89 protein-coding genes, 1 other RNA gene and 2 pseudogenes (2 of these 92 cut by a window edge) are annotated in these 115,343 nt (G+C 44.7%); 48 read left to right on the top strand and 44 right to left on the bottom strand.

The window, feature by feature from the left end:
• A protein-coding gene (gene aceF, locus ACFI6L_RS01710) for a pyruvate dehydrogenase complex dihydrolipoyllysine-residue acetyltransferase (RefSeq protein WP_342325900.1) crosses the window boundary here: on the top strand, positions 1-1,683 show its 3' portion. 366 nt of this gene lie to the left of the window's left edge; the window shows 1,683 of its 2,049 coding nt (coding positions 367-2,049); the start codon falls outside the window, past its left edge; the stop codon is at positions 1,681-1,683.
• A 132-nt stretch (positions 1,684-1,815) separates the two neighbouring features.
• Positions 1,816-3,237 (top strand): dihydrolipoyl dehydrogenase, encoded by a 1,422-nt coding sequence (gene lpdA / locus ACFI6L_RS01705; RefSeq protein ID WP_014950394.1) that lies wholly within the window; start codon positions 1,816-1,818, stop codon positions 3,235-3,237.
• A 156-nt stretch (positions 3,238-3,393) separates the two neighbouring features.
• Here lpdA and ACFI6L_RS01700 read toward each other — a convergent pair whose 3' ends face one another.
• Positions 3,394-4,476: a LysR family transcriptional regulator gene (locus tag ACFI6L_RS01700; protein ID WP_462573312.1), complete on the bottom strand. Its 1,083-nt coding sequence runs from the start codon at positions 4,474-4,476 to the stop codon at positions 3,394-3,396.
• A 403-nt stretch (positions 4,477-4,879) separates the two neighbouring features.
• Between ACFI6L_RS01700 and ACFI6L_RS01695 the strand changes: the two genes are divergently transcribed.
• The 7 genes from ACFI6L_RS01695 to ACFI6L_RS01665 all read left to right on the top strand — a co-directional run bounded on the left by ACFI6L_RS01695 (position 4,880) and on the right by ACFI6L_RS01665 (position 13,489).
• A complete protein-coding gene (locus ACFI6L_RS01695; protein ID WP_014950392.1) occupies positions 4,880-6,157 on the top strand; it encodes an efflux RND transporter periplasmic adaptor subunit in 1,278 nt (425 codons plus the stop codon).
• Positions 6,157-9,279, top strand: coding sequence for an efflux RND transporter permease subunit (locus ACFI6L_RS01690; protein WP_014977213.1), 3,123 nt, complete (start codon positions 6,157-6,159; stop codon positions 9,277-9,279). Before ACFI6L_RS01695 ends, ACFI6L_RS01690 begins: the two co-directional genes overlap by 1 nt.
• 163 nt (positions 9,280-9,442) lie before the next feature.
• A complete protein-coding gene (locus tag ACFI6L_RS01685) occupies positions 9,443-10,153 on the top strand; it encodes an SIMPL domain-containing protein (RefSeq protein WP_462573311.1) in 711 nt (236 codons plus the stop codon).
• Between the two features lie 271 nt (positions 10,154-10,424).
• Positions 10,425-10,715 carry a DUF1289 domain-containing protein gene (locus ACFI6L_RS01680; RefSeq protein ID WP_039228189.1) on the top strand — a complete coding sequence of 97 codons (291 nt, stop codon included), beginning with the start codon at positions 10,425-10,427 and terminating at the stop codon, positions 10,713-10,715.
• A gap of 40 nt (positions 10,716-10,755) precedes the next feature.
• Positions 10,756-11,580 carry an HDOD domain-containing protein gene (locus tag ACFI6L_RS01675; protein WP_462573310.1) on the top strand — a complete coding sequence of 275 codons (825 nt, stop codon included), beginning with the start codon at positions 10,756-10,758 and terminating at the stop codon, positions 11,578-11,580.
• 133 nt (positions 11,581-11,713) lie between these two features.
• Positions 11,714-12,517 carry a DUF481 domain-containing protein gene (locus ACFI6L_RS01670; RefSeq protein ID WP_014950388.1) on the top strand — a complete coding sequence of 268 codons (804 nt, stop codon included), beginning with the start codon at positions 11,714-11,716 and terminating at the stop codon, positions 12,515-12,517.
• 213 nt (positions 12,518-12,730) lie between these two features.
• Complete coding sequence (locus tag ACFI6L_RS01665; protein ID WP_462573309.1) at positions 12,731-13,489, top strand: DUF481 domain-containing protein; 759 nt, start codon at positions 12,731-12,733, stop codon at positions 13,487-13,489.
• Between the two features lie 126 nt (positions 13,490-13,615).
• Here the strand turns inward: ACFI6L_RS01665 and serA are convergent, their stop codons facing one another.
• The 3 genes from serA to ACFI6L_RS01650 form a co-directional block, all read right to left on the bottom strand.
• The gene (gene serA / locus ACFI6L_RS01660; RefSeq protein ID WP_014980012.1) at positions 13,616-14,845 is read right to left on the bottom strand and encodes a phosphoglycerate dehydrogenase; all 1,230 of its coding nucleotides are present in this window, start codon (positions 14,843-14,845) and stop codon (positions 13,616-13,618) included.
• Between the two features lie 347 nt (positions 14,846-15,192).
• Entirely contained in the window at positions 15,193-15,849 is a 657-nt protein-coding gene (rpiA, locus tag ACFI6L_RS01655; RefSeq protein WP_014950385.1) for a ribose-5-phosphate isomerase RpiA, read from the bottom strand.
• A gap of 90 nt (positions 15,850-15,939) precedes the next feature.
• Complete coding sequence (locus ACFI6L_RS01650; protein ID WP_156078726.1) at positions 15,940-16,560, bottom strand: 5-formyltetrahydrofolate cyclo-ligase; 621 nt, start codon at positions 16,558-16,560, stop codon at positions 15,940-15,942.
• Here ACFI6L_RS01650 and ACFI6L_RS01645 point away from each other — a divergent pair.
• Entirely contained in the window at positions 16,559-16,789 is a 231-nt protein-coding gene (locus ACFI6L_RS01645) for a hypothetical protein (protein WP_462573308.1), read from the top strand. The genes ACFI6L_RS01650 and ACFI6L_RS01645 overlap by 2 nt on opposite strands.
• A gap of 71 nt (positions 16,790-16,860) precedes the next feature.
• Here ACFI6L_RS01645 and ACFI6L_RS01640 read toward each other — a convergent pair whose 3' ends face one another.
• The 4 genes from ACFI6L_RS01640 to ssrS form a co-directional block, all read right to left on the bottom strand.
• Positions 16,861-18,489, bottom strand: coding sequence for a hybrid sensor histidine kinase/response regulator (locus ACFI6L_RS01640; protein WP_462573307.1), 1,629 nt, complete (start codon positions 18,487-18,489; stop codon positions 16,861-16,863).
• Positions 18,490-18,555: 66 nt separating this feature from the next.
• Entirely contained in the window at positions 18,556-19,497 is a 942-nt protein-coding gene (locus ACFI6L_RS01635) for a nucleoside hydrolase (RefSeq protein WP_061095682.1), read from the bottom strand.
• A gap of 22 nt (positions 19,498-19,519) precedes the next feature.
• Complete coding sequence (locus ACFI6L_RS01630) at positions 19,520-20,416, bottom strand: ribokinase (protein ID WP_014950380.1); 897 nt, start codon at positions 20,414-20,416, stop codon at positions 19,520-19,522.
• Positions 20,417-20,437: 21 nt separating this feature from the next.
• A non-coding RNA gene (gene ssrS / locus ACFI6L_RS01625) (6S RNA) lies at positions 20,438-20,620 on the bottom strand.
• A gap of 594 nt (positions 20,621-21,214) precedes the next feature.
• On the opposite strand from ssrS, the gene ACFI6L_RS01620 reads away from it, so the two are divergent.
• From ACFI6L_RS01620 to ACFI6L_RS01585, 8 genes are all read left to right on the top strand, one after another.
• Entirely contained in the window at positions 21,215-21,781 is a 567-nt protein-coding gene (locus ACFI6L_RS01620) for a UPF0149 family protein (protein WP_039228193.1), read from the top strand.
• 75 nt (positions 21,782-21,856) lie between these two features.
• Complete coding sequence (gene pepP, locus ACFI6L_RS01615; RefSeq protein WP_269351339.1) at positions 21,857-23,176, top strand: Xaa-Pro aminopeptidase; 1,320 nt, start codon at positions 21,857-21,859, stop codon at positions 23,174-23,176.
• A gap of 205 nt (positions 23,177-23,381) precedes the next feature.
• Positions 23,382-24,728, top strand: a complete 1,347-nt coding sequence (locus tag ACFI6L_RS01610; protein WP_462573306.1) for an FAD-dependent monooxygenase — start codon at positions 23,382-23,384, stop codon at positions 24,726-24,728.
• Positions 24,715-25,887 (top strand): FAD-dependent monooxygenase, encoded by a 1,173-nt coding sequence (locus ACFI6L_RS01605; protein ID WP_462573305.1) that lies wholly within the window; start codon positions 24,715-24,717, stop codon positions 25,885-25,887. The genes ACFI6L_RS01610 and ACFI6L_RS01605 overlap by 14 nt, the downstream gene beginning before the upstream one ends.
• A 485-nt stretch (positions 25,888-26,372) precedes the next feature.
• Positions 26,373-27,917: a M28 family metallopeptidase gene (locus ACFI6L_RS01600; protein ID WP_462573331.1), complete on the top strand. Its 1,545-nt coding sequence runs from the start codon at positions 26,373-26,375 to the stop codon at positions 27,915-27,917.
• 47 nt (positions 27,918-27,964) lie between these two features.
• Complete coding sequence (locus ACFI6L_RS01595; protein ID WP_462573304.1) at positions 27,965-28,840, top strand: EamA family transporter; 876 nt, start codon at positions 27,965-27,967, stop codon at positions 28,838-28,840.
• 111 nt (positions 28,841-28,951) lie between these two features.
• The gene (locus tag ACFI6L_RS01590) at positions 28,952-30,241 is read left to right on the top strand and encodes a M24 family metallopeptidase (RefSeq protein WP_462573303.1); all 1,290 of its coding nucleotides are present in this window, start codon (positions 28,952-28,954) and stop codon (positions 30,239-30,241) included.
• An 84-nt stretch (positions 30,242-30,325) separates the two neighbouring features.
• Positions 30,326-31,258 (top strand): DHH family phosphoesterase, encoded by a 933-nt coding sequence (locus tag ACFI6L_RS01585; RefSeq protein ID WP_039228034.1) that lies wholly within the window; start codon positions 30,326-30,328, stop codon positions 31,256-31,258.
• A 52-nt stretch (positions 31,259-31,310) separates the two neighbouring features.
• Here the strand turns inward: ACFI6L_RS01585 and ACFI6L_RS01580 are convergent, their stop codons facing one another.
• The 3 genes from ACFI6L_RS01580 to ACFI6L_RS01570 form a co-directional block, all read right to left on the bottom strand.
• The gene (locus ACFI6L_RS01580) at positions 31,311-32,159 is read right to left on the bottom strand and encodes a LysR family transcriptional regulator (protein ID WP_014950370.1); all 849 of its coding nucleotides are present in this window, start codon (positions 32,157-32,159) and stop codon (positions 31,311-31,313) included.
• A 100-nt stretch (positions 32,160-32,259) separates the two neighbouring features.
• The gene (locus ACFI6L_RS01575; RefSeq protein ID WP_462573302.1) at positions 32,260-33,780 is read right to left on the bottom strand and encodes a tryptophan halogenase family protein; all 1,521 of its coding nucleotides are present in this window, start codon (positions 33,778-33,780) and stop codon (positions 32,260-32,262) included.
• Complete coding sequence (locus tag ACFI6L_RS01570) at positions 33,780-34,805, bottom strand: LacI family DNA-binding transcriptional regulator (protein WP_462573301.1); 1,026 nt, start codon at positions 34,803-34,805, stop codon at positions 33,780-33,782. The genes ACFI6L_RS01575 and ACFI6L_RS01570 overlap by 1 nt, the downstream gene beginning before the upstream one ends.
• Before the next feature lie 219 nt (positions 34,806-35,024).
• Between ACFI6L_RS01570 and ACFI6L_RS01565 the strand changes: the two genes are divergently transcribed.
• The 10 genes and pseudogenes from ACFI6L_RS01565 to gcvP all read left to right on the top strand — a co-directional run bounded on the left by ACFI6L_RS01565 (position 35,025) and on the right by gcvP (position 49,815).
• Complete coding sequence (locus ACFI6L_RS01565) at positions 35,025-37,751, top strand: TonB-dependent receptor (RefSeq protein WP_462573300.1); 2,727 nt, start codon at positions 35,025-35,027, stop codon at positions 37,749-37,751.
• A gap of 101 nt (positions 37,752-37,852) precedes the next feature.
• A pseudogene (locus ACFI6L_RS01560) lies at positions 37,853-40,017 on the top strand (family 20 glycosylhydrolase); the annotation flags it as partial.
• 15 nt (positions 40,018-40,032) lie between these two features.
• A complete protein-coding gene (locus tag ACFI6L_RS01555) occupies positions 40,033-40,413 on the top strand; it encodes a chitobiase/beta-hexosaminidase C-terminal domain-containing protein (RefSeq protein ID WP_462573330.1) in 381 nt (126 codons plus the stop codon).
• 85 nt (positions 40,414-40,498) lie between these two features.
• Entirely contained in the window at positions 40,499-41,404 is a 906-nt protein-coding gene (locus ACFI6L_RS01550) for a glucosamine kinase nucleotide-binding domain-containing protein (RefSeq protein ID WP_462573299.1), read from the top strand.
• On the top strand, positions 41,401-42,399 hold the full coding sequence (nagB-II, locus tag ACFI6L_RS01545; protein WP_462573298.1) for a glucosamine-6-phosphate deaminase NagB-II: 999 nt from the start codon (positions 41,401-41,403) through the stop codon (positions 42,397-42,399). The genes ACFI6L_RS01550 and nagB-II overlap by 4 nt, the downstream gene beginning before the upstream one ends.
• Positions 42,396-43,547: an N-acetylglucosamine-6-phosphate deacetylase gene (gene nagA / locus ACFI6L_RS01540; RefSeq protein ID WP_462573297.1), complete on the top strand. Its 1,152-nt coding sequence runs from the start codon at positions 42,396-42,398 to the stop codon at positions 43,545-43,547. The genes nagB-II and nagA overlap by 4 nt, the downstream gene beginning before the upstream one ends.
• A gap of 30 nt (positions 43,548-43,577) precedes the next feature.
• The gene (locus ACFI6L_RS01535; RefSeq protein WP_462573296.1) at positions 43,578-44,930 is read left to right on the top strand and encodes a sugar MFS transporter; all 1,353 of its coding nucleotides are present in this window, start codon (positions 43,578-43,580) and stop codon (positions 44,928-44,930) included.
• Between the two features lie 333 nt (positions 44,931-45,263).
• A complete protein-coding gene (gene gcvT, locus ACFI6L_RS01530; RefSeq protein ID WP_239218183.1) occupies positions 45,264-46,343 on the top strand; it encodes a glycine cleavage system aminomethyltransferase GcvT in 1,080 nt (359 codons plus the stop codon).
• A gap of 51 nt (positions 46,344-46,394) precedes the next feature.
• Positions 46,395-46,784 carry a glycine cleavage system protein GcvH gene (gcvH, locus tag ACFI6L_RS01525; RefSeq protein WP_014950360.1) on the top strand — a complete coding sequence of 130 codons (390 nt, stop codon included), beginning with the start codon at positions 46,395-46,397 and terminating at the stop codon, positions 46,782-46,784.
• A gap of 121 nt (positions 46,785-46,905) precedes the next feature.
• Positions 46,906-49,815, top strand: coding sequence for an aminomethyl-transferring glycine dehydrogenase (gene gcvP / locus ACFI6L_RS01520; RefSeq protein WP_179984216.1), 2,910 nt, complete (start codon positions 46,906-46,908; stop codon positions 49,813-49,815).
• A 301-nt stretch (positions 49,816-50,116) separates the two neighbouring features.
• Here the strand turns inward: gcvP and ACFI6L_RS01515 are convergent, their stop codons facing one another.
• Positions 50,117-51,517: a hypothetical protein gene (locus ACFI6L_RS01515; protein ID WP_462573295.1), complete on the bottom strand. Its 1,401-nt coding sequence runs from the start codon at positions 51,515-51,517 to the stop codon at positions 50,117-50,119.
• 390 nt (positions 51,518-51,907) lie between these two features.
• On the opposite strand from ACFI6L_RS01515, the pseudogene ACFI6L_RS01510 reads away from it, so the two are divergent.
• A pseudogene (locus tag ACFI6L_RS01510) lies at positions 51,908-52,584 on the top strand (hypothetical protein); the annotation flags it as partial.
• 224 nt (positions 52,585-52,808) lie between these two features.
• Here the strand turns inward: ACFI6L_RS01510 and ACFI6L_RS01505 are convergent.
• The 5 genes from ACFI6L_RS01505 to ACFI6L_RS01485 all read right to left on the bottom strand — a co-directional run bounded on the left by ACFI6L_RS01505 (position 52,809) and on the right by ACFI6L_RS01485 (position 59,087).
• Complete coding sequence (locus ACFI6L_RS01505; protein ID WP_462573294.1) at positions 52,809-54,359, bottom strand: non-canonical purine NTP pyrophosphatase; 1,551 nt, start codon at positions 54,357-54,359, stop codon at positions 52,809-52,811.
• Entirely contained in the window at positions 54,353-55,321 is a 969-nt protein-coding gene (locus tag ACFI6L_RS01500) for a beta-ribofuranosylaminobenzene 5'-phosphate synthase family protein (protein ID WP_462573293.1), read from the bottom strand. Before ACFI6L_RS01500 ends, ACFI6L_RS01505 begins: the two co-directional genes overlap by 7 nt.
• Positions 55,290-56,015, bottom strand: coding sequence for a hypothetical protein (locus ACFI6L_RS01495; protein ID WP_462573292.1), 726 nt, complete (start codon positions 56,013-56,015; stop codon positions 55,290-55,292). The genes ACFI6L_RS01500 and ACFI6L_RS01495 overlap by 32 nt, the downstream gene beginning before the upstream one ends.
• A 271-nt stretch (positions 56,016-56,286) precedes the next feature.
• On the bottom strand, positions 56,287-57,816 hold the full coding sequence (locus ACFI6L_RS01490) for a serine hydrolase domain-containing protein (protein ID WP_462573291.1): 1,530 nt from the start codon (positions 57,814-57,816) through the stop codon (positions 56,287-56,289).
• Between the two features lie 92 nt (positions 57,817-57,908).
• Complete coding sequence (locus ACFI6L_RS01485) at positions 57,909-59,087, bottom strand: alpha/beta hydrolase-fold protein (protein WP_462573290.1); 1,179 nt, start codon at positions 59,085-59,087, stop codon at positions 57,909-57,911.
• A 320-nt stretch (positions 59,088-59,407) separates the two neighbouring features.
• Here ACFI6L_RS01485 and ACFI6L_RS01480 point away from each other — a divergent pair, with 320 nt between their 5' ends.
• Together ACFI6L_RS01480 and ACFI6L_RS01475 are read left to right on the top strand one after the other, a co-directional pair.
• Positions 59,408-61,264 (top strand): hypothetical protein, encoded by a 1,857-nt coding sequence (locus ACFI6L_RS01480; protein WP_171337820.1) that lies wholly within the window; start codon positions 59,408-59,410, stop codon positions 61,262-61,264.
• Positions 61,265-61,278: 14 nt separating this feature from the next.
• A complete protein-coding gene (locus tag ACFI6L_RS01475; RefSeq protein WP_462573289.1) occupies positions 61,279-62,211 on the top strand; it encodes a hypothetical protein in 933 nt (310 codons plus the stop codon).
• An 85-nt stretch (positions 62,212-62,296) separates the two neighbouring features.
• Here the strand turns inward: ACFI6L_RS01475 and ACFI6L_RS01470 are convergent, their stop codons facing one another.
• Positions 62,297-63,094, bottom strand: a complete 798-nt coding sequence (locus ACFI6L_RS01470) for a hypothetical protein (RefSeq protein WP_462573288.1) — start codon at positions 63,092-63,094, stop codon at positions 62,297-62,299.
• 734 nt (positions 63,095-63,828) lie between these two features.
• Between ACFI6L_RS01470 and ACFI6L_RS01465 the strand changes: the two genes are divergently transcribed.
• The 3 genes from ACFI6L_RS01465 (at position 63,829) to ACFI6L_RS01455 (ending at position 68,410) form a co-directional block, all read left to right on the top strand.
• A complete protein-coding gene (locus tag ACFI6L_RS01465) occupies positions 63,829-65,025 on the top strand; it encodes a PQQ-dependent sugar dehydrogenase (protein ID WP_462573287.1) in 1,197 nt (398 codons plus the stop codon).
• A 188-nt stretch (positions 65,026-65,213) separates the two neighbouring features.
• The gene (locus ACFI6L_RS01460; RefSeq protein WP_338852025.1) at positions 65,214-67,868 is read left to right on the top strand and encodes an ATP-binding protein; all 2,655 of its coding nucleotides are present in this window, start codon (positions 65,214-65,216) and stop codon (positions 67,866-67,868) included.
• 92 nt (positions 67,869-67,960) lie between these two features.
• Positions 67,961-68,410: a DUF3010 family protein gene (locus tag ACFI6L_RS01455; protein ID WP_462573286.1), complete on the top strand. Its 450-nt coding sequence runs from the start codon at positions 67,961-67,963 to the stop codon at positions 68,408-68,410.
• A gap of 109 nt (positions 68,411-68,519) precedes the next feature.
• On the opposite strand, the gene ACFI6L_RS01450 is transcribed toward ACFI6L_RS01455, so the two are convergent.
• The 6 genes from ACFI6L_RS01450 to ACFI6L_RS01425 all read right to left on the bottom strand — a co-directional run bounded on the left by ACFI6L_RS01450 (position 68,520) and on the right by ACFI6L_RS01425 (position 76,514).
• On the bottom strand, positions 68,520-71,687 hold the full coding sequence (locus tag ACFI6L_RS01450; protein WP_462573329.1) for a hybrid sensor histidine kinase/response regulator: 3,168 nt from the start codon (positions 71,685-71,687) through the stop codon (positions 68,520-68,522).
• A 77-nt stretch (positions 71,688-71,764) separates the two neighbouring features.
• Entirely contained in the window at positions 71,765-71,971 is a 207-nt protein-coding gene (locus ACFI6L_RS01445) for a hypothetical protein (protein ID WP_014977183.1), read from the bottom strand.
• A 14-nt stretch (positions 71,972-71,985) separates the two neighbouring features.
• Entirely contained in the window at positions 71,986-72,831 is an 846-nt protein-coding gene (locus ACFI6L_RS01440) for an SAM-dependent methyltransferase (protein ID WP_049587937.1), read from the bottom strand.
• A gap of 70 nt (positions 72,832-72,901) precedes the next feature.
• On the bottom strand, positions 72,902-74,893 hold the full coding sequence (locus tag ACFI6L_RS01435) for a RecQ family ATP-dependent DNA helicase (RefSeq protein WP_462573285.1): 1,992 nt from the start codon (positions 74,891-74,893) through the stop codon (positions 72,902-72,904).
• A 140-nt stretch (positions 74,894-75,033) separates the two neighbouring features.
• The gene (locus tag ACFI6L_RS01430; RefSeq protein WP_462573284.1) at positions 75,034-75,759 is read right to left on the bottom strand and encodes a transposase; all 726 of its coding nucleotides are present in this window, start codon (positions 75,757-75,759) and stop codon (positions 75,034-75,036) included.
• A gap of 161 nt (positions 75,760-75,920) precedes the next feature.
• Positions 75,921-76,514 (bottom strand): hypothetical protein, encoded by a 594-nt coding sequence (locus tag ACFI6L_RS01425; protein WP_462573283.1) that lies wholly within the window; start codon positions 76,512-76,514, stop codon positions 75,921-75,923.
• 625 nt (positions 76,515-77,139) lie between these two features.
• Here ACFI6L_RS01425 and ACFI6L_RS01420 point away from each other — a divergent pair.
• The 3 genes from ACFI6L_RS01420 (at position 77,140) to ACFI6L_RS01410 (ending at position 80,312) form a co-directional block, all read left to right on the top strand.
• A complete protein-coding gene (locus ACFI6L_RS01420; RefSeq protein ID WP_462573282.1) occupies positions 77,140-78,261 on the top strand; it encodes a zinc-binding dehydrogenase in 1,122 nt (373 codons plus the stop codon).
• Between the two features lie 199 nt (positions 78,262-78,460).
• Positions 78,461-79,282 carry an endonuclease VIII gene (gene nei, locus ACFI6L_RS01415; RefSeq protein WP_014950343.1) on the top strand — a complete coding sequence of 274 codons (822 nt, stop codon included), beginning with the start codon at positions 78,461-78,463 and terminating at the stop codon, positions 79,280-79,282.
• A 97-nt stretch (positions 79,283-79,379) separates the two neighbouring features.
• Entirely contained in the window at positions 79,380-80,312 is a 933-nt protein-coding gene (locus tag ACFI6L_RS01410) for a bifunctional helix-turn-helix transcriptional regulator/GNAT family N-acetyltransferase (protein ID WP_305763275.1), read from the top strand.
• Positions 80,313-80,560: 248 nt separating this feature from the next.
• On the opposite strand, the gene dksA is transcribed toward ACFI6L_RS01410, so the two are convergent.
• The 6 genes from dksA to ACFI6L_RS01380 form a co-directional block, all read right to left on the bottom strand.
• Positions 80,561-80,983, bottom strand: coding sequence for an RNA polymerase-binding protein DksA (gene dksA, locus ACFI6L_RS01405; RefSeq protein WP_014950341.1), 423 nt, complete (start codon positions 80,981-80,983; stop codon positions 80,561-80,563).
• The gene (locus ACFI6L_RS01400; protein ID WP_416022416.1) at positions 80,980-81,198 is read right to left on the bottom strand and encodes a hypothetical protein; all 219 of its coding nucleotides are present in this window, start codon (positions 81,196-81,198) and stop codon (positions 80,980-80,982) included. The genes dksA and ACFI6L_RS01400 overlap by 4 nt, the downstream gene beginning before the upstream one ends.
• An 11-nt stretch (positions 81,199-81,209) precedes the next feature.
• Positions 81,210-83,375 carry a M3 family metallopeptidase gene (locus ACFI6L_RS01395; RefSeq protein ID WP_416022415.1) on the bottom strand — a complete coding sequence of 722 codons (2,166 nt, stop codon included), beginning with the start codon at positions 83,373-83,375 and terminating at the stop codon, positions 81,210-81,212.
• Positions 83,376-83,544: 169 nt separating this feature from the next.
• Positions 83,545-84,705 carry a sugar efflux transporter gene (locus tag ACFI6L_RS01390; RefSeq protein WP_462573281.1) on the bottom strand — a complete coding sequence of 387 codons (1,161 nt, stop codon included), beginning with the start codon at positions 84,703-84,705 and terminating at the stop codon, positions 83,545-83,547.
• A 190-nt stretch (positions 84,706-84,895) separates the two neighbouring features.
• On the bottom strand, positions 84,896-85,570 hold the full coding sequence (locus tag ACFI6L_RS01385) for a nitroreductase family protein (protein WP_014950337.1): 675 nt from the start codon (positions 85,568-85,570) through the stop codon (positions 84,896-84,898).
• A 195-nt stretch (positions 85,571-85,765) separates the two neighbouring features.
• A complete protein-coding gene (locus ACFI6L_RS01380) occupies positions 85,766-86,134 on the bottom strand; it encodes a hypothetical protein (RefSeq protein WP_014977175.1) in 369 nt (122 codons plus the stop codon).
• 332 nt (positions 86,135-86,466) lie between these two features.
• Between ACFI6L_RS01380 and ACFI6L_RS01375 the strand changes: the two genes are divergently transcribed.
• Positions 86,467-86,925 carry an aspartyl protease family protein gene (locus tag ACFI6L_RS01375; RefSeq protein WP_462573280.1) on the top strand — a complete coding sequence of 153 codons (459 nt, stop codon included), beginning with the start codon at positions 86,467-86,469 and terminating at the stop codon, positions 86,923-86,925.
• Between the two features lie 91 nt (positions 86,926-87,016).
• Here ACFI6L_RS01375 and ACFI6L_RS01370 read toward each other — a convergent pair whose 3' ends face one another.
• From ACFI6L_RS01370 to ACFI6L_RS01360, 3 genes are all read right to left on the bottom strand, one after another.
• On the bottom strand, positions 87,017-87,427 hold the full coding sequence (locus tag ACFI6L_RS01370; protein ID WP_039228102.1) for a late embryogenesis abundant protein: 411 nt from the start codon (positions 87,425-87,427) through the stop codon (positions 87,017-87,019).
• Positions 87,428-87,692: 265 nt separating this feature from the next.
• A complete protein-coding gene (locus ACFI6L_RS01365) occupies positions 87,693-88,001 on the bottom strand; it encodes a hypothetical protein (RefSeq protein WP_462573279.1) in 309 nt (102 codons plus the stop codon).
• Positions 88,001-88,549 carry a YaeQ family protein gene (locus tag ACFI6L_RS01360; RefSeq protein ID WP_039232321.1) on the bottom strand — a complete coding sequence of 183 codons (549 nt, stop codon included), beginning with the start codon at positions 88,547-88,549 and terminating at the stop codon, positions 88,001-88,003. Before ACFI6L_RS01360 ends, ACFI6L_RS01365 begins: the two co-directional genes overlap by 1 nt.
• A 256-nt stretch (positions 88,550-88,805) precedes the next feature.
• Between ACFI6L_RS01360 and ACFI6L_RS01355 the strand changes: the two genes are divergently transcribed.
• Positions 88,806-89,447, top strand: a complete 642-nt coding sequence (locus ACFI6L_RS01355) for a peroxiredoxin-like family protein (protein ID WP_462573278.1) — start codon at positions 88,806-88,808, stop codon at positions 89,445-89,447.
• Between the two features lie 193 nt (positions 89,448-89,640).
• On the opposite strand, the gene ACFI6L_RS01350 is transcribed toward ACFI6L_RS01355, so the two are convergent.
• Positions 89,641-90,549 (bottom strand): hypothetical protein, encoded by a 909-nt coding sequence (locus ACFI6L_RS01350; protein ID WP_014950330.1) that lies wholly within the window; start codon positions 90,547-90,549, stop codon positions 89,641-89,643.
• Positions 90,550-90,853: 304 nt separating this feature from the next.
• On the opposite strand from ACFI6L_RS01350, the gene add reads away from it, so the two are divergent.
• Together add and ACFI6L_RS01340 are read left to right on the top strand one after the other, a co-directional pair.
• On the top strand, positions 90,854-91,849 hold the full coding sequence (add, locus tag ACFI6L_RS01345; protein ID WP_462573277.1) for an adenosine deaminase: 996 nt from the start codon (positions 90,854-90,856) through the stop codon (positions 91,847-91,849).
• A 141-nt stretch (positions 91,850-91,990) separates the two neighbouring features.
• The gene (locus ACFI6L_RS01340; RefSeq protein ID WP_462573276.1) at positions 91,991-93,421 is read left to right on the top strand and encodes a glycoside hydrolase family 28 protein; all 1,431 of its coding nucleotides are present in this window, start codon (positions 91,991-91,993) and stop codon (positions 93,419-93,421) included.
• An 85-nt stretch (positions 93,422-93,506) separates the two neighbouring features.
• Here the strand turns inward: ACFI6L_RS01340 and ACFI6L_RS01335 are convergent, their stop codons facing one another.
• The 4 genes from ACFI6L_RS01335 to ACFI6L_RS01320 form a co-directional block, all read right to left on the bottom strand.
• The gene (locus ACFI6L_RS01335; protein ID WP_348670723.1) at positions 93,507-94,076 is read right to left on the bottom strand and encodes a class GN sortase; all 570 of its coding nucleotides are present in this window, start codon (positions 94,074-94,076) and stop codon (positions 93,507-93,509) included.
• A 43-nt stretch (positions 94,077-94,119) separates the two neighbouring features.
• Entirely contained in the window at positions 94,120-96,303 is a 2,184-nt protein-coding gene (locus tag ACFI6L_RS01330; protein WP_462573275.1) for a marine proteobacterial sortase target protein, read from the bottom strand.
• A gap of 104 nt (positions 96,304-96,407) precedes the next feature.
• Positions 96,408-97,568 carry an MFS transporter gene (locus ACFI6L_RS01325; RefSeq protein WP_462573274.1) on the bottom strand — a complete coding sequence of 387 codons (1,161 nt, stop codon included), beginning with the start codon at positions 97,566-97,568 and terminating at the stop codon, positions 96,408-96,410.
• A 162-nt stretch (positions 97,569-97,730) separates the two neighbouring features.
• Positions 97,731-98,684: a YihY/virulence factor BrkB family protein gene (locus tag ACFI6L_RS01320; RefSeq protein WP_014979950.1), complete on the bottom strand. Its 954-nt coding sequence runs from the start codon at positions 98,682-98,684 to the stop codon at positions 97,731-97,733.
• A gap of 398 nt (positions 98,685-99,082) precedes the next feature.
• Here ACFI6L_RS01320 and ACFI6L_RS01315 point away from each other — a divergent pair, with 398 nt between their 5' ends.
• The 3 genes from ACFI6L_RS01315 (at position 99,083) to ACFI6L_RS01305 (ending at position 101,504) form a co-directional block, all read left to right on the top strand.
• Positions 99,083-99,637, top strand: a complete 555-nt coding sequence (locus ACFI6L_RS01315; protein ID WP_462573273.1) for a type 1 glutamine amidotransferase domain-containing protein — start codon at positions 99,083-99,085, stop codon at positions 99,635-99,637.
• A gap of 14 nt (positions 99,638-99,651) precedes the next feature.
• Positions 99,652-100,344, top strand: coding sequence for an SDR family oxidoreductase (locus ACFI6L_RS01310; protein ID WP_462573272.1), 693 nt, complete (start codon positions 99,652-99,654; stop codon positions 100,342-100,344).
• A 272-nt stretch (positions 100,345-100,616) separates the two neighbouring features.
• Positions 100,617-101,504, top strand: a complete 888-nt coding sequence (locus ACFI6L_RS01305) for an SDR family NAD(P)-dependent oxidoreductase (RefSeq protein ID WP_462573271.1) — start codon at positions 100,617-100,619, stop codon at positions 101,502-101,504.
• A gap of 67 nt (positions 101,505-101,571) precedes the next feature.
• On the opposite strand, the gene ACFI6L_RS01300 is transcribed toward ACFI6L_RS01305, so the two are convergent.
• The 4 genes from ACFI6L_RS01300 to ACFI6L_RS01285 are packed head-to-tail and all read right to left on the bottom strand — an operon-like array spanning position 101,572 to position 106,305.
• On the bottom strand, positions 101,572-102,987 hold the full coding sequence (locus ACFI6L_RS01300) for an ABC transporter ATP-binding protein (protein ID WP_462573270.1): 1,416 nt from the start codon (positions 102,985-102,987) through the stop codon (positions 101,572-101,574).
• Positions 102,984-103,853 carry an ABC transporter permease gene (locus ACFI6L_RS01295; RefSeq protein WP_462573269.1) on the bottom strand — a complete coding sequence of 290 codons (870 nt, stop codon included), beginning with the start codon at positions 103,851-103,853 and terminating at the stop codon, positions 102,984-102,986. Before ACFI6L_RS01295 ends, ACFI6L_RS01300 begins: the two co-directional genes overlap by 4 nt.
• Positions 103,850-104,833 (bottom strand): ABC transporter permease, encoded by a 984-nt coding sequence (locus ACFI6L_RS01290; RefSeq protein ID WP_039228153.1) that lies wholly within the window; start codon positions 104,831-104,833, stop codon positions 103,850-103,852. Before ACFI6L_RS01290 ends, ACFI6L_RS01295 begins: the two co-directional genes overlap by 4 nt.
• 2 nt (positions 104,834-104,835) lie before the next feature.
• Positions 104,836-106,305: an ABC transporter substrate-binding protein gene (locus ACFI6L_RS01285; RefSeq protein ID WP_462573268.1), complete on the bottom strand. Its 1,470-nt coding sequence runs from the start codon at positions 106,303-106,305 to the stop codon at positions 104,836-104,838.
• Between the two features lie 516 nt (positions 106,306-106,821).
• On the opposite strand from ACFI6L_RS01285, the gene ACFI6L_RS01280 reads away from it, so the two are divergent.
• Together ACFI6L_RS01280 and ACFI6L_RS01275 are read left to right on the top strand one after the other, a co-directional pair.
• The gene (locus tag ACFI6L_RS01280) at positions 106,822-110,076 is read left to right on the top strand and encodes a WD40/YVTN/BNR-like repeat-containing protein (protein ID WP_462573267.1); all 3,255 of its coding nucleotides are present in this window, start codon (positions 106,822-106,824) and stop codon (positions 110,074-110,076) included.
• Between the two features lie 159 nt (positions 110,077-110,235).
• The gene (locus tag ACFI6L_RS01275) at positions 110,236-112,251 is read left to right on the top strand and encodes a TonB-dependent receptor (protein WP_462573266.1); all 2,016 of its coding nucleotides are present in this window, start codon (positions 110,236-110,238) and stop codon (positions 112,249-112,251) included.
• Here ACFI6L_RS01275 and ACFI6L_RS01270 read toward each other — a convergent pair.
• A complete protein-coding gene (locus ACFI6L_RS01270; RefSeq protein WP_156078691.1) occupies positions 112,246-112,803 on the bottom strand; it encodes a PepSY domain-containing protein in 558 nt (185 codons plus the stop codon). The two genes, ACFI6L_RS01275 and ACFI6L_RS01270, sit on opposite strands and share 6 nt — an antisense overlap.
• A gap of 113 nt (positions 112,804-112,916) precedes the next feature.
• A complete protein-coding gene (locus ACFI6L_RS01265; RefSeq protein ID WP_462573265.1) occupies positions 112,917-113,960 on the bottom strand; it encodes a hypothetical protein in 1,044 nt (347 codons plus the stop codon).
• Here ACFI6L_RS01265 and ACFI6L_RS01260 point away from each other — a divergent pair.
• Positions 113,959-115,317, top strand: a complete 1,359-nt coding sequence (locus ACFI6L_RS01260) for a radical SAM protein (protein WP_462573264.1) — start codon at positions 113,959-113,961, stop codon at positions 115,315-115,317. The two genes, ACFI6L_RS01265 and ACFI6L_RS01260, sit on opposite strands and share 2 nt — an antisense overlap.
• 10 nt (positions 115,318-115,327) lie before the next feature.
• Positions 115,328-115,343 carry the 5' portion of a DUF1223 domain-containing protein gene (locus ACFI6L_RS01255; RefSeq protein WP_435786721.1) on the top strand. The gene runs 1,775 nt beyond the window's last position, so only the first 16 of its 1,791 coding nucleotides appear in the window; its start codon is at positions 115,328-115,330; its stop codon lies beyond the right edge, outside the window.

The following is a 115,343-nucleotide window of genomic DNA, read 5'->3' as shown; positions in this document are numbered from 1 at the left end:
AGCAGCGAAGTAATTGAAGTTGCAGTACCGGATATCGGTTCTGACGACGAAGTAGACGTAATCGACGTATTGGTTTCAGTGGGCGACACCATTGAAAAAGAAGATGGGCTAATTACCCTTGAAACCGATAAAGCAACCATGGACGTTCCTTCAACACACGCAGGTACGGTGAAAGAAGTATTCATCAGTACTGGCGATAAAGTGAAAGAAGGTACGGTTGTTATTAAGCTTGAAGTAGCGGGTTCAGGCTCGTCTTCAAGTGAATCGGCGTCTAGCGATGCTTCTTCTGAAGCATCTGCACCGGCTGCGCAGGAAAGTTCAAAGCAAGAATCAGCGCCTGCGGCGTCTGCAAGTAACGAAACCATTGAAGTTGCTGTACCAGACATTGGTGAAGACGGTGAAGTTGACGTTATCGATGTACTTGTATCAGCTGGCGACACCGTTGAAAAAGAAGACGGCCTAATTACGCTAGAAACTGATAAAGCGACCATGGATGTGCCTTCAACACATGCAGGTACGATTAAAGAAGTCTTTATCAAAGCGGGCGACAAAGTTAAGCAAGGCACCTTGGTTGTTAAGCTTGAGACCAGCGGTGGTTCGTCTTCAAGTGCAGCTGAAAAGCCTGCTGAAGCGCCTAAGCAAGAAGAGACTAAACAAGACTCACAGCAAGACGAGGCTCAACAAGCGTCACAGCAGGAAGCCTCGCAAGGTCGCTCTCCTGTGCCTCCAGCGCCAGAAGCCAAGAATACAGGTAAAGCACATGCTTCTCCTTCGGTTCGCCGTATTGCTCGTGAGTTTGGTGTAGACCTGACTCAAGTTAACGGCTCTGGCCCGAAAAACCGTATCTTGAAAGAAGACGTTCAAGCCTACGTGAAAGCTGAGCTTGCGAAACCTCGCACAGCAGCAGCTTCAGGCAGTGCGCCTGTGGGCGACAACGTACTTCAAATCGTGCCAGTTAAGCCTGTTGATCACAGCAAGTTTGGTGAGATTGAAGAACAAAAGCTTTCTCGAATTCAAAAGATCTCTGGACCGTTCTTACACCGTAACTGGGCGACTATCCCGCACGTTACGCAGTTCGACGAAGCAGATATCACTGAAGTTGAAGAATTCCGTAAAGAGCAAAACGCTTACCACGCGAAAATTAAGTCTGGTCTTAAGATCACGCCACTAGTATTCGTTATGAAAGCGGTAGCGAAAGCGCTTGAGAAATACGAAGTATTCAACTCATCACTGTCTGACGACGGCGAGAGCTTAATCATTAAGAAGTTTATCAACATTGGTATTGCGGTTGAAACACCGGGAGGCCTTGTTGTACCTGTTATTCGTGACGTGAATAAGAAAGGTATTGAGCAGCTGTCTCAAGAGCTTATTGAAACATCTAAGAAAGCCCGTGAAGGCAAGCTTAAAGCGGCCGACATGCAGGGTGGAACGTTTACCATCTCTAGTCTAGGTGGTATTGGTGGCACGGCGTTTACGCCTATTGTAAATGCACCAGAAGTCGCCATATTAGGTGTGTCTAAGTCTGAGATGAAGCCTAAGTGGAATGGTAAAGAGTTTGAGCCGCGCTTAATGGTGCCGCTAAGCCTGTCATACGACCACCGAGTCATCGATGGTGCGGTAGGTGCAAGATTCTCTACTGAGGTTGCTGCAAACCTAACTGACTTACGCAGAATCATACTTTAAATAAAAGGTCGAAAAAGTTTACAATATCAGTAACATTTTCGACGATTTTATAAGCCCATTTGGTGGCATTTAGGTTATGCTATTACACAAAAGTAATAGCATGACCCTACAAGAACAGGATTGAGGTTCACAATGAGCGAAATTAAAACGCAATTGGTGGTACTGGGCGGCGGCCCTGGCGGTTATTCAGCAGCATTCCGTGCGGCTGACTTAGGTATTGAAACAGTTATCGTAGACTCACGCGACACGCTTGGTGGTGTTTGTCTTAACGTTGGCTGTATCCCTTCAAAAGCCCTTCTTCACGTTGCTAAAGTAATGAAAGAAGCGAAGCACCTTGCTAGCCACGGTGTATCGTTTGGCGAGCCTACCATCGATTTAGATAAAATCCGCGAATACAAAGACGGCGTTGTTAAGCAATTAACGAATGGTCTTAGCGGTATGTCTAAAATGCGTAAAACCAAGCATGTACAAGGCTTCGGTAAATTTACAGGCGCAAACACCCTAGAAGTAAAAAATGGTGACGACGTTACTACTATTACTTTCGAGAAAGCGATTATCGCTGCGGGTTCTGAGCCAGTAAGCCTACCGTTCATCCCAGAAGATGATCGTGTAATCGACTCAACTGGCGCACTGGAAATGAAAGACATTCCAGAGAAAATGCTAGTACTAGGCGGTGGTATCATCGGTCTAGAAATGGGTACTGTGTACGAAGCACTTGGCTCGAACATTGATGTAGTTGAATTCTTAGATCAGCTAATTCCAGCAGCTGACAAAGACATCATGAAAGTGTTCATGAAAGACTACAAAGACAAGTTTAACATCATGCTTGAAACCAAAGTGACTGCGGTTGAAGCAAAAGACGATGGCTTGTACGTAACATTTGAAGGTAAGAACGCACCTGCTGAGCCAGTGCGCTACGACAAAGTACTTGTTGCTGTTGGTCGTAAGCCAAACGGTAAGCTAGTTGGCGCAGATGCAGCTGGCGTAAACGTTGACGAGCGTGGCTTCATCAACGTTGATAAGCAAATGCGTACTAACGTTGACCACATCTTCGCAATCGGTGACCTTGTAGGTCAGCCAATGCTTGCGCACAAAGCGGTTCACGAAGGTCACGTTGCTGCAGAAGTTATTGCTGGACAGAAGCATTACTTCGACCCACGTGCTATTCCTTCAGTAGCGTACACTGAGCCAGAAGTTGCTTGGGTTGGTCTAACTGAAAAAGAAGCGAAAGAGCAGGGCGTAAGCTATGAAACAGCAACGTTCCCATGGGCTGCTTCAGGCCGTGCAATTGCATCTGATGCAACTAACGGTATGACTAAGATGATTTTCGAAAAAGAAACGGGCCGCGTAATCGGTGGTGCTATGGTAGGTACCAACGCGGGCGAAATGCTTGGCGAAATCGGCCTAGCTATTGAGATGGGTGCTGACGCTGAAGACGTAGCATTGACTATCCACGCTCACCCAACGCTTAACGAATCAATTGGTCTTGCGTCTGAAATCTTCGAAGGAAGTATTACTGACCTGCCAAACCCGAAAGCAAAGAAAAAGAAGTAAATTAGCTTCTTTGTTCGAACTACGAAAAAACCGCTCTTTGAGCGGTTTTTTTATTAGGGCTTTGAATGATTTAGAACCACTTTACCTGCGATAGCACAACGCAATGACGAACATGTTAAGTCTCGCTGAGTGGTTAGTTATCTAGGCAGTCTGGTATCAAGCCGTTTCTTTTCCAACCGCTACAGTGTCGCGTTCTCCGTCCATTTCATCGTTGCTGGGCGTTTTTAAATGCGCTGGCGTAAATTCTTCACAGTCCATATTGCGCTGGTCCATAAAGCGTTTAACCGTTTCGGCGCAATAGGCTTTTCTACAGCATTGAGAGAGCAGCATTTCATGACGTTGTACGCGCTCGCGAATAAATCTAACTACGAGACCTCTAAGCCACTGTAAGCCCGCGTCTTGATCCTGACGTTTGTGCCACATCACAGACAGCGGAGAGCTGACAATTTCTATTGGCGTTTCAAATACCGCCAGTTCCCCTGAGAAAATTTCTTTTTCCATTACCAAAGACGGTGCTACGCAAATAAGGTTGCTCTCTTTTAATAACGGTGTAGCGTTATAAAACTGGTTAACTGACATTGCCACGCGGCGTTTAAGGCCTAAATTCGCCAGTACCTGATCCGTAGGGCCAGTCACATCACCCGTAACAGAAACTAGAAGGTGGTCAGCCGCAACAAAGTCTTCCAAGGTCAATTGAGATTTTGCTAATGGATGATCGGGGCGCATTACCACAACCCAGCTTGGGTCGAGAACATGTTCGGCACGAATAACAGAGCCAGGCTCCTGATATTTAGAGAAAGTGAGCTCTGCTTCAGCATCTTTGAGTATTTTATCGGTTTCCATGTCGTAATTAGGAATGGCATGGATGTTAATGCCTGGCGCTTCATTCTCAATAACTTTGCGGAGCGGCCCCCACACCATAGAAACGATGCTGTCAGTTGCAGCTATACGAAAGGTACGCTTAGCCGTTGCAGGGTTAAAGTCAGTTGGGTTAACGGCGACTTCGAGCTCGCCTAAAGGGCCCTGAATCTGACTCCATAAATTTTTAGCAAATGAGGTAGGTTGAATACCGCGGCCGTCTTTAACGAACAGTTCATCTTTCCAGGCTGTGCGCATACGAGAAAGTGCGTTAGATACCGCAGGTTGCGTCATCGACAGCCTGTCAGCTGCGCGGGTAATTGCACCCTCGGTCATGATGGCATCAAAAATCATCAATAAATTTAAATCATGTGGACGCATGGTTGTCTCCGGTGTCTATTGCGGACAGTCTACTTTCACCTATCGAACAATGAAAAAAGCTGCCGTTTACTTCGTTTTTGGCTATGTAATTTAACTGACATAGTTTAGTTATAGGTTATAGCTAAAAGCATTTATTTTCCAAATGAATGCGACGAGCGACACTGGTACACTATATCGCTGTAACCGTTGATTTCTCTAAGCTCTCGCTTTTTATACGGTTATTCTCATTTTCTCTGCGAAACCATTCTTCTAAATTTTTAAAGCAGTTGTCTCTGTCAGCCCGATCTTCAATATATAACATCATGTGATGTGTTGCATATAAAAAGATAATTATTTTTATTGTTGGTGGCGATGCATAATGCACAGCATCAAACTTTAGTTTAATTTTTAAGAGAATCTTGCAATGAAAACTTTTACCCGTTTATTGGCAATAGTAAGCCTAACTGCGCTTGTCGCTGCATGCGGTGGTGACGAGCAGGATCCAAGTCAATCAATGAGCGCTGGCGCAAATGCTGGTGTTCCTGTTGATGTGGCAACGGTAGTGTCTCAGCGTTTAACCGAGTGGGATAATTTTACAGGTCGTTTAGAGTCTCCGCAAATTGTTGCGCTTCGCCCTCGCGTGTCGGGCTATATTGACTTTGTTGCATTTGACGAAGGCGAATATGTCGAACAAGGACAAACCCTATTCTTAATTGATAACCGCACGTTTAAAGCAGAAGTTGATCGATTGACTGCACAGCTTGAAGAAGCCAAAAGTCGCGTTCAGTTGGCTGAGCAAAACTATAGCCGTGCTTTTAAACTTCGTAAAACCCAGGCGGTTTCTGAAGAAGTTCTTGATGCCCGTTTAGCTGAGAAAAACCAAGCGCTTGCGAGCTTAAACCAAACGCAAGCCGCACTTGAAGTAGCGCGCCTAAATCGAGGCTTTGCTCGTGTTGAAGCACCTATTTCTGGACGTATTTCTCGAGCAAACATCACTGAAGGTAACTTTGTTACCGCAGGACAAACAGAGTTGACTCGCATCGTATCGACCGACCGTTTATATGCGTATTTCGATATTGATGAGCAGACCTACCTAAACTATCTAACCGATAAATCAGCGGCTTCAACAGCAGTGAGCGAGCAGCCAGTAGCGATGCGCCTTGCTAACGAGTCTGATTATAACCACTGGGGTCAAATTGATTTCATCGACAACCAGGTTAACGGTAGCACCGGCACACTTCGCGTTCGCGCCGTATTTAATAACGAAGAAGGTCGTTTAATTCCGGGATTATTTGCACACTTAAAATTGGCAGGTGACACCGATGAACAGGGCATTCTTATTAAAGAAAAAGCTATCGGCACAGATCTTAATAATAAGTTTGTACTGGTTGTAAACGACGAAAGTAAAGTGGAATACCGTGCGGTTAAGCTAGGCGACAAAGTGGGCAGCATGCGCATCATCACAAGCGGCTTGAATGTAAACGACACCATTGTGGTTGATGGCTTACAGCGCGTTCGCCCTGGTGCCCAAGTTGCCGCTAACGAAGTGCCTATGGGTGATGAAGATGCTTTGGCAAACTTATCTAGCTGGCAGTCACGTGTTGATAATGCAACACAAGTAACCCAAAACATGGCGCAGTATGAGGATGTTTTATCTGGTGGTTCATTTGCCACAGGTACAGCAACAGCAGGTCTTAAGTAATGAACATTTCGCAGTTTTTCATTAGCCGCCCGATTTTTGCGGGCGTGCTTTCCCTACTTATTTTTATAGGTGGTGCAATTGCTGTCTGGCAACTGCCTATCACTGAATACCCAGAAGTAGTGCCGCCTACCGTGGTGGTAACTGCGAATTATCCCGGTGCAAACCCAGAAGTTATCGCCGAAACAGTTGCAACGCCGCTAGAACAAGAAATTAACGGTGTTGAAAACATGCTGTATATGTCATCACAGGCAACCAGTGATGGCCGTATGACGCTAACAATTACGTTTGCCATTGGTACGGATCCAGATGAAGCCACAACGCTGGTACAAAACCGTGTAAATCGCGCGACACCGCGTTTACCTCAAGAAGTGCAGCGCTTAGGTGTGGTAACTGAAAAATCGTCACCAGATTTAACCATGGTTGTGCACCTGACGTCGCCGGATAATCGTTATGACATGCTTTATCTTTCAAACTATGCAGATCAGTTTGTTAAAGACGAGCTAGCGCGAATCAATGGCGTTGGGCAAGTGCGCCTGTTCGGTGCTGGTGAATTCAGCATGCGAGTGTGGTTAGACCCTAACAAACTGGCAGCGCTCCAGTTAAACCCTGGCGATGTGGCAGCCGCTATTGCCGACCAAAACCAGCAAGCGGCGGCAGGTAGCCTAGGTGCACAGCCTACGGGTACCAGCGAATTTCAGCTGCTTATCAATGTGCGCGGCCGTTTAAAAGATGAAGCCGAATTTGAAAATATTATTGTTAAGTCGGGTGAGAATGGTGAAATAACCCGTCTTAAAGACGTTGCGCGTATCGAACTAGGTTCAGAGTTTTATGCACTGCGTTCACTTATTAACAATAACCCTGCGGCAGCGGTGCCGGTTTTCCAAGCACCAGGCTCCAATGCAATCCAAATTTCAGATGACGTTCGCGCTCGTATGGCGGAACTGTCTAAGGCGTTCCCTGAAGGCCTTGAATACGAAATTGCCTACGACCCTACCGTATTTGTTCGCGGTTCGATTGAAGCGGTAATTAGTACACTTCTTGAAGCTGTATTGTTAGTTGTACTTGTTGTTGTACTGTTCTTACAAACATGGCGTGCGTCTATTATTCCACTCGTTGCAGTACCTATTTCACTTGTGGGAACGTTCGCGTTTATGCAGCTAATGGGCTTCTCGCTGAATGCACTGTCGCTGTTTGGTCTAGTGTTGGCAATCGGTATTGTAGTAGACGACGCTATCGTTGTTGTCGAAAACGTAGAGCGTAATATTTCTGAAGGCAAAGCGCCGTTTGAAGCCACCGTACAGGCAATGAAAGAAGTAACCGGTCCTATTATTGCCACAACCTTGGTACTTGCTGCGGTATTCGTACCTACTGCTTTCATGAGCGGTCTTACCGGGCAGTTCTATAAGCAGTTTGCCCTAACAATTACTATCTCTACGGTAATTTCTGCAATTAACTCGTTAACGCTTAGCCCTGCGTTATCTGCATTACTGTTGAAACCTCACGGTAAAGCGAATGACTGGTTAACCCGTTTAATGGATAAAGTGTTTGGCCGCTTTGTATTTTCACCGTTTAACCGTTTCTTTGACCGTAATTCAAAGCGCTACACTGGTGCTGTGGGTGGGCTTATCCGTAAGAGCAGTATCATCATGGTGCTTTACGCGGGTCTGCTAGGACTCACTTACTTCCAGTTTGCCAATACACCAACAGGCTACGTTCCGCCGCAAGATAAGCAGTACTTGGTCGCCTTTGCTCAACTGCCTAATGCAGCAAGCTTAGACAGAACTGAAGAAGTGATCCGTGAAATGTCTCGTATTGCTATGGAACACCCTGGTGTTGAAGATGCAATTGCATTCCCTGGCTTGAATATTAACGGGTTTACCAATAGTCCAAGCTCAGGCGTGTTGTTTGCAACGCTGACTGACTTTGATAAAAGAACGACGCCTGATCTATCTGGTGGCGCCATTGCTGCCCAGCTTAACCAGAACTTTGGGTCTATAAAAGGTGCCTTTGTGGCAATATTCCCGCCGCCACCAGTAATGGGGTTAGGCACGATTGGTGGTTTCCGTTTACAGGTTGAAGACAGAGGAAACCTAGGCTTTGAAGAACTTGAGCGCGTAACGCAAGAAGTGATTGGCAAAGCGTGGGCACACCCAGCGCTTACCGATGCATTTACCAGCTTCACTGTTGCTGTACCTCAGCTCGATGTAGATGTAGACCGTGAAAAAGCGGTAAGCCAAGGTGTAAACATCGATACCTTGTTTACCACCATGCAGGGCTACTTAGGTTCGTTATACGTGAACGACTTCAACTTGTTCGGTAGAACTTACCAAGTAAATGTACAAGCTGATGCCCAATACCGTCAGGATATTGAGAACATTACGCAGTTCAAAGTGCGTAATGCACAAGGTGAGATGATCCCGCTTGGCTCATTCTTGAACATTGAGCACAGTGCAGGCCCTGACCGTGTTATGCACTATAACGGATACGTCACCGCTGAAATAAACGGTGCAGCAGCGCCAGGCTATTCGTCTGACCAAGCGAAGGCAGCAATTGAAGAAATACTGGCTGAAACGTTACCACTTGGCATGACTTACGAGTGGACTGAGATCACCTATCAGCAAATATTAGCGGGTAATGCATCAGCGTTTGTATTCCCATTAGTTGTGCTTTTGGTGTTCTTAGTACTGGCTGCACAATACGAAAGCCTGCGTTTGCCACTGGCAATCATATTGATTGTTCCCATGACCTTGCTGAGCGCGCTTATTGGTGTGCAAGTTTATGGCGGCGACAACAATATTTTTACCCAAATAGGTTTGATTGTACTGGTTGGCCTTGCAACGAAGAACGCCATTCTTATTGTCGAGTTTGCAAAAGAGCTACAAGACAAGGGGATGGACGCGCTTTCAGCCATTAAAGAAGCAAGTCGCTTACGTCTTCGTCCAATACTAATGACATCCATTGCTTTCATCATGGGTGTACTACCAATGGCGGTATCAACCGGTGCCGGCTCTGAAATGCGTCAGGCCATGGGTGTGGCAGTATTCTCAGGCATGATTGGTGTTACTGTATTTGGACTTATCTTAACTCCGGTATTTTATTACCTGATACAGCGTAAAGGTTAACTCTCCCGTCTACCCAAGCGTTGCCCTCTTAAGGGGCTCTTTAGGCCACTCATTTGAGTGGCCTTTTTTTTGCCACCATTGGTCAGCTTTTATCTCGTTTTGTGAAACCGAAAAGCTTATATTCGCTTGTATCCTGTTGAAAACAGAAAGAATGGAGATTCGAATGAAAATAGGTGCGGCGATAGTAATGGCGATGGGCATGGTGGTTGCTGTGTCTTTGCTTGGTGTTCAGGTGTCTTCTGCCATGAACGATATGCAAACGTGGGATAGAGTAGTAACCGTAAAAGGATTGTCAGAGCGAGAATACATTGCTGATCAGGTTATTTGGCCTATTCAATTTGTCGACGCGGGCAATGACTTACCTCAACTGTATGAACATATTGAAAAGAATAGCCTTCAGGTGGCTAGCTTTTTAGAAGAGAAGGGCATTACAGCAGAAAGCATTACTATTGGAAAGCCTGAAATAAATGACAAATTGGCGCAACAATACGGAAGTAGTGAAAAAGCGCCATTTCGCTACAGTGCCATTCAAACCGTTACTGTCTTTTCAAATGATGTTGAAAAGGTGCGAGCGCTTATGCAGCAAATTGGGGAGTTAATTAAAACTGGTATTGTATTATCAGAACAAAGCTACCGCGCTCAGCCCGACTATGTATTTACCCGCTTAAACGAAGTAAAGCCGGAAATGGTTGAAGAAGCTACGCTCAATGCGAGAGAGGTTGCGGAAAAATTTGCCAAAGATTCAAAAAGTACGTTGGGCAAAATTAAGCGCGCTAACCAAGGGCAGTTCAGTATTTCTAGTCGCGACAGTCATCATCCACATATAAAGAAAGTGCGCGTGGTTTCTACTGTCGAATACACACTTATCGACTAGCGCATCAGGCTTTCGAACATGGTATAGCAGTCAACAGGCCGTATTTCGTGCTATGCTTTGTCATATCGAAAAGGCTTGCGAGTCGAATTGCTTAGTTTTAAAGCAGCGTGGCTTAGATGATTGGAATGCCTTACTGCTAATGTCTAGTGGCTAGATGTTGGAGTATGCGTTTTAATTTATATTGATAAAGCTAAAGCGTGGCCACTGTTGCTTGCTTGAAAATGCAGCCCAAGTGGTATTCGTTTCACCTTTTGAAGGTTATGCCACTGACATGACGGAACAAAAATCACAATCCCAACAGCTGGAGTTTTTTGAAATTCCAAGCCCATGCATTGGTGTGTGTGAGTCAGGTCCAAGGGGTTTCTGTAAAGGGTGCTATCGAAGTCGCGACGAGCGCCTGTACTGGCTTAAGGTTGATGATGCAACTAAACGTAAAATAATCAGCGCCTGTGCTCGGCGCAAAAAAGCGGTGCTGACGCGCGCTCGCAAGCAACAGCAAAAAGAGCTGGGGGAATCAATTGGGCAGTTCACGCTGTTTGATGATCCGCCAAGTTCAGAATAAGCGGCCTTGAGTTTGTAAAAAGTAGACTGAGAGTTTCTAGATGTCGTTAGATAAGTATGTTTCGTATGCCGCGAAATCATTTACGTTACCGGATATTTGCGTGCGCCTGCGTTCAACATTAGACGATCCCCGTTCCAGCGCCGAGGATATTGGCGAGCTTATAAGTGCTGATCCCTCTCTTACCGCGAAGGTACTAAGGCTGGCGAATAGCTCGCTGTTTCGGTTTCCTTCTCAAGTAGAGTCTGTTGCCAAAGCAATCAGTGTGATTGGAGGCGAAGCCCTGTATAACTTGGTAATTGCAGAAACTGCCAGCACAGCATTTAAACGCTTTGATACTAAGTTAATAAATTTAGACAAACATTGGTATGCATCAGTGTATTGCGGCATGGTGGCCAAAAGTCTTGCGATGAGACTTAACGTGCGCGGAGCAGAACGCTTCTTTGTAATGGGTATATTGCAAAACTTAAGTGAACTGGTCGTGGCCAAGAAAGAAACTAAACGCTATCAGTCATACCTGAATGCTGAGACGAACGGGTTACAGCACGTTAATCAGTTGGAGCATTTCGGTTTTACGTTTGCTCAATGCAGCGGTATCATACTAGAAAATTGGCACTTACCTATTGGGTTGTACTATCCGGTAACGTTCATGAATGATGAAGCTAAACATAAATCTGATGTAGATATCTGCGTCCTGTGTTTAGCAAATCGAATTACGGTAAGTCAGTTAAATAAAGAAAGTTACGCTGACATTGAACTTTTTACCCCTGAGATAGCCAATACAGTAAGTCTCAACATGGAAGTGATAAGTAATTCAATTGAATACGCCGAACAAGAAACGGCAAAAATTGTGTCGCTTATTCACTGAGCTTTCGGTGCAACAACTCCGTTACTTTACTGATAATTAGCAAAATGTAGTAAAGCTCATCCAGAGGATTGGTATAACAAGCGTCGTACTAAGACGTAATCTAAAAACTATAAAGCTCAACGTAAATCAGATTATGTTCAAAAAAATCTTCCGGCCAAGCATTGTTGTTGGCATTGTTTGTTGCTGCGTGTGTGTGCACGCAAGTGCGAGGGATCTTATACAAACCCTCTATCACGCAGACTTCACGCCCGACACCGATGACGAAATTCCTCGTTTTACGCTAGACGGTGAACTAGGTGTACTTGTAAACACCGGAAACACCTCAGCTGCCAGCGTGAAAGCCGCGGTCAATGCGGACCATGAAACAGAAAATTGGAGCAGTATCTACTTCGCAGAGTTGCTCTATAAAGAAAGCGGTACGCCAACAACAGAGCGGGACATCAGCGCCCAGCGCTTTTTCACTAGCGCGCAGTTCGACTATAAACTAATGACGCCTGGTCGCCGTCTTTTTATGTACGGTGATTACGAAGACGATCAATTTACCGGTTACGATCACCGTGCTTCGCTGGCAGCGGGCTGGTCTCAGCGCCTCTGGCGCAGTGAAGACAGTGAGTTTCGCTATAGCATTGGTCCTGGCTACAGTTTTATTGAAGCTGAAGAAGATAATGAAAGCGTAGTCAACGATGGCATCATTGTAAGAGCGTCCGCCGAATACAAATACCACTGGAGCTCAGGCGCCAAGTTAAGGCAGTTTGTTAGCACTGAGGCGGGTGAAGAAAATATGAAATCGCGGTCAGAAACTTCGCTTTCAGCCAACGTATTCGGTTCACTGGCGATGAAGTTATCCTTCATACTAAACCATGAAACAGACACCGCCGAAGATGTCGCAGCCTTAAGCACAGAGACCTCCGTGGCGCTGGTCTATCAGTTTTTTTAGTCAATTAGTGTAAATTAACGGGTTATCTTTGGCTTTTTACCGTGTTCGCATTGACTGAGAGCTTTGAAAATGTACACTGCGCACCGTTGTTTGCAGTGCTTGCCGCCTCGCGGCACTGTCTAGCAGATCTCTTTAAAAACTCGTGTTGTACCGCCTTGCAGTTCAAAAGGTATCGAGTACAACGAATGGACCGATAATCAATAGGATTGTTCAATGAAAAAGCAAGTGCTTGCATCTTTAGTTGCAATTTCTCTTTCTCCAGCCGCTTTCGCTCAGGACGATGAAGTTAAGCCTTTTACAATGGAAGGCGAACTAGGTTTTATTTCGACTTCAGGTAACACTGAAACCACGTCAATCAGTGCGGGTATACAGGCTCACCAAGAGCTTGAAAAATGGAGTAACGACTACGTTTTAAAAGGTCTGTACAAACAGGAAACTGTTCAACAAGAAAATGATGCAGGCGAGCAAGAAGATATCGAGTTTACTTCTGCACAGAAGTTCTTTGGTTCAGCCCAGGGTAACTACAAACTAGAAAATCCTGATAACCGTTTATTCGGCTTCGCTTCATATGAAGACGACCGCTTTAGTAACTTTAATTACCAATCAACTATTGCGGCGGGTTGGAACCAAAAAGTACTTGAGAACAAGCGCCACACCCTTGAATATTCAATCGGTCCTGGTTACTCATTCATCGAAACTCAGGATGGCGAAGATCTTGACAGCGTAATCGTTCGTGCGTCATCAGCTTATTCTTGGAAAATTTCTGATACGGCTAAATTTACGCAAACAATAAGTACCGAAGTGGGTTCTGACAACACGAAATCTCGTGCTGAGTCTGCACTTACAGCTACAATCAGCGGTAACCTTTCAATGCGTCTTTCTTTCAAACTTGATCACAACACCAATGTTGACGACGACGTTGAAAAACTAGACACAGAAACTGCAGTTAGCTTAGTCTACAACTTCTTCTAAGCCTACCTTATATGCTCAGCGCACTGAAGTAGGGCTGGGCACTTCAACGCATTGAAGTAAAATCACAGGCATAAAAAAACGCTGCACATTGTGCAGCGTTTTTATTTAGTCTTAAAACAACTCTTCTTAGTGAAGAATACGTGTCTTAATTGTGCCATCAATTTGCTGAAGCTCTGCAAGTGCTTCATAACCACGGTCTTCTTTAACATCAACTACTACATAACCAATTTCTGCGTTAGTTTGTAGGTACTGGGCTTCGATGTTGATGCCTTTTTCTGCAAACGCTTGGTTAATCTGAGTAAGAATACCTGGCTGGTTTTTGTGTACGTGAAGTAGGCGTGAACGACCAGTATGCTCTGGCAGTGACACTTCAGGGAAGTTAACGGCTGACAGCGTTGAACCGTTGTCGCTGTACTTCGCGAGTTTACCCGCTACTTCAATACCAATATTTTCTTGCGCTTCTTGCGTGCTGCCGCCCACATGCGGGGTCAGAATGACATTATCGAACGCGCGAAGCGGCGACTCGAATTCTTCAGTATTAGATTTAGGCTCAACCGGGAATACATCAATAGCAGCGCCGTTTAGTTGGCCGCTTTCCAATGCCTTCGCAAGCGCATCGATATCTACCACAGTACCGCGAGACGCGTTAATCAAAATGCTGCCTTTCTTCATTTGAGACAGTTCTTTTTCACCAATCATATCTTGAGTTTGTGGTGTTTCAGGAACGTGAAGTGAAACAACGTCAGAGGTATTAAGCAGCTTTTCAAGCGATTTTACTTGGGCAGAATTACCTAGCACAAGCTTGTCTTCGATATCGAAAAACTGAACGCGCATACCTAGGTGTTCAGCAAGAATACTCAGTTGTGTGCCTATATGACCATACCCAATGATACCAAGTGTCTTACCACGGGCTTCATATGAGCCGACTGCCGTTTTTTCCCACTCACCGCGGTGAGCCTTGGCATTTTTACTCGGCACCTGGCGAAGTAAAAGGATAATTTGGCCAAGTACAAGTTCTGCAACCGAACGAGTGTTAGAAAATGGCGCGTTAAACACGGGAATGCCGCGGCGTTGGGTGGCTTCAAGATCAACTTGGTTGGTGCCAATACAGAAACAACCGATAGCCACAAGCTTTTGTGCTGCTTCAACTACCTTCTCTGTAATTTGAGTACGCGAGCGAATACCAACAAAGTGGGCGTCTTTAATTTTCTCAATTAACTCGTCTTCAGGAAGAGAGGTTTTGAGAAATTCAATGTTGCTATACCCATTGCTTTTTAGTGTCTCCAAAGCACTTTGGTGAACACCTTCCAACAACAAAATTCGGATCTTATCCTTCTCTAATGAAACTTTGCTCATGAACTCGCTATCTCTCACTGATGTAATTTTGGTTTGCTTGCACCGCCAATCCAAGACTCTCAGAAACCTGCCATTATTAAACACAAGGCTGCGTATAACCTGCGCTGCAACGACATCGCTTTGCAACTCTGAAAGCCTTGCTTGGGCATTATTGCTACCAAGCTTTTATAATCACGTTGATTGCTTTCGTTATTAAGGAATTGGCCTTAACTAACGTAAAAGTTAAGACGCTTAGTGAACTTATTTAAGGACATCTAGACGTCTAAACGGAAACTAACAGAAAACGCGTTAAGTTGAAAGTAGTATTTTGTATAGCTTTTCACCGCACTATACGTCTTACTCAGTTATCACTTAAAGGTTTCAACACCACTATCTGTAGCACTTAGCACTATGTCCGCGCCTCGTAGTGCGAAAATGCCGTTCGTTACCACGCCAGGAATATTATTTATTTTTTGTTCTAGCTCACGAGGATTCAGAATCTCAAGGTTGTGAACATCTAAAATAACGTTGCCGTTATCGGTGACAACACCTTGTCTATATTCAGGATCGCCACCAAGCTTTACTAGCTCTCGTGCTACGAAAGAACGAGCCATGGGAATAACTTCAACGGGAAGGGGGAACGAGCCCAACACAGGAACGCGCTTGCTTTCATCAACAATACACACAAACGTGGTCGCCGCACCGGCTACAATTTTCTCGCGAGTGAGTGCTGCGCCTCCGCCTTTAATCATATGCTTGTGTTCGGTCACTTCATCGGCACCGTCGATATAAACCGATAGATTGCTGACTTCGTTTAACTCGAATACCTCAATGCCTAAGGCTTTTAAACGCTCGGTAGAGGCTTCTGAACTTGATACTGCACCTTCAATTTTGTGCTTAATTTTACCGAGTTCTTCAATAAAGAAATTTACGGTAGAACCTGTGCCCACACCGACAATGCTGTCTGCTTCAACATATTCGATGGCTGCTTTGGCTACGGCTTGTTTTTTTGCGTTCTGATCCATGGTCATTCTCCGACTTATTGTGTTCGCAAGTGTAACTTATAAGCGCACGTGAACCCACAAGTTCGTATGTTCAATTTGTTATAATGACTATCACGGCTTAGTGAATTGCAGTGTGCGCGAGGGCGTCACGATGGCATCAAGGGGGACATCCCATGGTGCAACGGGCAGAGCATCTACTTCTTGAATGTCGTGGGCAATACCCACTAACTTGGGCGCTTTACTACCCGAAAATGAATGTGAATCTGGCGCGCGTTGGGTAAAACTCAAAGTTCGGTCGTAGTAGCCGCCCCCCATACCCAGGCGATTGCCGTTTACATCAAACCCTACAAGCGGCATAAGAATAACGTCGCACTGCCTAACAGGAACGACGTTTTCACACGACAATACTGGCTCTTCAATGTTGTACTTATTCTTCACCAATTGAGAGTGCTGGGTATAAGACAAAAATAACAAATGTCCTTTACATACGGGGTGTAATACAGGTAGAGCGAATTTTTTATCATGTAAAGACTGCCAAATAGACTCGATAAAATAGGTTAAATTGACCTCGCCATCGTTAACCAAATATCCGGCTATGGTCGTGCTGTTATCAAGAAAGGGCAGCGTACGTAGTCGTGAAGCAATGCGCTTAGCGGCATCCGTATGTTGCTGGTTAGTTAACCCTCGGCGTGCCTCGCGAAGCTTTTTTCTAAGCTGAGCGCGGGCCTGCATGTCTTCTTTAGAAACGCTTGTTTGTATGTTTTGCGACGGCGCAATCTGCGTTGGTTTCATTGCTAAAGCTGGTGCTGAAGCCGTTTCCGTTGAATTAACCTTGTTAGACGTCAACGATCTAGAAGTGCCGCTTCCTGAAGATGAGGGGGACATGGTAGAGGAGTTCTCCTGTCTTACAATTGAGTTAGCTTATACTACCACGGCTGTTAAAAAAGGTTTGTTGGGCTAGGTAAAGATGACTCAGGAAAAATTACTGTGGTAAAACTACTTAGATAAAGCTACTTAATAAAACGAATAGATTCATTGGTCTGGATGCCCTAAATAGTGATTGAGCACACGCACCAATTCGCTACTATCTATGGGTTTAGTGAGTACGTCATCAAGACCTTGTTTTCGCAAATATTCAGGCTGGGTAATGACATCGGCCGTCAATGCAACAATAGGCAAGTTTGGCTTAAACCCCTTTATTTTTACTGTTGCTTCATCGCCTTGAATACCTGGCAAATTAAGATCCATAAGAACTAAGTCGACGGGATTAGATTTGGCGTATTCAACGCCTTCCTCGCCAGTGCTTACCACAGAAAGCGACACGCCCAGTTTTTCAAACAAAGTTTGAATAACCACTTGGTTTATATAGTGGTCTTCAACTACCAATACATTTACTGAGTTATCTATGTTTACTTGGGCAACAAAGCTACGCGGTTGTGCCTCAACGAACTGGTTTGCGCTTAGGGCGTCGGCAGGTAAGGTCACACTTATTCGGGTACCGTGATTCAACTTACTACTAACTTTAATAGACCCGTCCATGAGCTCGACAAGGCGCTTCGATATATTCAAGCCTAAGCCGGTTCCACTTATCTGACGGGCGTTTTCCATTCGCTCGAAAGGTGTAAAAAGCCGTTTTTGATCGTCATCGCTCATACCAATGCCTTGATCAATGACATTAAATATTACCTTGCCGCTTTTGTATTTTACCTGCGCTTTTACTGACTTGCCGTGATTAGTGAACTTAATCGCATTCGACAGTAAGTTAAGCGCTACTTGACCAAATTTGGTGTCATCGAAAAACAACGAGTCGGGCACAGCGTCATCAATACTGGTGCTAAATACGATACCGCTGTCTTCAGCGCGGATCTTAGTAAGCGAAAATAAGTGGGTGAAAAAGTCTTTGGTATTCACCGCGCGTGGCATCACACGCATTTTCCCCGCTTCTATCTGCTTTATATCTAAAACAGAATTTACTATTTCTAAAAGCCTTTCACCGCTTTGGCTTACATGAGAAAGCGGGGTGGTAAATGACGAGGGCAAATTTAACTTTTGGGCTTCGCCTTCAAGCAACTGACTAAACGTATTTATGGCATTAAGCGGTGTTCTAATTTCGTGGCTTACGTAAGAAAGAAAGTCAGACTTGAATTGACTGGTGCGCTCAAGCTCTCGGTTTTTCCGCTTTAACTCTAAATGTGCTACTACCGACTTACTTAAGGTTTGGAGCGAGGCTTTTTGTGTTTCGGTTAGCTTGCGTGGTTTGCTATCAATGGCGCACAGCGTGCCAATTGCATGGCCAGACGGGGTAATCAGTGGTGCGCCGGCGTAAAACCGAATATCAGGCGCGCCAGTCACCAGCGGGTTATCGTGAAACCGGGGGTCTAACGTAGCGTTAGGTATTTCAAACACATCGCTTTGCAAAATAGCATGTGAGCAAAACGCGATGTCTCGTGATGTTTCTTCTGCGTCTAAACCAACTCTTGATTTAAACCATTGGCGGTTTGGATCAATGAGGCTGATAAGCGCAATAGGGGTTTCACAAATTTGAGAGGCCAGGGCTGTAAGGTCATCAAAGAGTTGTTCAGCTTCAGTATCGAGTACGTCGTAGCTGAGCAGTTCGGCAAGGGGTTCATCTTCATTTTGAGGGAGGGGCGCCGCTTTCATAACCGTTGAGTTTAAACCTAGCTTTAAATAAAAAAGGGATTGTGTATTAACAATCCCTTAAACATATCATAGAGCGTAGGTGTCTATGAATAGTTGTTCCAGCTTTTTGTGGTCAACTTTAGTCGCTACCTTTATGGTATTTGCTTCATTCCATAGTGGGCTCGGTGTTGTACCTTTAGGCGCAACCACGGTTTGCCCTCTATCTAGTGTCCCTGTTCCAACTCGAACGTGACCTTCAGTCAGTTCAAATAACTCAGGGTGGCGAAGGTGGGCAATCGGGAATGCATCGTGGAAGAAACACACGCGATCTTCACGGTTTTGCGAGTAGAAATCCATGTAGAACTGGGCGCTTTCTTTCACAAAACCACCAAGGGTATTGTTTTTCTCTTCAAGCTTTTCAACAAAGGCTGGCGAGAACGGCGTGAAGTTTGTTACGTCCAAACCAAACATGCTCAGTTCCCAGTCTGCTGCGAAAACGATTTCTGCTGCATGTGCATCGTTCCAAATGTTCGCTTCAGCTACCGGCGTAACGTTACCTGGTACAAACGCTGCACCACCCATTATGCTAACGCCTTTTACCAACTTAGGAAGTTCTGGCTCAAGACGAAGTGCGAGGGCCAAGTTACCTAGTGGGCCAATAGCAACAATGGTAACTTCGCCAGGGTACTTACGTGCCATATCAACGATAAACTGCGCAGAGCTGCGTGGGTCAAGCTCGGTTTTAGGCGCTTCAGGTTTGATATGACCGAAGCCGTGCTCACCGTGTACGAAGTGTGCGTACGTTGACTCTGGGCCAACCCATGGCATGCCAACACCTTTGGTTACAGGAATATCTTTACCTGCAATTTCGCAAAGTGTTAGTGCGTTTTGCGCAGCCATTGTTACCGGAACGTTACCGTAAACGGTAGTTAAGCCAAGTACTTCAATGTCTGGAGATTGAAAGGCGAAAAAGATCGCCATTGCATCATCAATCCCCGGATCCGTATCTAATATGATCTTATGTGCCATCAATTTATCTCAGTGCGTCTTGCTAGTTGGCGTGTTTCGCTAAGAAACGATCCACTTCTTTTTGTGTTGGAATACTCTGCGCTGCGCCCTCGCGGGTTACCGCAATGGCTGAAGCTGCACACCCGCGACGCAATGCTTGTTTAGCATCGGTGTGGTTGCTGTATGCAGACAGGAAATAACCGATAAAGGTGTCACCGGCTGCGGTGGTATCTACCGCGTCTACAGAGAATGCTTTTACTTCTACAACATCGTTTTTGCGCAGCATCATTACACCCGCTTTACCCAGTGTAATAATAACTTCGCTGTGTGACCACTGCTCTTTGAACACTGTCACAATATCTTCAAGTTCTTCTTTACCGGTAATCGCAGCAGCTTCGGTTTCATTTACAATAAGTAAATCTACACAATCTAATGGAAGCTGCTTAACCGACTCGCTCATAGGCGCTGGGTTAAAGGCTACTTTAAGCTGCTTTTCTTTCGCTTGGCGAAGTACTTCTTCAATGCTGCTTGTTTCATTTTGGGTTAGTACCCAATCTGAAGGACGCGTATCGTCTAACGCTTGCATTACGGTTTTTGCGGTAATGGTTTGGTTAGCACCACCAAATAATACAATGGCGTTTTCACCGCTAGGCGTGACTTGGATAATCGCGTGACCTGAAGGAACTTCTGAGCACTTTACGCCACGACAATCAACACCCTTCTTAATAAGAGCTTGTTTAAATGAGGCGTCGTTTTCGTGAATGCTGCCGACGTGTCTTACGTCTGCACCTGCTTGCGCTAAAGCAATAGACTGGTTTGCACCCTTACCACCTAATAAGGTTTGATAATGGGTAGAGGCCAACGTCTCACCAGGTTGTACAAAGTGATCTACCTGATAAACGTGGTCAATATTTATAGAGCCAAAATTTATTATTGCCATTTCTTCTTCCGTCGAAAGAGGGCGCTTCCCAGAATGCCGCTGTCCATGTTTCGCCCGTGAACCGAAAAGTTCAGGGCGGAAGTATCACAATTGCCGTAGGCTTCTCGATACGCGTCGAGCTTGCACAATAGCAGCTGTTTCAACTTCCTTGGTTTAAAGCATCGGCCAGGGACATGAATGAACTAGCAAACATCCCAGGAAACATTGTTGTTGTATTAACGCAACAGGGTATAACAAACGCGAGATCCAGTGAAGAGGATCACCTAAAGCGCTTTATAACTATTTTGCGTGGTGATTATAAAAGCGGTAAAAAAATATTACTTTTCTTGACCAATTGGTCAGCAATTATACACGCATATAAGAGAAGCTCAATAATAACCAATCAGCTATTCAGGCATTAAAGGCTAATGAACGTTGTCACGCTGTTGCTAAAGGAATTCCGTATCCAACACGAGCGATCTTAGATGAAATCTGACGATGTTGCTAGCCGTCCGGCAACGAATTTAGCTAAATGGCCGCAAATTAAATATCGTTTGAACAGTGAGTAAACAACGTTTAAGTACCGTTGTGTAAAGTGTGTACGACACAGTGTTATTAGACCCTGAAGGTACTTTTGCTGTTTGTTCAAAGTTAGAGCAGTGGCAGGGCAAAAGGAGGCGTTACACATTGATTTTTGCTAGTATTAACTCCATCAAGAGATGACATTGACGTAAGTCGCCGCCAAAATAGACGGTAATTAATCGCTAAATAAAAGTGGCGCCTGTATCTCAAACTATTCAAAACAAAAGAGAACAATTCGTGGAAAAACAGCTCGATTACGATAGCGTAAGTAATAAATTGTCTCAGCAAGGCGTAATTGTTGATGCTGCAGAAGTGCATGGCATTCTGTGCGGTATGCTTTGCGGAGGCATGTCGCTTACCGACCAAAAATGGCTAGAAGCGTTAAGTGAAACCATTAATCAGGGTGATGCGTTTAGCGACCCTACCCAGCACCTTTTAAATAGCCTTTTCAATCAAACCTGTCAGCAGCTTCTTGAGCCTGAATTCGCGCTCAATTTGTTACTTCCTGATGATCAAGCGCCTATCAACGATCGCGGGGCTGCACTAATAAACTGGGTGCAAGGTTTCATGCTTGGGTTTGGTCTACACCAGCAAGACCTTATGCAATGTTCTGACGACGTAAAAGAGGCACTTGAAGACTTTTCAGATATTTCACGTATGGAAGAGCCAATGGACGCGGACGAAGAGTCTGAAAAGGCGCTGTTAGAGGTTGAAGAATACGTGAAAATTTCAGCAATTTTATGCTTCAGCGAACTGGGCCAATCACTTCTAGATGATCAACAAGACACGCCATCCGTACACTAGTAATTAACTGAAGATATTAAAAGTGGCCGTAAGTCGCCATCCGTTTTAACGAGATTTTTTAGGGTTTTCTCTTTTATGATTAGTGCGCAAGAGTTTATCGCCAGGCAGGACCGACTGCTTGCACAGTGCGAGCCGAATAGTGTGTGTATTGTGCCTGCAGCAGGTATGGTAACCCGAAGTCGCGATACCGAATATACATTCAGGCAAGATAGCGACTTTTGGTATCTGACAGGATTTGAAGAGCCTAATGCTTGGTTGATATTGTCTAACCACCCTCGTTACGGTGAAAGTTATCGTGCAATGGTGGTACAAGAGAAAGACAAAAGTGCAGAAATTTGGCACGGCAAACGTTTAGGGGCTGAAGCTGCACTTGCTCGATTTAGTCTAGATGAAGCGTTTGAGTTGCAAGAACTTGAAGAAGCGCTGTTAGCGTCAATTCAAGGTCAAGACAATGTGTACTTTTCGTTGGGTCACAAGAAAGACAATGACCTGTTATTTTCTGAAGCGCTAAACACCTTGCGCGATGCGCCTAAAGAATCACTGGCACCAAGGGCGATTCACGACTTACAGCCTATCTTACACGAAATGCGTTTATTCAAATCAGCGTGTGAAGTGGCCATGATGAAAGCGGCGGGTGAGATAAGCGCACGTGCGCACAAGCGAGCTATGCAGTTCGCTGCGCCTGGTTGTTACGAGTATCAGCTAGAAGCTGAAATTCACCATGAATTTGCCATGGCGGGAGCCCGTTCACCTGCTTATAGTACTATTGTTGGAAGCGGCGATAATGCGTGTATTTTGCATTACACGCAAAATAACGCGCAGGTAAATGACGGTGACTTGATCTTGATCGATGCAGGTGCTGAATATCAAGGTTATGCTGCGGATATCACGCGAACGTTTCCTGCAAATGGAAAGTTCACGCATGCTCAGCGCGAAATTTACACCGTTGTATTAAAAGCGCAAAAAAGCGTGCTAGATATGTTAGCGCCCGGCGTTACCCTGTCACAAGCCATGTTACATAGCGTAGAAATTATTACTCAAGGTTTAGTTGACCTTGGCGTTCTTGAAGGTAGTGTGGCAGAAAACCTTGAAAATGAAACGTGGCGTCAGTTTTACATGCATGGTTTAGGTCACTATTTAGGTCTAGATGTGCATGATGTAGGCAACTACAAAATTGACGGTGAAGACCGTCCGTTAAAGCCTGGCATGGTGATCACTGTTGAGCCCGGCATTTACATTAGCCAAGATAGCAACGTGCAGGAAAAATACAAAGGCATTGGTGTAAGAATTGAAGATGATGTGGTGATTACTGCGACGGGTGTCGATATTCTTACCGCAGACGTGCCAAAAGACATTGATGAGATTGAAGCACTTATGGCTGAAAGCAAAGACTAGTTGTCAAAATTTGCTAGGTTTACCAAGGTTTGAAAAACTGCGATAAGTGTGAAATACGGAATTTTGGTTTAAGTTACCGGTTTAAGTTAGCGGTTTAAACTACCAGTTTAAATTACGCTAAAAACTAGCCTTTAATATAAAGAAAAAATCTCAGAATTAACGCTTTTAATAATTAGAGCCTCTGGACGACAGGAAAATAAAAACAGTGGAATCGGCAGCAGCGGTTGATGTAGTAATTATTGGTGGTGGTATTGTCGGTACTGTATTAGCCAAAGCACTCGCAGAGAAAGTATCTCCTGCAAACAGCTCTGGCTTATCTGTCACCCTAATTGATGCGGCTGACCCAGAGCAAACCACTAAAAGCTTAGTCGACTTTAACCCTTTTACCGACACCCGAGTGATTGCATTGGCAAGACGTACTGTTGAAGAACTGTCTCACATGGGGCTAAACCTTGATGATGTAGCTAAGCAGCACAACGGTGAGTTACCTCCTCAAATTAAGCATATTGAGGTTAGCGACAAAGGGCACTTGGGGCTATTAAACCTTCAAAGCAGTGACTACCACATTGACGCGTTTGGCCAGGTGGTGAGCTTAAGCGCACTAACGCGATTGGCGGCAGGTGCAACCTCAAGCTACCAATATATCGCACCTGCCAAGGTAACGAACGTAAAACAGCAGTGCAATTTTGTAGAGGTGCAGCTAGATAATGGCCAATCGCTTACCACAAAGTTGCTGGTACTGGCAGATGGCGGTCGTTCAGGATTAGCTGACCAGGTTGGCATTTCAAAAACAGTCAATGATTATCATCAAACGGCCATTGTCTTTAACGTTCACACTCAGCTCCCTCATGAAAACAGAGCTTACGAGCGTTTCACCCAAAATGGCCCGTTAGCGTTCCTGCCTTTCGACAGTGAAATCGATGATATCAAGGCTAGTGGAAACGGCTTTTCAGTTGTATGGACTGTAGATACTGACGCCGCAAAGTCGTTAATGGCATTAAATCAACGCGCATTTATCAAGGCCCTACAGGAAGCATTTGGCTATCGACAGGGCAAAGTACTGAGAGTCAGTGAGTTGGCAAGTTACCCGTTAGCGCTTACTAAAGCCCAGCAAGTTGCTAGTCATCGCACAGTGGTGGTAGGCAATGCGGCACAGGCGCTACATCCTATTGCAGGGCAAGGCTTCAATCTAGGCTTACGCGACTTAAGTACTTTAGTGTCTGTGCTGCAAGCGTCAGCGGAAAAGCACGGCGAGCAGGATTCATACGAAGAGAAAAACGATACAATCGCATCCGCTAATTTCGATGCAGGTGCTTTTAGTATTACTCAGCATTACGCCAATTCGCGTAAGAATGACAGGGATAACACGATAGCCCTGACAGATACGCTAGTTCGCACCTTTTCAAACCAGTATTTTCCAACGGTAATTGGGCGCAATGTGTCGCTATTGGCATTAAGCATGATGCCCCAGGCGAAAAAAGCGTTTGTTAAACACACGACGGGCTATGGCGAAACACCACTAAGAAAAAGAGATAACAATGCAGCATGTTGATATAGCGATAGTGGGCGGCGGAATTGTAGGGCTAACCCTTGCAGCGGCGCTTAAACACAGTGAATTGAGCATAGCAATAGTCGATAAAGCGGTGTGTTATCAGACTCTGGACGAGAAGCCTACGGCGAGAGTGAGTGCCATAAACCAGGCCAATATTAAAGCGCTGCAACAGTTTGATGTGTGGTCGCATTTGCAGCAAGATCGCGCCAACCCTTACACCGACATGCATGTATGGGACAAAGACAGTTTTGGCGACATTCACTTTTCATGCGATGAAATGGGCAGTGATGCGCTTGGCGTGATTGTAGAGAATCAGGCTTTAGTCAATGCACTGACTAAATCTGTGGAAGCGCAGCCTAATGTGGAGTTGATCACCGCGGGTATTGATAGAGTATTAGCTGGCCCAAACCAAACCATGCTGATGCTTGATAATGATGACGTGCTAAGCTGCAGGTTATTAGTAGGCGCCGATGGCGCAAATTCGTTTGTGAGAAAGCAAGCTGGCTTGCCAATTACATTTAAAGACTACGAGCATACGGCGATTGTCGCTAATATCAAAACGGTAGAGCCGCATAATAATGTGGCGAGACAAGCGTTCACACCCACAGGACCGCTCGCGCTACTGCCTATGTCTGAGCCAAATGTATGTTCTATTGTATGGTCGCAAACGCCAGAGCAAGCGAACTTATTAATGGCATTGGATGACGCTGCGTTCTGTTATGCGTTAACTGCGGCTAGTAATAGCGTTCTTGGCACTATTTCGCTTGAAACCAAGCGCGCCGCTTTCCCGTTGACCATGCGTTATGCACGCCAGTGGGCGAAAGACGGTGTGGTGCTGGTAGGCGATGCAGCGCATACCATTCACCCGCTTGCAGGGCAGGGCGCTAACTTGGGAATGCAAGATGCGCTCGCACTGGCGGAAACCCTAAACAACTTAAAGGCGTCGGGCAAAGACATTGGTTTGTACAAGCACTTACGCAGCTACGAGCGAAGCCGTAAAACAGAAGCCACGAAAATGATTGCCGCAATGGACGGCTTTAAATTCTTATTCGACGGCGACGACCCCCTCAAAAAGTTGGTCAGAGGAATTGGTCTTTCAGCCACAGACAAACTCAGCACCATTAAAACCGCCTTCGTCAGCCACGCCATGGGCCTATAAATCCAAAAAAAATGGGGTCAGAGTACATTTAAATAATGGGGTCAGAGTAGTTTTTTCGCCACCACTCGAATAGTGGGGTCAGAGTACATTATTGGCTTTCCCTATTACAAAACCGAATAAATGTACTCTGACCCCATTATTGAAGCTTGGAAGTGTACTTTTTCACACATCATAGAAAACAGGCGGCAAAGCTTTCTAATTATCTATCTCGCTCTAAAAGCAAAGAAATGTACTCTGACCCCATTCTTGTGGTTTAGTCGTTTCGGCGTTGAGATAGTAAGCGGTACAGGATACTCTTCGGTATCCTTTTTTATTTGTACCAATGGCTTATGTTTACTTATCTTTGCAAACCTTATCGCGCCTTTTCCTTTGTCTGCGTTGCTTCTGTACTTACTTCTACTTTAATGACTGGTTCGGCGAATGCCGAAGTACCTGCTTCTAATTTAGCCTCGGTTGAATCGTCGGCGACAACAAAAAGCAAAAAGATGACGCTGAGTAATGCCTCTATCGATTTGGACGTTTATCGTCAGCACGTTAAAACGCTGGCAAGCGATGAGTTTGAAGGGCGAGGGCCTTTGTCGAAAGGTGAAGAGAAAACAGTCGATTACTTGGTAACCCAATACAAAAAGCTAGGGTTGAAGCCAGCCTTTGGCGATAGCTACACCCAAGCTGTGCCTTTAGCTAAAATAACGCCTAAGAACATTTCATCGTTAAAAATAGGCGGACTTGATTTTAGCGCAGGCAGCGAGTTTACAGCCCGTACTCAGCGCATTGTTAATGACTACTCACTTGCTAATAGTGAGGTAATTTTTGTGGGTTATGGCATTAATGCCCCAGAGTACAATTGGAATGATTACGCAGGCCTTGACGTAAAAGGAAAAACCGTTGTAATGCTGGTAAACGACCCGGGTTTCGCTTCTAAAGATCCAGAGCTTTTTCAGGGCAACGCAATGACCTATTACGGTCGCTGGACATATAAGTACGAAGAAGCAGCCAGGCAGGGGGCAGAAGCGGTTTTCATTATTCATGAAACCATGCCTGCGGGTTACGGGTGGGGCGTAGTCGAAAACTCAAATTCCAATACCAAATTCAGTTTAGTCGACGACAACAACAATGCTTCACAAGTCGGTGTAATGGGTTGGCTTCACCTAAATGCCGCAAGACAGCTATTTGAAAAAGTGGGTATGGACTATGGCGAGCTTAAAGACAAAGCTTCAAAGCCTGGGTTTATGCCCCTCGCGCTAAACACGAAAGCATCGTTGAGTTTCACCAATACTATTGAGCGTGCCGAATCGCAAAACGTAGCAGGCATTTTAGAAGGTACAGATAAGCCAGAAGAGTGGGTAATGCTTCACGCTCACTGGGACCACCTAGGCAAAGTTGAGAAGAACGGCCAAACCACTATTTACAATGGTGCGGTAGACAATGGGTCAGGCGTAGCAGGTGTAATTACATTGGCAGATGCGCTTTCAAAACGCGAAGAGGGCTTTGCACGTACACTAATGTTTAGTGCTTTTACCGCCGAGGAAACAGGGCTACTCGGTGCCGATTATTTTGCAAATAACCCGCCGGTACCAACATCGAACATGGTGGCTTTTTTAAATATCGACGGCATGAATGTAAACGATGATGTTGATTACATTTTGCAGTACGGCGAAGGTTATTTATCTATTGAAGACGATTTAGCGACAGCTGCCGCATTACAAGGACGAACGGTTAAAATGGATCCGAGACCTCAAAATGGACTGTTCTTCCGCTCAGATCACTTCGCGCTTGCTAAGCAGGGCGTGCCTTCAATTTTGTTCATGAGCTTAGGCGATACCGACCCTAGCTTCATCGCCAAACGCTACCATAAAGCGGATGATGACTACCTTCCAAGCTGGACATTAGGAGGTGTGCAACAAGACCTCTTACTTATCGGCTCTATGCTGAACTATTACGCCCAAGGCAATGTGTGGCCATACTGGAAACGTGACTCTGATTTTAAAGACAAGCGCACACAGGCAATGGAAGTGAAAGAGGCAAAGTAATTCACGCTTAACTGTAGGTAGCGATATAACAAGGTAAAGCGACGCTAATGAGTTGGATTTTATTTACGTTGGGCGCGGTAGTTATGCAAACCGTGCGCAATGCACTGCAGAGCAAGCTGAGCGGCGCAGTTAACACCTCTGGGGTGACGCTATCTCGCTTTATTTTGGCTCCGCCAATAGCGCTTGTTTATTTACTCATTCTCTACAGCAGTAGCGCCAGTCAAGTGCCTGAGTTCTCAGGCTCTTTTATTGCAGTGGTACTGTGTGCTTTGCTACTTCAAATAGCGGCCACTTCTTTAATGGTGATTTTGTTCAAGCAGAAGAATTTTGCCATTGGCGCAGGCCTTGCTAAGAGTGAGGCCTTGGTGGCCGGCGTTGTAGGCATGCTCTTTTTCGGAAGTTATTTAACGCCCCTTGGGTGGGCGGGCATAGTAATAGGCGCAATAGCAGTATTTGTGTTAAGCAGCGGCAATCGGCTCCATGGCATTAGTGTGAAAACCATGGTTATAGGTCTTGCCTGCGGTACCTGTTTTGCGCTTACATCACTGTTGGTGCGCGAGGCTAGCCATATGCTAAATGTTCAGCATACAGTGGCTGCTGCTTGGGTGTTGTTATGGGTGCTATGTGTACAAACGATAAGTTTAAGTGGTTATATTGCGCTAACTAAACCCTTCGTGTTCAGACAGCTAACCAACGCTAAAAAGCAGGTGCTAGCGATTAGCACGGTAAGCTGTTTGGGCTCAATTTGTTGGTTCACGGCCATGGCATTACAACATGTGGCGCTGGTAAAAACGCTTGGGCAGTTAGAGGTGTTGCTTACCTTGGTACTTTCACATTACTGGCTAAAAAATGCAGTCACAAAACGCGAAATTGCTGGCTTACTTCTTATTGGGCTTGCCGCAATCTTTGTTATGTGGGCATAAAGTACTGACAATATTAAACACTGAAATTTTTAGTACAAAATCAATTCAATGTTATTTTCATAAAACAAAAAAAGTGTCAAATGACCTTAATTAAAACGACAGGAAGGGAACATGGATAAGCGACATTTCTTGAAATTAGCGGGCGCTAGCTTTGCGCTTGCTCCTGTGGCTTCTATGGCTGCAATTAATCAAACCAATGCAACAGACACTAACGGTTTTAGCGGGCTAAGTGATATCACCGCAAATGCGAAGCCGATTACCGTAGAAGAGCGCAAAGCGCGTATTGAAAAAGCGCAGTCGCTTATGAAAGCCCAAGACATTGCGGCAATTCTGGTCGAGCCTGGCGCTGCAATGGATTATTTTTCAGGGATTAAATGGTGGCGTAGCGAGCGCTTGACCGCGCTGGTTATCCCTCAAAAAGGTGACATGGCGGTGGTAACGCCATTTTTCGAAAAGCCAAGTGTGCTTGAGTCGTTAGCTATAGGCGATGATGTAAGAGTGTGGCAAGAGCATGAAAGCCCGTTTGATGTCGTAGCCAATATTTTAAAATCGCGCGGTATAACAAGCGGCAATATCGGCTTTGAAAGCAGCGTACGCTACTTTGTAGTTACTGGAGTCAGCCGAGCGCTGCCAAACATTAATATCGTTCCCGCCGAGCCAATTACACTGGGTTGTCGCATGTATAAAACTGCGAGTGAACTGGCACTTATGCATAAGGCCAATGAAGTTACTCTACGTGCTTACGAGTTTGTTTTTAGTAACCTAAAGCTTGGCATGAGTCAGCAGGATGTAAAAAGTTTGATGAACACCGCACAGCAGCACTTAGGCGGCAGCGGTACATGGTGTTTGGCGCTGTTTAACGATGCAAGTGCTTATCCTCATGGCACAAATGCAGCACAAACTATCAAAGAAGGTTCGGTGATCTTGCTAGACAGCGGTTGCAGTGTGCACGGTTACCAAAGCGACATAAGTCGTACTTTGGTATTTGGCAAGGCGTCTCAGAAAGTTCAGGACGTGTGGCACACAGTAAGGGAAGGGCAGAACGTAGCATTTACCGCAGCTAAAATTGGTGAACCAGCAGGAACAGTGGATGATGCAGTGCGCCAATTCTACGCCAGCAAAGGGTACAGCAAAGACTATGCATTGCCTGGGCTAAGTCACAGAACAGGTCACGGTATCGGCATGGAAGGACACGAGAGTGTTAACTTTGTGCGTGGTGAAAATACGCCACTTAGAAAAGGCATGTGCTTTTCTAATGAGCCAGGTATCTATATTCCGGGTGAATTTGGTGTGCGCTTAGAAGACTGTTTGTATATGACTGAAACGGGCCCCGCTTACTTTACCGAACCGCCTGAAAGTTTGGCTAAGCCGCTGGGTAAATTACTGAATTTAAAAAGCTAAATAAGAAGTTAATAAACCTGTCTCTCAAAATTTTTATTAGCTGTTACACTTAAAATTATTACCAAAGTGAATGATGGATAAACTATGCCTGAAAGAAAATTTAGATTGGTTACGCGAAGTGATTTCGATGGACTGGTATGTGCGGTTTTATTGAAAGATTTAGACTTAATTGACGATATTTTGTTTGTTCATCCAAAAGACATGCAAGACGGTAAAATTGATATTACCGAGAATGATATCACTACTAACCTGCCTTACGTTGCGGGTTGCCATATTGCCTTCGACCATCACTTAAGTGAAACAGTGCGTAACTCAGGCGATATTGATAATCACATCATTGACCCGAAAGCGCCCTCGGCGGCACGCGTTGTTTACGACTATTACGGAGGTGCAGATAAATTTCCTAATATCTCAGTAGATATGATGGACGCGGTAGATAAAGGAGACTCTGCACAGTTTAGCGAAGAAGAAATTCTTGAGCCCACAGATTGGGTGCTCATGAATTTCATTATGGATGCGCGAACTGGTCTTGGTCGTTTCAGAGATTTCAAAATCTCTAACTATCAGCTAATGATGAAGCTAATAGATGCGTGCAAAGACCACAGCATTGAAGAAATACTGCAAATGGAAGACGTGGCCGAGCGCGTGAGTTTGTACCATGAGCACAATGAAATGGCGAAGGCGCAAATTGCCAAGTGTTCTACTGTATACGACAACCTAGTTGTGCTTGATTTAACCGACCAAGAAACCATTTACGCGACAAACCGGTTTGTTATTTATGCCATGTACCCCGACTGCAATATCTCTATTCACAAGATGTGGGGGCTGAAAAAGCAAAACGTGGTATTTGCTATTGGTAAATCCATTACTAATCGTAGCTCAAAAACCAATGTGGGAGAGTTGTGCTTGAAGTATGGCGGCGGTGGTCACATGAACGCAGGTACATGTCAGGTTGAAACCAGCAAAGCCGAAACTGTACTCGGCGAGCTTATCGAAACCATCACGAGTGATGGCTAAAGTTAATTGAATAAGAACGGTGGGGCAGAAAAAGTACTCTGACCCCATTTTTTTATTGGGTTAGCCTCACTTTAAAGAATTCGGCCAGAGTTTTACTGATCACTGGGTGCTGTGTATCTTGATTGAACAGACAAATATTTACCTTGCCTAGCTTAGGCAGATGCGGGTGGTTTAGCGCTACTAGGTTTGCCGGTAAGCTAGATTTTGCTAGAGCTGTCACGCCTAAACCTTGCTGAATGGCGGCAACCAGCCCGCCTAAATCTGCATTGGTGTAGCTGATTTTCCATGCAAAGGTTTGCTGCTTTAATTGTTCAATAACGCGGCTTCGATACATACAACCGTCGGGAGCAAGCACTAAAGGAATATTGTTGCCAACCAACGGATGAGCCGTGTCGCCAACCCAAACCACGTCATCTTCTAACACTACTTCGCCTTCTGTCTGCTCGCCCGGATTCACCAACGCCAAAATCAAATCGAAATGATCGCGCTGCGACGGGTGAAGCAAATCACGGCTTAAGGCCGAGGTCACTTCAAGTGATACATCGGGGTAACGCTTTGAAAATTCGCCAATTAGACCCGGCAATAATGTAGAAGCAAATTCATTGGGAATGCCAAGACGCAAGCGACCGCTTAGCGGGGCAGGGGTTAAGCTGCGAAAGATGTTATCGTTAAGCTCTAGCAATTCTTTCGCTTTTGGGTACAGCCAATTGCCGTCGGCGCTAGGCACATGCCGTTGCCCAACTTTAGTAAACAGCTTGCGGTCTAACTGCGACTCTAGCTTTTTAATTTGTAGGCTTATTGCCGGTTGAGAACGGCCCAAAAAATCGCCCGCTTTAGCGTAGCCACCAAGCTCAATAACGCTAACGAAGGTGCGTAAGGTATCAAGGGAAAGCTGCTTCATAGTTAATTACACTTTCTAATGAATTTGCCTGCTTTTATTATATTTTTAAATGTAAGCGGGCGAAAGGCGTAATTTTGTATGTTTGTGCGTTCTAACCAAGTTAGGGTTGCCTTACTCGATGCGCTCCCTCTACCGATTGCTGCATAGTTCGAAGTGCAAGGGTGTTGGGCTGTGCAAGTGGCGTTGTGTTATTAGAAAAGCGCTTCATTCCCGCAAAAATGCAGTACCACGAAGGTCGCAAATAAACCAATTTGTTATCTACTTCATTAAGCGCTTGTTCAAAGCTGGCGCCTTTGTCCCACGCATTCAGCAAATAAGAAAGGGTATCCGGCACCTTTAAGTCTTCGCGACAGGCAACCCAGTAGGCAGAATCGTCGCGCGTATTTAAATAGTAATGAGCAGCAATGTAGTCCCGAATACCATCGAACATTCGGTTTATCTCAGAATTATAGCGTTCCTCTCTTCGCGAATTGTTACTTTGCCAGCAATCGATAAAGTGATGCAGTGCGTACTGCACCAGCATAAGTGCAGTGGCTTCCAATGGCTCAATAAAGCCCTGAGACAACCCTATGCATAAACAATTACCTTTCCAGTGTTCTTCTAGTCTGCCTACGGTCATTTTCAAATGCCGCGCCTGCTGATGGGGTTGGTCTGGTTCTAATGCAAGTCTAAGCTCTTCTTCTGCTTTGGCTTCAGTGCAAAATTGTGAACTGTACACATAGCCGTTGCCGGTGCGACTAGTTAGGGGAATGTGCCACTGCCAGCCGTGACTAAGCGCAATAGAGCGAGTTTGTAATGCAGTTTCTGGTGATGCTGTCGCGTCGCTGGCAATGGCTACGGCAGCATCGTTAAACAAGGTGTCGGCATAGCTTATAAACTTTCGCGACAGGGCTTGTTTGCCAAGAAGCCCACGAAACCCCGAGCAATCAATAAAAAAGTCTGCGCTTAATGTATTTCCGTCATCCAGTTTTAGCGAGTTAATAGTGTGCTCATGACATTCTACATTTGCCACAGTGCCTCTCTGATGAGACACCCCTTTGTATAGCGCGTATTCTTTTAAGAAGTCACCTAACAGCCCTGCATCAAAATGATAGGCGTAATCAATATTCGCAGAACTACATATGGCGTCGGGTGTAATGCCTTTTTCTACCATGTGCGCTGCAGTAAAGTAGTGCGACGGGTTAATGTCGTGCGAAGCGCCTTTTCTGTATTCATTTACCGCATTGAAGTACATATCCGCGGTGGGAATATCTAAAGAAGAGAAGAATGGGTGAAAATAGTTGTCAGACTCGGTGAACGCGGGGCCCGTTTTTTCTGTTCCAGCCGTTGTAGTCCAGCGTTCAAAGCTAATGCCCATCTTATACGTGGCGCTGCATTTCAGCATCCACTCACTTTCATTTATTCCGAGGAACTCAAAAAAGTGGCGCAGATAAGGCGTTGAACCTTCGCCTACGCCAACGGTGCTGATAACCGCTGACTCAAGAAGTGTTATTTTAGGGGCGCAGGCAGGTACATTACTGTTATTGGCCATCAACTCGGCGGTTCTTGCCAAGTAGCACGCCGTCATCCAGCCTGCTGTTCCGCCACCCACAATCACGATTTCTTGAGGTAATTTGTTCATTACTGTTTCTCGGTTGACGCGCGCACTACCAGTTCAGGGATGAAAGTATGGTTAAGATTGTCGTGGGCGGCTTTGGCTTTTTTAGCTCGTAAATACTGAATTAACGACGCCGCAGCATGCTGCGCTATTTCATTAGTTGGCTGAGATGCCGTAGTTAACGGCGGAAAAGTCTGACGAGAAAAGGGGCTGTTCTCGAACCCAGCAATTGCGAGTTCTTGAGGAACATCTACCCCCTTCATTCGTGCACCAAACAACGTACCCGCTGCAATCTCATCGTTACACGCAAACACAGCGGTAGGGGGCGGCGACATGGCAAGCAGCGTTTCAGAGCTTTTAACCCCAGTTTCAAATGAGTAGGTGCCCTTGATAATTAACGACTCATCAATTGCAATACTCGCTTTTTCTAACGCCGCTTTGTAGCCGTTCAAACGCTCAATGGTGGATTTGTGAATTTCTTCACCGGCAATAAACGCAATGTTTTTGTGACCCTGGCCAATAAGGTGCTCAGTAATATCGTATGCCGCTTTGAAGTCGTTCACCAACACGTAGGGGAGGGGCGATGGAAAGAGGCCGTCTCCAGATAAAATACGCACATAACTTATTTGGTTTTGATCAAGTTCCGATAATACCTCTGGCATTTCTGATAGCGGAGGCGAAAGGATAAGGCCAGCCAATTGAGCAGTGTCTACCATGTCCACCAGTTCTTTCGCTATGTTTTTAGAGCTTGCATCGCACGGGTGAATTAACAATTCGAAATTGTTTTTGCGACACACATCCAATATGCCTTTTTGCATATCGATTATGTAGTAGGCGTTGGGGTTGTCGTATACGTAACCCAGTACCGATGCTCCTTTGCTCGCTAAGTCTCGCGCTGCCTTGTTCGGGGTGTACTTTAAGGCCTTTATCGCCTCTTCAACACGTTGCAAGGTGTCGGGTTTTACCGTGCCTTCCTTGTTAATTACGCGCGAAACGGTCTTTATCGAAACCCCCGCCATTTCGGCAACACTTTTGATGGTAGCAGCCAAATTCGATCTCACTCTAAAAATTGGTTTAATTTTCAACAATTAAGAAGCTTGTATTACTTTTTTGTTAAAAAATTAATTGCAGCCTTACATTGTGTCATGTAAGTTAACATTCAATGACAGCGTTGTCATCAAAAAGCTGTACCCCACAACAACGCCTGTCATTTTATTATTTCAATAAATGACAGCGTTGTCATTTTTGGCTGAGAGAAGGTAAATACAATGTTCAAAAACCAACAACATAAACTAACAAGAAGTGTTCGCCTCGCCATAGCTATGGGCGCATTAACAAGTATTTCAGCACCTATTGCGGTAGCACAGGAAGCAGGTGAAACTGAAATCATCGAAGTCACAGGGATCCGCGGAAGCCAAAAGGCCAACATCAATGCCAAGCGTTTTTCTAACGCCATTGTTGACGCTATCACTGCTGAAGACATTGGGAAGTTCCCCGATAAAAACGTGGCAGAAACACTAGCCCGTGTTCCGGGTATTACCATCGACCGCGATTTTGGTGAAGGGCAAGGCGTAACTATACGCGGCGTTCAGCCAGACCAAAACTTGACCCTAGTGAACGGTCAAGCCGTGGGAACCGGTCAGTGGTTTGTGTTATCAGACGCAACCCGTAACTTTAACTTCGAAATTTTAGCGTCAGAAATGATTGCGGGTTTAGAAGTGTACAAGTCGTCTCAGGCAGACATCGATGAAGGAGCATTGGGCGGAACGGTAATTCTGAAAACACGTAAACCGTTCGACCTTGACGCTAATTCGGGACAAATCTCGGTAGAAGGCCAGTATGGTGATATCGCCGATTCACTCGACCCAACGCTATCTGGTTTGTACAGCTGGAAAAACGATGACGAAACCTTTGGTATTCTTTTCTCAGGCTCTTATCAAGAAAGAACGGTAGAGCGTGAAACTAACGAAGACTTCGGCTGGTTCGGCCCTAGCATTCCTCGTATCGACCCACTTATTGAAGCACCTGTTGGTGCTTCACAAAAAGGCGCTATTCCATGGGGAATGGGCTCAGCGTTGTTTAAGCAAGACCGCGAGCGCGTTGGTTTTGATGTAACTGCTCAATGGGCACCTACCGACGACTTCGATGTGTCTGTCCACTATCTATCGTCAACGCTTAAAGCTGACAACGTAAACTCTAACTTAATTGGTATTCCGTTTCGCGGTGTGGCGTACACAGGTACAGATACCAGTCCGGGTACGGTGAGCAGCGACAACGTAGTAGAGTCCCTTAGCATGATGGGTGTAGATAACCGCCCTGAGTGGGCGCGCTTTATGGCGTATGACAACATCTTCCGCGATGGTTCTGAAATGTCTACCGAGATTGTAGATATTGAGGGGCACTACCTTATGGGTGATGGCAAGTTGCACTTCCAGTTAGGAACAACCACGGGTGAAGGCGAAAACCGAGATTTCTTTACTGAATTTTGGGCGAGTGCGAACGACCCGCGTGCAGCCATCGATTTTTACAACCCAGGTGGTGACAACCCGTATATCGATTTTACAACGGCAAGCCCATGGCTAGCTAACCCAACAGATGAAATGTGGTTGGGAGGAATATTCGACCAGCTAAATGCAACGGAAGATAAAGAAAACTATATCCAGTTTGACTACGAGCATTCTGTAGATTGGGGTGCAGTAACCGAAATCAAAACGGGTATAAAGCGTCGCGATCGTAGCTTTGCGCAATCTCGCTACAGAACTGACTTGGCCAACTTAGCGCCGGTGGGTGAAGGTAGCCTTGGCCCCGCGTCATCGTTTTGGAATGGCGACATGATTAACGTGTCTCACGACAACACCAACGGCGTGGCTGCCAGCTATTTCTTCCCTGACAAAGACAGCATGTACAACGCGCTATATAGCGTAGCCGAATGTGCAGATGACACTACTATACTTTGCCGCCGTACCGATGAATTCTTAGATGAATCTTCATTTGAGATAGAAGAAGATATTACTGCACTTTACGCCATGGCGAAATTTAGTGGCGATGGTTTCAGAGGTAATGTGGGTATGCGTTACGTTGAGACCGATTCAACTTCGAACGGTTACGACCTAACAACAGGCGAAGCGGTAGCGTTTGACGGTGGTTACAACGAATGGCTGCCAAGCATCAACTTGTCGTACGACTTATCTGAAGATGTGTTGCTACGTATGGCGGCAGCACGCGTGCTTACACGTCCAGCACCGTTTCAGTTAGCACCTGCGGTAAACTTAACGCCTGAAACTAGCTCTGGCTCTGCTGGTAACCCGCAGCTTAACCCGCTAACTGCTAACCAATTTGAAGTGGGTGCAGAATGGTACTTTAGCGAATCATCGGTAGCCGCGGTAACAGTGTTCAAGAAAGATATTAACGACTTTATCTTTACCAAAACCGTATCTCGTGAAATTGATGGTCAGCAAATCAATCAGCTAAGAACGCCAGAGAATGGTGGTTCAACCTCTATCGACGGTATCGAAATGCAAATTCAGCATGTGTTCGACAACGGTTTCGGTGGCTACGCTAACTATACCTACACTGATGTGGCCGACGCACAAGTAGATGACGCGGTTGCCGTTACAGACGATGACGGCAACATCATTGGTGCTACTATCGCAACGCGCTCAGTAAGCTTCCCGAACACGTCAAAAGACTCGTTTAACGTAGGTGTGTTCTACGAAACTGATCTTTACAGCGCGCGCTTAAACTACAACTACCGCTCTGAGTACTTTATTGCCCAAGCTGAAATTGGCGATCAGTACCGCGACGAACAGTCACAGCTAGATGCGCAGGTAAGCTGGAACGTGACAGAAACCATTACACTTAAAGCTGAAGCCCTTAACCTTACCGACGAAATCTGGGAGAACTACTATGTTCGAAGCAGTGACGGTAAGCGACTTGGTGGAACGCAAAGTGCCAATGGACGCCGTTTCTTCATTGGCGCTAGCATGAAGTTCTAGTTGCTAGTATGTGAAGATAGTTCGTGTGTTCACTATCTTCACTTAGCATAGGGTAGGGCGTTTGCTTTACCCTTGTTTTACTCTGAAATTGTGATTTAAGGATGTGCGACGTGATCCGCAATTCGACGAATTTTGTCAAAGCGTGCTTGAGCTTATCGTTACTACTAGTGGGTAGCGCTTCGGCAATGGCTGAAACGCCTTCGCTACAGCAAGCCAGCTTGAATGCGCTAGGAGAAAGCCTCGATATACATTACGAAGTATTAAGTAATGTGGACGATAGTTTGTGCCGGGTACATATTCCAAAAGGCGACTGCTTTTCGTCAGAGCTTACGATAGCAACCATGGCAACCCCCATTGAAGCCTCTACGTCGCTTTACTTTAGTCATATTGCGCCTATTCGCGGGTATGACTCAAAAAATGCAATTCGCATTGAGCATATAAACGGTGACCTGCACCGCCTAACGTTCGAAGAAAAGGTGAGCGCAAGTGAGCAAGTTAAGGTAACGCTATCTGCGCCCTTTTGGCACGCCTCTCGCTCGGACGCAATGCCGAATTATTACTTAACTTACCCTGCTTTATCACCGGTGGTGATTGCCTCCACAACTCGCGTGAAAGAGTCGGGAAGCAATTTACTCATCAATCAACACACTGGCTTGTGGAACAAACAAGCCCAGTACAAACGCACTGAAAACGACAATACACCGCTTATGGACAGCGCGTATTTATACAATGAAGGCGATTCAGCGCTAATTTCAGGTGATGCCCAGAACCGTGTTATTCCTAACGTAGGTCAAAGAGGTGATACTGGTAAATTTGTTTCTGCCGCGGGCATTAAAATAGATAAGTCTGACCAAGACATGCTTGCTCCAGCCATTGAGCAAATGGCCTATTTTGGCCTCACTAACCAGAAAACAGGCTTACCGCTTAAGGTTATTATTCGCAGCGCTAACAATGCGAACGCCCTTGCAAATGAACCCGCAACGACAGGCACAAAAGAAGGTTATGCGCTTAGCGTAACAGAGCAAAGCGCTACGATAATTGCCAACGATAACATTGGTGCTAACTACGGTCTGTTAACGCTAATGCAAGTATTTGATGCGCAGCAAGGCCGCTTTCCTATCACTGAAATTGCAGACTCGCCACGATTCGAATTTCGCGGAATGCACTTAGATATTGCTCGCCACTTTCCGGGAAAAGCCGCGATTGAATCCGTTGTTCGCCAAATGTTCACTTACAAGCTCAATAAGCTACACCTTCACCTAAGTGATGACGAGGGCTGGAGATTAGCTATCGATGCTTTGCCCGAGCTTACCGAAATTGGTGCGTTTCGATGCCACGATTTGTCTGAAACACAGTGCTTGCTTCCTCAGCTAGGAAGCGGGCCTTTTAAAAGTGCTACAGGTAACGACTTTCTTACCCAGCAAGACTACATTGATATTTTAACAATGGCGCATGCGCGCGGGATTGAAGTTATTCCGTCGCTTGATATGCCTGGCATGCCCGCGCAGCAATTGTTGCTATGAATGCGCGCTACAAGCGGCTTATGGCAGAGGGTAACTCAGATGCTGCACATGAATTCTTATTGGTAGATAAAGAAGATAAAACCCAATATGAAAGCGTTCAATTCTATTCAGATAACACCATAAACCCCTGTTTAGATAGCAGCTATCATTTTATCGAAACCGTACTTACTTCTGTGAAATCACTGCATGAAAAGGCCAGCGTTCCGTTGACGCACTTCCATGTTGGCGCCGATGAAACCGCCGGTGCTTGGGTGAAATCCCCTGTGTGCGCTGCTAAAGGTCAAAAAGCAGATGAAATACTGCCAGCGTTTGTTACCGAAGTGCAGAAAATTGCGCAAAAGCACAATATAGCAATTGGTGGCTGGAGCGATGGCATGGAAAAAGCCGTAAATACACTGGATAACAGCAGCGCGTATACCAACGTTTGGCATCTTCTTGCTGCGGGTGGAGAGAAAACAGTATCGCATTTCGCCAAGGAAAATATTCCGGTAGTACTTTCGTTTCCAGACGTGCTTTATTTTGACTTTCCTTACCAAAGCAATCCTTATGAGCCTGGCTATTACTGGGGCTCACGGGCAACCGATACGGAAAAAGTATTTTCGTTTATGCCCGAACAGCTGCCGCTTCATGCCGATGTATGGACCGACCGTATGGGCCACAGTTACAGCAGTTCTGCTGAGGCCGACACATCATCAGTAATCGGTATTCAGGGGCAGCTATGGTCGGAAGTCACCGTGAATCAAGACGCCGTGGAATATATGGTGTTTCCCCGACTATTGGCCTTGGCTGAACGGGCTTGGCACTACGCTCCATGGCAACAAAACGCGAAAGGTCTTCATGAAAAAGGCGGTTTAGTAAACCAGCAGGAAAGCGATTGGCAAGCGTTTGAGTTAGCGTTATTTAACCGCCATGCACCCGCGCTAGTGCAGCAGGGAGTGAATGTGCGTGTACCTACGCCAGCAGCGGTAATTAACAATGGTAAGTTACATATAAAGCCAGTGTCTGGTCTTACGATGGAGTATTTAACTTCAGGTAATAAGTGGGAAACCTTTACCGCTCCTGTTGAAGTGAAGGGGAGCGTCACTGTTCGCGCTAGAATTGCGGGAACACAGCAAATGAGTCGACAGGTGCAGCTGTAAGTTCCTGTTTTTATTGGTTAAAATGACAGCGTTGTCATGTTTTTACCAAGTGCATCTATGCATTTATCTATACTGAGATGTTTAAATGAGCTCTGATTTATTTTTTATTGGCATAGACGGTGGTGGCACCAAGTGCCGAGCACGATTAGAAGACGTTGACGGAAATGTCTTGGGTGAGGGCGTAAGTGGCCCCGCCAATATTATGCGCGATAGCGATTTAGCTAAAGCGTCGATAGTAGATGCGATTAATATCGCTATTTCGAATGCGGGGAACGCCAATGCATTTGAGCAAATTTCGCTGTCGCAGTGCGTGGTGGGCGCAGGTCTAGCTGGCGCGAACATTGAGTCTGCGAAGCAACAGTTTGAACAATGGCAGCACCCGTTTCATTCGCTACACGTGTTAAGCGATTTACACGCCGCATGCGTTGGCGCACATAACGGAAACCCGGGAGCAGCGATAATTATTGGTACGGGTTCATCGGGCACTATGTGGCAAGATGAATCTTTTCAAGATGTTGGTGGGCACGGGTTTCCTATTGGCGACAAAGCCAGTGGGGCTTGGCTAGGCTTAAAGGCCGTGCAGCACACGCTATTGTGTTTAGATGAGTTGGAAGAAAAGGATGAACTTGCAGCAGAAGTGTGTAACGCCCTGCAATCATCATGTACCCAAGAAATTGTAGCGAAATGTGCGGAATTTAACACCCATCACTATGCCGCCTTGGTAGAACGTATGCTGCCTTTGCTATACACAAAGCAAAACAAGGTTACCGCACTTTTTGAAGAGGGTGCCGTTTACATTGAGCGTATGGCAAAGCGACTTCTTGCAGATCACAACCATTGTTTAGCCATGATAGGTGGGCTTAGCAATGTTTATTCAGCCTATTTTTCAGAATCCATCAAAGCGCGTTTAGTACCCTGCAAAGCAACGCCGCAGCAAGGTGCTATTTATCATGCAAAAGCCGCGTTTAATCACAAAGAAGGTGAGAAATGAGTTTATCTATAATGGCAAAAGAAGCCAGAGAGTTTCCGTCAGTTATTGCACAGCAGTTAGATAAGAATGATGAAGCGATCAGTCAGTTAGCGGGTAGGTTACAGCAATTAAACCCTAACTTAATTTACATCATTGGTCGCGGTTCGTCAGATCATGCCGGCGTGTTTGGAAAGTACCTATTTGAAACCGAGATGGGTATTCCAGTGTGCAGTGCCGCCCTTTCAATTGCAGGCATATTTAAACGCCAATTGAATTTGAAGGGGGCGGTAGCTTTTATTATTTCTCAATCTGGTCGTAGCCCAGACATACTAAAGCAAACCGAGTCGGCCAAAAACGGCGGGGCGTTTACGGTTGCCTTCGTGAATGATGAAACGTCGCCATTAGCCGAGCTGGCTGATGCCGTTATTCCTTTATCTGCCGGGGAAGAAAAAGCAGTAGCGGCTACTAAGAGCTTTTTAGCAACGCTGTCGGCGCTTCTCCATTTGTGTGCCCGTTGGAGCGAAAATACCTCGCTATTTAATGCGCTAAAAACCATGCCTTCGCAGCTAGAAGCGGTAATCAATGCGCCGTCTCAGCTAACAAGAGCCCATCTAGAAAATACGCGAAACACCATTGTTTTAGGACGTGGCTTTGGCTATGCGGTTGGGCGAGAAGTAGCGCTTAAATTAAAAGAAGTATTGGGTATACATGCCGAAGCGTTTAGCAGTGCAGAGTTCATCCATGGCCCAGTGACGTTAGTTGAGAAAAAGCTGAAGCTTATTTCGTTAAACATAGAAGATGAGAGCGCACCTTTTCATCAAAACATGGTGCAAGATGTGAGATCCCGTGGCGGTGAGTGTATAGATCTGCAAGGCGGAGTAACGTCCCAACACCCAAGACTGGACGCACTTTTACTAATGCAACGCTTCTATCTGGATATAGAGAAAATTGCCGTTGAATTAGGTTTGAACCCAGATACGCCACCCGGATTAAACAAGGTAACGAAAACCCAATGAAGACCATTATTCTGGCTGAAAAGGTGCTGATGAACGGTGCCTGGCAGCATAATCAGGTGCTGAGTATTGAAAAGGGTGTGATAGCTGACATTGCACCTCTTTCTTACTTTAAGAAAGACGCAATGGCGACAATCAACAAGCGCATACGCGGTGCAGTTATTCCAGGCTACATCGACACGCAGGTAAATGGTGGTGGGGGCGCGATGTTTAATCACGCTCCCACGCTTGAAAGCATAAACGTGATGGCCGAAGCGCACTTGAAATACGGCACCACTACATTGTTTCCAACGCTCATTACCGACGATATAGACACCATTGAGCAAGCGGCAGATGCAGTAAGCGAGGCCATTGCACAGGCGCACCCCAGTGTTGAGGGGGTTCATTTTGAAGGGCCGCACCTTTCTTTTGAGAAAAAAGGCGTGCACTTGCCACGCTATATTCGCGCACTTTCAGATCGTGAATTGGCAACCTATACCCGAAGAGATATTGGGCAAGTCCTTATCACCGTTGCGCCTGAAAACGTGCCTTGCGACATCATCCGCGATTTGGTGGGGCAAGGAGTTATTGTTGCATTAGGGCATTCAAACGCACCTTTTGAAACCGTGCAGAATGCATTGGACGCTGGGGCATCAGGCTTTACCCACCTTTATAACGCCATGTCGCCACTGACTTCCAGAGAGCCTGGAATGGTGGGGGCGGCGCTACTTAACAACAGCGTGTGCGGGATAATTGTGGACCATCATCACATTCACCCGAAAGCGGTAGAGTTGGCTTATAAGGTGAAAGGGCCGCATCATTTAATGCTAGTAACTGACGCCATGGCCCACGTGGGCGCAAGCGACGATACCATCGCGTTCTTCGATACTCATATCACGCGCCAAGGTAACAAGTTAACCACGCCCGACGGGACGTTAGCTGGTAGCTGTTTAGATATGCACGGCGCAGTAACGAACAGCATTAATGACATCAATATCGCATTAGAACATGCCAGTACCATGGCAAGCGCAACGCCAGCACACTTCACCAAAATACATGATAGGGTAGGTGAAATAGAGGTAGGAAAGCGCGCTAACTTTTTAGTGATAAACAACGACAATACTCTGTTAGAAGTGTGGCAGAACGGAAGTAAACGCCTTTGCGCTAACTAACAACATAATAATAAATAAGAGATCTTTGCTATGACAACACAAGCTCAGTCGCAAGTACCCAACGCAACAGGAATGGGGCGCTTTGTACCTATTCTAAGTATCGGTTTACTGTTTTTCATTTTCGGCTTCATTACATGGTTAAACGGGGCATTAATTCCGTTTTTGCAAATGGTGTGCGAGCTAACCGAAATGCAAGCGTTGCTTATCGCCTTTTGTTTTTACATCGCTTACGTAGTCATGGCGCTACCCATGGCAAAGATCCTCGAAAAAACAGGCTACCAGAAGGGCATGAGCCTAGGGCTTAGCATTATCGCCGTGGGATGTTTGTTGTTTGTACCTGCCGCACTTAGCGCCATGTTCCCCGTGTTTTTGCTGGCACAATTTGTGGTAGGTAGCGGTTTGACCATACTTCAAACAGCATCAAACCCGTTCATTGTTCGCCTAGGTAACGAAGAAAGCGCTGCCGCTCGCATTGCCTTTATGGGCCTTCTTAACAAAGCGGCTGGCGTGCTGGCTCCTATTGTTTTTACTAGTCTAGTGTTAAGTGGTTTGCCTGACGTAAACCAAGAGTCGTTAAACGCCATGCCACAAGAGGTAAAAGCCACGCTAATTAATGATATGTCTGTCTCACTTATTCAGCCTTACGTTGCAATGGCAATCGCATTGGGTGTACTGGCGCTGGTATTTATGCGCCTTGCATTGCCAGCCATTAATGATGAGCAAGCAGAAGGCGAAACTGCGGAAGCATCGCTTTCCTCAAGTAAAGATAAAAAGATCCTGCATTTCCCACACTTAGTATTGGGCGCAATAAGCCTGTTTTTCTACGTTGGGGTAGAAGTTATCGCTGGCGACACCATTGGGTTGTATGGCTCTTCAATTGGCGTAGAAAATGCGACTACGCTAACGTCATTTACCATGATTGCTATGGTTATCGGGTACGCAGTAGGCCTTATTTGTATTCCTCGATTTATATCTCAGCAAACGGCGCTACTAAGCTCTGCGGTATTGGGCGTAGTTTTTACCACATGCATTCTAATGAGCTCAAACACTGACACTGGGATCTCTGAAGTGTTGTGGGGATGGACGGGTGTGCAATCGCTTCCTTTCTTACCTAACAGCGTGACCTGTATTGCGCTTCTTGGCTTGGCAAATGCCATGGTGTGGCCTGCAATTTGGCCGCTGGCGCTAAATAATTTAGGTAAATACACTGCACAAGGTTCGGCACTGCTTATCATGGGTATTGCAGGTGGTGCCATTTTGCCCATGGTTTACGGCGGAGCTAGTGAGCTAATTGGTGGTCAAAGTGCCTACGCGATTATGCTTCCTTGCTACTGCTTTATTGCTTATTACGCCGTATTGGGCTGTAAAAAACAACGCTGGTAAATGCCAGTGTTTTACCGTGTGGCTCACGGTTCAACTGTTTAAAGAAATGCGCTTTTAAGCGCATTTCTTGTTGTTGGTCTGCGCTGCTGCATTAAAACTGTTGCTGTCGCATTAAAGTCGGTGCTGCCACATTATAAAGGGCAAGTAGTTGCGGTAGTTTGACGAGTCTTCACCAACTCTTAACTTATACTGAATATTTGTATTTCTGATGTTCAGTGTTCAATACATTTGCTTTTTAAATGTATTGATAAAAATTTCCAATTTGTTGCATAAACGTTAGCTCACTATACTCAATTTCGTTTTCTACCTTTCAAATTAAGAAGAGTAAGTGGAATGTCTAGTACCACCGCCCTACACGCAAAGCACCTAGAAGCCGGTGCGAAAATGGTCGATTTCTTCGGCTGGGATATGCCAATTAACTATGGTTCACAAATTGAAGAGCATCACGCTGTGCGTCAAGACGCCGGTATGTTTGATGTGTCTCACATGACCATTGTTGACGTAAAAGGCGCACAAGCCAAAGCGTATCTTCAGTACCTTTTAGCCAACGACGTGGCAAAACTAAAAGACAAAGGCAAAGCGCTATACAGCGGCATGCTTAACGAAGAAGGCGGTGTTGTAGACGACCTTATCGTTTATCACTTCGACGAGACTAACTATCGCCTAGTGGTTAATTCAGCAACGCGCGAAAAAGACATGAACTGGTTAATGAGCAGAGCAGAAGGCTTTGACGTAACCATCACCGAGCGCCCTGAATTTGCCATGATTGCCGTACAAGGCCCTAACGCAAAAGAAAAAGCCGCTACCTTGTTCAGCGCAGCGCAAAAAGAAGCGGTAGCGGGCATGAAGCCATTCTTTGGTGTACAAGCCGAAGACTTGTTTATCGCCACCACAGGTTATACCGGTGAAGCAGGCTACGAAATTATGGTGCCAGCTGAGCAAGCGGAAAGCTTCTGGCAAGCACTACTAGACGCGGGCGTTAAGCCATGCGGCCTAGGTGCTCGCGACACACTTCGCCTAGAAGCAGGCATGAACCTGTACGGCCAAGATATGGATGAAACCGTATCGCCACTAGCCGCCAACATGGGCTGGACAATTACATGGGAACCGGCTGATCGTGACTTCGTAGGGCGTAAAGCACTAGAAGCGCAGCGCGAAGCGGGTACCGACAAGCTAGTAGGCTTGGTGATGACTGAAAAAGGCGTGCTGCGTCACGGTCTTAAAGTGAAAACAGAAAGCGGCGAAGGCGTTATCACTTCAGGTACGTTCTCTCCAACTTTAGGTCACTCAATTGCGATGGCACGAGTACCAAGTGATGTTGGTGAAACAGTAGAAGTGGAAATGCGCAAAAAGTGGGTTACAGTAAAAGTGGTTAAGCCCTCCTTTGTTCGCAATGGAAAAAGTGTTTTGTAAGGCCAAAAGCTTCTAGGCCCCGAAAGTTAACAGAGAATAACAGGAACGATTATGAGCAACATCCCAACTGATTTACGCTATGCCGCTACGCACGAATGGGTTCGCCCTGAAGGTGACGGTGTTTTCACTGTAGGTATTTCTGAGCACGCACAAGGCTTACTTGGCGACATGGTTTTCGTTGATTTGCCAGATGTTGGCGATGCAGTAAGCACTGGCGACGACGTATGTGTTGCTGAATCGGTAAAAGCAGCGTCTGACGTTTACGCGCCAATTTCAGGTGAAATTGTAGCGATTAACGAAGACCTAGAAGATTCACCAGAATTAGTTAACTCTGACCCATACGGCGACGGTTGGCTATTCAAAATTAAAGCTGACGATGCGGCAGAAGTAGAAGGTCTACTAGACGCTGAAGGCTACGAAAACAGCATCGACGAAGAGTAATTCGTTACGCAGTTTTAAAAGAACCATAATTTGAAAAGGGGCATGAAGATAATTCAGCCCCTTTTTAACTTAAAGATTTAACGCGCCCTTGCGGCAACCATTACGAGTGCTTAACAACGTTATGTCGAATACTTCCCCTACATTGGCTCAACTAGAGCAAAAAGATACTTTTATCCGCCGTCACATTGGCCCGGGTAAAGGCGAAATTGAAGAAATGCTGTCTGCTATTGGTGCAAGCTCACTAGACGATTTAATTGAGCAAACTGTACCGGCAGGTATTGCGCTACCAGAGCCACTAAAATGTGGTGAAGGGGCGACAGAAGTTGAAGCATTAAGTGAACTTAAAGCCGTTGCACAAAAGAACAAAATTAACCGTTCTTTCATTGGTATGGGTTACTACGATACACACGTACCAAACGTTATTCTTCGCAACGTACTAGAAAACCCAGGCTGGTACACAGCGTACACGCCTTACCAGCCAGAAATTGCTCAAGGTCGTTTGGAAGCTATTCTTAACTTCCAACAAGTAACAATTGACCTAACTGGCCTAGAGCTAGCATCTGCGTCATTACTTGATGAAGGTACAGCGGCAGCAGAAGCCATGGGTCTTGCTAAGCGTGTGTCTAAGAACAAAAAAGCGAATGCGTTCTTTATCGCTAACGACGTTCACCCGCAAACGGTTGACGTGGTTGAAACTCGCGCTGAAATGTTTGGTTTTGAAATCATCAAAGGTGCGGCAGAAGAAGCAGCAGAACACGACGTATTCGGTGCGCTACTTCAATATCCAACCTCTACCGGTGAAGTAAAAGACATCAGCGACATCATTGCTGCGGTACAAGCGAAAAAAGGTATTGTAGCAGTAGCCGCTGACCTAATGAGCTTAGTAATGCTTAAGTCGCCTGGCGAGCTAGGTGCAGACGTTGCACTTGGTAGTGCACAGCGCTTTGGTGTACCTATGGGCTACGGTGGCCCACACGCGGCATTCTTTGCTACACGCGACAGCTACAAGCGTTCACTACCTGGCCGTATTATTGGTGTAAGTAAAGACACCCGTGGTCGCCCAGCACTTCGCATGGCGCTACAAACCCGTGAACAGCACATTCGCCGCGAAAAAGCGAACTCGAACATTTGTACAGCGCAGGTGCTGCTAGCCAACATGGCAAGCTTCTACGCGGTATACCACGGCCCACAAGGTCTTAAAACTATCGCTGAGCGTATTCACCGCTTCGCCGACATTCTTGCTACTGGTCTAAACCAGAAAGGTGCGGAAAAAGGTGTAGCCCTTAAGCACAGCACGTACTTCGACACGCTAACCGTAATGGTAGACAACAAAGAAGACGTACTAGCAAAAGCCTACGCAAAAGGCATGAACCTTCGTGCTGACCTTGAAGGTGCGGTAGGTGTGTCGCTAGACGAAACCACCACACGTGAAGACATTGTTGCGCTATTCGACGTACTGCTTGGTGAAGATCACGGCCTAACTGTGGAAGGCCTAGACGCAGAAGTAACCACGCAAGACGTGAAATCTATTCCTGAAGGTTTAGTACGTACTAGCGACTTCCTAACGCACGAGGTGTTTAACAAGTATCACTCTGAAACAGAGATGCTTCGTTACATCAAGAGCCTTGAAAATAAAGACTTGGCGCTTAACCACTCAATGATTTCATTGGGTTCGTGCACCATGAAGCTAAATGCAACGGCTGAAATGATCCCTGTAACATGGGCTGAATTCGGTCAGCTTCACCCGTTTGCACCACTAGACCAAGCAGCGGGCTATCAAGAAATGATTGCCGAGCTTAGCGAGTGGTTAATTAACGTAACAGGTTACGACGCGCTTTCAATGCAGCCTAACTCAGGTGCTCAAGGTGAATACGCAGGCCTATTGGCTATTCAGCGTTACCACGAAAGCCGTGGCGAAGGTCACAGAAACGTGTGTCTAATTCCAAGCTCTGCCCACGGCACTAACCCTGCGTCTGCGCAAATGGTTAGCCTTAAAGTGGTAGTAGTAGCGTGCGATAGCAAAGGTAACGTTGACCTTAACGACCTTCGCAAAAAAGCGGAAGAAGTGGGCGATAACCTATCGTGCGCCATGATCACATACCCGTCTACTCACGGTGTATATGAAGAAACCGTACGCGAGATTTGTGACATTGTTCACCAATACGGCGGTCAGGTTTACATGGACGGCGCGAACATGAACGCGCAGGTGGGCATCACGTCACCAGGCTTCATTGGTTCAGACGTATCGCACCTTAACCTACACAAAACCTTCTGTATTCCACACGGTGGTGGTGGCCCAGGTATGGGACCAATTGGTGTTAAATCGCACCTTGCGCCATTCCTACCAAACCACACGGTTGTTAATGTAGAAACGGCAGGCAAAGACTGTGGAGCGGTATCGGCAGCACCATGGGGCAGTGCATCAATTCTGCCTATTAGCTACATGTACATCAAAATGATGGGTAGCGCTGGCCTTCGCCGTGCAACCGAAGTAGCTATTCTTAACGCTAACTATGTGGCTAAGAAGCTAGAAGGGCACTTCCCAGTGCTTTACAAAGGCAACAATGGCCGCGTAGCGCACGAATGTATTATTGACCTTCGCCCGCTTAAAGAAGCAAGCGGTGTAACGGAGCTAGACATAGCGAAGCGCCTAAACGACTACGGTTTCCACGCGCCAACCATGAGCTTCCCAGTAGCGGGTACGCTTATGATTGAGCCAACCGAGTCGGAAGCGAAGTACGAACTAGACCGTTTCATTAACGCCATGGTGAGCATTCGCCAAGAAATTGCGAAAGTAGAAAGCGGCGAGTGGGATGCAACAGACAACCCGCTACACAATGCACCGCACACACTAGCGGATATCTGTGACAGCGACTGGAACCGCAGCTACGACCGCATGCTAGCAGCGTACCCAGCGCCAGAAGTACACAGAAACAAGTTCTGGCCAACTGTTAACCGTATTGACGACGTTTATGGCGACCGTAACCTGATCTGTTCTTGCCCTAGCATTGAGAGCTATGTTGAGGAGTAGGGTGGTGGTTTAGCAGCGTTGCTGTTAAAGCTTAATTGATTTGAAAGGCGAACTGGATGGTTCGCCTTTTTTATGACAGGTTTATCTCGAAAAGTGCTAGAACCGAAACTGCCAATCCGTAAGTAAAAATGTCTTAAAGCAGCGAATTTTCAACTTAGAAATAAGGATACTGCCGGAAAAGTTTTACTCACGGCTTGTCTATCTTTGAGTAGTATGTCCGCATCAATACTTTTAAGGTGCATGGTTTTATTTGCAATATGATGCATCTAAGTAATAAATTCGGATATAAAACTTACTTTAACTATTGTAATTCATTTAATCTAACACTTGCTATTTGTTCATTATTATCTGCTTGTATCTCAATGCCAGTGACTCTATAACCTTCATCATCTTTAACTAAATCAATAACAATTGGAGACCCCAAGTACCTTTTTCCATTTATTCTTAGATCTAATTTCCCATCTCTAAAGTGATAGCTCCAATTGTTTGGCCCATTGTTTTCTATCTCAAAAAACGCAGTTCTTCGGATACGAAAACTATTTATGAATTCATCTGAAGTTAATTTAATTTCGCTGTTATTAAATGTGATAACTAACTCGCCATCTATATACATTGATGCAGCTTTTTTTCGAGCGTTTTCTGTTGATGATTTGTTTATGAAATCAGACATTTTGAAACAATTTTCATTATTACAGTCAACACCATAAAAATCACACCGTCCACCACGAACAACAGATAGGTCAGCTGTTGGAAGTTGTGAGTAATTGGTTGCTGAAAAGCGACTTGTCTTTCCATCAAATTCGAGCCCATTAACAGCGTCTGAAGCCCAATCCTTTATTGAACAGGCCGTTAATATCGCTTGGTCCAATGAATTTAAAGGAAGTTGGCCGACATAATTTGAGTATGATCTAGCCAATGCATAGAGAGGCTCAAGGCCATCATTTCTTGCATTTTTATTTGCATCACTTATTACATTCTGCCAAGCTTTATAATCTCTGATTTGAGCCCTATCTAGACCATTATGTAAATTAAAGCCCTTGAAAAAAGATTCTGTGGTATCAAGCTCAATGGTAATAAAGTTCTCTCCTGCTGCAGTTATTGCTATTTCGCTACCTTTAATATCCTCTGGCGATACTTGTAAAGTTATGGCGTCAAATTTCGAATCAGCAGGGAATATGGTTTCAATTGTAGAGAGCAATGAATTAATCCCTGTAATTTGCTCTGTAGAAAGCGATAAGTCATTTGAAGCGTTTATAATTTTTTTAATTACTGCGTTGTTTTCACCTTCCCACTCTTGCACTACGATTTTAACAGTGACTGGACCATCAAAAATAAAAGGGCGAATAAGTTGTAACTCTAGCCCATCTGTAGCTCCTAAAGATTCGTAGCTATATATATCGTTACTATCTCTTTCATAAGAAAATAAAAAAGTTTTTTCTGGCTCACCAAATTCCGGAGTAACTTCAATGTAACCAAGTCCAAATTGTTTGCGGTCAAGAGCAAAGCGTTTAATTGCTCTAGTTATCAAAGAACTATCATCTTCACCCTCGGGTAGGTTAATAGACGAAAGTTTTATCACTGTGTATTGCTTCGAACTGTCATAGGTAAAGTTGTCACCTGACTGTTGTCCTATTTCAAGTGTTTGAGTCAAGCCGCAGAAAGGAGGCATGAAAAAGAATAGCATCAAAAGAAGTTTGTTCATTTATGTCATCCCAGAATTGATAGGGTCAGTCTTCACTAAGTATTCGTTGTTCAGACTAAGCCAGAGTTTGTTATGTAACAGTTGGACGACGTTTAATTTATTAAATTAATTAGCTGGTGCACACATCATCCATGAAAAATGGGTGGGATACATAGATGATTCACACTCCCTTAAATAGGTAAGCTCAAATCTTTCCGGAAGTCAAGTTTTGAGAGCTGCATAAGTCAGCTTTGTTAGTCCAAGGTAAACGCTTCAGAAATTTATTTGTACTAACTAGTCTTACCAACGCTTAAGTATGTAACTTAGCCAAGTAGCACTGCTCCGCTGACATATTTGCCGCTGGTTTAAACCAGAAAGACGCAGCGAAAGGTGTTGCCCTTAAGCACAGCACGTGAAGACATTGTTGCGCTATTCGACGTACTGCTTGGTGAAAATCACAGCCTAACAGTGAAAGGTCTGGACGCAGAAGTAACTACACAAGACGTAGATTCCATTCCTGAAGGTTTAGTTCATATAAGCGACTTCCTAACGAACGAAGTGTTTTACAAATATCACTCTGAAATAGAGATGCTTCGCTACATCAAGAGCTTTAAAAAAAAGACTTGGCGCTTAACCACTCAATGATTACATTGGGTTCGTGCACCATGAAGCTAAACGCAACGGCTAAAATGATCCCAGTAACATGGGCTGAATTCGGTCAGCTTCTCCCGTTTGTGCCACTAGACCAAGCAGCGGGTACGCTTATAATTGAGCCAACCAAGTCGGAAGCCAAGTACGAACTAGACCGTTTAATTAACGCCATGGTTAGCATTCGCCGAGAAATTGCAAAAGTAAAAAGCGGCGAGTGGGATGCCACTGACAACCTGCTACACAACGCACCGCATACGCTAGCAGGCATTTGTGACAGAGACTGGAGCCGCAGCAGAGACCGCATGCTAGCGGCGGATTCAGCACCAGAAGTACACAGAAACAAGTTCTGGCCAACGGTTAACCGTATTGATGACGTTTACGGCGACCGTAACCTGATCTGCTCTTGCCCTAGCATTGAGAGCTATGTTGAGGAGTAGGGTGTTGGTTTAGCAGCGCTGCTGCTAGAGCTTTATTGATTTGAAAGGCGAACCTTGGGGGTCGCCTTTTTTGTAGTATTTATAGAGTTGATATTCTGACTTTTACAGTTTAGGGGAAGTGGACACCGTCACTCAATTCGATAGTTGATCATTGTTCGATGAACAAAACTAAAACATCGATTATCGATAAGTACTGTGTACTTCCATAGAGGCTACCAGTATTGCTAGAAGTTAACAGAACGCAAAATTAGCTTGGCATAACTTACGCCTGTATTTGAGAGTCGATACTTACGCCTCTTCTTTTGCATTTTTACTTCGAACAAAAAATTTGTATTTTGACTAAAGAAGCGCCCTACATTGTTGACGAACTTGTTGTTGCCTACGTTTAATTTATTAATTTCATTTGTTATTTCTGTTGTAGAGAGGTACTGCCCTCCTTCACCCATTTGTTCCCTTGCTAGGTAAAGTGCAACAATAATAAGTTTTCGCAAAGGGAGTTCATTCATAGGTGCTTTGTGTGAATGTATTTTAGGAAGCTGGAGTAGATCAAAGTGTTTCTCATACTCTCGATAGAAAGAATCAAAATCCGTATCATTTTTGATTTTTTTTAGCTCATTCAAATTCAAGATCTCAGAAGTACCCATTTGTAACTCTCTATTATCTCTTTGTTCAATAGACTCCTGCTGGTAATGCTCTCGCTGTCTTTTCATTCTCCTTTCTGCGCGAATCGCCTGACTACATTCAACGTATGCCAGTGAAGAAGTTGAACTAATGTTATTTTTTACATGTTCTATTTCGTTAACTATTCTAAATCCCGTAATTACGCAGTTTTGAAGTTCGAATTGTTGAAGGTATTTGAGTACGCGTTCAGCAACGATAGTCGGCCTCACTTTAAGGATTTCTTTTGCAAACTCTCCAATTTTCACATTACTGTCTAGACCATGATTCTCTCTGAAAATTTCTTGCATAAAATCAGAGGCTTCAATATGGAAAAAGTCGTGTTCCTCCACTAAATAAATTGCGATTGTCGTTTTGCCTGCGCAAGTTAAACCTGAAACAAAGTGGCAAGAGTTTTGTACGAGCTGATTTTGAAGAAAACGCTCGGCGTTTAAATCTTTTTTTGTCAAAAATCCTTTTATTGATAGCAATTCTAAAAGTTTCTCGAAAGGTTCCCTTCTGAAGTCGTGAAGATTGGCTTTCTCAATTGGCAGTTGACTCAATACAGAGCTTTCTCCATCGGGGATAAACCATTTATTAAATGTCTGATTGTCTAACCAGGGATAAATAGGATTGGTTTCAAAGCTATTTTCAGTCTTAGTGATTGTACCTGCTGTTGTACCAATAAAGTGAAAAGGTTCTTCTTGAACGTGAGGCAAATAGAGTAAAACATCGGACCTCACGATGGCTCTTCGATCATTACCTAACATCGATAACTCCAGATCGATGTCCTCAAACTTTGTGTTTTGCATCCAAAATTTTATATCAACCCCCGGATATTCCTTTCCATATTTTTTAGAAAGGGCTGGGATGTCTACTGAAGTATCCTCGATAATAAAAGGCTTTTGTTTTCCTAACTTGGAGATTGATGCTTGCTTTTTTGCATTGTTGAAGCTTTCTTCTAAAAGTCTTTTTCTGTCTTCAATTCTCGGCTCAACATAGTTTGCATTTGCCCTAACTTCCTTAAAGTTAGTGATCTTTATATCAAAATCACGACAAAGGTACCTTGCATGTTGCGTTTTAATTCGGCTAGAAGTGAAAAATATAAGCTCTAGCATTTTGATATAACTCTTCCTTGATTATTTGGAGTAAGGGATATAATTTCCACATTCTGATTACTCAGCTCAGCCATCAAAGACTCAATTTTTGAATTATTAGTTATATAAAATACTCCTGGGCCCATACTGCTCATTCCCGTTGCAATATCAAGTCTGTCTCCAGTTTTAAGTAATTTTCTTGTCCCCTCGTTGCTAAGCTCGATTTCCAACTGCTTCCATTTTGTTTTTCTAAGTGTTAGCAGCGACGTGCAAAGAGTTTGAGCATCATTTTCGATAAATGAAGGCATTATTGCCATCAAAGAGATATATGTTGCTTCATACGCTTCTCTTTTTGAAATAGGAGTATTCTCTTCGAAGAATTTTTTTTCGTTCAGCCCATTGGTAGCCACGCCGTCACCTGGAATGGCAAATGTAATATTCCAGTCAGGTATCTCGTGTCTACAAATTGGTATTGGCTTATTGTCAGGAATAGTAAAACTAGATGGCTGATGAGGTGAGTTATTTGCTCTCACTCCTCCATCGAGGATAACACCACCAGAAAAATATGTGTTAATTCCAATGCCCGACGTTCCCCCTCTATTAGATAGCTTACAAACATCTTCCTCACTATAGCTACACTCATTTATAATTAAGAGGCATTCTATAGAAGCGAGGGTTAAGGCTGTTCCCAGCCCTAAACCACGGTGAAAATATAAATTTCCACTAATGCTTATGTTTGCAGAAAATGCTAACTTCAATTCACTTTTGATAAATTCAAGTTTTTGAATCAATGATTCCACTTTGCTTTTATCTGTACATTTACCTTTATAATGAATCTGCGATGTTGCAGACCGCTCTGCAACAAGCTTGAGATCGTGATTTACGGCGAATCCGATTCCTCCATTTTTCCGGAACTTACATTTATGCATAGCATGAAGGTTCAGATGAATTCTAAGTGGAGGGTGTATGATAATCCGTTCCATCGCTCCATTCCTGCTCAAAATAGTCTTTGTAATCCTTTATGAAATCTGCTGATTCTTCGAAGTGTATAGAGTGAGAATATTTACTCTTTTTATTATTAAAATATGGCCCGATAATAGCATCTTTATCAGTTATAAAAATGTTATGCGCGGGAATATGCGAATAAGTTTTTACTGAAAACCTTTCTCCAAATCGTCGACTAAGTTCGTTAAGTTTATCAATTATAGAATCAAAGTCTCTCTGTAAACTCTCTGGAAGCATGCTCCTATCTTGAACCATTAAACGAACTCTTATTCTTTGGTTCTCGTTGAGTCGCTTTATTAGGAGGTTGTCGTTACCTCCATCAGTACAAAAGTCGTCACAAAATCGTTTGGCGGTAAAGAAAAAACAATCAATTCTACCTCCAGAATCTCTAATCAATTTGGTGTAATAGTCTTTATTGTCACGGCTTGTGAGAAAGTTTTTAACCTTTGAAATAGCCAACCTTTCATTGTTTCTATAATCCAGATAGGAAATTGCATACTGGAACAAAGCCGTTACCGAAGCTACCACACCACCTCCCAAAATCGCTGACCACTTGTCACTCAAATGAGTAAAAGAAAATAACAAAAGTAAAGTGGCGCATAACAGAATTAGAATGAATAGCACTAAAATTGCTAAAGAGAAGTTAATACGTATTTTCTTGAATTCCTTCAATTGAATTATTTCCTTATATTAAGTTTTTTGCCTAATACCGGGGGACTTGTTTGTCATCACTCAGGATTTACGAGCAAAAAAATTCGAACTATGCTAACAAACATAATGAATAAACCATGCTTTATTAGGCTGCTTTTCGGTTAAACTCACTTAGCTTTGTATATGCAAGTGTGGGTATATTTTTAGCTTATGCTTTAGGGACTGTACATTACAGCCATTAAAATATGAACTGTTTCGTTTAGATGCTTGAAATTAAAAATACACTTCGACACTAAACATTTTCGTTAATCTCTCCGCTCACTCGTATGTTATTATCCATCACAAGAATTTTAGCAAAACCGCTTTCGCTTTCAGCATCGCTCTCAAAACGAATACTACTCCCGTTCTTAGCAAAAAATCGTCCGCCACCCTCATGAAAATACTCTTCATTTTCAACATACGGTAAGGCGTTAAGTACAAAACCATTGGCTGTTTTTTCTAGCACCACATCAACGTTAACTGGCTTTGTCACCACATAGGTTCCAATGTATTGGCTTAGTTCCTCTTGGTTTATGGGTACTAACTTCCTAACCTCAGCTTCCGAGTAACCAACGTTCAACGCTTCTTTTAGCCGTATTTCTAGTTCAGTTATTAACTGCCTACCGTTGTTGCCGTTCGTCATAATGGCGTAGCCGTTGCCGGTATCTAGCTCAATGTATAGCTGCGACATAAACCCAGCATCAGCGCCGCCGTGGCCAAAGCCCAGAATTTCTCCATCGTCACTCATGTTGATAAAAGAGCCGATGCCAACATTAGGTGGCTCAATACTTGGCGTATTGTTGGTTAACATTTCTTGCGCGGTGGCTTGCGATATCCAGTCGGTTTTCTTCCCTAAATACGCGCTACGCAAGCCGTTTGCCATTTTTAACATGTCTGATGGTGTGCTCCACATGCCGGCTGCTGCAAGCGTAGCGTAGGTATGCGGGCCACCCTTAATTGGCGCGCCGTCGCCGTCATAAGGCGTAGCCATATTGTTTGATAAGTTGGTCGATATGGGTTGTTCGAAGCCTGAACGTGTCATGCCTAAAGGTTCAAACAAAAGCCGTTGCGACATAGTTGGCAGGGGCTCGTTAGCTACGTCTTGCAAGGTGAGTTGAGCAAGCGTAGTGCCGCCACCGGAATAATGCATTTGCGTGCCAGGTTGAATATCAACAACAACGGCATCGGTATTGGCGGGAAATACACCTTCTAGCACCTGATGCAAAGTAGGCACGGGTTCGCCCGCTGCGTAACCAGGAAAGCCATGTACTGTGGTGCCTGCCGTGTGGCTTAATAATCTGCGTAAAGAAACAGCGTCTTGCCCTGTCCATTCATGTTCAGGCAACTGCCAGCTGGTGAGTAAGGTATTAACATCTGCATCTAAATCTAGTGGGTTATCTTCGCGGTACTTCATCAATACTGCCGCAAATGCGGGTTTTGAAATACTGCCTGCTTGGAATACCGTGTTTTCATCAATAGCCAATTCAGAAGTCAAATCTTTAACGCCGCTTTGCATGGTCCAAGCTATTTGCCCATTTTTCATAAACGCGACAGACACACCAGGTACATCATAATGCGCTTGTCTTTGCTCCAAAGATTGGTAATCAACCTCTTGCCCTTCAATTCGAATGCGTTCAGTAAGCCCAGTTTTTAAAAGGTTGGCTTCTTTTGATTCTGCGGCAGCAGAAGGGGAGGCGGGCAAGGTTTCAGGCTCTGTACAGCCCAATAACGAAACTAAACAAAACGAAAGTGTTAAAGAGGAGAAGAGCGTGATTGATGTCATTATGTGTATTCCATTACGAGTGAACGTACCAGAGTACGTTCCTACTATTATTCGGTCAATGCTGACGATTTTCTAGTTCAGGCACTTGATAGCTAGTCGCCTGTACCTTCCGCAATCTTCTTTCGCAAGTTAGCCAACCGCGTTTTAAAAGCACCATTTTCAACATTTTCTTCATAGCTCATTGCTAGCGCTTTCTCTCGCATTTCAAGTGCCATGGCTAATTCGCCGTTAGCTTCATAACCGTCTGCCAGGCTGTCGTAGGCATCAGATTTGTTAGGGAAGCGAGCTGTATTTTTCTTAAAAATTGTAATGGCAGAGTCAAACTCTTGGTTGTTTAGCGCCGCATAACCCGCGTGGTTTACGGCTTTATATTCTGGCTTTGCTTCAAAAGCGTATTTCGCAGAAAGGTCTTGATAGTATTGCTCTACCGCAGGAATACCTTCTTGTATTATCGCACCTGTTGGGCGTAAGGAATTTAGCTGCTTTTGAAGCGCCAAGCTCATACCTGCAAGTGCAGTCGTATTGTGGCTTTCAGATGTGTCTAGCTCCGTGTCAAAGATAAACCCTTTTCGTTCGCTGCTATTTAGCAGTTCAGAGTAACGTTCGTATGCGCTTAGCATGTTTCCTCCTTCGTTACCCATATTGATATAAAGGTATTTGTTAAGGTCGCTATCTGACGCAAAGAACGCTTTTGCTTCTGGAAATATCACTTCGTCGTGCCACCACAAACTTGGGCTAAATGCGAAGTAAGCTTGAAACAGTTCAGGTCGCTCTTGCAGTGCGTATAAGGTAAAAAGGGCGCTTAATGAATGCCCAGAAACAATCGCGTAGTTATTAGTGCGATAGTTTGCCTTTACGTATGGCTTTAGCTCTTTTTCTAGAAAGTCTAAAAAGTTGTCGGCACCACCAGATATTCCCCACTGGTTGTAGCTTTCATCATAGGTAGGTGTGAAGTCTCGCGTGCGCTCGGTGTTGGTAATACCGATAACAATCATTTCCTGCGCCATTCCAGACTGATTTAGCAGATCAAGCGTGCCTACGGTATGGGCAAAATTACGCTGTCCATCTAGCAAATATAAAACTGGGTAGGTGGTGTCTTTGTAGCGGGAATAGTTATTAGGTAAGTGAATAAGCAGTTCTCGCGACTCATTCAAAACTTCTGACTTTATTGTTGTAACCACGGCCTCGCCACGTACCTTGGCGTTTACGTGAAAGCTAAGGCTAAAAGTAAGTAAGGCGCCGATAAAAACACAGGCAAGCTTTTGATACATTTGAATTTCCTTATTCTTTGTAATCGGAGCGGATCACTGAATTGTAAGTTACTAAAAAAGTAGAAATTAAACCTGTCACACAAATCAGAGGTTGTCAAAATTACATCAATTCGTGATAAAAATTACCCAAGGTTTTTACCCTAATGAATTTGTAGAGTGCGAGAAATAGAGGTTTTGCAACTCATTTAGTTGCCGTTGCAGTGGCGGACACTTTAGCGGTTATACCCAAGGCGGGGATTACACGATAAATTAAAATTGAACAAAAAGTGTACAAATTAATTTTTATTGTGTATAAAAAATGTACAGAAAGGGATTTTGACATGAAAAGACAACTATTATTTTTTATTGTGGTTTTGGCGGTCAGCGGCTGTGCATACACGCCAAAAGAGGATCTAGAAAAATATAAAAATAATTCTAGAAAACACATTCTCCGGGTTTCAAACCACGGTTACCTCATAGAAGACGGAATCACTCTTCAAAACGGTTTAGCAGATACAGCTAGCAAGCATCTCACTATTGAAGAAACAGCTTACAAATATAGCGATATTTTTACAGGGGCTTTTGAGCTGGCATGCGAAAATGGCAGAGTTTCGTTATCTGATGCTCAAAAAAATGAGTGTAAAAAGTCTGCTCGACAGTTTATGAAGGAGGTAGCGCGTTGCTCAGTTGGGCAGCCCTCAGGTGGCTGTGACAGTATCAACTCATCTAATTTTGAGAGATTTTTTGTCGAGAAATCTACCCCAATAAAACTGCTAGTGTATTTTCACGGGGGATTGAACAAGTATAAACACACCGACCAAAGGATGGAGTCACAGATTGGCTCGATTATGAAAGGACTGCCAAAAACTAAATTTCAAAATAAAAAGGTCGGGGATAATAGCTTACCTATCACTGAGCATTGGCAATTCCCTGTTTTTGTTTCTTGGCCATCTTCAGCTTTGGATACTTACAAAGAGCACTTGCTAGAACTAAGAGAGGGAAGGAGAGTTGCCCCCAGCTTGTCATATTTTTCTTCTCCCATAATTTTGATAGAAGATCTTGTTACTTCAGTGGGCGAATTCCCTATGAATGTCTACTATCAATTCACAAACGATAAAGATCGACTTGCATCAAGAGGTGGCATTGGATTATCACATGTTTGGATAGAGTCTGATAACCAGTTTGCGAGCTTACAATGCGATCGCAATGATACAACTCAGCCAAATGAGTTTGCAGTAAAAGAAATTTTTCTCAAAGGCGACTCTGTGATACGGATAAACCGCTCTGAATACAATCGCAACTCGTTTCAGCACAAGTTGAAAAGTGGCGTGTTCATAGCTGCTACACCTTTTAGGTACGTTCTAGGTAGCGCATGGAATGGAACCATTGCTGGGAACGCGTGGAAAGTAATGAAGCGTAGAGCCAGAAACATGTTTGACCCGACAGGGGATGCAGATAACCGCCTGCAAAAAGAAAATTTAGAGTTGTTTAAAGATGGTATAGGTAGTTCGCTCGGTTCTTTTTTTGAAAGCCTCTTCGCTCTTAAACAAAGATATCCAACGCTGAACCTGCAGTTAAATTTGGTAGGCCACAGCATGGGAACAATTGCTATTAACAATCTATTAGAAAAATATGAATCGGATTGGACCGAATCAGGAGTCTTAAAAAATGTTGTTTACATGGCTGCTGCAGCTAGTACCGAAGAGACTCTCTCTATTGTTCCCGACTTGATGAAATCTGACAATTCATTTGACTTCTTCAACTTAACTTTAAATAGAGTTTCCGAAGTTGCAGAGTTTTACGCTTTTGGTTTTGCGCCTTCGGGCTCGCTATTGGTATCGATAGACAAGTATCACGACGAACCAGAGCATCACTTGAAGCGAACATTCGGCTCTGAAATAAATGTGCGGTCTTCTTTACCTGCAATTCTTAAGTCCTTTAATGGCGTTAAGGGGAACGTGGTTTTAAAATCATTTAACGATATCGAAGCACTTGAAACATCGTTCAATATTCCTGTAATGCATGGTGACTTCGGAGACCTAGATTATTGGCTACCCTCAACGTGGGCAATCACAAATGCAAATTATGAAAAGCCCACAGCTAATCAAACCTTCAAATGTGAACCGTTAATAGAGCGCCCATATAAACCCAGTGAAGGTGAAACTCAAAAAAATTCAGATGTCTTATTCATTAACTAATCAAGGATGAGAAAATGAAACTATCAAGAATGTGTTGTTTCATAATTGCGAGTACGGCTTTATTCAGTTGTTCAACAATTCATAAAGGGCCTGAAAGCCATATATTTTCGGTTAATGCTGTGCCGGCTTTTGACATTGGAACAATTGACAAGTTAGATAGCAACAAGTTTGAAGTCAAATATACCATCGATGATCAAAAAGTGTTCAGGTATGTTCAGTATTTAAAGGATACGTTAAGGAAAAAAGTAAAACAGGGACGAGTTGGAGAAGAGTCTTTCTCGACATTTCAAGTAGTAACAGCAGCTTTAGCTTCTGCCTTCTCAGCATCGACAGGTGTTCACCCTGATGTTGTCACATCGTTAGCAGGATTAAGTGCTCTATCTCCTGATATTGCAGACATCATCAGCGCTGGTGAAAAAGCAAAAGCTTATGCCCAAACTCTCGAAATGATAGAATCTGCAGATGCAGCGTATATTCAAGCAAGAGCCCAAGCAACAAGTAGTTCGAATGAACTCATACCTAGCTCAACTTTAACACCTCAGGGCGCCGTTCTGTTTGTCAGTACCGTAGCATCTCTTAAAGTTATGCGAGACGCTCTTTTGGGCACTATTCCTAAAGTTGAAGATTTAGAAAAAGCCATGGGAAAATATGCGCAGTTCGCTATGGCTGAGTCAGAGATAGAAGTAGAAGTTCCTAAAGCGAATTTGGCGGCTAATAAATCTATTAATGCGAACAAAACACTCTATTCACGTGAGATCATACTTTATAAAGGTGATGAAATAGCAAAATGCAGCTCGTCTACTCCTGCGGTACTAACAGTTACTTGTACTAGCGCCAATAAAGATTCCATAACGTTGCAGGCAGAAAGCGTCGGTAACGCTAAAGTTACTGTATTGAGTGACAGTGGAGAATTAACAACGGTCGATGTCACTGTTAAAGAAATCTAAATAACCAATAAATAAGGTTGGGCGCTAGCATTGAGTAAATCTGAGCTGTGTTAGGAGCCCAAGCTTGATAAAAATCACCAAGTCATTAATTGGCAAGCATTAACTTTTCAATAGATTGCTCGATGATAGTTCGCAAGTTTTGTTTGTCCTGAGCGGGCAAATAGCGGGTGTGAGCACCAATAAACTCAGGTGTTAAATAGATGCGTTTTATTGCAGCGTTTATACGCTCTATGTGCTTTGCGCCCTGAGACGTATTGGGGCAGATAACGTGGCCTGATACATAGTCAGGGTTATCTGCAATAGAGTAACTGCGCACTTTAATAGGCATGTTCTCTCCAAAACTTCTGTATAAAGTTGCTGGAAAAATGAGTGCAAAATCAGACTTTCCTTTTGAAAACATTTCCATAAAGCGAGAGTAATAAATATTATTTGCTATACGAAGGATTTGCTCTCGATTAACTTCCTTTAGATCGTCGTCTATCCTTTCACCGAATGAGTATTCTTCTGGTAACACAATAAAAGAGTCTGGAAAGGCTTCTAATACGCGAGATATGCTCAGTATTCGGTCTTTTTCATCTAAAAATTCCTTTTCTATTGGTGGCAGTGAAGCCAGTTGGTAAAAACGCTGTGTCTGGAAAAAGCTAAGCGGTAATGAGTAAAGGTGATTTTTTTCGCGTTCAGGTGCTTTTATTTTATTAAGTACGCAAATGTTTTCGCCATGCTGCATATACGCAAAAGAACGCACAAGTGGAACATGAAGCACGGGATCTGTATACCCTATTTCATCAACTAGCATTTGTACCGTATCGACAGAAGTAGAATAGGGATTGCCTTGCAGATTTACCCTTTCAGTAAGAAATGCATTGTCTGCGTGAAACGCCAAAACATTATTCTGCTCATTGCTGCCACTCGAACTTGCATGAGCAAATTTCACTAATGTTATTAAAATGAATAGTCCAACCCTGAACAACTTTTTACTCCTTGGCAAAACCTCAACGCTCGTCACTTTGTCTCGTGTTAAACGTACTATTATTTTGTGACTCTATTAGGAAAGGTAACAGCGTTTAATTTACGTAGTTTTTAAGCGCGGCTTCTACGATTTGATCAATTTACCATCTTTTTAATGTGTTTTTATGAATATTAGAAAGGTTTTGACGCGCGACTAACGAGAAATTTAGCCTTGTGTAATTAGATTCTGTAGAGGGAGTAAAAAAGCCGCAATCAGCAACGTGATGCGGCTTTCCGAGCTGGGCTGACTAGGCAGCCTTATAGAGCAATTGCGTAAAAGGGGTTAGCTAGAACGACCCTCACTCATAGCTGCCTGTTCAAATACCTTAACTCTAGACATATGATCACCTCCTTATCTTCGTTGCTAAAACTTTTTGGAAAATAACACAGGCGGTATTTTAGTAAAGTGTCGCTGCATTAAAGAAAGTTTAGGAAAAGCGCGCACGACTCACAAACACGAATAGCGAAACCAAGTCGATAATATAAACCTGTTTAATTAAATCTACGTAACCAATGCTAACTGAAACCCTTTGCGCCGCCCGTTTACGTGCAATTAACGTCTTAACGTGCAACCAGCAGTACGCAAACCCTCAAAAAGGCTAGAACTTAATGCAAACAACAAGCACGCACAAAACCAGCAAGCGTCGGAAAGCCGCACTATTGGTTGCGCTTTTTGCCACCTCTTTTTTTACCTTTGCTCAGTCGAACACATCTGAACAAATTGAAATGAAGGGCAGTAAGGGCACTATTGTAACGGGTAATGTTCAGGCGTCCTTCGATAACCCCTGGGCCATGACATTTTTGCCAGACGGGCACAGCTTGGTAACGGAAAAAACTGGCACTCTATGGCTGCTTGATGAAAAACAGCAGAAGCGTTTTGCTATTAGTAATGTGCCAAGTGTTACTGCGCGCGGGCAGGGCGGTTTAGGTGATGTCATTATTCACCCTGACTTTGCGTCGAATAACACCATTTATATTTCGTACATTGAACGAGATGAAAAAGACGATGCGTTCAGCGGTGCGGTGATAGAGCGAGCCACGCTTACCTTATCTGATAGTGGCGCGAAGCTGACTGATAGAGAGCTAATTTGGCGTCAGTCGCCTAAGGTGACGGGGAACGGGCATTACTCTCACCGCATGGCATTTTCACCTGATGGCCATTTATTTATCACCTCGGGCGAGCGCCAAAAATTCACGCCAGCACAAAACATGGCGATGAACTTAGGTAAGGTGCTGCGCTTAAACGACGACGGTAGCGTGCCTGAAGATAATCCGTTTTATGGTCAAGGCAACGTAACAGAACAAATCTGGACATTAGGTCACCGCAATCCGCTAGGCATCGATTTTGATGAGAAAGGTAATTTATGGGCTCATGAAATGGGGCCGCGCCATGGCGACGAACTTAATATTATTGAACGAGGTCGCAACTATGGTTATCCAGCAGTGTCGCAGGGCGACCATTACTCAGGCGTGAAAATTCCTAACCACGAAGACTACCCCATCTTTAAGTCGCCTGAATTGGCATGGGTGCCTGCCATTAGTCCTGCCGGTTTTATCATTTACAAAGGCGATAAGTTTAGCGACTGGAAGGGAAATGGTTTTATAGGCGGTTTGTCTTCAAAAGCGCTGGTCCGTGTTGCATTTAATAAAGACGATGAAGGCAACTGGAAGGTTGAAGAAGCAGAGCGCTACGAATGGGGTAAGCGAGTACGCGAGGTTGAGCAAGACAGTAAGGGCAATATCTATGTTCTTGAAGATAAAGAAGGCGGAAGGCTGATAAAGCTCGATTTTTTGAATGATGAGTAGAGTTTTAAAACTGCGTAAAGAGGAACAGTGGTTGCTTGAACCCGGTTTTTTTTGTGTTCTAAAATTGCCGGTAAGCGAACATTAAATTAACCCAAATCGCATAGCGAGCATTACAAATCTATATACCGATATGATACGTTGCGGATTATAGCCAGCGCGACTTAACTGATACAAACCTTAGGAACTCTATGACTCAATCGACTCAGAACTTTAACTTTGAACGTTGTGAAGATGAACCTATACATATTCCCGAAAGTGTCCAAAGTTATGGTTTTCTCATCGCGTTCAACTACGAAGATTTAGAGGTTTCGATTGTTAGTGAGAACTGCAACACGATATTTGCCGACGAGATCATAGGTAAAGGTTTTTTAGATATACTCTCTTCTGATACAGACGAGCGCGCCTTCCTAGAAGAAACGTTTGATAGAGTTTCTAAGAGTAAGATAAGACTGCCTATTAAACTGCATCTTAAAGCTTCGCTTTTAAAGGAAGGTGCGGCAATAGATTATTTAGCCGTAGTCTATGATTCAGGTTGTCACTATGTGGTTGAGCTTGAGCCAGCAACTGAATTTAGAGACACCTACAGTGCAGAGCAATTTGTTAAGCTCTATTCAATGTCTATCGCTCCACGCTTCAAAGAGATGACATCGTTGAAAGAGATGGCTCAAGAGATGGTATCAACCATCAGGTATCTGACTAACATGGACAGGGTAGTGCTTTATAAATTTAATAAGGACTACTCAGGGAAGGTAATAGCGGAAGCCAAGTCTGAAGACATGGAATCTTATCAAGACTTGTATTTTCCCGCGTCGGATATACCAAAACAAGCCAGAGAGCTGTATAAGACGAATTGGGTGAGGCTTACTCCCGACACAGAGTTACCTGCATCTCGGTTGATTCCGTCTGTCGAAGAATCGGAAAGAGAGCGACTAGACCTCACTCGTTCGTTGTTGCGCACATTTTCACCTATTCATCTTCAATACATCAGAAATCAAGGTTTACGTGCTTCATTTTCCATTTCGTTAGTAACGGATGGAGAGTTGTATGGGCTTATTTCCTGCCACCATCGCGAGGCTTGTTATATTCCACAAAATGTACGACTGCAATGTGAGAATTTAAGTCAACTGTTCAGCTGGCATTTGTTAGCGAAAGAAGAAGAAATTGCGAAACGCAAAAAGCATGTTACTGATAAAGCGGTTGATGCGATGTTGGATAGAATCGGTCCAGCAAATCCTATTAGCCGTGTAGTCAAGAGCGGTGAACGCGCTTTTTTAGACGCGCTTAATAGCTCAGGGTTTGTTTATTATTCACAGTACGAGACTATTACACTCGGTTCTACTTTACCGGTAGAAGTCATCAAAGACATTTTTTCTAAAGCAAGTAGTGAAGGCGGCTTTCCTTACACTAACGATTCCCTTTATCACGATTACCCTGAAGCCAGAGAACATGGTATTGCGGGTATTATGATCATCCCACTGTTTGAAAAGAAGCAGTATTTTACTGCTTGGTTCAGGAAGGAAACCCATCGAAATCAAAAGTGGATAGGCGCTAAAGATGAGAAATCGGAAGATGCACCAAAAGCAGAGCGTCTTAAGCCCCGTTCATCTTTCACTATTCATACCCGTACAATTAAAGGGCGCTCAACAGCGTTTGATAAGACGGACGTCGACACCGCAAACCGGTTAAATAGAATGTTTCTTGTTTACGCGCTTGATGTGCAAGAGCGCATGCATATCAGTATTCAAGAGCTTGAAAAACAAGATAATTACAGAAATGAATTTCTCGCTACATTGGCCCATGAACTTCGAAATCCGTTAGGGCCTATTATGTCTGGGGCAAGTATTCTAGAAACGGTTGATGATGAAAAAACGCGAAAAAGAGTGACAGCTATCATTAATCGTCAAGCTGAATATATGTCTAAACTTATCAATGATTTGATGGACGTGTCTCGCATCACGCGAGGGAAAGTTAAACTTGAATTTGAAAGATTGAAAATTCAAGACGTGCTTTCAGACTCTCTTGAAATTGTTGAGCAACAAGTAAAAGCGAAAAAGCATGATATAACGGTTAACTGTCTTGAAGAAGATGTGACAGTATACGGAGATAAAGCACGTTTAAGCCAAATCTTTTCTAATATCATTCACAATGCAACTAAGTATACGAAAGAATCAGGAAAGATAGTCGTAGAGATCAGAAAAGACGGGGTCATGATTGTTGTTGCTGTTAAAGATAATGGCATGGGAATACCCGAGGATAGGCTAAAAGATGTTTTCAATATGTTTACCCAAATTGAAGCGCACTCTACTCACACTAAAGGCGGTCTTGGTATAGGGTTAACTTTAGTGAGTAAGCTTGTTGCGTTACATCATGGTGAAGTGTCTGTGATGAGCGAAGGTGTTGATCGAGGAAGTACCTTTGAAGTCAGGTTGCCTATTTCTAAAACAGCCTACGAGCAATCTGAAAATCAAAAACTGGACCCTGTTATACAAAGCAGAAGTAAAGTCATGTTCGTTGACGACAATGCTGATCTCATTGACGCTTATTGTCTGCTGGCAGAGTCTATGGGTGTGACTGCCCTAGGCATTACTTCTCCGAAAAAAGCTGTTGATGCATTTAAAACCTTTAAACCTCACTCTGTATTTCTTGATATCGGCATGCCAGACATAGACGGCTATCAGTTAGTAAAAATGCTTAAAGCCTTGCCGGAATCAGAAAATGTTAAGTTTTATTCTCAAAGCGGGTGGGGCTCAGAGAAATATGTAGAGGACTCCCAAGCGGCAGGCTTCGATCAGCATTTCGTAAAGCCATTGTCAAAAGACACAATTCAGTCGGTACTAAGCTAAAACATCTGTTAAGAGGTTGAAGCTTACCGACTGAATGACTCAAATGCTGTGAAACGCGTTATAATGCCGGACAAACGTAATTAGGAATAAATATGAAAGTCTGTGGTGTAGATTTAAAAGGTAATGAAGCAATTGTTAGTTTGGTGTCGCTAGCTGACGGCTTGTTTCATTTGCCAGATTGCCGTACGCGCCGTTTAACGCTTGCTGATACCAGTGCAAAGGGGCTTAAGAGCTTCCAAAGCACCTTCGTTAAACTTGTAGAAGACTACAAAATTGATGCAGTGATAATTCGTCAGCGCCAAAGCAAAGGTAAATTTGCAGGTAGTGCAATTGGCTTCAAGTTAGAGGCTACCATTGAATTGATTGAAGGGCTTCAAGTTGTAGTATTTAGCCCAACGGATATTAAAGAATCACTACGTAGAAATCCGCTAGCAGTGCCATTTTCTGACACGGGTTTAAAACAGTTTCAGGAAACCGCTTTTACAACGGCGTACGCGTGGCTTATGAAAAATGAGTATGCCTCTCAAGAGTCAGACGAGTAATAATCAGGAGCGGTTGGCTCAACGTTTATTTTCAGTTTATTTAATTGCGCCTGCATTTATTGTGCGGGCATTGTTTTTCTTAATTTCACTTATCCCAGCCTGAAAGGCTTTACTTCACCATTCCCTCAACTTTCGCATTCATCTCTACCAACGCTGTGTAAAGTGCTTCTAACTGATCGCTAAAACCAGCTACACTTTCATGTTCATTACGCTTTATCGTTAGCTCAATCGTTGCAGCTAGCTCAGCTAAGGCGTAAGCGCCAATGTACCGAAGGGCAGTTATGTATATATGCGCTATACGAACAATAGAAGCATAGTCTTTTTCATCAATGGCTTTTCGAAGGTTATCTAGCTCTTTGTTAAGTGCTGCAAAGTCATTAAGTAACTCTTTATACAAAGTCTCGTCATTTAACATTGCTTGCATGGCTTGAGATTTATCTATAAAGCTCAGCGGTATTGTGTTTGCCGATGGCCCGCCGGTTACTTCAGTGGTCGCCGTCGACTTTTCTTTATTTAGCACTTCAACAAGCACGTCAAAGAAGCGATTTGGGTCAACCGGTTTGTTGATGTGGCCGTCCATGCCCGCTGCCAGGCTCTTGTCAATGTCTTGCTGCATGGCGTGAGCCGTCATGGCAATAATCGGCAAAGTTAATTTCAGCTCATCTCTGATTTTTTTAGCTGCTGTTAACCCGTCCATAACGGGCATTTGAATATCCATCAATACCACGTCATAGCTGTTATCTTCACGTAAGGCTTTTATGGCTTCAAAGCCGTTGCTAACCACTTCAATATTCGCGTGGGTGTCGTTTAACAGACCAAGGGTTACTTTTTGATTCAGCGTATTGTCTTCTGCGAAAAGGATCTTCGTTCCGCGCAGATTGGGCACAGGCGCAGCATCTGCTGGTAGGGTTCTTGTGTTCACGTTTAAGCAAAGCTCTTGTAGCTTATCTACAAGCTCACTAGTGCTAAAAGGCTTTTTAATGAAGGTTCGAATACCTAGTTGGTTAGCCTGCTCTCGCATATGAGGCGACTCGAATGCATACAGCATTATCACCTTCGGTGGCTTAATTGAAAACTCCTGTTTCATGATGGCTGCAACTTCCAATCCATCAATGTCAGGCATATTCCAATCTAAAATAAGTACGTCGTAAGGCGCACTGTTTCCCACAGCAGCACGCATTTTGGCTACGGCTTCTTTACCGCCGGTCGCAACATCTGCTTTAATGTTAGCCACTGATAGCGACTCGATAATAGCGTCACGCGACACGCCAATGTCATCAGCAATAAGCACCTTAAGTAACGAAAGTTGCTTAGACGGCGATACAATTTGTTGGGAAGCATCCTGTTTAACGGTTACGGTAAAATGAAAGCTTGCGCCTTTTCCAAGCTGGCTCTCAACCCAAATCTCTCCGCCCATTAATGTGACTAACTGCTTACATATTGCTAATCCTAGGCCGGTGCCGCCGTATCGACGAGATATAGACTCATCACCTTGGTTAAATGGTTGAAATAGCAAAGCCTTTTGCGTGCTGTTTAGCCCAATCCCTGTGTCTTTAACTTCAAATTCAAGCTGAATGTCTTCTACATTATGCGTGCATCTAACGCTTACCGAAATCAGTCCATCCTCGGTAAACTTAAGAGCGTTGCTAACTAAATTGCTTAGAATTTGCTGTATGCGTAACGGGTCGCCGATGAGGTTTAACGGTACGTCACGTGATATATGCTGAATAAGCTCTATGTGCTTTTCCTCAGCGCGCCCTAAATGCAATCTAATGGTTTGGTTTACTAGCGCGTCTAAATTGAATTGCGTCGATTCAATATCAAGCTTGCCCGCTTCTATTTTCGAGAAGTCGAGTATGTCGTTAATTATGCTTAGTAGGGTTTGCGACGCGCCTTCAATCTGAATAAGGTTCGTTTGTTGATCTTTATCTTCTGCAGCCCGCTGTGAAAGCTTGGTCAGGCCGATAATGGCGTTAAGCGGCGTGCGAATTTCGTGACTCATGCGTGCAAGAAAGTCAGATTTTGCTTTTGTTGCTTTCTGAAGGTCTTGAGTAAGTGCATCGAGCGCCTTACGTTGTTGGCGAGTTCTAAGCCATAGGCCAACGACTAAACCTAATGAAAGGATCACGAAACCGATGAAATACAGCTGAAACGTGTTTTGCTTTTTCTGTATGAGGTTACGCTGCTCTTTTAGCTGGTTGTCTTTCTCTAGAAGCTTGATGGTTTCTTCTTTTTCGGAAATAGAAAGCCGTACGCGGTTAAGGGCTAACAATCTTGACTGCTGTTCATTAAAACTCTCTTCATAAGTTTTCGTGTATAGCTTTGAATATTCTAATGCGGCTTCAAAATTGTTGGTTGATTCAAGGAGTGAAATGAGCTTTTCCAACATGCTTAGAACCACTGACTTGTCGTTTTTTATGGCGTCTTTTTTTAATCCACCTTCAAGTTCGCTAATAGCCAAGTCTATTTGATTGCGTTTAATGTAGATGTCGACCAAGCGCAGTAGTCTAGACCCTTCGTTGTATTTAAAACCAACTTTGCGATCTGATTCCGCAGCGCGGTTCAACATGGTTAGCGCTTCAGTTAAATTGCCTTGGGCGATATGTAGCTCAGCCATTTTGGTATGAACAATGCCAATAAAGGGGTAGTGCACCTCTTTGAACAATTCTTCTGCCAGCAGAAGGCTTATTTTAGCGTCTTGATAGTCGCCCAGTTCCGTTTGCGCGTAACCTTGGAAAAAGTAAGCAATGGCTTTGTTTTCTTTATCATTTAAACGCTGGGCTGCGGCGAGGAAGTTTTGACCTAGCTGCAACATCATTTCGTAGTTTTGCAGCGACATGTACACATTGCCCATAGCGCTATATACAAGCAAGGCGTTATCGCTATTTACTTCAATGAATGCAGCAAGGGATTTGTTGAGCGCTTCGAGTGCACGAGCATGCTCACCTGACAAGTCCAAAATTAGCCCTTCTAGGCGAAAAGATTCTGCCAGCGCCATGGTGTTGCCGCCTTTTTTTGCAAGCTTGCGGGCTTCCAACAGAGTTTCGTACCCCGCAACAAGGTCTTGCTCAAGTATATGCTTATAAGCTCTTAGATTGAATAAACGGGCTTGCTGAAAAGCGTTCGGGTGGGCGTCGAAGAAGTAGCCTAGCTCAGTGAATGTGGTTTCTACAGACTCATCATTGTTTTGAATTCGCTGCTTCAGTTCGTCTAGCGTAGTGACTGATGATGTGGTGTTAAGTGGTTCTTTTAAAAACGCAAAAGTAGGAAGCGCCATCGTAAAACAAACGATAGCGAAGATGCATTTCAAACGGCGCTTCACTTTCTACTTCAGCTAGCTTAAAAAGATAACGACTAGTAGCTAATTACGCGGGTAGCCTTGCTTGTATCATCAAAGCGTTTGGCTACTTCGTCCCAGTCTTGGTCTTTAATTAGCTGAAGATCTTCACCAGATAAACCGTACTTTTCTGCAGTGCCCACAGGGTCCTTTTTATACGCATCCATTAGTTTGCTGTTGCTGTCTAGCTCAACCAAGAAATCTACAATTGTTTTCTTTGCCATGTCGTTTTTTCCTTTTAGTTTACTTTTGGAGATCTAAAGTCAATAACTTGCTGCTCAGTTAAACCTAGCTTTGCCAAACGATCCTGACGGTATGCTGGCATGCCAAGTGAGGGTACAACTAGGGTCGAAATTAATGTTGGCTTGGCGAACTGTAATTCGCGAAGCAACACTTTTTGTATTTTGGGCTCGCAAAGGGGCAGGGTGGCTGCCTCGTAAATAATCAGCTCGTGATCTTCTGGGTAGTGCTCGGCCAGAATGTCAGCCAGCATGGCAAGCCCAGATTCACTGTGATTAGCATCTAACACGCTTAGCGTTGCTTCTCCGGCTAAACCTATTTGCCAGATGATTTGCGTCATGTGAGGGTCAATTCGGTAATCGCGAAACAAAAATTGAGTTGCTTCATAAGATTGACAGCCAAAGCGAGAGGGATCTATTCCCAAATCCGCAATTAAGCAGTCTTCTGCAGACACGCCGGGGAGCATTTGCGCATCTAGACCAAGTTCCCGTACTCTGCGAATAGCCTCATGAGAAGGCGTAACAAATACGCCTGGGTGACCATAAAAAGCCACGCACACTTTTTTACCTTCAACAACTGACTGCACGATGCGGTCGGCCATTTGGTCATAGGTGACAGCGCGAGATTTCCCTTCTTGATAAAGGTCGTCTAAAGACACACTGTTCGGGTTTATATTGGTGACCACGTGTTCACCAATTTTGTTCATAATCCCCATGTACACAATGTCAGCATTTTCGATGTGGCTTTTGGTCGCTATCGTCATTTGACCCGCAACACTGATTCCAGTGCCAACTACAACTAGCGATCCCTTAGGAGTATGTTCTTGTCCCTGAATTAGCGTCATATTTTCCTTTACCACTTGCTAATTGTGATTCACTCAACACTATAAATTAGATTTAGGGTATTTGCTACGTTCACTGATTTATAGCATCTACCATTGCTTTCACATCAGCGTATCGGCAGTTTTCACAAGAACCAAAGCCCTTTACTTGTCTCACTTTAAATCGAGTGAACAAAGGCATGGTCATGCCAGTTAGAAAACGACAGCAAATAGATGATGTGATTGGGCCATCAAATTTTCCGCTCAAATGGGCTCTTAGTGCTGCTATGGCCTCTGATATTTGGTCTGAATTCGGTGTGGGAATTGGGTTTGAATAGCCGAGCTTAGCCACATTTCCCTGACATACACTGCAGTGCCCGCATTCATTGGGCGCTTGGGAATCGTCAAAATACGCCGATAAGTTATAGCTTAAGCAAGTATTGAGTTCGAAGAAGCCTACCAGCGCGGCGATACGTTCTATTTCTTTGCGCTCGTTTTCAGCGAAATAGTGAGCCAGATTATTAGCTAAGTCGGCATTTTGCAGTTTTTCGTAGTCCACGCGGTATACGTCAGTTATTAAGCGCGAGGCAAGCTCAATATGATTGTGTTCATGTAAATACTCTAGTGCGGCAACCACTCTTGCACGCTCTGCGCCGTAATGCTGATAAATACTGTCGAAATCTACAATGCCCCACACCTTTTTCATATTTGAATGAGTGAATACGGCGTCTAGAAAGCGAGCCCGTTCTTCTGAGAAAAGGCCGAGTATGGTGGTTTTCTCTGAAATAAAGCGAAATTTATATTCAGCAAAATAGGCATACAAAGGGCGAATAACGTTGGCAAGTTCAAGCTGTACCAGCAGGGTTTTAAGCGGAAGCTGTCGTATGTTGCTGGCACTCGATAAGCTATTTATTTGCGTTTCCCACTGGTAAACATTGTTTTCGCCGTTGGTAGGTGAATCATTGTGCGCCGCTGAATTTATGTGAGCAGGGACCTGTGAGCTGATATCATCAATTACGCGTTGAATGGCGCTTTTATCTGGTGTATCGCCATAAACGAAGTTCTCTATGGTGACTAGCCCGTCAAGGTTAGCTAAAACCGTGCAGTTTGCCGCTTTACCGTCTCGTCCACCCCGGCCAATTTCTTGGCTGTAGTTTTCAATAGACTTTGGTAAGTCGTAATGAACAACAAAGCGAATATCCGACTTATCAATGCCCATGCCAAATGCAATGGTAGCCACAACAACTTGAAGCTTATTGTGCATAAAATCTTGCTGGATACCTTGTCTTATATCACTGTCGAGACCAGCGTGATAAGCCTTTGCAGCAAACCCTTGTTGCTGTAAGAACCGGGCTACTTCTTCTGCGCTATTTTGAAGCGTGACATAAACAATACCCGCGCCTTGCTGTTTTTGAATTTCTTCAAGTAAGGCTTGGTTTTTATATGGTTCATGTACAGGGCGAACATGCAAATTCAAGTTGGGCCGATAAAACCCTGTTTGAATAATATTGGCTGGCGCAATATCAAAGCGCGCTGCCATATCTTCTTTTACTTTTTTAGTGGCAGTAGCTGTGAGCAGAAGTACTAACGGAATATTAAGCTCTTTCTGATACGCGGGGAGTTTTAAGTAGTCAGGGCGAAAGTTGTGGCCCCACTCAGAGATACAGTGTGCTTCATCGACAACTAGCATACTTACTTGAACAGACTCAATGAACTGCCTAAAGCGTTCGTTCTTAAAGCGCTCCACCGACACCATCAGAATTTTACACTGGCCTGACCGCACGTCGTTCATCACTTGCTTGTTCTGCTCGGGCGTTAGCGTAGAGTCGATACTGGCCGCTGCAATGCCTTTGCTATGAAGAAACTCCAGCTGGTCTTTCATCAGCGCTAATAGTGGCGACACAACCAAGGTCAAGTGTGGCAATTGCTTAGCAACAAACTGATAGCACAATGATTTGCCCGAGCCAGTGGGAAAAATCGCTAACGTTGAATTTCCGCCAAGCAGTGATTCTACTGCCTCCTTCTGTCCCTCGCGAAACGCCGAAAAACCAAACAGCTGCTGCAAAATATTGGGGTCAGAGTACATTAATAAGCTTCCAAGTCGCGATATAAAAAATGGGGTCAGAGTACATTAACTTATTTCCAAACAGTTTGTGGTTAAGTGTTCGCAGGTTTGAGCTAGTTGAGCCAACGCGACGTTTTTAAAAATAAAGGGGTCAGAGTACATTAAGCTATTTCCGAGCAACCAGCGGTTAACTGCTCACTGATTTGCGGTGGCCTACCCAACGCTTCGTGTTTTAAGCGATGCCCAGTCAGGCTTTCAATTTGCTGTTTAAATGTATCGCTTCCCAGCACTAGTCCTCTTCGAGTACCGCTTTGAATTTTATCAATGTCAGTTTGAGGCAGTTCATCATCGAACAGAGCGCGGTAAGCGGCAAGACGTTGGCTTTCTGAAGCTCCTAAATTTAGGTATACAGGATGAGGACTGTGCAGTGACGAAGACGTGCCTAACGCATTTATTCTGTAGCTTGACCATTTATATTCAACCGGCTTTTCGACCATGTTCGCTCTTACAGGGTTTAGCTCGATATATCTATAAACCGTGAGAAGATATTCGTCGTTAGAGACCAGACTGGAATGAAACCTTCCTTCCCACAACGTTCCAGAGCGCTCATATTTGTGGTTAAAGTACCTCACATACATGCGGCCAAGCGCTTGCATCATTTTGCTTACGCCAAGGTTATCAAGCTTAGGAGTGCAAAGTAAATGAACATGATTGGTCATCAATACCCAAGCATGTATGCCTACATCAAATTTTGCAGAGAACTTTTTAAGCCAGCTAATATAAGCGATGTAGTCGTTTTCACACTTAAAGCATATTGAGCGATTGTTACCTCTTTGGATGACGTGTTGAGGATAGCCTGCGGGAGCCAAGCGAGGTTTCCTTGCCATAATTTCACCAAATTCCTTTCTATATTCTCTCTAATAAAATGAGTGAATTGAGAAAAGGCTACAACCCTGTACCTATCAAAACTGGTCTAACGGGCAAGCTGGAAGAATGAAATGAATGGCTTGTTTGGCTCTCTTAAATTAGAAAATGTACTCTGACCCCATTATTCATATCCCCAGGGGGCGCTTGGCGTTGCTATAGGATTTTCGAGATCAAAATCTACCTGTACTTCGCGGGCAGGGCGAATTAGTCGATAGCTAAAGCGGCTAGGGTAGATCATCATTTGCCAGACGTTATCCGTTGATGCTGCAATTCCCGATTCTATAAATAACGCTTTTGAATATACATCTGCAGGAAACGACTGCACTTGGGGGAACCCTTCATCTACTGTGTGGCCACCATACATGGTTGAAGAATGAAAGCTGCCATCTTCATTTCTATGATCGTGCTTCAGCATAAGACCCGCGCCGGTTTTCGTTAGAATCCAAGTGCGGGATGCATCGTCACCCACGTGAAATGGAATTTGAATTTCCGAGTCTGTGCACTTTCTTATGTGCATAACAAGCTTCGCATCACCGAACGTATTACCCACATTGTCTTTGCTAACTTTGCCCTGAAATGCTTTACCGCAGTGGGTTTTTATCGCATTAAAAAACGCATCGTGGTTAGGAATCGACACCAAAGGTGCCTCTTTAGCAAGCGCAGCATTGCTTATTACAGCAATCCCAAGTAAGACGTATGCACAATACTTTTTCATTTCTTAATTCATCATAGCAAGTTGATACAAGCTTAGCAGTGTAACCCATCTAAGTAATGGGGTCAGAGTACTTTATTGATAAAGCTCATGGCGTGATGTGTGATTAGGAGAGCGGCGGTATCACTTGGTGTAGCCGTGGGGGTGCTACGCGGAACACTCGTAAAAAATGTACTCTGACCCCATTTTTTTCTGAAGGGGCAGTTCAAAACCTGAAGTAATAGGGTCAGAGTACTTTATTGATAAAGCTCATGGCGTGATGTGTGATTAGGAGAGCGGCAGTATCACTTGGTGTAGTCGTTGGGTTGCTAAGCAGAAACACTCGGAAAAAATGTACTCTGACCCCATTTTTTCTGAAGGGGCAGTTCAAAACTTGAAGTAATGGGGTCAGAGTACTTTATTGATAAAGCTCATGGCGTGATGTGCGATTAGAAGAGAGGCGGTATTACTTGGTGTAGCCGTGGGGTTGCTACGCGGAAAAACTCGCAAAAATGTACTCTGACCCCATTTTTTGGGGTGTATAAGTGGTCGAAACGCATATGTATTCGCAATATAAATATTGCTGATAGTTGTGGCGTGTTAGCTTAGCAATACATTCAGCGTTTAATTTTCAGGGCAAAATAATCACATGGATAAATCAAAACAACTGTTTACGCTAATTACCTCAGAAGGTGAACTTCAGGTATCGTTAAAAGAAGTTGATGTTCCAGAGCCGAAGCCGCACGAAGTGATTGTGCGTATGGAAGCATCTCCTATTAACCCGTCAGATATGTGGCCTATGTTTGGTCCAGCAAGCCTAGATAAAGCGACCTTCGATACAGATAAAAGTGCGTTGGTTGCGCCGGTGCATAAGCCTTTGTTAAATCGTATTAAGTCGCGTTTAGACCAGACTCTGCCTATCGGAAACGAAGGTGCAGGTACGGTTGTTAAGGCGGGTGATAGCCCGGAGGCACAAGCTTTAATGGGCAAAACCGTATCTATTCTTACTGGTGCAGCGTATACCGAGTATGCCTGTGTGCCTATGCAGGCATGCTTGCCTCACCTAGATAGCACAACGCCTCAACAAGCAGCGTCATCATTCGTTAACCCACTGACCGCGCTAGGTATGGTTGAAACCATGCGTATGGAAGGCCACAAAGCGCTAGTACACACCGCAGCGGCATCGAACCTTGGGCAAATGCTGAATAAGATTTGTTTAGAGCAGGGCGTAGAGCTTGTAAATATTGTTCGCAGCCAAAAACAGGTGGATATGCTTAAAGAGATCGGCGCGAATATAGTGCTCGACTCAAGTAGTGAGAATTTTAAAGCCGAACTTTATCAAGCCATCGACAGCACGGGCGCAACACTAGCGTTTGACGCCATTGGCGGTGGTGAGCTAGTTAGCGATATCCTCACTATGATGGAAGCGTCGGGCAGTAAAGATGCAAAAGGCTTTAACACTTACGGCTCTGACAGCAATAAACAAGTGTATATCTACGGCGGCTTAGATTTCTCGCCTACTACTTTGAATCGCGCTTACGGCATGACGTGGAGCATTGGTGGTTGGCTATTAATGCGTTTCTTAGGCAAGCTTGATAAGAAGCGTGTAGGCGAGCTTTACCAAAAAGTGGCGACGGAAATTAATACTACCTTTGCGTCGTCTTACACCAACGAACTGAGTCTTGAGGAGACATTACAGCCTGAGAATGTAGCGCTTTATAACGCTAAAAAAACCGGTGAAAAATACCTGATTGTGCCAAACAAGGGCTAATCAGCGCAGCGTTTAAATACGGCATTTTCAGCTTAAATTTGTTCAATAATAGGGTCTGTTGATCTTTGATGTACAAACTTCGGTTTAAAGTACATCAAAGGGCCACAGACCCTTTTTGTATTCGTTATGTTTCAGCTGCAAAGAAGCTGACAATGATGCGAAGTAACCAGTAACCGAGATAAAAGGTATTTGAGACAACATGCCTGAAGGCCCAGAGATTCGTCGCGCTGCAGATAAAGTTGAAGCGGTGATAAAAGATATTCCCCTAGAAAAAGTAGAGTTTGGATTAGCTCAACTTAAACCCTACGCTAAGCAGTTAGAAGGCGAAAAAGTGCTGCGCATGGAAACTCGCGGCAAGGCGTTAATTACCCATTTTAGCAATGGGCTCTCTATGTATTCACATAACCAACTCTATGGCGTGTGGCATACCTGTAAACGCAATAGAATGCCGGATACTACCCGCCAGCTAAGGGTAGGGCTTCATACCGAAACACACAGTGCTATTTTATATAGTGCATCTGACATTAGCATTTGGCCAACGCAAACTATTCATGAGCACCCTTTTTTACAAAGAGTTGGACCCGATGTACTCAACAATTCGGTGACAGAAGAGTTGGTATTAGAACGTTTACGTTCAAAAGCTTTCTATAACCGCGCACTAAGCGGTTTATATCTGGACCAACGCTTTATGGCAGGTCTGGGCAACTATCTTCGCAGCGAAATATTGTTTGCAGCAGGTGTTCATCCTTCACTCAAACCTTCTCAGTTAGCTGATGAGCAGCTGCGCAGCTTGGCACATCACACCTTAACAATATGCAAACGTAGCTATGAAACCGGTGGCTATACCGTGTACACAGAACTACGCGAAGTGCTTGAAGCAAAAGGCGTTAACTTTGAAGGTACGCGATTTATGGTGTTCGACAGGGAAGAGCAGCCTTGTAGAATCTGCGCCACTCCAATAAAACGCCAAACGTATAACGGGCGACGTTTTTATTGGTGTAGCCGGTGCCAGGCGAAGTGAACCACATCCCCGTTTTTCGATGATCAAATAATAATCTGTTTGACTTGTCTCCAATTACGATTAATTATATCCGTAACTGGTTACGGAGTTTTTTGAAGTGAAGTCATTTAATGAATTGGGGCATATTGCATTAGGTACTGCCTTACGTCAGTTAGCCGCGCAGGTGTCAAAGGATGCGGAAAATACTTATGCGAAATTTGGATTTGCGATAGAGCCAAAGTGGTTTCCAGTATTTTACGTGCTCGCGTCAAAAGGTGCTGATTCCGTCGTGAATATCGCTAAAGAGATAAATCATTCTCACGTGTCGGTGAGTAAAATCGTAAAAGAAATGAAAGCACGCGACCTAATTGAAAGTTATAAATCGAGCGACGATTCGCGGGTTACGCTGGTGGCGCTAAACGATAAAGCGAAAGCGATGGTGCCCAAAATGGAAAAGCAGTGCGATGCCATAGACACTGCCATGCGCGAGCTAAAAGATGAAACGGGTATAGATTTGTGGGAAGCGGTGAGCGTAGTTGAAAGGCATCTTCGATATCGCCCCATAAGTGCGAGAGTGGACGGTGACTCGCCTGATATTAAGGTAGTCGATTATGCGCCAAAGTATCGCGAGGCATTTAAATCGCTCAATGTTGAATGGATAAGCAAATATTGGGAGCTCGAAGAGCCCGACTTTAAAGCGCTCGACGACCCTGAAGGCTACATTTTGAATCAGTCGGGTGTGATATTGATCGCGTTAGATAAGGGCGAACCCATAGGCTGCTGTGCACTTATTAAACAAGCTGACGATACGTTTGAACTTGCCAAAATGGCGGTGTCTCCCAAAGCTCAAGGCAAAGGGGTAGGGCTGCTGTTAGGTAAAAGTATTGTCGAAAGAGCGAAACTGATGGGGTTAAAGCGGCTTTATTTAGAGAGCAATTCGGTACTTAAGCCCGCAATACGTTTGTACGAAAAGATAGGGTTTAAGCATATTAAGGGGGCGTCGTCGCCCTATGCGAGATGTGATGTGCAGATGGAGCTTTTATTCAAATAAATAATAGTTATCGTAAAGTGCAGCTATAAGTAAAGCCACGCAAAACAGCGGTCACTGTTTTGGTTTAACTGAAGGTTCAATACCACCGTTGTCAAAACGGTTAACTCTCGGCTTTCATTATAAAATGATAAAAAGCTGAAACGCATTCAGTCCATTCTTGCCAAAAGACGAGTGTGCGCCTTGTTAACCGCACACTCAAATTTTCACTTAAATATTCACTCAAAAACTCTCAGGCACAGAAAGTATCATTACTTTCTTTGTGAGTAATAATGCTGCTCTCTGCCTTCGTTTACCATTTTCACATCGGCGCAGTATTCTGAGACAGGCCTTATCAGTAACCTAGGAATGCCAATGGGTTCTCCGGTCTCCAAGCAGTATCCAAAAGACTTGTCTTTTATTCGTCGCAACGACTTATCGATTTTAGGAAGTAGCTTTCGCTCCCTGTCCAAAATTCGAAGAGAAAGCCTGGATTCTTCTTCATACTGCGCCCGATCAACTTCATCGTTTATCTCAGGAGGTTGACTTAACGATGCCTTCATCTCTTCAATATGAGCCATGGTTTGCTGTTTTAAATCGTTGAGCAATTCTTTAAAAAATTCAAGCTGCTCATCGTTCATGTAGTCGTCTTCACTGGCGGCAAGAAGCGCTTCTTTAGTCAACGTTTTACTCATTTCAGCTCCACTAAGGCTTGATGAAACCAGCCTAAAACCTGCTTATAGTGTGCCTCGCCATACAAACGTAGAAATTGCTTTGTATGCTGATCCTTTATGTTCGAAAGCGCCGCTATCCGTGATTCTAAAAACGCTTTGTCTAACGCTATGCCACAATCGCGGACAATACAGTTTTGCCATTCAACGAAGTTAGAGGGTATTACCGGTGAATTCATGAGGCCTCCTGTTAGTCGAGTTTGGTTTTAAGCCCTCTGCGAATAAGCAGAGCATCTGTTGTTGGCGCTTTTCCTCGGAATGCTTTATAAGACTCCATCGGGGGACGAGAATTGCCGGTAGATAAGATTTCCTTTCTATATTTCATACCGTTTTCTAACTTTAATCCGCCGAGTTCTTGCATATAAGCAAAGGCATCAGCGGCTAAAATTTCACTCCACATATAGGCATAGTAGCCAGCGGAATAGCCGCCACCCATTGAATGTGCAAAGAATGCTGACTTATAACGAGGCGGTACATAAGGCAAGCCAACATTATGTTTATCGAGAGCTTGGGCTTCAAAGGCTTGGATATCTTCAGGCGCCTGATCGGCAGAGATAGAATGCCACTCCATATCAAGCAGTGCTGCAGACATATATTCCAATGTGTCATAACCCATATTGAATGTACGTGAACGAATCACCTTTTCCAGCAGAGCCTCTGGGATAGGCTCGCCAGTTTCATAATGCTTGGCATAGTTTGCAATAACGTCAGGGTGGGCTGCCCAGTCTTCTTCGAAGGTAGAAGGGAACTCCACATAGTCTCGCGAGACAGATGTGCCGGCCAACGTTGGGTAATTTACGTCTGACAGCATGCCGTGAAGTCCGTGACCCATTTCATGGAACATGGTAGTCACATGATCGTAACTGACTAATGTAGGCTCGCCATCAGGCGCTTTGTTTATGTTCATTACATTAACCACAACAGGCTTTTGCGAGAGCAATTTCGACTGTCCTACGAACGAACTCATCCAAGCTCCACCGCGTTTACCTTTGCGAGAAAAGTAGTCGGCATAAAAAATCGCTAAACTGTCACCATTTACATCGAACAGCTCGTAAGCCTTTACATCAGGGTGGTAAACTGGCAAATCTGGACGGGGCTTAAAGCGCACTCCGTACAATTTATTCATGGTGAAAAACACGCCATCTTCAAGCACGCGATTAAACTCGAAGTATTGTTTCACCTCGTTTTCATCTAGCTCGTATTTAGCTTGTCTTACCTTTTCTGCATAGAAAGCCCAATCCCAAGGTTTTAGTTCGAAGTTATTACCTTCCGCTTCAATCATTGCTTTAATGTCAGCGGCTTCTTTTTCAACGTTTTTAAGCACAGCGGGCACCATACTGCCTAGCATGTTGTATACAGCGCTTGGCGAACCGGCCATTTGCTTGTCCAGGCTGTAGGCCGCCCAGCTATCAAATCCAAGCAATGCTGCTTTTTGTGCGCGTAGTCCTGCCAATCGGCTAATAATTTTGGTGTTGTCGTATTCCCCAGACTGGTTTCGGTATGCTGACGCTTCCCACACTTGCTGGCGAAGTGCTCTATTTTCTAGTGAAGTAAGGACAGGTTGACGAGTAGTGTTCGTGATGCTTAGAAGATATTTGCCTTCTTTATCAGCAGCTTTAGCAGCATCTGATGCGGCCTTTATTTGACGCTCTGACATCCCTGACAGCTGTTCTACGTCATTTACTACCACCGCAATTTCAGATGACTCTGCCAGTAGGTTTTGAGAAAACTGCGTGGTTAAGGTTGAATGTTCTTCGTTTATTTCACGTATCTTCTGTTTATCTGATTCATTAAGTTTAGCGCCAGCGCGAACAAAATCAGAGTAATACTCTTCGAGTAGTCGGGTTGATTCAGTATCTAACTCCAACGCGTCGCGCTGGTTGTATAGTGTTTCAATACGCTTAAAAAGCGCACTATTTAAATTAATGGTATCGCTGTGAGCCGCCAGCTTTGGCGCTAGAATTTTTTGGATTTCTCTGCGTTCAGGCGAGCTATCTGTTCCTACTAAGTTGAAAAATACTCGGCTAGTTCTGGTGAGTAAACTTCCACTTTTTTCAAGCGCTAGCAGCGTATTATTAAAGGTGGGGGCGTCAGGGTTAGACGCTATTTTTTCTACTTCTTGTAAGTGCTGTTCCATTCCTTTTTCAAATGCAGGAATGAAATGCTCGTCCTTTATCAAATCAAATTGCGGCGCGCCGTAAGTCAGTGAACTTGTCATAAATAAAGGGTTCGACTGCTCTGCTTTTACTGAGTCTGTCTGCGTTGTAGCAGTCTTATTCATTGTTGACGCCTGTTCGGTGCAGCCTGTTGCCAAAAGTATAGAAGATATCGTGGCTGAAATAAGGAGCTTTTTCATAGGGTTCCTAAATTTTTAGGGTAATTAACTGTCTGTGAGTGTAATGTTATATTGTAACAATTGTCAATTGTGAGAAAGCGCGAAGAAGTTAAAGGGAGCGATAGAGGTGCTGCTGGGTTACGCCTTAACTAGCAATCTGCTAGTTTTCTTTGAATAAAATTTAGCGTGCTTATCGTTTTACAAACATGAACACTAACATCACGTTTAAGCCAAATATGGCAATGCACAACGACCCAATAGTGGCATCTCTGAAGCTAAAGAATTGAGCCACGGTGCCTGCGCCAATGGTGCCTAGCATCATACCCACCCGAGTGGCGTTTGAATAAAACGCAGAAGTGAATCCAGTTAAGTCGGGCGCTTGTTGTTGCAGTAAGGTCAATCCAATACCAGCATATAAACCGTAGAACAGCGCGTTCAATATTTGAAGGGTCAATAACTCCCAACTTGACTGAGAAAAGTACACGCCAACGTAAAAGCAACAGCCGAAAATAAACGCCACTGCCATGATACCCGCAGGAGGGAACCGTCGGGCTAATTTGGCTGCTAGCAACATCGTAGGTATTTCGAGTGCGGCCACAACACCCATCATTAGCCCAGGCAAATTTTCCGGCAACCCCAGTTCATTCATTACGTACAAAGGCATGGATGATAAATACATGACATTGCCTGCCATTCCGGCAAGTATGGCTAACCCCACAAGCCAAAACGGCAGTGATAGCGAGCCTTTAAGCGTTGTATTGAGATACTGTTGATTGGCTTTTTGAGGCGGCACAACGTTCACCACAAACAGCGTTGCAACAATCACGCATGCGATGGCCACCGAGAAGGACGCTGCGAAGCCAAAATTGGCAACCAGCGTAAATGCCAGCGGCGGACCTACTACCCAAGCGAGAGAAATGGCAGCGCGAACTTTTGAGTTAAATGCGGCTAAGTCGATGTCTTGGTTTTTTGCCCATAATCCCGAAACGGTCAACATTTGAGACACGGCTCCAGCGCCCACCGACATAAACAAGACGCCTGCAAGAAATACATGCCAAAACTGTTTGCTAAAGATAAAGGCGACCATGGCAATGCCCACGCAAATCATGGTTAGCCCGTAAAGGCGATTTGCGTTAAAACCTTTGTCTGCCAAGTGCCCGAGGTACTGACTGATCACCAACCCTGATAGCGTAACGGACACCATATAAATACTTATATAAATAGGCTCAACGTTGATCTCATCAATGAGGAAATAGCTCATCAGTGGCGTTACAAACGACGATGTTAGGCCAGTTAATAGACTTAACAGTAAAAAAGGAAGTTGTGGAGAGAATGCGTGACGCGATGACATGAGGATACGAGCTCCGAGGGACTGTTAAACGTAGTTGACCGAAATTCGTAAAGAAAAGGTCGCAGCCCTTAATAACGAGGGCGCATTATAAGTGCTGCGTATCTCATGTCTATGACAAAGCTTTTATTAGTTATGCCGTTTTAAATACTTAGTTTACTTCATGCACCCAAGCCCATAGCGCGTTTCAAATTTAAAGAAAGCTCGCAATTTCGCTAAGCGACTTTTTTTGCATGGCGTGTGCAGGAATTGTGGCGTTATCCGCCGGATAGCCCGCAATAATAAGCATATAAGCACGCTCGTTATCAGGCCGTTGACAGACTTCGGTTAAAAAGTTCATTGGCTTTGGTGTGTGGGTCAAGGTTGCCAAACCTGCGTTGTGGAGTGAAGTAATAAGCATACCCACCGCGATACCCACCGATTCGTGCACATAGTAGTTTTGGCTTTTTTCGCCCGTTTCTGTCTCTCCAAACTTTTGACTGAATACGGCAATAAGCCAAGGCGCGGTTTCCAGATAGGGTTTACTTGCGTCAGTGCCTAACGGCTTTAGGTCATCTAGCCACTGTTGCCCCGCACGCCCATTATAAAAACCGCGCTCATGCGCTTCAGCCTGTTCGCGTATTTGTTGTTTTACTTCGGGCGACTGAATAGCGGCGAAATGCCAAGGCTGATGATTTGCTCCACTAGGTGCAGTGCCAGCAGTCAAAATACAGTTTTCAATTACCGCTTTATCAACGTGCTTGTCACTAAAGTGACGAATACTGTGGCGGCGCTGCATGGTTTTTAAAAAATCTTCGCTTCGGGAAAGCATTTGCTCTTCAGGGTACTCAATAAAATCACTGAGCGGAGAATGGTCGTGAGGCTGCATTTATAATCTCGTTTTTCTGCTTTTTTACTACTCTATCGTTAGTGACGGGTTATTAAAAATAAAAACGCGCTAACTAGGTCGTGTTATATATATCGAAATAGAAAATGGCGTAAACAAGTATGCACAATAAAAAAGCGACTCACTCAGGCAAAAGTGAATCGCTTTGGTGCAATTTTTTGGTAGTAGAAAACGCTGTTAGTGGCGTTTGAACGGCGGGCGAGTGCCGCGTTTTTGCGTGTCAGTTTGCTCTTCTAGCATTTCAAGTTGGGCAACGTCATACACAGGCATCATGGTTGTCACTCTGCGATACGGTGGCTTACCGCGCATGATGACTTCTTTCACTTCTACGTATTCAATAGCTTCTTGCCCTACTGATTCCAATTGCGCTACATCGTTTACCGATAAGCTTACAATCTTGCGTTTAAATGGAGGCTTTCCTGAATAATCAACTACTTGTACATCAACCGTTTCATCAGTTGATGATGTCATAGCTTGCGCTGCGTTTGCAGAAAAACCAAGTGAAACAGCCGTAATTAATGAACCCAATACATAGCGTAATTTCATGTCGTGTCCTCTCGTTGACATACTTACCTTTCTACATTGTATGAGCGAAAAAGTTCTAAACAATGACGATTGGTGATAGGTGATTGCTATCACCTGATTGGATATAAAGAATTTGAGTAATCAAGAGAATGGAGAGCAGTTGAAAGAGAAGCTACTGCGTTGAAAACGGAGTGTTTAACGTTGGTGCGGAGTAAATGGTTTTGTGCACTATTATGGTGCTGTGGCACCGTCTGGTGTTGTAGAGTTTCGGTAAAATCAATCATTTACCCTTTGGTCTTTATCTTGCTGTTAATCAACACCTATGTAAAGTGTCGACAAAGGGTGTATGTGCGGTGAGTGTAAAATTTAAAATTCCCTTATTTGTTCTGCTAACTTTTTGGTTAGCGTGCACATCTGCCGTGTCAGCGATAGAGCAAAATATTCCTCTTTCACAAAGCAAAGGCGGAACACTGTATCTAGAAGCGACCCTAGAATCGAACATAAAGGCTTCGTTTCTATTAGATACGGGTTCAAGCTTGTTAACCCTCAATCAAGCTACGTTCGATGCGCTAACAAGAAATCAAAAGCTTCTTGCCACCAGAACCTCTGCTGCCAGAATGGCAAATGGAAAGATCGTTAAAATATCTCAGTATCAATTAAACTCGGTTCGTATAGGAAATACGTGCGAAGTGGGGCCAGTAGAAGTGGCCGTGCTTCCCAAAGGGAACAATATTTTAGGTATTAATACGTTGCTTAGGGTCGCACCTTTAACTATAACACCAGACGCTGTTATTTTAGCCGGGTGTGAATAGCGTGAATGATTCACTTTTGTTTGATTAAATAGCAATAAAAAAGCGAACCCGAAGGTTCGCTTTCAAATGTGCTTTTCGCTGGAAGATTAAATTAATCGTCGCACTCGCTAACGTCGCCGCCCATTTGCTCTTTCATTTTTACGCAAGCTTCATAAGCTTTCTTCGCTGCGGCGTCTTTAAATTCGCCTGCTTTCTCAGCCGTTGCGTCGTATGCGTCAGAGGCCATTTTCTTGCCATCTTCGTATGCGTCTGAAGCCATCTCTTTGCCGTCATCAAAGGCATCAGAAGCCATTTCTTTACCTTCTTCGTAAGCTTCAGAGCTCGCGTCTTTGGTTTTATCCCAAGAATCTGCAGCACTTTCTTTTGCGCTGTCATAGGCGTCTGCTGTCGCTTCGCCCGCTTTTTCCATCTCTTTTTTTACTTCGCTTTTCGTCTCTTCGCTAGACTCAGTACAGCCCATTAAAGACAGTAACAGTGCTAACGCCATTGCTTTAGTTTTCATTGTGAAGCTCCTTTTGCTGGGATAGTGGCTTGTTTCAAAGCCGGTCAACATGGTGTGTTCAAATATCCATTGTAAACGTTCAAAATGCCTGCCGTTTTATTGTCATATTCGGCAAGCTGAATATTCGACGAGACCAGTCTAGCCTACTTACCTGATAAAGTGTAAGTAGACTTTATACCGAAAAATGAAAGGATTATAACCAAACATTTACCTGGCAAAACTGCATGTGGAATGCTGAGATATTGTACAGCGAATTTGGACAAGGCTACGCTTCTGGGCCTTGTGTGGTAAACACGAGGTGCCGGCGCATATCCTTCAACACAACGCCCTTTTTAAGTAGCGCTGCGCTTAATTTTCGCTGCCACTTCTTTAGCTCGGGCTCCGCGTTTGACACCGCTTCTTCATTTTCGAATTGAAAGCGAAGCAGTAACGAGCCGGGGAATTGGTGATACTGAACGTCAAACCAACACTGTTGCATACCATTTAACTCTTCAAGCGCTTGTGCTTCAAGGCTATCGGCTACACAAAAAACCAGTGCTTGCTGTTTGAGTTGAACGGCCGAGAGTTTTTTCATTACAACTGCTTCTCTATAGACACTTCAACGCTCTCGGTGACATCTGCACCTTCAATGGTTAGCCACATTTGCCCATCTTGAATAGTAACCTGTATTTGCATAGAGCGATGAACAGCATTGGCCAAAGTAGCGGCAAGCGACTCTGGCAAAGTGAAAACTGATAAGTTCTTTTTGGTTTGTAGCTTGTTATGTTCTTTCTTCCACCACGCGTCGAAGCTGTTGTCGGCGTAGGAATAAATCATCATTTGTTGGCTTTGATTGCAGCCCTTTTTGATGCGCTGTTCAGAGGGTTGGCCTAACTCAATCCACAGTTCTATTTCATCGCTAAAACTCTTTTGCCATAAATCTGGAACGTCATCGTCAGACAGCCCTTTGGTAAACTGTAGGCGTTCATGAGCATTAACAATAAACGCAACCACGCGCAGCATCATTCGTTCGTCATTTTCAGAAGGGTGACGGGCAATAGTAAGGTTGTGGTCGTTATAGTAATTGCGATCCATATCCGTGATGGATATGTCAGCTTTAAAAATGGTCGCTTTAAGAGCCATGGTGTTCCTGCTTTGTTCTTAGGAGGCTTGAAGTTAACCCCGTGTGCTATGTAAAAAAGTGGCATAGCAAGTTTTGGCGCTATAGTAGCAGTAAAAAGCAAATTCCGCTGTAGGTGAGTAGCGCCCAATACAAGTATTTGTCGGTTTATTTATTGGTGCGCGAAATTTCTAGTGAAGCTTCTCGGTCATATTGGACATCGCGCAAAGCGCGGATAACCAAAAACTAAACAAACAAAAATGAAAACGGAGAGGGTTAATGAAGAAACTAGTGGCTATGGCGATGTTAATGTTCGCCTGTATAGCAGGCGCATCAAATGCGTATGCTTTGGAGCGCGGCACTATTGCAGAAGATGCAGATTCAGTAACGCCGTTGCTTAATGGTCAAGTGGCGCCTAAAACAACGCTTAAAATGGCAGATGGCTCGCCGGTAAGCTTACAAGCGCTTACCATGCAAAAGCCCAGCATTGTACTTTTTTATCGCGGCGGGTGGTGCCCGTATTGTAATGAGCAGCTTGCCCAGCTTAAAGATATTGAAAAAGACTTGGTGGGTATGGGCTATCAGATTTTGGCCATTTCACCTGAATCACCAGAGCGCTTGCAAGAGCAAAAGCTTGAAACAGAATTCTTGGTTACGCTTTTATCCGACGACAAACTAGACACTATTCGCGAGTTCGGTGTTGGATTCTATTTAGATACTGTAACTGAGTTAAAGTACAAAACCTATGGCATTAACTTAACAAAAGATGAAAGCGGTAATAGTGTTTTACCAGCACCCAGCATCTTCATGCTCAATAAAAAAGGGCAGGTTTTGTTTAGCTATGTTAGCCCAGACTTCAAAGTTCGCCCGTCGGCAGACCTAGTTTTAGCGGTTGCGAAAACCCTTAAAAAAGAAATGTAATGCGAATAGCCTTACCAAGGCGTTGTTCTTGGTAAGGCATGCCAAAAGTACTTTATGATATCGAGCACTGCATTTCATCGCGTCTTATAATGATTAAGTTAGATTCGCACGTATTTGACTGTCATAACGAGCTGTACTTAACCATTCACCGAGTCACCCTATCTCAAAATATCAAAGTGTAAGGAGTAAGCATTTACACTGAGATCAATGAAGTGATGTGCGCGGCTAGACGTTTAGGTTCAATATAAGTGTCGCCTTTACAGTTGTTTACGACGCTTAATAGCTGAGTAAGTAAGTGTTTATTCGCTACGTTCCGCTGACATATAGCGTGAACGGTATTGAGTTCAAGTGTACTTGCTAACGCGTACACACCTTTCAAATTGCGATTTATTAGAAGCGCGTTTAACACGCGGTTAGCGGTGTATCGACGCCACGCCATATGAAAGCTGTCGAAATCGCACGTTAAGTCAACAGTTAACGCCACACGAAGCGCCCAAGACAATGGGCGAAAGTGTAAAAGATGTTCGGTTAGTAAGAATATTTCAAGTGCATGGTCAACAAACAGTGACGGCTTTGCAGTATCAGTAAGCTCAATAATGGGGAATAGCCCTTCGGCGGCGAACATAGACTCTACGAATTCAAAGGTGTAATACCCGTTACCATGAAGAGCAAGAAGGCATGTCTCAATTTCATCGAGAAGCGCTTCATCGAGGGTATTAGCAACGTCTTGAAGCGTTAGGTTATCTAAAAACTTCGCAATGTTCGGGTAGAGGGCATTAATCTCAGCCCATTTACTTTCTTTTGAATGACGTAAGGCCCTCTGATATTTAAGAACGTCGTCATGCCGTGTTAAATCGATTTGGGTGTGCAATTCGTTTCTCGAATAAATCCATCCTGCCCAAGCTATCATTGGCGAGTCCGCTAATCCAAGTGCGTGGAGCTCATTGAGCGAAGAACCTAATGAGCATACCGCTTCCACCAAGCCATGGGCTGCCTTTACATCTTTCCCCATAAAATCGGGTTCTTCTTGCATATGTTCGAATGAATACACGCCATTACGCCAGCCTGCTAAATAGCAGCCTTCTATACATTTTCCGCACATGACTGTGCTCCTGTTAGTGTTTTTTGGTGATAATGAAGAGGCCTGTTGCTCTTTGGTGGTATTTAGCCTGTTGACAAGGCGCACGCCAACGAGCAACTGGCTCGTTGCTACTAAAAATTATGAAAAGTAATCAAGAAAAGCATCGATAGAGTAAAGTTAGATGCCAAGAGCGAACTTAAAACAAATTTTGCTTCAAAAAAAGCACTGTTTTGTCCCGCTATAAAAAAGTTATTTTCTGCAAGAGTGCGAGGTTTACAGCGCCAAGTGGTATAGTAGGGCTTACGCCTTAACTCATCGTATTTCCATGATAAATAAAAACTTTCCATTACTTGATTTACATCGTCATTTAGATGGCAATGTGCGTCTGCAGACGATTCTGGAGCTTGGTCAGCAATTTAACATTTGTTTGCCAGCTTATTCGTTAGAGGGCTTGCGACCGCATGTTCAAGTAATGGAGATCGCCCCCGATTTGGTGTCATTTTTAGATAAGCTTACTTGGGGCGTTAAGGTGTTAGGCAGTCTCGACGCCTGCAAACGGGTGGCGATAGAGAATGTTGAAGATGCGGCTAAGCTGGGTATTGACTACACAGAGCTGCGTTTTAGTCCTTATTTTATGGCTGAAAGTCACGGGCTACCAACACAAGGTGTGGTTGAGGCCGTAATAGATGGTGTAAAAAGCGCAGCTAAAGATCACGATGTTAAAGTTAATCTCATCGGTATTTTGTCGCGTTCTTATGGCGCAAAAGTATGTCAGCATGAGCTAGATTCAATCTTGGCCTGTAAAGCGCATATAACTGCAATTGATTTGGCGGGTGATGAAAAAGGCTTTCCTGGCAACATGTTCATAGAGCACTTTACAAAAGTGCGCCGCGAAGGGCTGCCTATCACAATTCATGCAGGTGAAGCAGTAGGCTCGCAGAGCATTTGGCAAGCCATTAACGACTTAGGTGCTGTGCGAATAGGACACGGTGTTAACGCTATTAATGATGCTAAGCTAATGGACTATTTGCGCGACAACCGTATTGGTATTGAAAGCTGTTTAACCAGCAACGTATTGACGAACACGGTCACATCATTAACAGAGCACCCGTTAACAACCTTTTTGGATCACGGCATACTCGCCTGCCTGAATACCGACGACCCGGCAGTTCAAGGTGTAGAGTTAGATCACGAATTCTCCGTTGCAGCTAAGCAAGCTGGCCTTATGCCTTCTCATATTAAACAAGCGCAAGAGAATGCATTGGCAATTGCTTTTTTAAGTGAAACCGAAAAAGCCGCACTTAAGCGCAAAGTAAACTAATCCGAAAGATAAAAATCGTGCCGTGGTTAAACGGGCCGTAACATTATTTTGATTAATAATGCCACCGGTGGCATTATTGTCGTAATGTGAATATTTTGTTTCTTAAATGTAATAAGTTGCGACTTAAATAATGGAGCTTTTATGCTGCGCTTTATACCTGATGTTGACCGTTCTATGAGTAGCTACCCCAGCCGTTTCACACACCGCCGGGCTTTGGGATGGGTGGCGTTTATTGTGACCCTTCTAACTTGTTCCTATGCGTCGGCATCTACTGACGAAGACTGGGAAATTGCTGAACAGATTGTAAATCAGATCCAGCTGCCCACTATTCCAAACGAAAAATTTGTGGTTGATGTGAGTGATACTTCACTAAGTGCAGCGCGAGCGCCAATTCAAAGTGTAATTGACAAGGCTTCGGCTAGCGGCGGCGGTATTGTTGTTGTGCCCAAAGGAACATGGCAAGTAGACGGTCCTATTCGTCTTAAAAGCAAAGTGAACTTGCACCTAGAGGAGGGCGCTACTCTGCTGTTTTCCGGCGACCCTTCGCACTACCTACCGGTGGTTAAAACCCGTTGGGAGGGTACTGAGGTATTTACCTATTCACCGCTAATTTATGCGCTAAATGTGGAAGATGTGGCAATTACAGGTAAAGGTACTATCGACGGAAATGCCCAATCGGCGTTCATTGGCTGGTATGAGAAACAAAATACAGATATGCATGCGCTTCGTAAAATGGGGTTTGATGGCGTTCCAGTAGAGAAGCGTCAGTTCGGAGAAGGGCATTACTTGCGCCCTCCGCTTATTCAGTTTTTCCACGCCAAGCGTGTGCTGCTTGAAGATTATACGGCCCTGAACTCACCGTTTTGGGTTAATCACTTAGTTTATACTTCTCATGCTACGGTAAGACGAGTGAAGGTAGAAAGTCACCTGTACAACAACGATGGGTTAGACATTGAGTCGAGCCAGTTTGTGCTTGCCGAAGATAATCACTTTAGAACCGGTGATGACGGTATCGTTATTAAGTCTGGTAGAGACGCCGACGGTCGAAATATAGGTATACCTAGCACAGACATTGTTGCGCGAAACAATGATTTAGGCGGGGAAGACGGCATTGGTCTTGGTTCGGAAATGTCTGGCGGCATTAAGCGCGTATTTTTTGAGAACAACATCTTGCATGAAGGCGACTCAGCATATCGCTTTAAGAGTAACTTAGACAGAGGCGGGCGCGTCGAAATGGTTCGAATTAGAGGCAGTAAAGTGGCTTCGTTTAAGCACTTATTCTGGTTCCAGCTAAACTACCCAAGTAATTTACATGGTAATTTTCCGGCTACCTATACCGACATTATTATTGAAGATTTAACGGTAGAAAATGTGGGAACGGTTTTGGAAATTCACGCTCCGGACGCAGCCCCTGTGCACAACGTTAAATTCAAAGACATTAAAATTAAGGAAGCAGAAGAAATTCTTGTCCTAGAAAATGCCGACGATATTAGCTTTGAAAATGTCAGCATAGGTGAGCAAATCTGGAACGGCACGTTTTCTTCGCTGCACATAGAATCTATTACTCGCTAGAAAACAGGTTAAACGCGATAGGTTGTTCGCATTGGTCCTTTATTTTCGCCGTAACAAGCGGCTAATTAATTGTAGGCGAACCTATTTAGGTTCGCTGGCTTTCAGTTTCGACCAGCTCAACAACAAGGCGTAAATTACTTTGTGTTGATACCGCATTAAATGGGTAGCAGGTAACTAAGTAGAGCTGCTGCCCATTTACATCTACTTTCATTGCCGAGGCGGCATCGACTATCGTCTTCGATACAACCCGATAGGTTACCCACTGTGAGTTCGGCAACTGCAATTGCATAATATCTCTGGCTCTCACCTTCTTTAAGAACGTGAAGTGAGTATCTCTATGCCCGCCAATCACACTACCACCCTGTCCGAGTGGGGGCGAGCCGGTGTGGTGTCCAGGGCCAAATGCAAGGGCGTTTCCCTGTGCGCCTTCTAGTACATACAGCTGCGTTTCGCTTTTGGCATGAACCAGCTTGCCTACTGGCCAGGTATCAGACCAACGCCAAGGCTTCTGGTTAGCACCAGTGGTTAGCGTTTCTTCCCACGAAGATTGAATTAAATATTGCGCGAGCTCAGCTTTCAGCAATATCCAGCCAGCTTTGCCAAAGCTGGCTGTGGCGATCAAGACTAAGATGATGGTAAAAGAGTATTTAATCATTGTTTGTCCAAGCAATATTCAGTCAAAAAATAAAGAAATGAGCCTAAGGTGCTAACCTCGTTCCCCCTTTGTTTCGCAAAAAGGCGATGCTGTGAAAAAGCGACAATAAAAGCATGGCAATCATACCTAATACGACATGTTCAGATACACCCGCTGCGGTTTGGGGGTAACTGATTTGTCTGAATTGCGTTCCCTGTGGCATTAAGTTTCTTACGTTTTCGGTGGAAGACGGTATGCGCTGTGTATTTGCTATTTTTTCTTCAATAGCAACGAAGCTGGTGAACTCTGTTATAAGTTTATGGGGCAGGGCTACAGCAAGAATGTCCTGTTTTACTTCATCTACATTTCGCCCTAACGCTTTTTCATCCATTAACGCCGCCACTTTCTTTCTTGCCCACGCAGTCGCTACGCCAATGTGTTGAGTAGAACCTGTCGACGTTGGCGATATTGCTACCGAACGGGTCCACTCGCGAGTGGTGCCCTGCTTGTCTACTAGTGTGCCTTTAAGGGTTATTTTTCCGCTTGTACCGGCGTTATGAGGCAGTTTCACATTCAAGAGCAAAGGTACTCCCGCGTATAAATCAGGGATCTTAGAAGGGTAAATCTCTGCTGACTGTGCATAGCCAGCTGGTAGAGTGAGGCTTAAATTACTCAACACAGGGCTTTCTAACTTATAAAGCAAGCTATCCATTTGCTGTTTAATATCTGCAGTATTGCTAACAAATACATAGCTTCCGCGACCAAACTGAGCGGCTCGGGTCATAAAATAACTATTGGGCGCGCTGCCTATGCCTACTGTAAAAAGGCGCGCATCACCCAGTTCGTTCTTTATTTGCGAGAACAATGCAGCTTCATTGCCTACCGCCCCATCGGTGATAAAGACAACTTGTTTTATAAAATTTTCAGCTGTCGTGGGTTTAAGTGCGGCATTAAGCGCTGATGCCATTTCAGTGCCGCCCCCTGCATTGAGGTGCTTTACAAAGTTCCTCGCATATTGCTTGTTTCGTGTTGTTCCCTCTACCGAGGTTTCAAACAAACGCGTGGTGTCATTGTTAAATGCTACAACATTAAATCGGTCTTTCTCACTCAAGCGGTCTATCGCTAATTGTAAACTCTCTTTTGCGTCGACAATTGGCCGACCTCCCATAGAGCCTGACGTGTCGATAACGAAGGTGATATCGCGATCAAAATCCTGTAAATCTTGGCTCTTCACTTGTGGCGGCATTAGCATAACAAGGGCGTAGTCATGCTGATCTTTTGATTCAGTGAAAATAGCTGCTTGTGGTGCACTAGAGGGCGAAGGCTGCCACTCTAGCCAAATGTCTCGGTCCATTTTGATATTGCTTTGATTAAAGGTGACAAGATAATTACCTGTGGATTCTGACCAATTCACACGGTGATTTCTGCTAGTGACGCTATTAAGCGTTAAACCAGTATTTAGTGTTGCGTTGAACGTAAGTTGCGGGCCTTCATTGCCTTCTCTCATATAAGGCGTGATAGCTCTGGCATCGGGTACCTGATCTGTGGGTTCTCCCCAACCTGTACCTGATATTTCAGCCACTGTATTCTCGTTAAACTGATTTAGGGGAATGCCGGGCGAATAGCGAGGAGTGAGCGTAGTAGGCAAGTGAAAAGTAAATTTTCCATCGCGGTAGTCTACCTGTTGGACGTACTGAAGTGTCACCGTTATTTCCTCACCCGGCGCTATATTCGCGACCTGCTGAGTAAATAAATTTGGGCGTTGTTGCTCTGTTAAACTGGCTTTCTTTCCCGCTTTTTTGGCCGCTTCAAATGCTTCTTTCGCTTCTGCCTTCGGCTTAATTTGCCCCCGGATTATTCTGTCTCCTATTAGCATTTCCATACTGTTAATCGCCGCGTTTTCATTAAGCGGAAAGGTGTAAACGGCATGCTTCCATTCATTACTAGTGTTAGTGAATTTTTGAGAATAGGTAACGTGCGCAATCATGCCATTCACCTGTAAATCCACGTCAGTTGAATGCAATAGAGCGGGGGAATACTCACCGTCCACGCTTTGCAGCATCAATTCGCCAGACTCAGCGCGACTTAGCGGGCTAACTACTATGCCAAGCAAAAAGCAGAGGAAGGAAGTAAGGATAAGCAACCTGTGATTACGCGGCTTGGCTGCATGTTGCCGTTCCCTAAACCAAGGTTTGTGAGTATTGGCAGGCGTTAAATAATCCCGTTTGGGTGTTTTGGAAAATAGCATCAGGTAAGCTCGCTTTAGTATCGACACTTACCATTAAGCGCCCTGAATAGGGCGAATTGTGAACAGAGATTATGGCAATCTAATGGGCAATGGTGGCGAAGGTGTTACTCGCCTGCCATGGCGCGACCTTTGGTTTTAACACTGGCTATCAGCATATAAATACTGGTAGCAAGTAAGCACGCAAATAAGTAACCCATCAACCCTTGAGGGCCGACTAAAAAGTTATCGGCAATAAGTGGGCCTACTACTGAACCCACGCTATAGCTGAAAAGCATGACCTGTGTGGCGCATACAATGAAGCTAGCATCGAGTTTGTCGCAGGCCAGATTTATTGCCACTGGGTATAGGGCAAATATTGCCATTCCTAATAGAAACAGACCTGCTCCCAAAGCGTATACACCACTAACCGCTGCGGTTAATGTTATGGCGGCGACACCCAGTAAACAAAATAGCGCCATGAGTAACGTGCGGCCTAAGTACTTGGATAGCGCAGGAATTAAAGGTTGAACTGCCATAGCGCCTAAAATAATTAAGGCCATTAAGCTACCCAAATCGTCATGAGCAATGCCGCGGTTTAATAGTTCAAGGGGCATTAAGCCGTAAATGGCACCTAGAGTTAAGCCTGACACTATGCAACCAATAATTGCGGCATGATTTAGTTTCGATATTTGCTTTAGCGACAGTGGCGTACTGTGTGAAGCTTCAGGCTGCTCGCTTCTTGCAAACAAAAGTACGCCTATGGCTAAAATCAACATAGTGAAAATGGCAGCAAAAGGAAGCATGCCGCCTACGCCAATAGCGCCAATACCTAACTGACCTAAAGAGCTTCCCCCGTACAGTGCGCCCATGTATAAGCCTAAACGTTTGGCTCTATCAGCTTCGTCGCCGTGTAAAAGCCACGACTCTACGATAACAAATACACCCGCTACAGCAACGCCAGCGACTAACCGAGCCACAAGCCAAACCGCGGTGTGAGCAAACAAAGGCATTACTACAATAGTTAGTAATAGTACGCCTAAACACAGCGCAAAACCGTGCTTGTACCCAATGCGGGTGACCAACGGTTCAATACTAAGGGCACCCACTAGCAGTCCAGCGTAAAAGCTACTAGCCAGCCAACTGGCGATAGTCGTGTCTAGGTTGTAATGGCTGAGCATTAGTGGGATCAGACTCATCAAATAGCCAGACGCAACTGCGTACATACCCAGCGCAATAACGGGAACAGAAACCCGCGCTTTGGCTGGCGGGATAAGGGTGTTGTCCAAGGTAATGCCTTACATCAAAGGAAAGAGAAGATAATTTCGCGGCGCGAATATGAGGCAAATTCAGATATAGGTAAAATGAAAAGAAATGCTCGTAAAGATGCTAAAAATTGATGGTGAGGAAGGCGCTGCTAGATAGTGCATGCGCCTTAGATAGTTTAAGCATTAGCGCCTTAAATCATCCGGTGTATGATCTGCCACAAATGCGTTTCTTTCGCCCATAGGTTTATCTTCTCCTACCGTACTGTCCGCGGAGGTTTGTAGCTCTATCGACGAGTTTACCTCTGCACCAATTAGAATGATATACGCGGTTAAGTACAGCCACATAAGCAAAATAATAATGCCCCCAACGGATCCGTAGGTTTTGTTGTAGCTTCCAAATTCATTGAGGTATATCGAAAAGCCATACGAGGCTACTACCCATAATAAGGTGGCAAAAACTGAACCCGGTGTCACCCAGCGCCACTGGGCTTCTCTTCGGTGAGGGGCATATCGGTATAGGGCTGAAAGCGCAATATTAAATAGGGCCAGCATAACTGGCCAAGTCACCCACATGGCTTGCTCGGTACTAAGGGCACTTGACGTCATCCAGTTTATTGCTTCGGGTAAAATGGTGATGCAGGCGAGGGACACAATTACGGTAAGGATCATAAATATGGTGCACGTAATGCGCGCTAGAATACCTTTGAAAAAGCCTCTTCCTTCCGCCTCGCTATAGGTAATGTTGCATGCTTTTATCAGTGCGTTGGCGCCTTTGCTACTGCTCCACAGTGACAAGAGCAGAGTAAATAAAAAACTCCAGCCTAATGCAGTATTCGACTTCTCAGTTAAATTTTTAAGCTGTTCTTCAATGATGTAGCGACTGTCATTTGGCACCACGTTTACCAGCAATGCCATGTGGCGTTGCAGTTCATCGGGAGAGACAACAAGCCCATACAAGGCAATAGTTGCCCCTAGTAAGGGGAAGATAGCCAGCAAGCAGTAAAAGGCAACGCCAGCAGAGATAAGAGGAATGTTGTCTTTTTGCAGGCTAGTGAAAATACGCTTTGAAATACTCCACCAACTTTTCAACGAAAGCTCGAATGCAGATTTAGCGTGGTTGAAACGTTCCTTGCTCATGTGTCCTCATGTTTTGCCTAAACGATAGAACTCTTAAAGCTTGATACATGAAAACTTCGCTGTCGGCTTACATCAGCTTAAAAAAGGAGCGAGAAACAAGCTCTGTAAATTGTTCACAAAATCTGAATATGTGCGTGGCTATTGGTGTTGGTGAGATTTCTTTTTTTGTATTTATTTTCATAAAATCAATGGTTTGCTTTGTTCTTTGGGAATGGTTTGCAATTTGCACCTTCAATAGCACCTTAGCTAGATAGTAAGAGCTAGGTTATGCCATGCACAAACTAACGCGTTCACCTGATGGGATTTGCTAAAGGTGGTAGGCGGACAGTTATTCCTGTCGTGCGGCGACCCCTGTTTTTTCTAGCTTTACATTTCGTCTTTCAAAAGGAGTGAACATTATGAGCAACACCCAAAACCTTAAAGGCAAAAAAATCGCTATTTTGGCAACCAATGGTTTTGAGCAAAGCGAGTTGATTCAACCAAGAGACAAGTTTATTGAGCAAGGTGCTGACGTTGATGTGCTATCTATTGATGCTCAATCGACGATCAAAGCATGGGACGAAGACAACTGGGGAAAAGAAATTAACGTTGATAAACAAGTTACGTCTGTAAACCCAGAAGATTACGATGCCCTTGTGCTACCCGGCGGTCAAATCAATCCCGATGTGCTGCGTACCAACGAAGATGCAGTTGCCTTCATCAAGAGTGCAAACAGCGCGGCAAGTATTAAAGCTATAGGTGCTATCTGTCATGGTCCATGGTTGCTGGTGGAGTCTGGGTTAGCGAAAGGTGCAACACTCACTTCGTTTCCTAGTATCCAAACAGATCTCAAAAATGCTGGTGCGACGTGGGTTGATGAGGAAGTGGTGACCCATGCAAAACTGGTGACCAGTAGAAACCCAGATGATATCCCTGCTTTCGTAAGCAAAATTAGTGAAATGGTTGCCCAATAAAAAGGAGGAAGTGTATGTCCACCGCAGCTACAAATAAAAAGGTTATCGCGATAACGGGAGCTTCCAGCGGCATTGGCAAAGAAACAGCAAAGCAACTGGTAAATAACGGTTTTAATGTTGCCCTTTTAGCAAGAAGTGAGGACAAATTGCGTGCCTTAGTCGAAGAGTTTGGCAATGATGTTGCGTTCGCTGTAAAAACTGACGTTAGCGACTTTAAAGATGTCGATACGGCGTTTAAAAAGGTGAGCGAACATTTCGGTCGCATTGACGGCATTTTCGCTAATGCCGGGCGTGGCGCGAAAGCCGCCGGCATTGAAAAGGGGGACGTAGATGACTGGGATGGCATGCTGGGCGCAAACGTAAATGGACTGCTTTATACTGCAAAAGCCGGATTGCCGTACCTGCGCGATACGCAAGGCCACTTCATTATTACGTCTTCGGTCGCCGGTCGAATAGCCCTGAAAGGCTCTGTATATGGGGCAAGTAAGTGGTTTGCTTATGGTTTCGGTCAGAACCTCGCAGAAGAAATGCGCGAGTGGGGCGGCCGCTGTACAACTATCTGCCCTGGTATGGTGAATACGCCATTTTTTGATGAACCTAAGGAAGATAAGCTTCAGCCAGCGGATATCGCAAAATCGGTATTATTTGCCCTAAGCGCAGAAGAGTCAGCCTGCGTTCGCGAGGTTTATGTTATGCCGGCGAAGTAAACGAACTAACCACGGGCAAGAGATAGTCTATTCAAGCAAAGGGCAGGGTTAGTCACTGCCCTTTTTTGTTTGCCCCGCCCTTACTTTTAACCTGCCTTATTAATTTCATGAAGCTATTCAAATTAGCCAAATAAAGTATTTTCCCCATCCTGTTACCCCTAATCTAGGTGTGTAGATAAGCGCTAATTGAGTGAGATAGGCGATTTCTAATTCCTCATTGAAATGGCTTTCCCAAAGGGCCCGCGGCGCAAGAACAATAACAGGAGAGTAAGATGTCTAACGAATTTACGGGTAAGACCGCTATTATTTCTGGCGCCGCTGGCGGCATAGGGCTAGCGCTGGCAGAGGCATTGGCAAGGCAGGGTATGAATATCGTCATGGGCGATATTGATAATGCTGCATTAACCGAATCGGGTAACGACTTACGTGAGAAAGGTTTCGATGTATTGACTTGCGCCCTTGATGTTACCGATTACTCTCAGTGGGAAGATATTGTAGCTAACGCCAAAGAGAAGTTTGGCAAGGTTCATATGGTCATCAATAATGCTGGCGTTGGCGGTACGCCGGGGAAAGTTGAAGATTCGGAGCATGAGACCTGGCGCTGGGTAATGGACGTCAACGTTATGGGCGTACTCTATGGCGCACAAGCATGCGTGCCAGCTATTAAAGAGCACGGCGAAGGAGGTTGGGTGCTAAACGTGGCGTCGATGGCAGGAATGATGGGCATGCCATATGCGGCGGCCTATTGCGCATCAAAGGCTGCGGTTGTCTCTATGACGGAAAGCTGGGTACCAGAACTGAAACCTTTTGGAATCCATACTTCTGTATTGTGTCCAGCATTCGTGAAAACCCGCATTCACGAGTCGTATAGAAATAGGCAGCAAAAATATGCAGTAGCTGCTGAAAAACGCATTGATAAAGAGAAGCTTAAAGCCGGAGCTCAAGCAGCCACTAAAGCAGTAGAGTCGGGAATCGATGCCTCTGTGCTAGCTGAACGCGTGATAGAGGCGCTTCAGTCAGAGCAAACTTATATTTATACCCACCCGAATTATCGAAAGGTCACTACGGCGCGCTTTAGCGCTATTGATAGCGCCTTTGTCGATGCTGAGCAGAGTCAGGCTGTAGGTCATCTTATTGATGATGAAATCGTGACTTTTTAGTTCATTCGCGGCTACGGTTTGCGTATAAACACACGAAAGTGCCCTGAATATTGTCTTCTAAAAGCCGTTATATAACGGCTTTTGATGTTGTGAGAGTCTGAAGGTCAATGACGCGGTCACAGACTTTTTCTAGCTGTGTTCTATCGTGACTGATAAAGAGCACCGTGCAATTTTCTTCTCTGCATTGATCGACAAGTAAGTGAGTAATTGCCTTACTTGTAATGGGGTCGAGCCTAGATGTTGGCTCGTCAGCTATAAGTAGCTTGGGCCTTAGTAGCAGCGCGCGCAGCAATGCAATGCGTTGAAGCTCACCTCCACTTACCTCAGAGGCGCTGCGCTCAAACAATCGCTGGTTAAGGCCTAGTTGAGCTGAAAGTAAATCAGCACGCTTTTTAGACACCTTGTGAAGCTTTATTACGTCATCAATCAATGAATTAAGCGTAGTGTGATCGGCAAATGAACTTGGGGGATCTTGATATAGCTTTAGGGTTTGATAACGGTGTAAAAGCGTATGAAACGCAATATTGCCTTGATAGGGTAGAAGCCCAAGTAGAGCATCACCTAGAGACGTTTTTCCACTGCCGCTATCACCACAAAGCCCGACAATTTCGCCTTCCCCTAAAGAAAAACTAAGGCCAGTAAATAGTGTACGGTTACCTCTCATAATTGTGAGATCATTCACCGATACCAGCGGTGCAAACCTATGCGTTTTTTTTGCTGTAGCCGTCCAGTGTTGCGGAGCCGACGCAATAAGGGTTTTGGTATAGTTTGATGACGGGGAGGACAGTATCTTGCGGGTATCACCTGTTTCAACCAGTTTCCCGTTTTTAAGCACCATACATTTACCACCCAGTGCCTCTGCCACTGAAACATCGTGCGTAATAGTAAGTAGCGTACCGTCGTTAGCTTTTTGCTTTAGTTGCTCAATAATATGATGTTTGCGTCCGGCATCTAGCCCTTTTGTGGGTTCGTCGGCTAGAAATAAAGGTGCATTAGTCGCTGATGCACAGGCAAAAGCGACACGCTGTGCCATTCCACCGGAAAGTTGAGAAGGGACCTTATCACTGTCGTCTTTAAGAGCCAGGTTGTCTAGCTGTGTCTTCGCACTCTTTTGTGCTTCGCGAGCACCGTTACCCAATGTAAACCGAAAAACTTCGGCGACTTGCTGGCGAATTTTCATCATTGGGCTTAGAGAATGCCATGGCTCTTGCGGCAGCATAACAATGTCTCGCCCCCACAATTGTTCACATTCTCGTCGGTTCGCACGAAGCATATCTACACCGTTTACCAGAACATTTCCCGTAACCCTCAGTGCAGGTGGTAAGTCGCCCATAATTGCTTGCGCTAGCAGACTTTTACCTGCCCCGGTTTCACCCAATATAGTCAGTGTCTCGCCTTGTTCAAGGTTAAGGGATAGATCCTCTACAATAATGGTGTCTTGCGCGTAAATTGATAAGTGTTCAATAGCAATGTATTGGCTCACAGTTTGCGCTCCAATGCATCACTCTTTGATAGTCTACTGCTGCTGTCAAAAATGAACTTATTTAAACGAGGTGTTTTGTCACTCTTCGCAGAAAGTAAGTGAAAGCCCAGTACGAGAACGAATAGGGTGGAAATAGGTTGTGCGAGCAGCCAAGGTGCTTCGTGATAGTATGGAAAAAGCTCAACTATCATCAGCCCGAGCTCAGGGCTGGGAGGTTTTAAACCAACATAAACGAAGCCCACCGATGCCATGGCGATAATTGAGGAGGAGGCACCAAAAGCAGCAAGTGATAACACGTCTTGTCGAATGGCGGGCCATATATGCTTATTAAATAAATAGCGTTTTGGAAAACCCATTAGCGCAGAGTTTTCCAGTGCAGGGCCTGTCACTACTGGTAGAGTGATAGCACGTACCAGCCTGAAGTATTCGACGGCCAGTACTAAGGAAATGGCTAAATACAGCATAATGAAAGAGCCGGGTACTAGCGCCGCGAAAAGAAGAATAAGTACCAGTCCGGGGAGCGCCAATATCGTATTGGCAATGAAATTCAACGTCGTATCTACCCAGCCTCTACACCACGCTGCAATTACGCCCGTTAGCACGCCAATGATTGATGAACTTAGTACACACAGTGCAGCGAGAGAAAGTGATATGCGCAGACCCTCTGAGATTCTGGCTAACATGTCGCGTCCGAACTGATCTGTACCTAACCAATGTTGCGCACTTGGGGCTTCGAGCACTTGCTTTAAATTTTGTTGATTACCGTTTGTTCCCAATAGAACAGGCTCGCCCAACGCAAGTAATAAGAGCAGCATCAAAAGTGAAAAGCCAATCAATTTTTCAACAGATAAGGCGGGTGTCTTCATTGGCTATATCCTCGATTCTCTCTCACCCTTGGGTCGAGTGCATACTGACTTAAATCGACTAGTGTGTTGACCAATACGAATAACATGCCCATCAGCAAAGCTGTGCCTTGTAACATAGTGATGTCGCGGGCAAAGACAGCATGGGAAAGTCCGTGTCCTATGCCGGGCCAAGCAAAAAGGCTTTCAATCATAATTACGCCTTCAATTAACCCGATAAGTTGTATGCCCATGAAGGCTAGAGCAGGTATTACAATGTTAGGTAGCGCATGGCACCTGAACGCTTCTAGAGCGCTTAACCCTTTTATCTTGGCGAAATGGAAGTAACCCGATTGAACCGCATTAACAGTACTATTGCGAATTACGCGGTTTGATATAGCCGCCAGGCTTAACCCTAAGGTCATTACAGGTAATATGGTATAGACAAAGCCTGAAGAGCCCGCAACCGGTAGCCAGTTGAGCTCTAGTGCAAAAATAAAGATGAGAATTAGCCCCAAGCAAAAGACCGGTTGAGAGCGCACGAACGTGGAAAACACTAATGCTGTTTTATCAAAAAGAGAAGCACGGCTTTTAGGAGTATTTTCACTTTTTCGAGCGCTTCTGATGCCGCTATAAATTCCCAGAGGAAACGCAATTAATGCGGATACCAGAATAGCGAGTCCAGCGAGAACAAGGGTGTAAGAAAGCTGATTTTGTAGCTCAACAACAATGGGGGCCCCCGTGACCAAGCTATTGCCTAAATCCAGTGAGGCTAAATCAGTCATCCAGCTTACGTACTGTTCGAAAGCGCTTCTGTGCAGACCAAGTTCTTCTGCTACGGCGTTAGCGGCACTTGTGCTTACCGCATCGTCACCGTAGCGGCCAGCCGCTATTTTGTAAGCCATATCTCCAGGTAGTGAACGGGTTATAATAAATGTGAGTGTGCCTACACTCCACGCCATCAGTACAGCTTGAAGCAGCCGTTGAAGTAGGATTTTTCTCATTATTATGGGGCTATTCTCATTTGAGATACGCGAAAAGAACGCTCGTAAGGGTCGAAGCTGAAGTTTCTTAGTCGGCTAGAAGTCGCCGTTTGCTGCACATAGTACATAACGGGGATAAGAGGAACGTCTTGCTGAACTTCTTGCATAATTGATGATATCAACGATTTGTAAGCGTGTTCATCCGTGGTGTGACTCAAGGTCTTTAAATCGCTAAAGACTTTTTCATTTTGCCAGTTCATTGGCCCCCAATCGCCGCCTTCTTTTGAAGAAAAGTCAGCCAGCATTATACCGAGAGGGTCTGGGATGTTAGCAAAGTTACGCGCCATAAGTGCAGTTTGTAATGTACCATCAGCATGCCCTGAAGGAATGGCACTTACATTTTCCATATGGACAGAGAGCTTCACTCCAATGCTAGCCCACTGATCTTGAATTGCTGTGGCAATGGTAATGAGTTCTGGCCGATTGGCATAGGTAATCATATCAAGCGTTAAAGGCGAGCCATCTTTGTAGCGTACTCCATTCTCACCTACTAACCATCCCGCGTCGGTTAGCAGCTGTGCCGCTTTTTTCCTATTTAATAATAAGTCGCCATTTTCAACGCTATTTTTAATTGTTGGATTATTGTCAGCGTCACCCATTGAAATAGTATTGGTAGCATTATCTGTGGCAGTAGAACGAATATGCCAGTCTCGAATATTTGGGCCAAATAGCTGATCAGCAGAGATATTCGATATACGCATTACGCCAGATGCAATGCCTTTTCTGTCAATCGCTAAACTCAGTGCTTGCCTTACTTTTACATCTGAGAGGATAGGATGGCCGCTATTTAACTTAACTAAAGTGGTGCGAGGGATCCTGTCGCTAAACACGTTTACGTTAGAGTCAGTGCGCAACATGCTAACCGCGGCAGGGTCGAGGTTGTACACAATATCTGCTTGCCCCGTTCGTACCATAAGCGCCCGCGTTTCAGAGCGGTGACCCGTTACGTACTCAACGTTTTCAATAACAGCGGGCTCGCCCCAATAATTGTCGAAGCGTGTGGTTGTAATATTGTGGGGTGGTTCAAAGTGCGTAATCTGATAGGGGCCTGTACCTATTAAGGTTTTAATTCGATTGAACTTGCCGAAGGTAGCAGGTGCCACGATCGCAGTTGCATAATTACTTAACAGGGAAGGGAAAGGACGGTAACTTTGGTTCAAGGTGAACTTGATAGAATATTCTGATACCACCTCCATGTTGGCGATCATATCTTTTGAAAATGGCGTTGGTTTACCAAACGCGACCGAAAGGCTTTTGTAGACGGCGTCGGCGGTCATTAATGTGCCGTCATGAAAATACACATCAGGACGTAAATTAAATGTCCAAACAGTAAAGTCCTCATCATTTGACCATGAGCTAGCAAGTCCTGGGATAAGCTGACCTTGGTTATCCACGTCTATGAGAGTTTCCAGAATTTGCATTCGTGTAAACATGTAGCCGGTACTTGCCGGATCGTTATTGACTGGTTCAAAAGGACCACTGATCAGAATTTTGTTTGTAGGTTGTGAAGGTGTGCAGGCACTAAGTAGAACGCTGGCAACGACGAGTAAAATTGTTAGATGTCTAATCCGCATATTATTTTTATGTATTCCCTTCGAGCCTTTAAGCTTTTTCGTGTCTATTTGAATCCTGTGAATCAGTATCAGTATTCTTAGGCTGGCGCCCTGAATAGTAAAACAAAGATCCAGATTGGATAATATACGATTTGTTGAATAAATGTACAGAATGAGTCGGTAGGGCTAAACTACTTTTTGAAAAAATGCACTGGCTAATGACCATCAAGATATTAAGTAATGTTAAGTCGGTGCACAATATTTTCAACTTTTGTAATAAGCAGTTGGTCGTATGTTACATTGTAACTTTAAGCATTTATTAGTAATGCTATAGAGCGATAGTACTACAAATTAAAAAAGGGTTTTGAGCCCTATCAAACACACTGGATAACAATAATGAAAAAGCTTCTTAAAGCGGCAGTTGCTGTATCAGTTGCACTTGCGTGCACCCCCGCCTTTGCAGACAAAAACGACAAGAATGAAGTCTTCAGCAGTTCAACATTCAAAGCCATGGAGCTGAGAAACATTGGGCCTGCGTACATGTCTGGGCGTATCGCTGATATCGCAGTCGATCAGAACAATCCCTCAACATGGTACACCGCGGTGGGCTCGGGTGGCGTGTGGAAAACTACCAACGCGGGTACGACCTGGACGCCAATTTTCGACGACCAGCCAGTTTACTCCATTGGTGACGTGACCATTGCGCCAAGCAACTCAAATATTATTTGGGTGGGAACGGGCGAAAATAATGGTGGCCGTCACATTAGCTTTGGCGACGGTGTATATAAATCGCTAGATGGCGGTCAAACCTGGAAGAATATGGGTCTGAAGAAGTCAGAGCACGTTTCTGACATTATTATTCACCCTACAAATCCAGATGTTGTATGGGTATCTGCCCAAGGGCCATTGTGGAGTGGCGGCGGCGAGCGTGGGCTTTATAAGACGACCGATGGCGGTGAAACGTGGAAGCAAGTGCTTAAGCCAGCTGACGAATGGACCGGGGTAACATCACTACTTATTGACCCGCGTAACCCAGACAAACTTTATGCTGCAACGTGGGCGCGTCAGCGTTCAATTGGCGCCTATGTGGGAACGAACGAAGGCGCAGGTATCCATACTTCCAGCGACGGAGGCGAAACTTGGACTGAACTTAAAACAGGTTTACCACGAGGCAACATGGGTAAAATTGGTATGGCTATATCACCCATGAACCCAGATGTGATTTATGCCACCATTGAAACTGATAATCGCGGTGGTGGCTTCTACCGTTCAGCCGACCAAGGTGCTAGCTGGACTAAAATGTCAGATGAAGTAGGCGGTGGCACAGGTCCTCACTACTATCAGGAAATATTCGCTGACCAACATCAATTTGACCGTGTTTATATTGCCAGTAACTACAGCAAAGTGTCGGATGACGGCGGCAAAACGTGGACGCCCATCAACACTAAACGCAAGCACGTAGACGACCACGCCATGGCGTTCCATCCTACCGACCCAGATTTCGTATTGATGGGATCCGATGGTGGTATTTATATGTCTCACGACAGAATGGCGAATTGGCGCTTTATGGCGAACCTTCCATTAACCCAGTTCTATAAAGTAGCGCCAGATGACTCTAAACCATTTTACAAGATCTACGCTGGCGCACAGGATAATTCCACCCAAGGCGGTCCTTCGCGCACTATGCGTGAAGAGGGGATAAAGAACAAAGATTGGTTCTTAACCTTGGGCGGTGATGGACACGGCCCAGCGGTAGAGCCTGGCAACCCTGACATTATGTATTCGCAGTGGCAGCAAGGAAATTTGGTGCGTGTCGATACGACTACCCGAGAAGGGGTGTATGTTAAGCCTCAGCCACTACCAGGCGACCCTGCAGAGCGGTTTAACTGGGATGCGCCGATTAATGTGTCTGCACATGATCCTGCGCGTATCTATTTTGCCTCACAGCGGGTTTGGCGAAGTGATGATCGCGGTGACAGCTGGACGGCAGTGTCGGGCGATCTCACTAAAAACGGCAATCGCATGCATTCGCCACTTATGGGGCGCACGTGGTCAGTAGAAGCCGGCTGGGACCTGTATGCCATGACAGAGTTTCATACCATTGCCAATTTTGCTGAGAGCCCGGTAGATGAAAACATTCTGTGGGCAGGTACCGACGACGGTATTATCCAAGTGACCACTAATGGTGGTAAATCTTGGAAAAAGATTGAGCTAGATGACATTAAGGGGATTCCAGCCAATTCGTACGTGAATGATATTCGCGCTGACTTGTTTGATCCCAATACGGTGTACGTTGCCCTTGATAATCATAAATATGGTGACTACAAGCCTTATCTAATCAAGTCGACTAACCTAGGGAAAAGTTGGACTTCGTTGGCCGATGACTTACCCGAAAAGCACTTAGTGTGGCGTATTGTACAAGACCACGTAAATAAGGACTTATTGTTTATCGGTACTGAATTCGGTGTGTTTTTCTCGGTAGATGGCGGTAAAGACTGGGTTGAGTTAGACGGTGGTATGCCGACCATCTCAACCCGCGATGTGAAAATTCAACGTCGCGAGAATGACTTAGTCGCAGGTACGTTTGGTCGCGGTATTTACATACTTGATGATTATGCGCCGCTGCGTTCATTAACCGAGAAGTCGATGCAAAAAGACGCCATTTTGTTTGCGCCAAGTCGACCGGTTAAGTGGTTCCAGTTAGATGATAATCACACAGACTCTGATGGTGACGATCGCTTTGTTGCCGAGAATCCCGAGCACGGTGCAACTTTCACCTACTATTTGAAAGACAGTTTGCTAACGGCAAAGGAAAAGCGCCAAGAAGCAGAAAAGAAACTTATAGAAGACAAAAAGTACCCTAAGTATCCAAGCTGGGAAGCGGTTGAAGCTGAAAACCAAGAAGCTGCCCCAGCAGTGTATGTCGAAGTACGCGACAGTGATGGTGACTTAGTGAAGCGTGTAGAAGGTAACACAAAGAAAGGCTTACACCGTATTACCTGGGATATGAAATATTCACTCACTATTCCGCTTACTGACAAAGACAGCAAGAACAATGGACTCATGGCGCTACCAGGCAGCTATACCGCGACGTTATTTAAGCGAGAAGGTGCCACGGTAACAGCGCTTTCTGAGCCAGCGTCGTTTGTATTGGAATCTATCTATGACGGCGCGCTGAAAGGTGCTACGCATGCTGAAATTGAAGCATATGGTAATGCGGTGAACGATGCGCAAAAACGTGCATTATCATCGACGACTGTACTGAAGCAATTAAAAGAAACCATGGGCCTTTTGCGTACCGCGATTGATCGCACGCCAAGTGATGTGAAAAGTCTTGAAGCGCAATACGCTGCTATTCAAGATGAAATTAACGGGGTAAACAAAGTTCTGTTTGGCCTTTCATCTCGCGATAAGATGGGTATTAAGCCTGCAAATGTGTTGAGCCGATTGGGCTATGCCCGTTCTGCACTAGGGTCTTCTTACGGACCAACGCAGCAGCATAAAGACCAGCTCGGTTACGCCAACGATGGTCTAGATGATGTAGTGAAGCGAATCGGGACATTGCAGCAACGTGCTGTACCATCACTTCAACAAGCGGTGGTTGATGCAGGTGGACCGTGGACTACGGGTCTTCCTGTAATCGCCAAATAGCGGTAATTGAGCATCATCTTGCTAAGTACGCGGTGGTAGTTTTACTGCCGCGTTTTTCATTTTCTTTGCCAACTTTTTCAGTGCACACTTATTTTCACAGGTATGTATCGCGTAGTGAGATCATCATTGTTTTCTTTTTTGCTAGATTCAAGTTTTTCAGTGTCTTCTAAATCCTCGTCTGGTTTATCGGTATCTATTGCTGCACTACCTTTACTGCTTACATCATCTTTTAGCGTTGCCCAAGGTGCACCGCTAAAAGAGGTAGAGCGCTACACAGTAACGGCTGCACGACCCTATTACGACGAGACGCTTTCGCGCATTTTTCCGCAATATGAGTTTGATAAAAGTGGCCTAGTAGCGCCGTTACATACCAATGATGTCTTACTTCAATCTCCTTCTGTGTCGTTAAATGGGCAAGGCGGGCAAATACAAAGCATCAGTATCCGAGGGTATTCGCGGTGGCGAATTCAAACCCTGCTAGACGGCGTACCGATTGTGAGCGACAGGCGGGCAGGGTCTAGCATAGGCTTTATTCCACCTGACTTTATTTCAACAGTATCTGTGTTACCGGGCGCCGCTTCCACTTACCTAGGCTCGGGAGCGATAGGTGGCGCGGTGAACTTGCATTTTGGGGAAATTCAAAAGCCTCACCTACGCGTTGGCTACAGCAGCAATCAACAAATGAAGGCGCTGAGCTATGCTGGCAGCACACGCCGTGCAGACAATAGCAACAGCCTAACTGAAGAGAGCGAGACAGACTGGAACATTTCATACAGAAGCGCCGACAATGGAGAAGATGCGAATGGGGGCTCGCTGTTTGATCAATTCGAACAATCAGGGCTATTTGTTAGACACAGGCCGGTAGATAGCGTCATAAAAGAGGCGTGGACGCTTTATTCTGATAATAACGACATTGGTAAGTCGAGCAGTGACTTCCCAGAAAGCAGAATAACCACCTACCCGGACAACACGCACTGGCTTGGCAAAATAGCGTTTGAAAGTCATCTATTTACTGGAAATGTCTGGTGGCATAAATCTAGCCTAGACACCTCGGTGTTGCGACCAGAAAGCCGCATCAACGACAGCGAAAACAAGGCGTTTGACTATGGGTTTAACATAAGCACAGATACGCAGCTGAAAGACTGGGATTTGAACTGGCAGCTGCAAGTTACTGGTCGAGACGGCGTAGTGGCAGATGAGAGAGAATTCACATTAACACCAGCGGAAAGCGCGTTACCTGACACCACATCGCCCAGTTTCATAACAAATGCATTTGAAGCAGAGCTTGCCTATGAAGTGCGTACTCTCGATGCAAGCGAGATTACTACCGCAGCGGTTGCTGATGCCTCACGACAGTGGCAAAGCTTGTCGCTCGCCCTTGGCGCACGGGTTGACTGGCAGCGCCAGTCTGATGATTCAGATGCCAATACATTCCAATCTAGCACTGCTCAGACTAACACTAATCTAAGCGGGTATTTAGGCGCAAATTATCAGCTTTCTCAGCATTGGGCCGCCGGTATGTATGTGTCTAGCGCGTTTCGAAATCCGTCTTTAACTGAACGTTTCTTCGCTGGCGAAACGCCTCGCGGTACTGTGTTGGGCAGCCTCAAACTTGAAACAGAGCAAGCGTTAAATATGCAAGCCAGTGTTGCTTACAGCAGTGAGCAACTGCAAGGCTCGATAGAGGTGTTTAATCAGAAAATTGATAACTATATTGAACGCATTATGGTTACTGAAGATGTGCTTCAATATTCTAATTTAGACAGTGCAACGATAGAGGGGGTGAGCTATCAACTTAGTTGGCAATCGCACAATGACGCAATAGACGCTCGACTTAGCGGAATGTGGATTAGCGGTGAAGACGATTTGGGTAATAGCATCGCAGATATACCTGCAAACAGTCAGAGGCTTGATTTAGGTGTTCAATGGCAAGCTGTGCGGTTTTTTACGGTATTTGCCTATCGTGCAAGTAAGACGGATATTGCTGACGGAGAGCGAGTTCTTGATGAGGTATTTACGCTGGACATGGGCGCTGATTGGCAGTTAAACGAGCGGGTTCAGCTTCAAGCTAGCTGGCGCAACTTAACCAATCAACAGTATTACACCAGTGCCGATGACAAAGCGGCATTTGCGCAGGGCGAAAGTGTTCAACTGGCGATAACTTATCTGTTATGAGTTGTTTAAGGGCTGACGAAATTTGTTCTTTCGATATTTACTTTTCATGGTGGTGTACAGCATGACAAGGCCAGTTACCCACAGCACAAAAAGCAATAGGGCAGCGGGCAAAAACAGCCATAGCTTAGCGCCCTCAAAGAACCAACTACCGTCATGAATAGCTTCAATGGTGTCTGTGCGTCGGTACGCAACCTGAAGTACATCACCATTTTGTGCATTCAGTTGAACTTCCCAATGGTTCTTCCCTCGCACTTTAATGATGCCTTTTGTGGGGCGCACGTCTAATCGGTCTATATCGTCCCAGCTGTTTAAACTAACCTCAGGCACTTGTTTTACAGCGTGTAGCACGTCGTCGAAGGAAATCGTAGGCCCGTTGGTTTGGGTATTCTGCACTTTTTGTGTTGGTGGTTGGATCCAGTCGAATTCTTTTTTAACCTGCAATAATAAACCGCTCGCAATAACAATGATCACAGGAATAAAAATAACCAGCGACAGCCACAAGTGAATACTGCGGCTGTATTTGCGACTGTTCTTGCGAAAGGAACCGGACATGAAACAACACTAATACTAAAACAATGAAAACATTGCTCACTATACGGTAATCTCAATAGGCAGTAAAAACACTCTAACGCGAGGTTTACCCGTTTAAACGGAATTGCTCAGTGTCATTTGATTGCAGGGTGATTAAAGTGAAGTTTCGTGTCGCAGGTAAGGGAGGCCACAGATTCAGTCAATGTCATTTCACCTATCTCTTGCCATTGGGCTTTATCTATCCCTGCATCGTTAAAATTGGCTGCAGATAAAACCCAAGATAGCGTCTTATTTGGGTAGTGCTGCAACGACAATTCATCCCTAAAGTCATCTTTATTCACTAGCGGTGTATCAGGGTTTAACGACGCTTTTAGCCAGTAAGGACCTTGCCTTACGTTATTCGCTATTTCGTCGTTGGGAAGCAGTACTTCTGCCAAATGTGAAACAGGTCTGAAACGCGCATTCGCATTTTTTCCGCTAAACGCTTGATCTGCTTCTTCAAGATCGCTTTCCAAGCGATAAGCGGTTAGCAATTGACTGAAAGGCGGCAATTCGCCCAGTGCGGGCTCGTTGGTCATAGGTAAGTTGGCCACATGCTGGGTTTTAGTGCCACCCAGCGAGTGCATTAAAAATATGTTTTCAGTAACCGTACTTTGGATATTGGGGAAAAGCTTGATTGCCATACCAAAAGCACGCTTATCTCGCTGCTTTGTACCGCTTAAGCTGACTGACGCTCTTACAATAACCGGCACGTTTGTGCGTGCTTGAAAAAGCCCCGAATAAGGGCTGCTGTGATTAATTTTCCATGTGCCAGCGAAGCAAATACCATTAGCTTGAAGTAGCTTATGCTTGGTACCTAATTCTATAAAATTTGCGTTGGAAGAAAGGGTTCTTTTAGCGTGACTTAGCAGCAGGTTTTCACCGTCAGCATCGAAGTGTTTCCGCGACACTTCATATTGCGGTAGCGCCGAATAGGGACCTGAAAAAACACGGCTTTTTACTTCTTCGAACGAAGTCGACGTTGTTGTGAATAGCGATTGGTTTTCAGTTGTATCAGAAGAAGCGAGTGCGTTGCATGACAATAAAACTAGTGCAAAAAAACGGCACGCCGTGAAAGTATTTTTATATGTAATAGGTCTTTGTTGATACTGTGTAGTTCGAAAAAGGCGCATTGACATGGCGTGCTCCCCTGGTATCACTAGAAATCAACAACTTCTTCATACCCAAAAACGCATGGGTGAACATTTCACCCCAAATCAGCTGCTGGGCCGCACGCACACCATAGGTTGTGTTGCTGTTGAAATCACGCAAAAGTGTAATCTTGATTGCACCTTATGCTATTTATCTGAGCATTCGCAAGCGGTTCGCGACATTCCCATTCAAGAAGTGTTTAAGCGATTAGACAATGTCTTTCGTCACTATGGTCCTGGTACCAGTGTACAAATAACCGGTGGTGACCCTACGTTAAGAAAGCGCAGCGAGCTAATTGAAATTGTCGAATATGCCAATAAGCTCGGTTTGCACACCGCACTGTTCACCAACGGTATTGCGGCTTCCCGTGACCTGCTAACAGCTTTAGCTAAAGTTGGCTTAAACGATGTCGCTTTTCACGTTGATACCACCCAAGAACGTAAAGGTTTCCCTGATGAAGCATCGCTAAATGCTATCCGCGAAGAATACATAGAACGGGCTAAAGGCTTGGGGCTTATGATTATTTTTAACACCACCGTGCACACCGATAATTTCAAAGAATTGCCCATGCTGGTGGATTTTTTTGTGCAGCATGCAGACGCCGTAAGTTTCGCCTCATTTCAGCTACAGGCAGAAACAGGCCGAGGGGAATGGGGAGCAAGAGCTGATGTAATTGACCCCGTAACGGTGAAAGCCGCTATAGAAAAAACAATTAGCAAAGCGCTGCCGTGGGAAAAAATACGTTTTGGGCATAACGACTGTCATAGCTACATGCCAACGTTAGTGGCTGATAAACAGGTTTATTCCGTCGCTGATGATGCACACTTATTTGCGCAGTTCATTGAGGATTTTAAGCACATACAAACAACCCGGCAGCACGGCACGGCACAGATTATATGGGATTACAGTAAAGCACTGCTTGCTAGGCCAAAGTGGATTTGGAAGCTTGCAAAAGCGACCTCATTGAAGCTATTTGAAATGCGTAGCAGCCTTTTCAAAAGCAAAGGGCGTGTGCACAAACTGTCGTTTTTTGTTCAAAATTTTATGGATGCCAACGCCCTTCAGCAAGACAGAATTGATGCGTGTTCATTCATAGTTATGACCGCAGATGGTCCCATCTCTATGTGCAAGCACAACGCCGAGCGCGATGAACATATATTGAAACCTCTGACATATACCGACCGCCATGGGCAGAAAAAGCAGTACCAGCCACTTGGAGAACGCTACAAACAAAATAATGTAATACCCATTCGCGAAATCCCAGATATAACAACACCTAGTTCGCCGTCAGCAAGTGCGCATAGTACAAATGGCAAGCGTCACCATCCAGCCAAAAGCGTGTAAGGAGAAGATCATGAAGCCTCGCCGAT

The organism is Alteromonas sp. G4i35 (assembly GCF_054960375.1).
This window is presented reverse-complemented; position numbering and strand designations above follow the sequence as displayed.

Coding starts and splice junctions, on each gene's coding strand:
- ACFI6L_RS01640 (WP_462573307.1), bottom strand. CDS start 18,489: ATGAAAGCGGCGCCCCTCCCTCAAAATGAAGATGAACCCCTTGCCGAA.
- add (WP_462573277.1), top strand. CDS start 90,854: ATGATAAATAAAAACTTTCCATTACTTGATTTACATCGTCATTTAGAT.
- ACFI6L_RS01350 (WP_014950330.1), bottom strand. CDS start 90,549: ATGTGCGGAAAATGTATAGAAGGCTGCTATTTAGCAGGCTGGCGTAAT.
- ACFI6L_RS01585 (WP_039228034.1), top strand. CDS start 30,326: ATGCCTGAAAGAAAATTTAGATTGGTTACGCGAAGTGATTTCGATGGA.
- ACFI6L_RS01665 (WP_462573309.1), top strand. CDS start 12,731: ATGAAAAAGCAAGTGCTTGCATCTTTAGTTGCAATTTCTCTTTCTCCA.
- ACFI6L_RS01515 (WP_462573295.1), bottom strand. CDS start 51,517: ATGAACAAACTTCTTTTGATGCTATTCTTTTTCATGCCTCCTTTCTGC.
- ACFI6L_RS01430 (WP_462573284.1), bottom strand. CDS start 75,759: ATGGCAAGGAAACCTCGCTTGGCTCCCGCAGGCTATCCTCAACACGTC.
- ACFI6L_RS01590 (WP_462573303.1), top strand. CDS start 28,952: ATGGATAAGCGACATTTCTTGAAATTAGCGGGCGCTAGCTTTGCGCTT.
- ACFI6L_RS01700 (WP_462573312.1), bottom strand. CDS start 4,476: ATGCGTCCACATGATTTAAATTTATTGATGATTTTTGATGCCATCATG.
- ACFI6L_RS01390 (WP_462573281.1), bottom strand. CDS start 84,705: ATGTCATCGCGTCACGCATTCTCTCCACAACTTCCTTTTTTACTGTTA.
- ACFI6L_RS01295 (WP_462573269.1), bottom strand. CDS start 103,853: ATGAAGACACCCGCCTTATCTGTTGAAAAATTGATTGGCTTTTCACTT.
- nei (WP_014950343.1), top strand. CDS start 78,461: ATGCCTGAAGGCCCAGAGATTCGTCGCGCTGCAGATAAAGTTGAAGCG.
- ACFI6L_RS01600 (WP_462573331.1), top strand. CDS start 26,373: ATGACGCTGAGTAATGCCTCTATCGATTTGGACGTTTATCGTCAGCAC.
- ACFI6L_RS01645 (WP_462573308.1), top strand. CDS start 16,559: ATGTCTTCTTTAGAAACGCTTGTTTGTATGTTTTGCGACGGCGCAATC.
- ACFI6L_RS01630 (WP_014950380.1), bottom strand. CDS start 20,416: ATGGCAATAATAAATTTTGGCTCTATAAATATTGACCACGTTTATCAG.
- ACFI6L_RS01260 (WP_462573264.1), top strand. CDS start 113,959: ATGGCGTGCTCCCCTGGTATCACTAGAAATCAACAACTTCTTCATACC.
- ACFI6L_RS01360 (WP_039232321.1), bottom strand. CDS start 88,549: ATGGCTCTTAAAGCGACCATTTTTAAAGCTGACATATCCATCACGGAT.
- ACFI6L_RS01305 (WP_462573271.1), top strand. CDS start 100,617: ATGTCTAACGAATTTACGGGTAAGACCGCTATTATTTCTGGCGCCGCT.
- ACFI6L_RS01485 (WP_462573290.1), bottom strand. CDS start 59,087: ATGTATCAAAAGCTTGCCTGTGTTTTTATCGGCGCCTTACTTACTTTT.
- ACFI6L_RS01500 (WP_462573293.1), bottom strand. CDS start 55,321: ATGGAACGGATTATCATACACCCTCCACTTAGAATTCATCTGAACCTT.
- dksA (WP_014950341.1), bottom strand. CDS start 80,983: ATGAGTAAAACGTTGACTAAAGAAGCGCTTCTTGCCGCCAGTGAAGAC.
- nagB-II (WP_462573298.1), top strand. CDS start 41,401: ATGAGTTTATCTATAATGGCAAAAGAAGCCAGAGAGTTTCCGTCAGTT.
- ACFI6L_RS01690 (WP_014977213.1), top strand. CDS start 6,157: ATGAACATTTCGCAGTTTTTCATTAGCCGCCCGATTTTTGCGGGCGTG.
- ACFI6L_RS01680 (WP_039228189.1), top strand. CDS start 10,425: ATGACGGAACAAAAATCACAATCCCAACAGCTGGAGTTTTTTGAAATT.
- ACFI6L_RS01420 (WP_462573282.1), top strand. CDS start 77,140: ATGGATAAATCAAAACAACTGTTTACGCTAATTACCTCAGAAGGTGAA.
- gcvH (WP_014950360.1), top strand. CDS start 46,395: ATGAGCAACATCCCAACTGATTTACGCTATGCCGCTACGCACGAATGG.
- ACFI6L_RS01480 (WP_171337820.1), top strand. CDS start 59,408: ATGAAAAGACAACTATTATTTTTTATTGTGGTTTTGGCGGTCAGCGGC.
- ACFI6L_RS01270 (WP_156078691.1), bottom strand. CDS start 112,803: ATGTCCGGTTCCTTTCGCAAGAACAGTCGCAAATACAGCCGCAGTATT.
- ACFI6L_RS01675 (WP_462573310.1), top strand. CDS start 10,756: ATGTCGTTAGATAAGTATGTTTCGTATGCCGCGAAATCATTTACGTTA.
- ACFI6L_RS01475 (WP_462573289.1), top strand. CDS start 61,279: ATGAAACTATCAAGAATGTGTTGTTTCATAATTGCGAGTACGGCTTTA.
- pepP (WP_269351339.1), top strand. CDS start 21,857: ATGATTAGTGCGCAAGAGTTTATCGCCAGGCAGGACCGACTGCTTGCA.
- ACFI6L_RS01460 (WP_338852025.1), top strand. CDS start 65,214: ATGACTCAATCGACTCAGAACTTTAACTTTGAACGTTGTGAAGATGAA.
- ACFI6L_RS01505 (WP_462573294.1), bottom strand. CDS start 54,359: ATGCTAGAGCTTATATTTTTCACTTCTAGCCGAATTAAAACGCAACAT.
- ACFI6L_RS01575 (WP_462573302.1), bottom strand. CDS start 33,780: ATGAACAAATTACCTCAAGAAATCGTGATTGTGGGTGGCGGAACAGCA.
- ACFI6L_RS01550 (WP_462573299.1), top strand. CDS start 40,499: ATGAGCTCTGATTTATTTTTTATTGGCATAGACGGTGGTGGCACCAAG.
- ACFI6L_RS01580 (WP_014950370.1), bottom strand. CDS start 32,159: ATGAAGCAGCTTTCCCTTGATACCTTACGCACCTTCGTTAGCGTTATT.
- ACFI6L_RS01535 (WP_462573296.1), top strand. CDS start 43,578: ATGACAACACAAGCTCAGTCGCAAGTACCCAACGCAACAGGAATGGGG.
- ACFI6L_RS01370 (WP_039228102.1), bottom strand. CDS start 87,427: ATGAAAACTAAAGCAATGGCGTTAGCACTGTTACTGTCTTTAATGGGC.
- ACFI6L_RS01425 (WP_462573283.1), bottom strand. CDS start 76,514: ATGAAAAAGTATTGTGCATACGTCTTACTTGGGATTGCTGTAATAAGC.
- ACFI6L_RS01450 (WP_462573329.1), bottom strand. CDS start 71,687: ATGGCGCTTCCTACTTTTGCGTTTTTAAAAGAACCACTTAACACCACA.
- ACFI6L_RS01265 (WP_462573265.1), bottom strand. CDS start 113,960: ATGTCAATGCGCCTTTTTCGAACTACACAGTATCAACAAAGACCTATT.
- ACFI6L_RS01670 (WP_014950388.1), top strand. CDS start 11,714: ATGTTCAAAAAAATCTTCCGGCCAAGCATTGTTGTTGGCATTGTTTGT.
- lpdA (WP_014950394.1), top strand. CDS start 1,816: ATGAGCGAAATTAAAACGCAATTGGTGGTACTGGGCGGCGGCCCTGGC.
- ACFI6L_RS01400 (WP_416022416.1), bottom strand. CDS start 81,198: ATGAATTCACCGGTAATACCCTCTAACTTCGTTGAATGGCAAAACTGT.
- ACFI6L_RS01435 (WP_462573285.1), bottom strand. CDS start 74,893: ATGTACTCTGACCCCAATATTTTGCAGCAGCTGTTTGGTTTTTCGGCG.
- ACFI6L_RS01380 (WP_014977175.1), bottom strand. CDS start 86,134: ATGAAATTACGCTATGTATTGGGTTCATTAATTACGGCTGTTTCACTT.
- ACFI6L_RS01440 (WP_049587937.1), bottom strand. CDS start 72,831: ATGACGCTAATTCAGGGACAAGAACATACTCCTAAGGGATCGCTAGTT.
- ACFI6L_RS01340 (WP_462573276.1), top strand. CDS start 91,991: ATGCTGCGCTTTATACCTGATGTTGACCGTTCTATGAGTAGCTACCCC.
- ACFI6L_RS01595 (WP_462573304.1), top strand. CDS start 27,965: ATGAGTTGGATTTTATTTACGTTGGGCGCGGTAGTTATGCAAACCGTG.
- ACFI6L_RS01555 (WP_462573330.1), top strand. CDS start 40,033: ATGGTGTTTCCCCGACTATTGGCCTTGGCTGAACGGGCTTGGCACTAC.
- ACFI6L_RS01290 (WP_039228153.1), bottom strand. CDS start 104,833: ATGAGAAAAATCCTACTTCAACGGCTGCTTCAAGCTGTACTGATGGCG.
- ACFI6L_RS01465 (WP_462573287.1), top strand. CDS start 63,829: ATGCAAACAACAAGCACGCACAAAACCAGCAAGCGTCGGAAAGCCGCA.
- ACFI6L_RS01335 (WP_348670723.1), bottom strand. CDS start 94,076: ATGATTAAATACTCTTTTACCATCATCTTAGTCTTGATCGCCACAGCC.
- ACFI6L_RS01605 (WP_462573305.1), top strand. CDS start 24,715: ATGCAGCATGTTGATATAGCGATAGTGGGCGGCGGAATTGTAGGGCTA.
- ACFI6L_RS01445 (WP_014977183.1), bottom strand. CDS start 71,971: ATGGCAAAGAAAACAATTGTAGATTTCTTGGTTGAGCTAGACAGCAAC.
- ACFI6L_RS01320 (WP_014979950.1), bottom strand. CDS start 98,684: ATGAGCAAGGAACGTTTCAACCACGCTAAATCTGCATTCGAGCTTTCG.
- gcvP (WP_179984216.1), top strand. CDS start 46,906: ATGTCGAATACTTCCCCTACATTGGCTCAACTAGAGCAAAAAGATACT.
- ACFI6L_RS01695 (WP_014950392.1), top strand. CDS start 4,880: ATGAAAACTTTTACCCGTTTATTGGCAATAGTAAGCCTAACTGCGCTT.
- rpiA (WP_014950385.1), bottom strand. CDS start 15,849: ATGGATCAGAACGCAAAAAAACAAGCCGTAGCCAAAGCAGCCATCGAA.
- ACFI6L_RS01385 (WP_014950337.1), bottom strand. CDS start 85,570: ATGCAGCCTCACGACCATTCTCCGCTCAGTGATTTTATTGAGTACCCT.
- ACFI6L_RS01315 (WP_462573273.1), top strand. CDS start 99,083: ATGAGCAACACCCAAAACCTTAAAGGCAAAAAAATCGCTATTTTGGCA.
- ACFI6L_RS01635 (WP_061095682.1), bottom strand. CDS start 19,497: ATGGCACATAAGATCATATTAGATACGGATCCGGGGATTGATGATGCA.
- ACFI6L_RS01455 (WP_462573286.1), top strand. CDS start 67,961: ATGAAAGTCTGTGGTGTAGATTTAAAAGGTAATGAAGCAATTGTTAGT.
- ACFI6L_RS01395 (WP_416022415.1), bottom strand. CDS start 83,375: ATGAAAAAGCTCCTTATTTCAGCCACGATATCTTCTATACTTTTGGCA.
- ACFI6L_RS01565 (WP_462573300.1), top strand. CDS start 35,025: ATGTTCAAAAACCAACAACATAAACTAACAAGAAGTGTTCGCCTCGCC.
- nagA (WP_462573297.1), top strand. CDS start 42,396: ATGAAGACCATTATTCTGGCTGAAAAGGTGCTGATGAACGGTGCCTGG.
- ACFI6L_RS01650 (WP_156078726.1), bottom strand. CDS start 16,560: ATGCAGGCCCGCGCTCAGCTTAGAAAAAAGCTTCGCGAGGCACGCCGA.
- ACFI6L_RS01280 (WP_462573267.1), top strand. CDS start 106,822: ATGAAAAAGCTTCTTAAAGCGGCAGTTGCTGTATCAGTTGCACTTGCG.
- ACFI6L_RS01355 (WP_462573278.1), top strand. CDS start 88,806: ATGAAGAAACTAGTGGCTATGGCGATGTTAATGTTCGCCTGTATAGCA.
- ACFI6L_RS01310 (WP_462573272.1), top strand. CDS start 99,652: ATGTCCACCGCAGCTACAAATAAAAAGGTTATCGCGATAACGGGAGCT.
- ACFI6L_RS01365 (WP_462573279.1), bottom strand. CDS start 88,001: ATGAAAAAACTCTCGGCCGTTCAACTCAAACAGCAAGCACTGGTTTTT.
- ACFI6L_RS01285 (WP_462573268.1), bottom strand. CDS start 106,305: ATGTTTACACGAATGCAAATTCTGGAAACTCTCATAGACGTGGATAAC.
- serA (WP_014980012.1), bottom strand. CDS start 14,845: ATGAGCAAAGTTTCATTAGAGAAGGATAAGATCCGAATTTTGTTGTTG.
- ACFI6L_RS01490 (WP_462573291.1), bottom strand. CDS start 57,816: ATGACATCAATCACGCTCTTCTCCTCTTTAACACTTTCGTTTTGTTTA.
- ACFI6L_RS01685 (WP_462573311.1), top strand. CDS start 9,443: ATGAAAATAGGTGCGGCGATAGTAATGGCGATGGGCATGGTGGTTGCT.
- gcvT (WP_239218183.1), top strand. CDS start 45,264: ATGTCTAGTACCACCGCCCTACACGCAAAGCACCTAGAAGCCGGTGCG.
- ACFI6L_RS01330 (WP_462573275.1), bottom strand. CDS start 96,303: ATGCTATTTTCCAAAACACCCAAACGGGATTATTTAACGCCTGCCAAT.